This is a genomic window from Acidovorax sp. Root568 (assembly GCF_001427445.1).
GTDB lineage: Bacteria > Pseudomonadota > Gammaproteobacteria > Burkholderiales > Burkholderiaceae_C > Acidovorax > Acidovorax delafieldii.
This window is the reverse complement of sequence record NZ_LMGP01000018.1, coordinates 397,532-512,874: the sequence shown is the minus strand read 5'-3', so window position 1 is coordinate 512,874 and position 115,343 is coordinate 397,532. Positions and strand designations below refer to the sequence as shown.

General features: G+C 64.8%; 94 protein-coding genes and 1 tRNA gene (2 of these 95 running past the window's edge). 43 read left to right on the top strand and 52 right to left on the bottom strand.

Translation table 11 applies throughout. The annotated features are described in order from the left end of the window. Positions 1-1,236, bottom strand: the 5' portion of a protein-coding gene (locus ASD75_RS20130; RefSeq protein ID WP_056747548.1) for an aldehyde dehydrogenase family protein. The gene continues 300 nt to the left of window position 1, outside the view; 1,236 of the gene's 1,536 nt are visible here — the first part of the coding sequence; it begins with the start codon at positions 1,234-1,236; its stop codon lies off the left edge, out of view. Positions 1,237-1,492: 256 nt separating this feature from the next. Here ASD75_RS20130 and ASD75_RS20125 point away from each other — a divergent pair, with 256 nt between their 5' ends. Together ASD75_RS20125 and ASD75_RS20120 are read left to right on the top strand one after the other, a co-directional pair. Continuing rightward, on the top strand, positions 1,493-2,398 hold the full coding sequence (locus ASD75_RS20125; RefSeq protein WP_200947625.1) for a LysR family transcriptional regulator: 906 nt from the start codon (positions 1,493-1,495) through the stop codon (positions 2,396-2,398). 85 nt (positions 2,399-2,483) lie between these two features. Continuing rightward, positions 2,484-3,173, top strand: coding sequence for a DUF4336 domain-containing protein (locus tag ASD75_RS20120; protein ID WP_056747546.1), 690 nt, complete (start codon positions 2,484-2,486; stop codon positions 3,171-3,173). 68 nt (positions 3,174-3,241) lie between these two features. Here ASD75_RS20120 and ASD75_RS20115 read toward each other — a convergent pair whose 3' ends face one another. From ASD75_RS20115 to ASD75_RS20105, 3 genes are all read right to left on the bottom strand, one after another. Further along, a complete protein-coding gene (locus tag ASD75_RS20115) occupies positions 3,242-3,910 on the bottom strand; it encodes a hypothetical protein (RefSeq protein ID WP_056747544.1) in 669 nt (222 codons plus the stop codon). 33 nt (positions 3,911-3,943) lie between these two features. Next, complete coding sequence (locus ASD75_RS20110) at positions 3,944-4,606, bottom strand: CPBP family intramembrane glutamic endopeptidase (RefSeq protein ID WP_156401057.1); 663 nt, start codon at positions 4,604-4,606, stop codon at positions 3,944-3,946. A gap of 275 nt (positions 4,607-4,881) precedes the next feature. Then, positions 4,882-5,736: an IclR family transcriptional regulator gene (locus tag ASD75_RS20105; protein WP_056747541.1), complete on the bottom strand. Its 855-nt coding sequence runs from the start codon at positions 5,734-5,736 to the stop codon at positions 4,882-4,884. A 286-nt stretch (positions 5,737-6,022) separates the two neighbouring features. Here ASD75_RS20105 and ASD75_RS20100 point away from each other — a divergent pair, with 286 nt between their 5' ends. The 8 genes from ASD75_RS20100 (at position 6,023) to ASD75_RS20065 (ending at position 13,952) form a co-directional block, all read left to right on the top strand. Continuing rightward, on the top strand, positions 6,023-7,132 hold the full coding sequence (locus ASD75_RS20100; protein ID WP_056747539.1) for an ABC transporter ATP-binding protein: 1,110 nt from the start codon (positions 6,023-6,025) through the stop codon (positions 7,130-7,132). Then, positions 7,129-8,001: an ABC transporter permease gene (locus ASD75_RS20095; protein ID WP_056747537.1), complete on the top strand. Its 873-nt coding sequence runs from the start codon at positions 7,129-7,131 to the stop codon at positions 7,999-8,001. Before ASD75_RS20100 ends, ASD75_RS20095 begins: the two co-directional genes overlap by 4 nt. 4 nt (positions 8,002-8,005) lie before the next feature. Further along, positions 8,006-8,800: an ABC transporter permease gene (locus ASD75_RS20090; protein ID WP_056061258.1), complete on the top strand. Its 795-nt coding sequence runs from the start codon at positions 8,006-8,008 to the stop codon at positions 8,798-8,800. Positions 8,801-8,815: 15 nt separating this feature from the next. Next, positions 8,816-9,112: a (2Fe-2S)-binding protein gene (locus tag ASD75_RS20085; RefSeq protein ID WP_235511664.1), complete on the top strand. Its 297-nt coding sequence runs from the start codon at positions 8,816-8,818 to the stop codon at positions 9,110-9,112. Continuing rightward, the gene (locus tag ASD75_RS20080) at positions 9,109-10,497 is read left to right on the top strand and encodes an NAD(P)/FAD-dependent oxidoreductase (protein WP_056747534.1); all 1,389 of its coding nucleotides are present in this window, start codon (positions 9,109-9,111) and stop codon (positions 10,495-10,497) included. Before ASD75_RS20085 ends, ASD75_RS20080 begins: the two co-directional genes overlap by 4 nt. Next, entirely contained in the window at positions 10,494-11,654 is a 1,161-nt protein-coding gene (locus tag ASD75_RS20075; RefSeq protein WP_056747532.1) for an FAD-binding oxidoreductase, read from the top strand. The genes ASD75_RS20080 and ASD75_RS20075 overlap by 4 nt, the downstream gene beginning before the upstream one ends. 50 nt (positions 11,655-11,704) lie before the next feature. Beyond that, positions 11,705-12,775 (top strand): ABC transporter substrate-binding protein, encoded by a 1,071-nt coding sequence (locus ASD75_RS20070; RefSeq protein ID WP_056061247.1) that lies wholly within the window; start codon positions 11,705-11,707, stop codon positions 12,773-12,775. A 193-nt stretch (positions 12,776-12,968) separates the two neighbouring features. After that, positions 12,969-13,952 carry a c-type cytochrome gene (locus ASD75_RS20065; RefSeq protein WP_056061245.1) on the top strand — a complete coding sequence of 328 codons (984 nt, stop codon included), beginning with the start codon at positions 12,969-12,971 and terminating at the stop codon, positions 13,950-13,952. Between the two features lie 134 nt (positions 13,953-14,086). On the opposite strand, the gene ASD75_RS20060 is transcribed toward ASD75_RS20065, so the two are convergent. From ASD75_RS20060 to ASD75_RS20020, 9 genes are all read right to left on the bottom strand, one after another. Next, entirely contained in the window at positions 14,087-14,776 is a 690-nt protein-coding gene (locus tag ASD75_RS20060) for a hypothetical protein (protein ID WP_056747530.1), read from the bottom strand. 79 nt (positions 14,777-14,855) lie between these two features. Further along, on the bottom strand, positions 14,856-15,323 hold the full coding sequence (locus ASD75_RS20055) for a group 1 truncated hemoglobin (RefSeq protein WP_056061238.1): 468 nt from the start codon (positions 15,321-15,323) through the stop codon (positions 14,856-14,858). Positions 15,324-15,333: 10 nt separating this feature from the next. Then, the gene (locus ASD75_RS20050; protein WP_056061235.1) at positions 15,334-16,266 is read right to left on the bottom strand and encodes a DUF3034 family protein; all 933 of its coding nucleotides are present in this window, start codon (positions 16,264-16,266) and stop codon (positions 15,334-15,336) included. A gap of 146 nt (positions 16,267-16,412) precedes the next feature. Further along, positions 16,413-17,669, bottom strand: a complete 1,257-nt coding sequence (locus ASD75_RS20045) for a HupE/UreJ family protein (protein WP_235509348.1) — start codon at positions 17,667-17,669, stop codon at positions 16,413-16,415. Between the two features lie 71 nt (positions 17,670-17,740). Then, complete coding sequence (locus ASD75_RS20040) at positions 17,741-18,883, bottom strand: hypothetical protein (RefSeq protein WP_156379466.1); 1,143 nt, start codon at positions 18,881-18,883, stop codon at positions 17,741-17,743. Positions 18,884-18,978: 95 nt separating this feature from the next. Continuing rightward, positions 18,979-19,230: a hypothetical protein gene (locus ASD75_RS20035; protein ID WP_056061227.1), complete on the bottom strand. Its 252-nt coding sequence runs from the start codon at positions 19,228-19,230 to the stop codon at positions 18,979-18,981. 17 nt (positions 19,231-19,247) lie between these two features. Then, a complete protein-coding gene (locus tag ASD75_RS20030; RefSeq protein WP_056061224.1) occupies positions 19,248-20,801 on the bottom strand; it encodes a DUF4331 domain-containing protein in 1,554 nt (517 codons plus the stop codon). A gap of 149 nt (positions 20,802-20,950) precedes the next feature. After that, complete coding sequence (locus ASD75_RS20025) at positions 20,951-21,742, bottom strand: anti-sigma factor domain-containing protein (protein WP_056747528.1); 792 nt, start codon at positions 21,740-21,742, stop codon at positions 20,951-20,953. A 7-nt stretch (positions 21,743-21,749) separates the two neighbouring features. Continuing rightward, entirely contained in the window at positions 21,750-22,325 is a 576-nt protein-coding gene (locus ASD75_RS20020) for an RNA polymerase sigma factor (RefSeq protein ID WP_056747526.1), read from the bottom strand. Between the two features lie 246 nt (positions 22,326-22,571). On the opposite strand from ASD75_RS20020, the gene ASD75_RS20015 reads away from it, so the two are divergent. Next, positions 22,572-22,985 (top strand): cytochrome c family protein, encoded by a 414-nt coding sequence (locus ASD75_RS20015; RefSeq protein ID WP_225580903.1) that lies wholly within the window; start codon positions 22,572-22,574, stop codon positions 22,983-22,985. A 15-nt stretch (positions 22,986-23,000) separates the two neighbouring features. Here the strand turns inward: ASD75_RS20015 and ASD75_RS20010 are convergent, their stop codons facing one another. From ASD75_RS20010 to ASD75_RS19985, 6 genes are all read right to left on the bottom strand, one after another. Continuing rightward, on the bottom strand, positions 23,001-24,167 hold the full coding sequence (locus ASD75_RS20010; protein WP_056747524.1) for an alpha-hydroxy acid oxidase: 1,167 nt from the start codon (positions 24,165-24,167) through the stop codon (positions 23,001-23,003). A gap of 142 nt (positions 24,168-24,309) precedes the next feature. Beyond that, on the bottom strand, positions 24,310-26,598 hold the full coding sequence (locus tag ASD75_RS20005) for a diguanylate cyclase domain-containing protein (RefSeq protein WP_056747523.1): 2,289 nt from the start codon (positions 26,596-26,598) through the stop codon (positions 24,310-24,312). Positions 26,599-26,682: 84 nt separating this feature from the next. Next, on the bottom strand, positions 26,683-28,977 hold the full coding sequence (gene pbpC / locus ASD75_RS20000; protein WP_056747522.1) for a penicillin-binding protein 1C: 2,295 nt from the start codon (positions 28,975-28,977) through the stop codon (positions 26,683-26,685). 60 nt (positions 28,978-29,037) lie between these two features. Next, positions 29,038-29,907: a methylglyoxal synthase gene (locus tag ASD75_RS19995; protein ID WP_056747521.1), complete on the bottom strand. Its 870-nt coding sequence runs from the start codon at positions 29,905-29,907 to the stop codon at positions 29,038-29,040. Positions 29,908-29,962: 55 nt separating this feature from the next. Further along, positions 29,963-30,331, bottom strand: coding sequence for a hypothetical protein (locus ASD75_RS19990; protein WP_056747520.1), 369 nt, complete (start codon positions 30,329-30,331; stop codon positions 29,963-29,965). A 79-nt stretch (positions 30,332-30,410) separates the two neighbouring features. After that, entirely contained in the window at positions 30,411-36,395 is a 5,985-nt protein-coding gene (locus tag ASD75_RS19985; RefSeq protein WP_056747519.1) for an alpha-2-macroglobulin, read from the bottom strand. A 222-nt stretch (positions 36,396-36,617) separates the two neighbouring features. Here ASD75_RS19985 and ASD75_RS19980 point away from each other — a divergent pair, with 222 nt between their 5' ends. Then, the gene (locus tag ASD75_RS19980) at positions 36,618-38,735 is read left to right on the top strand and encodes a catalase (protein ID WP_056747518.1); all 2,118 of its coding nucleotides are present in this window, start codon (positions 36,618-36,620) and stop codon (positions 38,733-38,735) included. Positions 38,736-38,777: 42 nt separating this feature from the next. After that, positions 38,778-39,386 (top strand): hypothetical protein, encoded by a 609-nt coding sequence (locus ASD75_RS19975; RefSeq protein ID WP_056747517.1) that lies wholly within the window; start codon positions 38,778-38,780, stop codon positions 39,384-39,386. A 126-nt stretch (positions 39,387-39,512) separates the two neighbouring features. On the opposite strand, the gene ASD75_RS19970 is transcribed toward ASD75_RS19975, so the two are convergent. From ASD75_RS19970 to argH, 3 genes are all read right to left on the bottom strand, one after another. Continuing rightward, a complete protein-coding gene (locus tag ASD75_RS19970) occupies positions 39,513-40,940 on the bottom strand; it encodes a diguanylate cyclase domain-containing protein (RefSeq protein WP_056747516.1) in 1,428 nt (475 codons plus the stop codon). Between the two features lie 236 nt (positions 40,941-41,176). Further along, positions 41,177-42,166 carry a Bug family tripartite tricarboxylate transporter substrate binding protein gene (locus ASD75_RS19965; protein WP_056747515.1) on the bottom strand — a complete coding sequence of 330 codons (990 nt, stop codon included), beginning with the start codon at positions 42,164-42,166 and terminating at the stop codon, positions 41,177-41,179. Positions 42,167-42,207: 41 nt separating this feature from the next. Further along, positions 42,208-43,695, bottom strand: coding sequence for an argininosuccinate lyase (argH, locus tag ASD75_RS19960; RefSeq protein WP_056747514.1), 1,488 nt, complete (start codon positions 43,693-43,695; stop codon positions 42,208-42,210). Positions 43,696-43,747: 52 nt separating this feature from the next. Between argH and ASD75_RS19955 the strand changes: the two genes are divergently transcribed. Continuing rightward, positions 43,748-44,998, top strand: coding sequence for a sensor histidine kinase (locus tag ASD75_RS19955; protein WP_056061180.1), 1,251 nt, complete (start codon positions 43,748-43,750; stop codon positions 44,996-44,998). Next, on the top strand, positions 44,979-45,728 hold the full coding sequence (locus ASD75_RS19950) for a LytTR family DNA-binding domain-containing protein (RefSeq protein WP_056061176.1): 750 nt from the start codon (positions 44,979-44,981) through the stop codon (positions 45,726-45,728). The genes ASD75_RS19955 and ASD75_RS19950 overlap by 20 nt, the downstream gene beginning before the upstream one ends. Before the next feature lie 101 nt (positions 45,729-45,829). Here the strand turns inward: ASD75_RS19950 and arsA are convergent, their stop codons facing one another. The 3 genes from arsA to ASD75_RS19935 form a co-directional block, all read right to left on the bottom strand. Then, a complete protein-coding gene (gene arsA / locus ASD75_RS19945; RefSeq protein ID WP_056747513.1) occupies positions 45,830-47,662 on the bottom strand; it encodes an arsenical pump-driving ATPase in 1,833 nt (610 codons plus the stop codon). Between the two features lie 52 nt (positions 47,663-47,714). Further along, on the bottom strand, positions 47,715-48,554 hold the full coding sequence (locus ASD75_RS19940) for a ZIP family metal transporter (protein ID WP_056747512.1): 840 nt from the start codon (positions 48,552-48,554) through the stop codon (positions 47,715-47,717). Between the two features lie 131 nt (positions 48,555-48,685). Further along, positions 48,686-49,582, bottom strand: coding sequence for a dienelactone hydrolase family protein (locus ASD75_RS19935; RefSeq protein WP_056061167.1), 897 nt, complete (start codon positions 49,580-49,582; stop codon positions 48,686-48,688). A gap of 259 nt (positions 49,583-49,841) precedes the next feature. On the opposite strand from ASD75_RS19935, the gene ASD75_RS19930 reads away from it, so the two are divergent. Both ASD75_RS19930 and ASD75_RS19925 read left to right on the top strand, forming a co-directional pair. Beyond that, the gene (locus tag ASD75_RS19930; protein WP_056747511.1) at positions 49,842-52,232 is read left to right on the top strand and encodes a GGDEF domain-containing protein; all 2,391 of its coding nucleotides are present in this window, start codon (positions 49,842-49,844) and stop codon (positions 52,230-52,232) included. A gap of 94 nt (positions 52,233-52,326) precedes the next feature. Next, positions 52,327-53,217, top strand: coding sequence for an NAD-dependent epimerase/dehydratase family protein (locus ASD75_RS19925; RefSeq protein WP_056747510.1), 891 nt, complete (start codon positions 52,327-52,329; stop codon positions 53,215-53,217). 21 nt (positions 53,218-53,238) lie between these two features. Here the strand turns inward: ASD75_RS19925 and ASD75_RS19920 are convergent, their stop codons facing one another. The 3 genes from ASD75_RS19920 to ASD75_RS19910 all read right to left on the bottom strand — a co-directional run bounded on the left by ASD75_RS19920 (position 53,239) and on the right by ASD75_RS19910 (position 56,044). Then, positions 53,239-54,081, bottom strand: coding sequence for an amino acid ABC transporter substrate-binding protein (locus ASD75_RS19920; protein WP_235511663.1), 843 nt, complete (start codon positions 54,079-54,081; stop codon positions 53,239-53,241). Positions 54,082-54,329: 248 nt separating this feature from the next. Then, entirely contained in the window at positions 54,330-55,142 is an 813-nt protein-coding gene (locus ASD75_RS19915; protein WP_056747753.1) for an aspartate/glutamate racemase family protein, read from the bottom strand. Positions 55,143-55,153: 11 nt separating this feature from the next. After that, positions 55,154-56,044, bottom strand: coding sequence for an amino acid ABC transporter substrate-binding protein (locus ASD75_RS19910; RefSeq protein ID WP_056061154.1), 891 nt, complete (start codon positions 56,042-56,044; stop codon positions 55,154-55,156). Positions 56,045-56,399: 355 nt separating this feature from the next. On the opposite strand from ASD75_RS19910, the gene ASD75_RS19905 reads away from it, so the two are divergent. Next, positions 56,400-57,614 (top strand): D-amino acid dehydrogenase, encoded by a 1,215-nt coding sequence (locus ASD75_RS19905; RefSeq protein WP_056747508.1) that lies wholly within the window; start codon positions 56,400-56,402, stop codon positions 57,612-57,614. 63 nt (positions 57,615-57,677) lie between these two features. Here ASD75_RS19905 and ASD75_RS19900 read toward each other — a convergent pair whose 3' ends face one another. From ASD75_RS19900 to yghU, 3 genes are all read right to left on the bottom strand, one after another. Beyond that, positions 57,678-58,607 (bottom strand): LysR family transcriptional regulator, encoded by a 930-nt coding sequence (locus ASD75_RS19900; RefSeq protein ID WP_056747507.1) that lies wholly within the window; start codon positions 58,605-58,607, stop codon positions 57,678-57,680. Between the two features lie 97 nt (positions 58,608-58,704). After that, entirely contained in the window at positions 58,705-59,337 is a 633-nt protein-coding gene (locus ASD75_RS19895) for a glutathione S-transferase family protein (RefSeq protein WP_056747752.1), read from the bottom strand. Positions 59,338-59,358: 21 nt separating this feature from the next. Then, entirely contained in the window at positions 59,359-60,264 is a 906-nt protein-coding gene (yghU, locus tag ASD75_RS19890) for a glutathione-dependent disulfide-bond oxidoreductase (RefSeq protein WP_056747506.1), read from the bottom strand. A 421-nt stretch (positions 60,265-60,685) separates the two neighbouring features. Between yghU and ASD75_RS23510 the strand changes: the two genes are divergently transcribed. Continuing rightward, a complete protein-coding gene (locus ASD75_RS23510; RefSeq protein WP_162251102.1) occupies positions 60,686-63,124 on the top strand; it encodes a DUF4062 domain-containing protein in 2,439 nt (812 codons plus the stop codon). A gap of 170 nt (positions 63,125-63,294) precedes the next feature. Here the strand turns inward: ASD75_RS23510 and polA are convergent, their stop codons facing one another. Beyond that, entirely contained in the window at positions 63,295-66,093 is a 2,799-nt protein-coding gene (polA, locus tag ASD75_RS19880; protein WP_056747504.1) for a DNA polymerase I, read from the bottom strand. Positions 66,094-66,145: 52 nt separating this feature from the next. Between polA and ASD75_RS19875 the strand changes: the two genes are divergently transcribed. The 5 genes from ASD75_RS19875 to ASD75_RS19855 all read left to right on the top strand — a co-directional run bounded on the left by ASD75_RS19875 (position 66,146) and on the right by ASD75_RS19855 (position 71,525). Beyond that, positions 66,146-66,514, top strand: coding sequence for a hypothetical protein (locus ASD75_RS19875; RefSeq protein ID WP_056747503.1), 369 nt, complete (start codon positions 66,146-66,148; stop codon positions 66,512-66,514). 104 nt (positions 66,515-66,618) lie between these two features. Further along, entirely contained in the window at positions 66,619-67,572 is a 954-nt protein-coding gene (locus ASD75_RS19870) for a homoserine kinase (protein ID WP_056747502.1), read from the top strand. 167 nt (positions 67,573-67,739) lie between these two features. Then, entirely contained in the window at positions 67,740-68,594 is an 855-nt protein-coding gene (locus ASD75_RS19865) for a BPSS1780 family membrane protein (protein ID WP_056061135.1), read from the top strand. Next, a complete protein-coding gene (locus ASD75_RS19860; RefSeq protein ID WP_056747501.1) occupies positions 68,542-69,333 on the top strand; it encodes a FecR domain-containing protein in 792 nt (263 codons plus the stop codon). The genes ASD75_RS19865 and ASD75_RS19860 overlap by 53 nt, the downstream gene beginning before the upstream one ends. 239 nt (positions 69,334-69,572) lie before the next feature. Next, the gene (locus ASD75_RS19855) at positions 69,573-71,525 is read left to right on the top strand and encodes a PhoX family phosphatase (protein ID WP_056747500.1); all 1,953 of its coding nucleotides are present in this window, start codon (positions 69,573-69,575) and stop codon (positions 71,523-71,525) included. A 178-nt stretch (positions 71,526-71,703) separates the two neighbouring features. Here ASD75_RS19855 and ASD75_RS19850 read toward each other — a convergent pair whose 3' ends face one another. Beyond that, positions 71,704-74,178: a UvrD-helicase domain-containing protein gene (locus ASD75_RS19850; RefSeq protein ID WP_056747750.1), complete on the bottom strand. Its 2,475-nt coding sequence runs from the start codon at positions 74,176-74,178 to the stop codon at positions 71,704-71,706. Between the two features lie 43 nt (positions 74,179-74,221). Here ASD75_RS19850 and ASD75_RS19845 point away from each other — a divergent pair, with 43 nt between their 5' ends. Both ASD75_RS19845 and ASD75_RS19840 read left to right on the top strand, forming a co-directional pair. Then, positions 74,222-74,947 (top strand): hypothetical protein, encoded by a 726-nt coding sequence (locus ASD75_RS19845; protein WP_056747499.1) that lies wholly within the window; start codon positions 74,222-74,224, stop codon positions 74,945-74,947. A gap of 204 nt (positions 74,948-75,151) precedes the next feature. After that, entirely contained in the window at positions 75,152-76,129 is a 978-nt protein-coding gene (locus ASD75_RS19840; RefSeq protein WP_056061124.1) for a GMP reductase, read from the top strand. A gap of 31 nt (positions 76,130-76,160) precedes the next feature. Here the strand turns inward: ASD75_RS19840 and ASD75_RS19835 are convergent, their stop codons facing one another. Next, the gene (locus ASD75_RS19835; RefSeq protein ID WP_056747498.1) at positions 76,161-77,042 is read right to left on the bottom strand and encodes an alpha/beta hydrolase; all 882 of its coding nucleotides are present in this window, start codon (positions 77,040-77,042) and stop codon (positions 76,161-76,163) included. Positions 77,043-77,252: 210 nt separating this feature from the next. On the opposite strand from ASD75_RS19835, the gene ASD75_RS19830 reads away from it, so the two are divergent. The 11 genes from ASD75_RS19830 to ASD75_RS19785 all read left to right on the top strand — a co-directional run bounded on the left by ASD75_RS19830 (position 77,253) and on the right by ASD75_RS19785 (position 94,522). Next, entirely contained in the window at positions 77,253-78,137 is an 885-nt protein-coding gene (locus ASD75_RS19830; protein WP_056062115.1) for an NAD(P)-dependent oxidoreductase, read from the top strand. Positions 78,138-78,220: 83 nt separating this feature from the next. Continuing rightward, positions 78,221-78,296, top strand: a tRNA-Lys gene (locus tag ASD75_RS19825). 497 nt (positions 78,297-78,793) lie between these two features. Then, on the top strand, positions 78,794-81,169 hold the full coding sequence (gene bcsB / locus ASD75_RS19820) for a cellulose biosynthesis cyclic di-GMP-binding regulatory protein BcsB (RefSeq protein ID WP_235511662.1): 2,376 nt from the start codon (positions 78,794-78,796) through the stop codon (positions 81,167-81,169). After that, positions 81,162-82,316: a cellulose synthase complex periplasmic endoglucanase BcsZ gene (gene bcsZ, locus ASD75_RS19815; RefSeq protein ID WP_056747497.1), complete on the top strand. Its 1,155-nt coding sequence runs from the start codon at positions 81,162-81,164 to the stop codon at positions 82,314-82,316. Before bcsB ends, bcsZ begins: the two co-directional genes overlap by 8 nt. Continuing rightward, positions 82,313-86,230: a cellulose synthase subunit BcsC-related outer membrane protein gene (locus tag ASD75_RS19810; protein WP_162251101.1), complete on the top strand. Its 3,918-nt coding sequence runs from the start codon at positions 82,313-82,315 to the stop codon at positions 86,228-86,230. The genes bcsZ and ASD75_RS19810 overlap by 4 nt, the downstream gene beginning before the upstream one ends. A 1-nt stretch (position 86,231) precedes the next feature. Beyond that, positions 86,232-88,052, top strand: coding sequence for a BcsE family c-di-GMP-binding protein (locus ASD75_RS19805; RefSeq protein ID WP_162251100.1), 1,821 nt, complete (start codon positions 86,232-86,234; stop codon positions 88,050-88,052). Next, positions 88,049-88,231, top strand: a complete 183-nt coding sequence (locus ASD75_RS23870) for a hypothetical protein (RefSeq protein ID WP_162251099.1) — start codon at positions 88,049-88,051, stop codon at positions 88,229-88,231. Before ASD75_RS19805 ends, ASD75_RS23870 begins: the two co-directional genes overlap by 4 nt. A gap of 13 nt (positions 88,232-88,244) precedes the next feature. Further along, complete coding sequence (gene bcsQ, locus ASD75_RS19800; protein WP_056747494.1) at positions 88,245-89,036, top strand: cellulose biosynthesis protein BcsQ; 792 nt, start codon at positions 88,245-88,247, stop codon at positions 89,034-89,036. Beyond that, on the top strand, positions 89,033-91,543 hold the full coding sequence (gene bcsA, locus ASD75_RS19795) for a UDP-forming cellulose synthase catalytic subunit (RefSeq protein ID WP_056747493.1): 2,511 nt from the start codon (positions 89,033-89,035) through the stop codon (positions 91,541-91,543). The genes bcsQ and bcsA overlap by 4 nt, the downstream gene beginning before the upstream one ends. Beyond that, positions 91,540-93,117: a cellulose biosynthesis protein BcsG gene (gene bcsG, locus ASD75_RS19790; RefSeq protein ID WP_056747492.1), complete on the top strand. Its 1,578-nt coding sequence runs from the start codon at positions 91,540-91,542 to the stop codon at positions 93,115-93,117. The genes bcsA and bcsG overlap by 4 nt, the downstream gene beginning before the upstream one ends. A gap of 172 nt (positions 93,118-93,289) precedes the next feature. Continuing rightward, positions 93,290-94,522 carry a multidrug effflux MFS transporter gene (locus tag ASD75_RS19785; protein ID WP_056061100.1) on the top strand — a complete coding sequence of 411 codons (1,233 nt, stop codon included), beginning with the start codon at positions 93,290-93,292 and terminating at the stop codon, positions 94,520-94,522. A gap of 15 nt (positions 94,523-94,537) precedes the next feature. Here the strand turns inward: ASD75_RS19785 and ASD75_RS19780 are convergent, their stop codons facing one another. From ASD75_RS19780 to orn, 3 genes are all read right to left on the bottom strand, one after another. Beyond that, on the bottom strand, positions 94,538-96,007 hold the full coding sequence (locus ASD75_RS19780) for a GGDEF domain-containing protein (protein ID WP_056747491.1): 1,470 nt from the start codon (positions 96,005-96,007) through the stop codon (positions 94,538-94,540). A gap of 136 nt (positions 96,008-96,143) precedes the next feature. Beyond that, positions 96,144-98,024 (bottom strand): DEAD/DEAH box helicase, encoded by a 1,881-nt coding sequence (locus ASD75_RS19775; RefSeq protein ID WP_056747490.1) that lies wholly within the window; start codon positions 98,022-98,024, stop codon positions 96,144-96,146. 390 nt (positions 98,025-98,414) lie between these two features. Beyond that, positions 98,415-99,008 carry an oligoribonuclease gene (gene orn / locus ASD75_RS19770; RefSeq protein WP_056062110.1) on the bottom strand — a complete coding sequence of 198 codons (594 nt, stop codon included), beginning with the start codon at positions 99,006-99,008 and terminating at the stop codon, positions 98,415-98,417. A 37-nt stretch (positions 99,009-99,045) separates the two neighbouring features. Between orn and ASD75_RS19765 the strand changes: the two genes are divergently transcribed. Genes ASD75_RS19765 through rsgA form a run of 3 tightly spaced genes read left to right on the top strand, consistent with a single transcriptional unit; the run spans position 99,046 to position 101,645 of the window. Further along, positions 99,046-100,353, top strand: coding sequence for a M48 family metallopeptidase (locus ASD75_RS19765; protein WP_056747746.1), 1,308 nt, complete (start codon positions 99,046-99,048; stop codon positions 100,351-100,353). Continuing rightward, complete coding sequence (locus ASD75_RS19760; RefSeq protein WP_056747489.1) at positions 100,350-100,688, top strand: 4a-hydroxytetrahydrobiopterin dehydratase; 339 nt, start codon at positions 100,350-100,352, stop codon at positions 100,686-100,688. Before ASD75_RS19765 ends, ASD75_RS19760 begins: the two co-directional genes overlap by 4 nt. Positions 100,689-100,700: 12 nt before the next feature. After that, positions 100,701-101,645, top strand: coding sequence for a ribosome small subunit-dependent GTPase A (gene rsgA / locus ASD75_RS19755; RefSeq protein ID WP_056747488.1), 945 nt, complete (start codon positions 100,701-100,703; stop codon positions 101,643-101,645). A gap of 49 nt (positions 101,646-101,694) precedes the next feature. On the opposite strand, the gene ASD75_RS19750 is transcribed toward rsgA, so the two are convergent. The 6 genes from ASD75_RS19750 to rpsP all read right to left on the bottom strand — a co-directional run bounded on the left by ASD75_RS19750 (position 101,695) and on the right by rpsP (position 105,877). Then, positions 101,695-102,681 carry a CobD/CbiB family protein gene (locus tag ASD75_RS19750; protein WP_056747487.1) on the bottom strand — a complete coding sequence of 329 codons (987 nt, stop codon included), beginning with the start codon at positions 102,679-102,681 and terminating at the stop codon, positions 101,695-101,697. A 189-nt stretch (positions 102,682-102,870) separates the two neighbouring features. After that, positions 102,871-103,593 carry a CoA pyrophosphatase gene (locus tag ASD75_RS19745; RefSeq protein WP_200947624.1) on the bottom strand — a complete coding sequence of 241 codons (723 nt, stop codon included), beginning with the start codon at positions 103,591-103,593 and terminating at the stop codon, positions 102,871-102,873. A gap of 90 nt (positions 103,594-103,683) precedes the next feature. Continuing rightward, positions 103,684-104,067 (bottom strand): 50S ribosomal protein L19, encoded by a 384-nt coding sequence (rplS, locus tag ASD75_RS19740; RefSeq protein WP_056061081.1) that lies wholly within the window; start codon positions 104,065-104,067, stop codon positions 103,684-103,686. Between the two features lie 128 nt (positions 104,068-104,195). Beyond that, positions 104,196-104,954, bottom strand: a complete 759-nt coding sequence (gene trmD / locus ASD75_RS19735) for a tRNA (guanosine(37)-N1)-methyltransferase TrmD (protein WP_056747486.1) — start codon at positions 104,952-104,954, stop codon at positions 104,196-104,198. A 24-nt stretch (positions 104,955-104,978) separates the two neighbouring features. Further along, positions 104,979-105,551, bottom strand: a complete 573-nt coding sequence (gene rimM, locus ASD75_RS19730) for a ribosome maturation factor RimM (protein WP_056747485.1) — start codon at positions 105,549-105,551, stop codon at positions 104,979-104,981. 74 nt (positions 105,552-105,625) lie between these two features. Further along, positions 105,626-105,877, bottom strand: a complete 252-nt coding sequence (gene rpsP / locus ASD75_RS19725) for a 30S ribosomal protein S16 (RefSeq protein WP_015013104.1) — start codon at positions 105,875-105,877, stop codon at positions 105,626-105,628. A gap of 145 nt (positions 105,878-106,022) precedes the next feature. Between rpsP and ASD75_RS19720 the strand changes: the two genes are divergently transcribed. Both ASD75_RS19720 and ASD75_RS19715 read left to right on the top strand, forming a co-directional pair. Next, complete coding sequence (locus tag ASD75_RS19720; RefSeq protein ID WP_056061071.1) at positions 106,023-106,544, top strand: GNAT family N-acetyltransferase; 522 nt, start codon at positions 106,023-106,025, stop codon at positions 106,542-106,544. A gap of 10 nt (positions 106,545-106,554) precedes the next feature. After that, entirely contained in the window at positions 106,555-107,001 is a 447-nt protein-coding gene (locus tag ASD75_RS19715) for a TM2 domain-containing protein (RefSeq protein WP_056747484.1), read from the top strand. Between the two features lie 117 nt (positions 107,002-107,118). Here ASD75_RS19715 and ASD75_RS19710 read toward each other — a convergent pair whose 3' ends face one another. The 3 genes from ASD75_RS19710 to ASD75_RS19700 all read right to left on the bottom strand — a co-directional run bounded on the left by ASD75_RS19710 (position 107,119) and on the right by ASD75_RS19700 (position 109,337). Then, complete coding sequence (locus tag ASD75_RS19710; protein ID WP_056747483.1) at positions 107,119-108,129, bottom strand: inorganic phosphate transporter; 1,011 nt, start codon at positions 108,127-108,129, stop codon at positions 107,119-107,121. Between the two features lie 19 nt (positions 108,130-108,148). Next, positions 108,149-108,796: a DUF47 domain-containing protein gene (locus tag ASD75_RS19705; RefSeq protein ID WP_055403060.1), complete on the bottom strand. Its 648-nt coding sequence runs from the start codon at positions 108,794-108,796 to the stop codon at positions 108,149-108,151. A 178-nt stretch (positions 108,797-108,974) separates the two neighbouring features. Continuing rightward, the gene (locus ASD75_RS19700) at positions 108,975-109,337 is read right to left on the bottom strand and encodes a DMT family protein (RefSeq protein ID WP_015013099.1); all 363 of its coding nucleotides are present in this window, start codon (positions 109,335-109,337) and stop codon (positions 108,975-108,977) included. On the opposite strand from ASD75_RS19700, the gene ASD75_RS23865 reads away from it, so the two are divergent. After that, positions 109,267-109,566, top strand: a complete 300-nt coding sequence (locus ASD75_RS23865; RefSeq protein ID WP_162251097.1) for a hypothetical protein — start codon at positions 109,267-109,269, stop codon at positions 109,564-109,566. The two genes, ASD75_RS19700 and ASD75_RS23865, sit on opposite strands and share 71 nt — an antisense overlap. Here the strand turns inward: ASD75_RS23865 and ASD75_RS19695 are convergent. From ASD75_RS19695 to lolA, 6 genes are all read right to left on the bottom strand, one after another. Beyond that, the gene (locus tag ASD75_RS19695; RefSeq protein WP_056061060.1) at positions 109,551-110,279 is read right to left on the bottom strand and encodes an ABC transporter ATP-binding protein; all 729 of its coding nucleotides are present in this window, start codon (positions 110,277-110,279) and stop codon (positions 109,551-109,553) included. The genes ASD75_RS23865 and ASD75_RS19695 overlap by 16 nt on opposite strands. Before the next feature lie 2 nt (positions 110,280-110,281). Continuing rightward, on the bottom strand, positions 110,282-111,076 hold the full coding sequence (locus ASD75_RS19690) for an ABC transporter ATP-binding protein (protein WP_056061058.1): 795 nt from the start codon (positions 111,074-111,076) through the stop codon (positions 110,282-110,284). A 20-nt stretch (positions 111,077-111,096) separates the two neighbouring features. Further along, complete coding sequence (locus tag ASD75_RS19685) at positions 111,097-112,173, bottom strand: ABC transporter ATP-binding protein (RefSeq protein WP_056061055.1); 1,077 nt, start codon at positions 112,171-112,173, stop codon at positions 111,097-111,099. 13 nt (positions 112,174-112,186) lie between these two features. Beyond that, on the bottom strand, positions 112,187-113,116 hold the full coding sequence (locus tag ASD75_RS19680) for a branched-chain amino acid ABC transporter permease (protein WP_056061051.1): 930 nt from the start codon (positions 113,114-113,116) through the stop codon (positions 112,187-112,189). Positions 113,117-113,480: 364 nt separating this feature from the next. Beyond that, positions 113,481-114,836, bottom strand: coding sequence for a replication-associated recombination protein A (locus tag ASD75_RS19675; RefSeq protein WP_056747482.1), 1,356 nt, complete (start codon positions 114,834-114,836; stop codon positions 113,481-113,483). A gap of 96 nt (positions 114,837-114,932) precedes the next feature. Then, positions 114,933-115,343, bottom strand: partial view of an outer membrane lipoprotein chaperone LolA gene (gene lolA, locus ASD75_RS19670; RefSeq protein WP_056747481.1) — the 3' portion only. It continues 222 nt past the right edge of the window; only the last 411 of its 633 coding nucleotides appear in the window; its start codon lies off the right edge, out of view; its stop codon occupies positions 114,933-114,935.

Here is a 115,343-nt window from a genome sequence, read left to right as displayed (position 1 = left end):
AATGGTGCTGTAGCGCACTACGTACAGGATGGGCGCAAAGGTTTCGTGCAGCGCGGGGCCTTCGTGTTTTTGCAGCTCCACTAGTGCGGGGCGCACGTAGTACGCATCGGCACCGCCGATGCCTTCCACGCGGCCACCACCGTGCACCGTGGCACCCAGCGCACGGCTTTGCTCCAGCGCCTTTTGCATGCCGTCAAACGCCATGCGGTCGATCAGTGGGCCCACCAGCGTGCCAGCGGTGCGCGGGTCGCCCACCTGCACGTTGGCGTAGACCTTGGCGAGTTGGGGCACCAGTTGGTCATAAATGCTTTCGTGCACAAACAGGCGCCGCAGCGTGGTGCAGCGCTGGCCTGCGGTGCCCATAGCGGCAAACGCTATGCCGCGCAGGGCCAGGTTCAGGTCGGCCGTGGGGGCCACGATGGCCGCGTTGTTGCCGCCCAGCTCTAGAATGCCGCGCGCAAACCGCGCTGCCAGGCGCGGGCCCACGGCGCGGCCCATGGCCGTGGAGCCGGTGACCGACAGCACGGGCACGCGGGCGTCATCCACCAGCACCTCGCCAATGTCGCGCTGGCCCACGATCAGCTCCAGCAGGCCTTCGGGTGCATCGCTGCCAAACCGTTCAATGGCGCGCTGTGCAATCGCGTGCGTGGCCAGGGCCGTGAGCGGGGTCTTTTCCGACGGCTTCCACACCACCGAATCACCGCACACCAGTGCCAGCGCGGCGTTCCACGACCACACGGCCACCGGGAAGTTGAAGGCCGAGATCACGCCGCAAACGCCCAGCGGGTGCCAAGTTTCCATCATGCGGTGGCCGGGGCGCTCGGTGGCAATCGTCAGGCCGTACAGCTGGCGCGACAGGCCCACGGCAAAGTCGCAGATGTCGATCATCTCCTGCACCTCGCCTAGGCCTTCGGACGGGATCTTGCCCGCCTCGATGGTCACCAGCAGGCCGAGGTCCGCCTTGGCGGCGCGCAGCTCTTCGCCCAGCAGGCGCACCAGCTCGCCCCGGCGCGGTGCGGGCACATTGCGCCATGCCAAAAAGGCCGCATGCGCGCGGCCGATGGCAGCGGTGGCATCGGTCGGGCTTTGCTGTGGCACCTGGGCCAGCACCTCGCCCGTGATGGGCGAGCGGGCCGCCAGCGTGCCGCCCGTGTACGCAGCGCGGGGCACGCCCAGGCGTTGCAGCAGTTGATCGACTTCGGACACAAGGGGGGTGGCGGCAGGGGTGGCAGACATGGCGGCTCGCAAAGGTGAGTGGAGGCGAATAGAAGGAAGCAGCGTGGGAGAAAACGCACGATCAATGCGCCAATATCCGCCAATCGCGCCGTGCTGGATAGCAAAAAAATGGAACTACTTGATCACAAATCAGCATGAAGTGCCTGAAAATTGCAGAGCTACCAACGCTTGATGTACTAGCGCCACAGCCTAAAACCACGCACAACCTGACAGAGCTGCTCATTCCCCCTTCGCATGATTGACCCCATTTGCCACCATGACCCTGCTGCGCCGCACCTTCCTGCCCTCCACCGCCGACCTGCTGGCCTTTGAGGCGGCGGCGCGCCACCAGAGCGTGTCGCGCGCGGCCGAAGAGCTGCACCTCACCCAAAGTGCCGTGTCGCGCCAGATCCGCCAGCTGGAGGAGCAGATTGGCACCGCACTCTTTCACCGTGTGCGCCAGCGTGTGGTGCTGACCGACGCGGGCCGCGTCTACGCGGCCGACGTGCAAAACGTGCTGCAGCAACTGTCGGCCAGCACACAAAAGGCCATGGCGTTTTCCAGCACCGACGGCTTGCTCAACCTGGCCGTGTTGCCCACCCTGGGCACGCGCTGGCTCATCCCGCGACTGGGCGGCTTCATGGCGCTGCACCCTGAGGCGCTGGTCAACTTCTCGGCCCGCACCGAGCCGTTTGACTTTGCAGGCACCCCGTTTGACGCCGCCATTCACTTCGGCACGCCGCACTGGGCGGGCGCCGTGTGCGAATACCTGATGCATGAAGAAACCGTGCCCGTGTGCAGCCCCACCTACCGCGACCGCCACCACATCCACACCCCGCAAGACCTCACGCGCGTGGTGCTGCTGCAGCAAAGCACCCGCCCCACCCAATGGGCCGAATGGTTCGAGCTGGTGGGCGCCCCCACAGCCCTGGCCCTGCGCGGCCCCCAGTCCGAACACTTCGCCATGATTGCGCAGGCTGCCGTGTCGCACCTGGGGGCAGCGCTGCTGCCGCGCTTCTTGATCGAGCAGGAGCTGGCAGCCGGGAGCCTGGTGGAGCTGTCAGACCAGGTACTGACGAGCACCGATGCGTATTACCTTGTGTACCCGGAAGCGCGGGCGCAGACTCCGCTGGTGAAGGCGTTCAGGGATTGGGTGGTGGGGGAGTGCGCAGTGCAGAGGTAGGGGAAAGGATGACGGCGGCAGCGACCACCAGCATGTCGAATTCGTTCAAGACGCCGCCCCCAGGGCCAGGGCACCATCCCGCGTCATGCAACTTGAATCCCTCGACACCCATCTCTGGCACGCCACCCACGCCTTCAAGGCCAACGGACTTCCCATCACCACGCGCATGACGTTGGTGCGGCTGCCAGGACAGCAGCTTCTCGTCCACTCACCAATTCCAATGCCCCCAGGCAGTTCACTGCTGGAGCAGCTGCAGGCACTTGGCACGGTGGCTTTCATCGTGGCACCTAACAAGATGCACCACCTGTTTCTGGCGCCTTGCACCCAGACCTTTCCGAACGCCAGGGTGTATGGCCCCAAAGGACTGGGCCAGAAGCGGCCAGACCTGGCAGCCAGGAGACTGCGCGAACTGCCCGCAGCCGATGTGCCCGAATGGCTGCCAGACCTGGAGCACCTGGCTTTTGAGGGCATTCCTGCAGGCAATGAGTCGGTATGGTTCCACCGACCTTCGGCCACGCTCATCGTGACGGACCTGCTGCAGTGGATGGCGGGGGACCTGCCTTGGTCCACGCGTGCCTATGCCACGCTGACCGGGGTGCGGCGCCAACTGGCCGTCCCGCTCACTGTGCGCGCGCTAGTGCGTGACCGTCGTGCCGCAGCCCGCAGCGCAGAGCGCGTATTACGCTGGCCCTTTGAGCGGGTCGTGACGGCCCACAACCAGGTGCTGGACAACCATGCCTACGCACAGGTCAAACAGGCGCTCGCAGTGCTCTGACCGAAACAATCACCCCATCATCTGCGGAACGCCGTGGGCCTCACTGCCGCGCCACCACCCCGTATCCCTCAAAGATGTCGGAGCACATACCCCAACCCGGTATTGGCCAACAGCCCCACCAGCACCAGCCCACCGGCCACCACGGCCGCATGTACCTTGCCGAGGGCTGCGCGCTCGCGCACCCAGTGCCATTCGGCGATACAAAACCACAGCAGCGCCAACAGAAACAGCCCCACGCCGACCGCAGACAGCACCCCGCCCACCAGGGCCAGCGACGTGCTGATCGACACGGCCAGCGCAAAGGGTGCGACCAGGTAGCACTGCTCGTAAAACGGGTTGCGCAGGTTGAGACGGTGAATGGGTTGGCGGCTATGGCGCAGATACCACACAGCCCCGGCCAGCGACCAGATGCCAAAAGCCATGGTGCGATACAGCAGCAGGTTCTCCTCGGACTTCAGCAACGCGCCCGCGAGCGTGCCCATCGCAGGCGCTGCCTGCTTGCGCAGAGCCAGATCAAGCACATGGGCCACCAGCACGCACAGGATGAGCAAAAGCGGCGGGCTGATCGCATCGCCGTAGCGGTCATCGCCTTCGCGGTCTTGCTCCGCCTGCACATAAGTGACCATCTGGCGCGGGCGCCGCACGATGCGCCACAAGGTCTTGGGCAACAACACCAGCCAGATCAGCGCTTCATACACAAAGTCTTCAAACGACTTGAGGATTTTGAGAAAGTCCAAAAAACAACTCCTTGAGGCCTTGGGCCCATCCAGTCAGGGGCCCATGCTGCGTGAAAAGGCCAGCGCAAAGGCCATGATCGCCCAGTCGTTAGCGATGTGAGCGATGGTGCTGGCCCACAGATTGCGGGTGTAGAGAAATACCGCAGTCAGCACCAGGCGCGCGGTGCCGATGACCAGCAAGGCCTGGCCGACATGCCATTGGTAGGTGGGCAGGTGCAGCGCTCCAAACAGCAACGCCGTGGCCACCCACGCCACAGCAATTGCCCAGCGGGCAGGCATGCCGACGCGGTGCAGCAAGGCGACGGTGGCCAGCAGCGGGAGAATAGTGAGCAGCTCCTCACCCAGCAATTGCACAGCCACCAGCGCAAACCGCGCTACCAGTTGTGCAGATGTCAGGCCCGCAACGGCATCCACACTGGCGTTGGCACTGAGGTGCGACATGCCAAGCCCGTACACAGCCACCAGCCCAGGCAAGCCCAACACCAGTGGCACGGCAGCCAATGCCAACGCCACGTCGCGCCAGCGGGGGCGTCTGAACAGGGCAACCCAGTCTGGGCCCACGGCGACGCGCAATCCTGCCCACTGCACGCCCACAAACAGCACTGCTGCCAACGCCCCGGTCCACGGGCTCGGGTCCCAGCCCGGCATCGTCAACAACAACACGAAAGCGAGGGCACTGGCGACCCACAACGTCATGCAGCCGTTGGTGGACAGAGATACGGGATGGCCAAAACAGTAGGGCAAGTCCGGCTTAGCTGATAAGGAGGTTGGTGCGGGTGATGTATGCGGCAAGGTGGTTCCATGGGTATGCGCTGCATCCCTCCCAAAGGATGCGGCTCTGGCCCTAGGTTACCTGTGGATCAAGAAGACGGCCATGGGCCGCTGGGGCCTGCCCCTCACCGAATCTCGCATAGAAGAGGTGTGACTCGCAGTACCACACCCCAGGCCCCCCAGGCCGAGATTCAGGCCGCCTACTTCTGCTCCTGCCCCGCGGGCTGAATGGCCTGGTCGGGGCGCACGCTCGACAGGCTTTGTGCCGGCCGCCGCAGCGTCACATCAAACGGATTGATCTTGGGCCCCACTGCCAAAGCTTCGCGCTTGAGCAGTTCCACCACGGTGGGCAGCCGGTCGTCATTGAGCCGCGCAGAAATGGTGCCCACGCTCAGCGCCGCCACCGCGCGCCCTTCGCGGTCCAGGATGGGTACGGCCACACCCGCCATGCCTTCGAGCAAGCCGGTGTTTCGGCCCGCGTAGCCCAACTGGCGCACGCGCTCGATTTCGGTGCGCAGGTAGACCTCGTCAAACACACCGTACTCCCGCACGCGCGACAGGTTGAAGCGGATGACTTCTTCGCGCTCGGCCTCGGGCAAGAAGGCCAGGATGGCCAGCGCACCCTGCCCCACGCCCAGGGCCACGCGGCCGCCGATGTCGCCGGTGAAGGAGCGGATGGGGAACGGCCCCTCGCTGCGGTCCAGGCACACGGCATCGAACCCGCTGCGCACCAAGAGAAAGATGCTGTCACCCAGGCTGGCGCACAGGCGCAGCAGCGCGGGGCGGCACAGGCTGCGCAGGTCGCCGGGGTTGCCCGCTTTGGCAGCCAGGGCGAAGAAATCCATGCTCAGGCGGTAGAGCTTGCTGCGCTCGTCCTGCTCGACCATGCCCTCTGCCACCAGCGATTGCAGCAAACGGTGCGTGGTGCCTTGCGTGAGGCCCACGGCACGCGCCAATTGGGTGACTCGCCCGCCCTCGGCCTGCACGGCCGACAGGGCCCGGATGACGGCAAACACCCGGGGTACGCCGCCGGTGGCGGTGGATGCGGCTTCCATACCTCGCTCCTGTGGAATTCGTTGATCAAACTGAAGGCATCATATTTCATTTAACGGAATAAATTCAATAAAAATTCTGTTTAATGGAATACCCGAAGCATTCTGGTTTGTTTATTGCAATAGATTCAATCGAATCGAGCGGCTGTTCCAGCCTTTGTGCGGCACTTGCACCACCCCGGTGCAAGCACACCGAAGGCCCGCAGCCCATCCATGCAACTCCACAGCAGGTGACACGCACAGCCCCCCTGGCAAACCGTGCGATGCCACCACCGGAAAGGCTTTCGCCATGTCGTTTCTCAAGCTCACGGATGTGACCAAGTTCTATGGCAGCACCTGCGCGGTGCAGTCCATGAACCTCACGGTGCAAAAGGGTGAATTTGTGTCGCTGCTGGGCCCGTCGGGCTGCGGCAAGACGACCACGCTGCAGATGGTGGCGGGGTTCGAGGCCGTGACCAGCGGGCGCATCGAGCTCGATGGCAAGGACATCACCCACGCCAAGGCCAACACGCGCGGGCTGGGCATCGTGTTCCAGAGCTATGCGCTGTTCCCGCACATGACGGTGGCGGCCAACGTGAGCTTTGGGCTGGAGATGCGCAAGGTGCCCAAGGCCGAACGCGCCGAGCGCGTGGCCCAGGCGCTGGCGCTGGTGCACCTGGAAAAGCACGCCACGCGCTACCCCCGCGAACTGTCGGGAGGCCAGCGCCAGCGGGTGGCCCTGGCACGTGCGCTGGTGATCGAGCCGCCAGTGCTGCTGCTGGACGAGCCCCTGTCCAACCTCGACGCCAAGCTGCGCGAGGAAATGCAGTTTGAGCTGCGGCAGATTCAGCGCAAGGTGGGCACCACCACCATCATGGTCACGCACGACCAGAGCGAGGCCATGTCCATCAGCGACCGCGTGGTGGTGATGGAGGCCGGCCGCGCCACGCAGATCGATCACCCGCATCGCGTGTACGAACACCCGCGCACGCGCTTCATCTCCACCTTTGTGGGCAAGGCCAACCTGCTGCCCGGCCAGGTAGCGCATGCCAATGGCACACACACACAGGTGAAGGTGGGAGCCCTCACGATGGAGGTAGACGGTGCCCGCTACCGCCCCGGCGCCGCTGTGCTGCTGAGCGTGCGGCCTGAAAAAGTGCAACTGGTACCCGCCGTGCAGGGCCGGATGGATGGCCAGGTGTGCGAGCGGTTCTTCCTGGGCAGCCAGTGGCTGTACCGTGTGGGCACCCCCGTGGGCGACCTGATGGTGCTGGCGCCCAACGACGGCCGCGCTGCGCTGGCCGAGGGCGAGCGCACGGGCGTGGACTGGCCCGACCACTGCATGCGCCTGCTGCCCGCCGATGAAACCGCCATGGCCGAGCTGGAGGCCGAAGACACCGCCGCCGAGGTGGCGCCATGAGCCTGGCCACCACCTTGTTGCACAAAAAGGCCGCGCCCTGGTGGCTGTCGGGCCCGGCGCTGGTGCTGTTCACGGTGCTGCTGCTGGTGCCGCTGGCGCTCACGGCCGTGCTGTCGTTCAACGCGTTCGACCCGGCCACCGGGGTGAAGGCGGGTGAGTTCACGCTGGAGCATTACGCCCATGTGTTCACCGATTCGTATTACCACACCATCTTCTGGCGCACGTTCTGGATTGCGGGGCTGGTTACGCTGATCTGCGTGGCCATTGGCGCACCCGAGGCCTACATCCTGAGCCGCATGGGCAACCCTTGGCGTTCCATCCTGCTGCTGGTGGTGCTCGCGCCGCTGCTGGTGTCGGTGGTGGTGCGCGCCTTTGGCTGGAGCATGCTGCTGGGCCCCGAGGGGCTGGTGAATGGCGCCCTGCAACTCGTTGGCATTGGCCCGGTGAAGATGCTCTACACCGAGATCGCGGTGGTCATCGCCCTGGTGCATGTGATGCTGCCCTTCATGGTGATCCCCGTATGGACCTCGCTGCAGAAGCTGGACCCCGGTGTGGAAAACGCGGCGCTGTCGCTGCAGGCCTCGCCCTTCACCACGCTGCGGCGCATTGTATTGCCGCAGGTGCTGCCTGGCATCCTGTCCGGCAGCCTCATCGTATTCGGCCTGGCGGCCAGCTCGTTTGCCATCCCCGGCCTGCTGGGTGGGCGGCGGCTGAAGATGGTGGCCACGGTGGTGTACGACGAGTACCTGCACGAGCTGAACTGGCCGCTGGGCGCTGCCATTGCGCTGACGCTGCTGGTGGCCAACCTGGTGGTGATGCTGAGCTACAACCGACTGGTTGAAGGTCGCTACAAGAAAGCGCTGGGCTGAAGCGATGCAGAAGAACGGCCCTCTCGCCCTCGCGTTCAACGCGCTGGTCATCACCTTCATGCTCGCCCCGCTGCTGGTGGTGTGCATCGTGGCGTTTACGCCGCACAACACGCTGACGCTGCCCACCACCGAGTTCTCGCTACGCTGGTTCAAGGCGGTGTTCGAGCATTCGGACTTTGTGCAGTCGTTCTGGAACAGCCTGTGGCTGGCGCTGGCATCGGCCACGCTGGCCACGGTGCTGGCCGTGCCTGCGGGCATTGCCATCACGCGCTATGAGTTTGCGGGGCGCGGCTTTCTCAACGGGCTGTTTCTGTCGCCGCTGATCATTCCGCACCTGGTGCTGGGCGTGGCCCTGCTGCGGCTGTTTGCGCTGCTGGGTGGCACGGGCAGCTTTGGCTGGCTCGTGTTTGCGCATGCGCTCATCGTCACGCCCTACACGCTGCGGCTGGTGGTGGCGGCGCTGGTGGGGTTTGACCGCAGTGCCGAGCACGCCGCCCTGTCGCTGGGCGCGAGCCAGGCCACGGTGTTCACGCGCATCACGCTGCCGATGATTTTGCCGGGCGTGACGGGCGGGTGGATGCTGGCCTTCATCAACAGCTTTGACGAAGTGACCATGTCGATCTTCGTCACCTCGCCCAGCACCGTGACGCTGCCCGTGCGCATGTACATGTATGCCACCGAGTCGATCGACCCGCTGATGGCTGCGGTGTCGGCACTGATGGTGGCCCTGACGGCCTGCGCGATGGTGATTCTCGACCGGGTGTACGGCCTGGACCGCGTGCTCGTAGGGCGCAAATAAATGGGCACGACTTCCATGACTGTGAACACAGCCCTGCTCCACCGCGTGGCCGAAAAAGACCGCGCGCCCGTGCCCTTCGTGCTCGATGGCGAACCCGCCGCTGCGCTCGAAGGTGACACGGTGCTCACGGCCATCCTCACCCACCGCGCCCAGTTGCGCCGCAACGAGTTCAGCCACGAGCCGCGCGCAGGCTTTTGCCTGATGGGCGCGTGCCAGGACTGCTGGGTGATGACGGCTACCGGCGAACGCCTACGGTCTTGCGCCACCTTCATCCAGACGGGCATGCAGCTGACTACCGGAGGGGCCGCATGACCGCCCCCACCTTACAACCCGTGATCGTGGGCGCAGGCCCCGCGGGCATCCGCGCGGCGCAAACCCTGGTGGCACATGGTGCGCGGCCCACCGTGATCGACGAGGCCGCACGCGGTGGCGGGCAGATCTACCGCCGCCCGCCTGCCCACTTTGCCCGCAGCCCGCAAACGCTGTACGGCACCGAAGCATCACGCGCCACGGCATTGCACAGCACGCTGGATGGTCTGGACGCCCACATCGACTACCAACCTGACAGCCTGGTGTGGAATGCCCAGGGTGGCTTGCTCGATGTGCTGCACGGCCCCACACAGACCACGCGCACGGTGCCCTACGGCCAGCTCATCGTGGCCAGCGGCGCCACCGACCGCGTGCTACCCGTGCCGGGCTGGACGCTGCCTGGCGTGTACACGCTGGGGGGAGCGCAAGTGGCGCTCAAATTCCAGGGCTGCACCATTGGCCGCAACGTGGTGCTGATGGGCACTGGGCCGCTGCTGTATCTGGTGGCGTACCAATATGCCAAGGCGGGCACCAAGGTCGCCGCAGTGCTGGACACCGCCCGCTTTGTCGACCAACTGGCCGCGCTGCCCGGCATGCTGACGCAGCCCGCCGTGCTGGCCAAAGGGATGTACTACGTAGGCTGGCTGCGCGCGCATGGCGTGGCGGTGCACACCGGCGTGCGGCCTGTCCGCATGGAGGGCGAAATACGGATCAACGCCGTGGTGTGGAGTGACGGCCAGGCCGAGCACACCGTGCCCTGCGATGCCGTGGGCTTTGGCTACGCCCTGCGGTCCGAAACCCAACTGGCAGACCTGCTGGGCTGCCGCTTTGCCTGGGCCCCGATGCACCGCGCCCACCTGCCAGAGCGCGATGGCGCGGGCCGCACCAGCGTTGCCGGCGTGTACCTGGCGGGCGATGGCGCGGGCATCATGGGCGCCGATGCGGCCGAGTGGGCGGGTGAGCGCGCTGCGCTGGCGCTGCTGGCTGACCACGGCGTGAAGGTGGACACTGCACGCGCGGCGGAGCTGGAACGCAAGCTCACGGGCTTGATGCCGTTCCGCCAAGGGCTGGAGCGCGCCTTCCCCTTCCCCACAGATTGGGCAACGCACGCCCCCGACGCGCTGGTGGTGTGCCGCTGCGAGAACATCACAGCCGGTGAGCTGCGCGCCTGTGCCCGCGATGCGGGCGCAGACGAGATGAACCGTCTTAAAGCCCTGACCCGCGTGGGCATGGGCCGCTGCCAGGGCCGCATGTGCGGTGTGGCCGCTGCAGAAATCCTGGCCCACGCCACAGGCAAGCCGATTGACACGGTAGGACGGCTGCGCGGACAGGCGCCGATCAAGCCCATTCCCATCCACCTGCAAGCCCAGGCGGAGGCCACCGAATGAGCACGACCACCCGAACCATCGACACCGACGTTGCCATCGTGGGCGGCGGCATCATGGGCGCATCGGCCGCGCTGGCACTGCGCCGCAAAGGTGTGGCCGTGGTGCTGCTGGAGCGCGACCTGTGCGGCTCGCGCTCCAGCGGCGTGAACTACGGCGGCGTGCGCCGCCAGGGCCGCCCTGTGAGCCAGCTGCCGCTGGCGCAGCGCGCCCACCAGGTGTGGGCCGACCTGCCCGCGCTGGTTGGCACCGATGGCGAGTACCAACGCAGCGGGCACTTCAAGATCGGGCGCAGTGAGGCGGACATGGCTTCGCTGGAAGCCTATGCCCACTTGAGCCGCGACTTTGACCTGGGCATCCAGCTCATCTCGGGCACCACGCTGCGCGAGCGCTGCCCTTGGCTGGGCGGGCGTGCCGTGGGTGGCTCGCTGTGCCCCGACGACGGCCAGGCCAACCCGCGCCTGGTGTCGCCCGCGTTTGCGCTGGCGGCCAAGCGCGCGGGCGCGCAGATTCTGGAGCGCACACCGATGACCTCGGTGGAGCACGACGGGCAGCTGTTTACCGTGCGCTCCGGCACCACCGTGGCGGTGCGTGCGCCTGTGCTCATCAACTGCGCTGGTGCCTGGGCCGGTGCGCTGGCCGCGCAGTTTGGCGAGGCCGTGCCCATTCACTCCGGCCATCCGGCCATGGCCGTGACCGAGCCCCTGCCCTTTTTCATGCACTGGAGCCTGGGTGTGGAAGGCGGCGGCATCTACTGCCGACAGGTGGCGCGCGGCAATCTGGTGCTGGGCGGCGGCGCAGGTGTGGCGCTGGATGCCGACCGCGCCCGCTCCGAGCGCAGCGCCATCGCGACCCTGGCAGTGCAGGCGGTGGAGCTGCTGCCCGCCCTCAAGAGCGCGCACTTCATTCGCACCTGGAGCGGCACCGAAGGCTATCTGCCTGACCGCCAGCCGGTGCTGGGCAAGAGCCACACCACGCCTGGCCTGATCCATGGCTTTGGCTTTGCGGGTGCGGGCTTTCAGATTGGCCCCGGCGTGGGCGAGGTGCTGGCCGAGCTGGCCCGCGATGGCCGCAGCACCACGCCGATTGATGCCTTTGCGATTGAGCGATTTCACCCAACGACGGTGGCTGACGTGGCCAGCACTGCCGCTGCCCACTGACCCCGTTTGCCACCGACAAAACTCCCCTCCCCACCAGAAAGGAAACCACCATGACCTTCTCCCCCCGCTTTGCCAGCCGCACCCGCCGCGCCCTTGTGACGGCCGCTGCACTGACCGCCGTGGCCGCCGCAGGCACCGCCACCGCGCAGACCAAAACGCTGTACATCGGCATGAATGGCGGCACGATGGAGAAGGCGTACACGCAGTACGTGTTCCCGGCGTTTGAAAAGCTGCATGGCGTGAAGGTGGTGGTGGTGCCTGGCACGTCCTCGGACATCCTGGCCAAGGCCCAGGCCAACAAGGACAAGCCGCAGATGCACGTGATGTTTCTGGACGACGGCATCATGGTGCGTGCCATGGGCATGGGCCTGTGCGAAAAGCAAAAGCCCAACCCGCACCTGAACGACATCTACCCCGCCGCGCGCTTCAAGGACGACCTGGCCAGCGGCGTGAGCCTGGGCATGACCGGCATCGCCTACAACACCAAGATGTTTGCCGAAAAGGGCTGGGCCGCGCCTACGTCGTGGATGGACTTTGCCGACCCCAAGTACAAGGGCAAGGTGGTGTTCCAGTCCATGCCGTCGTCGTCGTTCGGGCTGCACGGCTTTTTGATGTTCAACCGCATACAGGGTGGCAACGACAAGAACGTGGAGCCAGGCTTCAACAACTGGGCCAAGACCATCGGCCCCAACGTGCTGGAGTACATCCCCAGCTCGGCCAAGATTTCAGAGATGGTGCAGACGGGCGAAGCGGCGATCTTCCCGCTCACGCCGACCAGTGTGGCGGCCTTGAAGGCCAAGGGCATTCCGGTGGAATACGCACAGCCCAAGGAGGGCTCGGTAGTGCTGATGACCGGCCAATGCGTGGTCGCCAAGAACAGCGAACCCGAACTGGCGCAAAAGCTGGCCGAGTTTCTGCTGAGCCCGCTGGCACAGGCCAACGTGCTGCAGTTTGGCGCGCAGATTCCCACCAACCCCAAGGCGCCTGCCGTGGGTGAAGGTGCCGCCCAGGTCGCGCAGATCAGCCAGTGGATGAAAAACGCCGTGACGCTGGACTGGGACAGCGTGAACGCCAACCGCCCTGCGTGGAACGCGCGCTGGAACAAGACTATCGAGCGCTGAGAGGATATGGAGCGCGTGTGAACAGGCTACACCTGCTCACACTGGCGGGCCGTTTGTGACAAATGTCACCGGCCCCGCCATACCCTGCGGTGGTGGGGTGCCACAAACCGCTTCTTCGACTTCAGAATCCGGCGCCTGGGCATGCTGATTCGTTCAGCCCGTCCGCCACCATTCGAAGAAGAGGGATACCACCATGAAACGCTGGATCAAATGGACCGCAGGCAGCGCGCTGCTGCTGGGCGTGATCGTTGTCGCCACCGCCGCCAGCGGCCTGTACCTGGCCGAGCAAAAACGCAACCGCTACATCGACATCAAACCCCGCCCCGTGGCCTACACCACCGATGCGCAGACCATCGAACGTGGGCGCTATCTGTATGCATCGCGTGGCTGCACCGACTGCCATGGCGCACAAGGCACGGGCCGCGAGTTCGTCAACGATGGCAAGGGCACGCGCATCGTAGGGCCCAACATCACGCCGGCTGGCGTGGTGGCGCGCTACCAGCCCGAGGACTGGAACAGCGTGATCCGCCACGGCGTCAAGCCCAATGGCCGCCCGGTGCTGGTCATGCCCAGCGAGGACTACAACCGCTTCACCAACGAAGACCTGAACGCCCTGGCGTCGTATGTGCGCCAGTTCCCCCCCAAGGAGGGCACGCAGGCCGTGATCGATCTGCCGCACCCTGCCTGGGTGCTGTATGGGCTGGGTGCGATTCCCGACGCGGCCTCGCGCATTGACCACCAGCTGGCCCCCTCGCGGCCGACGGCTGCCGGAGTGACGCTGGCCAACGGCCAGTACGTGGCCAACATGTGCATCGGCTGCCATGGTGCCGACCTGTCTGGCGGCAAAATCCCCGGCGGCCCGCCTGACTGGCCTGCGGCGGCAGACATCCGCCCTGGCACACACAGTGCCGACAGCGCCCTGACACGCTACCCCAACGCCGCAAGCTTTGTGGCCATGCTGCGCACAGGCAAGCGGCCTGACGGCACACCCATCCAGGTGATGCCCTTCGAGTCGCTGGGTCAGTTGAGCGATGTGGATGCGCAGGCGCTGTACCTGTACCTGAACGCACCCCCTGGCAGCGTGAAGCAGGACGTGGGCAGTGCAACGGCCGGCAGCCAAAAGAGCAGCGCCAACACCGTGCCCTCCGGACCGGGCGGGCTCAAGCTGCCAGGTTGATCTGGGAGCCTGTGGACGACCCAGCAGGGGGATGCCCGCAGAAACTCAGACGAAAGAGCGGGCGACGGACCACGCACTCAAAAATCGCTGCCCTGCTGACCCGCCCCCTTTGGACCACCCGCTGTGGTGGCGGGTCAGCTGCCCGGGTGCTGATGTGCCTGGGGAGGCGAGACGGGCGCCTGGCTGTAAGACCCCATGGGCCCACCGGGGCTGTTGGTAGGGCCGGTGGGCGCAGCCGGCGGTGCGCGGCGCACCCGTGGCACCACGCTGAGCTGCACGGTATCCAGCACCGGGCCGGGCACCACATTCAGCGCCTTGCGCGGCAGGTCCACCAGTTGCTCTGCGTGCCACACGCGCACCTGTGCGGCGCCATCCGGCACGCTGGCAAATCGGGCAATGCCATCGTTGTCGGTCTTGAGTGTCCAGGCCGAATCGGTCACAAACACGTGGCCGCGCATGGAACCGTGCAGGTGGCAGCCCAGCAGCACCACGCCAGGGGTGTCGAGTTTGACGTCCGCAAAGTTGGCGGGCTTGCCGTCGGCCTTGCCGGCCAGGCGCAGCTCAAAATTGGAACCAGGCGCAGCAGGGGCCGCTGCAGCGGCTACGCCTGTAGGGTTGCCGCGCACATGGTGATCCCAGCGGTCCTGGTTGGTAAAACGCACGGTGGTGCCGGGCATCACCACGGTGACGGCAGGCACAAAACGCATGCGCTCCTGCTCAATGGTGGGGCTGGGCTGCAGCAGGCTGGGGGCCGCGCCCGCAGTGGCCCCGGGGTACACCACCACCACGGCGTCGGGCACCGGCTTGCCCTCGCGGTCCAGCACCTGAATTTGAACATTTCCGGCCCAAGCGCTAGTGAATATTGCGCTAGCAGCTATTAAAAATATAGCATTTTTCATTGTCTTACCGCTTGGTGATCACGTCACGGTGCATGGGCGCCAACAACGCCAGCAGGCGGTTTTGTTGAGCGAACGGTATGCCCTGGGCATCCATGGCGCTTTGCAGCACCTCCACCAGAGCGTTGAAGTGGCCCTTGTTGATGTCCATGTCGGCATGGGCCGATTTCATGTCAGCGCCTTCATATTTGCAAGGGCCCCCGCTCAACTGGCAAAACTGGTCGGTCAGGCTCTCCTTGAGGGCGGCTGGTTTGGTGTCCTTGAAGTGGCTGCCGATGCGTGGGTCCTTGACCACACGGTTCACAAAATCGTCCACCAGGCGGGTGATGCCAGGCTTTTCGCCCAGGGCCTGGTACAGGCCGGCAGGGGCTGCAGTGTTCGCCACCGGAGCCGCAGCGGTCTGCGCAAAGGCCGGGGCAGCCAGCAAGCCGCTCAGGGCGATGGCCAGGGCGATGAGGTTTTTGGAGTGGGTCATGAAAATCTCCTCAGAAAGCGACTTGGGCCGACAGGTAGTAGCCCGTCTGGCGGCGGTTTTGGGTGATGCCGGGCACGATGCGGCCCAGATCCACATAGGCCAACGTGAGCGACACGTTCTTGCTGGGCGCCCAGGCCACAAAGATGTCCTTCCAGTCGTCTTCGCGCAGCGCAGCACCCAGGCCGGCCGCAGCGCCCAGCGCCTGCAGGTTGTTGGGCTTGAAGCGGTATTCGGCGCCCACCGCCAGGTTCTTGTTGATCAGGTACGACACCGAGAACTCGGGCTGCAGGCTGCGGCTGTTCTTGCCGGGCGCGGCCGAGCCAAAGCCCAGCAGGCCGTTCTGGTTGGCGTTGGTGTAGCGCAGCGTGCCGTTGACCAGCACGCTTTGCGCCAGCAGCAGCTTGGTGGCGCTCACGTACACATCAGTGCCGCTGCTTTTGGTGCCCAGAAAGTCCAGCACCGACCTGATGGAGCCCGGGTGCACCTGCTTGTGCTCCAGCCCCACCGCAATCTGGGGCATCCAGCTGTCGCTGTTGAGCACCGCGTCGCCCGCCACCTTGAGCTTGATGCCGAGCACATCCATCTTGATGTGCTGGCCGGGTGTCACGCCAAACGGCGCAATGCCGTTGAGCGCGATCGCGGGCGAGGCATCAAAGTCCTGGCGCGCCAGCGACAGCTCCAGGCGGTCGTGCAGCCCCAGGGCCACGCCATAGCCGTTCAGGCTGTAGTCCTGGGTGGCCGCGCGGGTGGCATAGGCGCTGACACCCACCTCGCCCTCGGTGGCGTTGCTGCCAATCACTGCCCAGGGGGTCAGCCCGCCGCCCGCCGATCCGGCGATGGTGCTGACACCACCGGTGAGCAGCAGCTTGCCGGTATCAGCCTGGGCCGCACTGCAGGCCAGTGCAACGCCAGCCAGCACGGCGATGGAAAGGGGACTCTTCATGGGGCGCTCCTCGTGTTTGTAAATAATTGCTACGACAGCGTCATTACGCACACGGGCGGCGTCCAGATGTGAATCCAGAGCACCGCAAAGGGTCTTTAGCGCCTGATCAGGGTCTGGCCCCCACGACGGACTGGCCACCGTTCTCGTCAGCCAGCGAAGGCAAGGCGCTGCACGGTCCAGTACAGCGACAGCACCAGCAACGCGACGGAGCCCCCACGCACCACCACCGAGCGGTACCACGCCCTGCGCGCCAACGCCACCGAGACCGTGCACCACAGGGCGACCACCATCAGTTGGCCCACTTCGACCCCCAGGTTGAACCCCGCCAGGGCCCACAACAGCGAAGCACCCGCCACGCCAGCTTCAACCAGCACTCCGGAAAAACCCAGCCCGTGAACCAGCCCAAAGCCCAGAGCAAGCCAGCTACTGCGCAGGCCTTGGACGGGAACCAGGTTCAGCAACGCCGAGATGCCGATGCTGATGGCAATGGCGGGCTCCACCCAGTTGCCCGACACGGTGACCCAGCCCAGGCCTGCCAGTGCCAGCGTGATGGAATGGCCCACGGTGAAACAGGTCACCGTGAGCAGGAGCGCCTTGATCCCGGTGAAGCGGTCCCTGGCGCCGGAGGCCAGAGTTTCAGCGATCGGTGTTGTGCCGGACTCCGTGTGCAATGGCAGATCGCGGTGGCGGGGCTGCGGCCGCGCCAGGGAGATGGGCAGCAACAGTGCCAGCAAAAAGGCCAGGTGGTCGTAGCCAGACAGGATGTGGTGCACCCCCTCGGTCACAAAGTGCAGCAGCGTGGCCAACCCGCCGCGTGGGGCGCCGGGCTCTGTTGCGTCCGCACCTTGAGCCCCTTCCGCACCGTCTGCCCCCGCTTGTCCGGCGCGGCTGCCCGCGGAGCGCAGGTCGGTGCCGGAGCGCCCGTCAGGGGCCAGCACGGCTGCCAGCGTCTGGCCGCTCAACGCGCCGCCCACCAGCAGGCGGTGCGTGGGGTCGATGCCCTGCATCAGGCCGTAGCGCAGGGTGATCGCCTGGGCTGGCGCACAGGGCAGCGTGGCAGCCAGCCGCGCGTAACGCCCATCGGTGCGCTGCTCCAACGCTTCAAAGCGCCAGGCAGGCACCGTCGCCGTGCCGTCGCACTGCCACAACATGCCCTGGCCCACCCACTGGACGATGGCGGGCATGGACTGCCGCACCTCGCCCCATGTGAGCTGGCGGTCGCCATCGGCATCGAGCTGCTCCAGCGCGGCATCCACATCCTTCAAGGCCACCGACAGCACAAGGCCTATCGATGCGCCCGCCCCTGCAGTGCCCAGGGATGCCGGCGCATCCGCCACCCGCAGATAGGCGTCGCTGGCCTTGTGGGCCCAGGCGCTGGGCGCCAGTGCTGCGGCAGTCAACACGACAGCCACCATGGCCCGCAGGGAACGCCCGTGTGGGCGCAGGAGGCCCGTTAACCAGTGCATGCAGCGCATCATTGGGCTCCCCGGGTCTGCCAGCGCGCCAGGCGCAGGTCTTGCAGTCCTGCTTGCTGCAGGGCCTGCCGCACGGCCTGGTGGGCAGCAGCGTCGCCCGACTGCTCAGAGGTCTGCAGTGCAAGCCACCAGTCGAGTGGCTCTTTTTGCAGGGCAAGGTTGGTGCGGGCCGCCTTCCATGCGGCGGCGGGTTGCCCCTGCAACCACAGCGCCAGCAAGGCACGCTCCCGGGCGTGGGCGTCCAGCCCCTCACCGCGCGCCGCGATGGCGGCAAAACGCGCTGCCAGGTCGCGCACCAGGGGCTGCCACGCGGCGTCCCCCATCAGCCGCAGGGCCTGCGCGCGCCGCAGCAGCACGGAGTCGCTGTCGGGCTGGTGCCTGAGCACCTCCAGTGCGGCGCTCGCACGATTGCGGCGCAACAGCTGGTCGGCATAGGCCAGCGCGGTGTAGCCGTCGGGGGCATCGGCCAGGCTGCGGCGGTAGGCCGCGTCGGCAGCGTCATCGCGCCCTGCGCGCTCTTCGCTCTCGGCCAGCAGCGACCCGATCCAGGCCCGCTGGGCAGCATCCCCCGCAACCTGCTGTCGCAGTGCGGTGAAGCCATTGCGCGCGGCATCGTGCTGGCCTTGCAGTGAACGGGTTTCAAGCAGGCAGGCGGTGGCATACAGCGCAGCACCGTGGCGGGCTACGTTGCGGCAGGCGGCCTCGGCGGCCTGATAGCGCGCGGCCACACGCTCCAGCGTGGCCAGCGTGAGCCAGCCCTGCACCTGTGCGGGGTTGGTTTGCAAGGCGCGCTCCAGCGTGGCGCGCGCTGCTGAAAATTCATGGCGCCCTTGCTCTACGGTGGCCTGCAACACCAGCAGATCGGCCGGGGCATCCGCCTGGCCCCACCAGCGAGCCAGGGCCGCCTGTGCCCGGCCCAGGTAACGCGGGTCCGCCGTCTCGCGTGACAGCGTGATCCAGCGCCGGGCCGTGGTGGCGGCGGCCTGGGGCGTGGCGGGGGCTGCGCTCACACGCTCGGGCAGACGCTCGACCACATCGGCATTGAGGCCGGGTGGCAAGTCCTGCGGCAAGGCCGCCAGGGCCGTGCCCGCCCAGAGCACCAGGCACAAGGCCACGCACACACAGTGATGAGGTTTCTTCATGGGCTCGTGACAACAGCGGATATCGAAAGAGACACATCACCCACGCACGCCCTGGCCACACCCCTTCAGGGCGCAGCCAGGACATCGCGCGAGGGTCAGAGCCGCGAATCGGGCTCTTCAGCCTCGGTGCTGGACAGCACCAGCTGGTCCACCGCCTGAGGCTCGGTGGTGTCCGATGCGCCGCTGGCCACAATGGGCTGCACATACTCGAACGCGTTCACCATCACCGGGCCCCCATTGCCAGGGTCTGCCGTGTTGTCGCCGCTACCGCCCCCGCCGCAACCGGTGATGGCCAATGCCGCCACCGAAGTAAGGGCCAGGTGCTGAATCCGAAGGTTCTTTTGCATGGTGTGGCTCCTTCGGATCAGAAGTTCTTGGCACCGGGCAGCGGTGGGTTCACATACGGAAACGCCGTACGGTAGTCCGTCGCCTTGGTGCGCGAGCCGTCCACAAACGCTACCCCTCCTGCCGGGGCATCCCCCGGCTTGCAGCCCACTTTGAGCGTGTCCGTGGCACCCGTCACCGTGCACAGCGCACCCATGGCCACGCGCAGCGATACGTCCACCACGTCGTCGCCCAAGCGGCGGCCGTTCGGGAAGCCGGCCGCGTCCCCTGCCACCACCCCCAGCGAGTTCTGCGCAGCCGCAGCCGTGGCGGCAATGCCGGTGTTCAAGCGCAGCATTTCGGCCAGGGGGCCGCCTGCGCCCAGGCCGGTGATGTTGCCAGGGCGATTGACGGTGGGCAGCCCCGTGAGGAAGGCCGTCATCAGGTCGGTGCGCGGGAAGTTCGTGGGTGCCTTGGCGCCAAACAGCGTCTCGACCAGCGCGGGCAGCGTGGGATGCGTTACGTAGTCCGCAAAGTTGGCCGCATCATCCTTGGGCTTGGACGCGTTGAACTTGTCCTTGTCCTTGAGGCCAATCACCACCTCGTTGACCAGCGGCATGCCCAGGCGCGAGACCTGCGTCCATGCGCCACCGGCCTTCTCGCTGGCCTGCAGGCCCGAGTCTGGCTTGCCATTGAGCAAGCGGGCCTGGCGCAGGCTGGCAGTGGTCCAGCCGCCAATGACCTTCTCGCCCGATGCCGCCGTGAGGCAGTTGGTGGGCACTTCCACCGCGAGCGACGTCACGTTCTTGTTGGCAATCTGGCCCGCGCCGAAGGCCGCAGCATTCGACTCGCTGGTGATGACGGCGGCAGGTGCATTCACCAGATCAAAGATGGTGCCCAGCGACACCGGGAACGGGTCCTGCCGCTGGCCCACAAACACCTTGCCGGGGGTGGCGCAGCCGGGGATGTTGATGCCATACACATACTTGCCGGCATAGGCGTCGTAGGCAGCCGCATTGCCCAGCGATTTTTCACCGATGTAGTCGATGGGCTTGGTAAAGGTGGTGCCCCCACCGGCCATGGTGATCTGCTCGCGCTTGCCGGTACGGCGGTCACCGCGCACGATGAACATCTCGTACTCTTCACGGTATGCCAGCGGGTCGCCCGCTGCGCCGCTGATGCCACCGGCGTTGCGCAGCGGGATCGCCACCTTCTTGCGAGCACCATCAGGACCGATATCGAGCGTGATGCCGTTGCCACCATTGTTCAGCGTGTTCTTGAAGCGGAACTGAAAGGTGATGTCCTCCGCTGCGTCGCCGTTGTTGTCGATGTGGATCTCGTACAGCGCATTCGAGTCCAGGCTGAAGTAGTTGGGGCCGCCATAGGCATCCTGCAGCGGCAGGTAGTTGGCGATCATGGTGACAAAACCCGCTCGACCCGGTTCGTAGCTGTTGAACAGGTAGAAGTCACTGCCGTCAACCTTGGGCTGGGTCGTGATGAACGGCGCCTCGCGGTGGCTGGACGCCAGACTGACGCCCGCTGCGCTGGCAGCCAGAACAGCCAGCACGGCCAGACTGATTTTTTTCAATGGCATGGGGATCTCCTCGTAGGTGGATGGTGGGGTGCCAAGCACCCCACCTTGAATACGACGAAGAGAAACCCGTGGATTCAACGGTGGCGACTATTCTTTTCTTTTGCCACCGGTTCTTCCAGACCTGTACGCCACCGCCTGGAACCCGGGTGTCAGGTGGCCTTGCGGATCAGAGTGCCCTTGAACAGCACCGGCCCGGTCGGGCCTGTGGCGCTGGGCACACCCCCCTTGGGCTCCAGACTGATGGCCAGCGTGGGGACTTCTTTCACATCGCCCTCCTGGGCCACCAGCTTGAGCAGCTTGTCCTGCCCCAGCACGCCCAATGAGCGCGGGCCGCCAGCGGGCGGCAGCGCCCACAGTTGCAAGGACTTGTCCGCACCCTCCTGGAAACCGCCCACGCGCTGCAGCACGAGCTGGTTGTTCTTGGGGTCGAACGTCACCAGCATCGACGCGTCGGCCTTGTAATCGGCCAGCACCGCCACGTACTGGATCTGGGGTGTGGCTTGCAGTTGTTGCTGCAGTGCGGCGATCTGCGCGCCGGTGGTGGCACGCAGGCCACCATTGACCTGAACGCCCACCACCACAGCCGCCAGCGTGGCGATGGCGCCCGCAGCCGCCGCACCGCGCCACACCAGCAGGTTGCGCCACCAGCCGCTGGGGGCCTCTGCGGCCTGGTGCACACGGGCAGCCTGCATGGCAGACGCAGCCCGGTCGGCCTGCACCAGGTTGTCGATGCGCGTCCACACGGCGGGCGCGGGGTGGATGGCGGACTGCAACTCGGTCAGGCCGGACCAGCGGGTCTGCCAGACCAGCGCGGCAGCGCGCACGGTGGCGTGTTCGCGGGCCAGGCTTTCAAATCGGCGGCGGGCGCCGCCACGCAGTGTGCCCAGGGCGTAGCTGGCAGCCAGGCGGTCGAGCAGTTCGGGGTGTCGGGTAATGTTCATGGCAACCTCACGCAAAACGCGCCATGCAGGTGCGCAGCTGTTCCAGGCCCCGGCGGATCCAGGTCTTGACGGTGCCAAGCGGCAGCTTGAGTTGCTCGGCCAGCTCGCCGTGGCTCTGGTCGCGTAGGTAGGCCAGGCTCACTACCTCGCGCTGCTTGTGATCGAGCTTTCCCAGACAGTGGTGCAGCGCAAAGGCCTGCTCGCTGGCATCGGCGGCGTCCATGGGGTTGGGCGTATCGCCCTCCAGCGTCTGCGCCATCTCGTCATCCAGCTCGTTCATCAGATCGGACCGGTCGGTGGTGCGCTTGCGCAGGGCATCCAGCGCCCGGCTGCGCACGATCAAACCCATCCACGCCATGGGCGGACTCAGCGATGCGCGGTAGTTGCCCGCGCCGCGCCAGATGGTCAAAAACGCCTCCTGCAGCACATCCTCCGCCGCATCGCGGTTGCGGACGATGCGCAGGGCCAGGCCAAAAAGCTGCGACGAGGCGCGCTCGTACAGCTTTTTCAGCGCGGAGTCGTCCTGCGCGGCGATGCGGTCTAGGAGGTCCATCAGTTCACGGTCTGGGTGGAGGGTGCTCATGCGCCCATTCTCGGGGATTGGTTGGGTGGGAGGTGCCTGCGGGGCTTTGCTGTGTGTGAATACGCCACTGCAGGCACTTTGGATGCAGCCGGGCACAAAAACAGTGCCCTGGCTCGGCAAATTGGTGTAGTCGGGGTATCGGGCACTCCAACCGCGACGGGCATGAATCCAGGCGGCGGGATCGTCCGTACTGCAAGAGTCACCTACGCCCACAACGCTTGCGCTTTCCACCCCATGCTGCCCGTCATGCCTCTGCCTCGCCCACTGTTCACTGTTCATTGGGTTGCCGTTGCGGCCACCTTGGTGTGGGGGGCCCACAGTCCTGCTGCAGCCCAGTCGGTGGAGCGTGGCGCTGCGCTGTACGCGGCGCATTGCAGCAGCTGCCACAGCCCGGACCAGCACGGAGACGGCCCGGCGCACCGGGGCGTGGTGGGGCGCCGCGCGGGCGCACTGAAGGATTTTGACTACTCGCCCGCGCTGCGTGCAAGCAAGCTGCTGTGGACGCGTGCCACGCTCAAGGCCTGGCTGACCGACCCCGAGGCACTGATCCCCGGCCAGGGCATGGACTACCAGCTCGACGATGCGCAGGGCCGCGAGGACGTGGTGGCCTACCTGGCCACGCTCAAACGCCTGCCGGCGCCGACGACGGCCGCGCGGTAAAGGGCTTTCAGCCGCTCAGGCCGTGGGAAAGGTACCGGGCAGCAGGATCGACGAATCAACGTTGTTGATGTTGGTATGGCCACAGAACGCCATGGTGATGTCCAGCTCTTTCTGGATGATCTGCAGCGCACGCGTCACGCCCGCCTCGCCGTAGGCACCCAGGCCGTACAAGAAGCTGCGGCCGATCAGCGTGCCCTGCGCGCCCAAAGCTCGGGCCTTGAGCACGTCCTGCCCGCTGCGGATGCCGCCGTCCATCCACACCTCGATGTTCTTGCCCGCTGCTGCGGCAATGCCTGGCAGTGCGGCAATGGAGGATGGCGCGCCATCGAGCTGGCGCCCACCGTGGTTGCTGACGATCAGTGCGTCGGCACCGCTGTTGACGGCCAGGCGCGCATCTTCGGCGTCCATGATGCCTTTGAGGATCAGCTTGCCGCCCCAGCGCTTCTTGATCCACTCCACATCGCCCCAGTTGAGCTGCGGGTCGAACTGCTCGGCCGTCCACGACGACAGCGACGACAGGTCGCCCACACCCTTGGCGTGGCCCACGATGTTGCCAAAGCTGCGGCGTTTTGTGCCCAGCATGCCCATGCACCAGCGCGGCTTGGTGGCCAGGTTGATGAGGTTGGCGATGGTGGGCTTGGGCGGGGCCGAGAGGCCGTTCTTGATGTCCTTGTGGCGCTGGCCCAGGATCTGCAGATCGAGCGTGAGCTGCAGCGCCGAGCAGTTGGCCGCCTTGGCGCGGTCGATCAGGCGTTCGATGAAGTCGCGGTCCCGCATCACATACACCTGGAACCAGAACGGGTGGCGGCCCGTGTGTTCGGCCACGTCTTCGATGGAGCAGATGCTCATGGTCGAGAGGGTGAACGGGATTCCAAACGCCTTGGCCGCCTTGGCCCCCAGGATCTCGCCGTCGGCATGTTGCATGCCGGTGAGGCCGGTGGGTGCAATGGCCACGGGCATGGCCACGTCCTGGCCCACCATGGTGGTGCGGGTGGTGCGGCCTTCCATGTTCACGGCCACGCGCTGGCGCAGCTTGATGCGCTGGAAGTCGCTCTCGTTGGCGCGGTAGGTGCCCTCGGTGTACGAGCCCGAATCGGCGTAGTCATAAAACATGCGCGGCACACGGCGCTGGGCGACGGCACGCAGGTCTTCGATGCAGGTGATTTTGGACAGATTGGGCACGCAGGCTCTCCAGGATGGGGAATGCGCCGAATGGTAGGCGGTGGCGCGGGGGCCAGCCATCAAAATTTTTTCGACGGCTTGCAACAAATTTCCAGCGACGGACAGTGCCGTGCCACCCGGACGCCCGACACCAGCAGGTGGACTACTGGGCCGCGGCCACTTGAGAGGGCTCGGGCAACACCACCTCGGGATCGGCATCCGGGCCCTGGTACAGCATGAAGCGCATGCGCCCGCCGCGTTTGGCCGCATACATGGCGCCGTCAGCATGGCGCGACAGCTCATCGAACGTGCTGCCGTGCTGCGGGAACAGCGCAATGCCGCCGCTCACGCCCACCCGCACCGGCTGCCCAGCCAGATCAAACGCTGCGTCACAGGCCGCCAGGATCTTGCGCGCCACCAGGCAGGCGGGCTCCACCCCATCCAGCCCCGGCAGCAGCACCACAAACTCATCGCCCCCCTGCCGGCACACCGTGTCGGACGCACGCACCGCTGCCTGCAGGCGCTGGGCAAACTGCACCAGCAGGACATCGCCCACATCGTGGCCCAGGCGGTCGTTGACTTCCTTGAAGCCATCGAGGTCCAGATACATCACCGCCAGAGACTTGCCGTCACGCCGTGCCTGGGCCATGGCCAGATGGGCGCGGTCCTGCAGCAGCACGCGGTTGGGCAGGTCGGTGAGCGCGTCATATTGCGCGAGGTGGGACATGCGCTCGGCCATGGCCACGGCCTCGGTCACATCGCGCAGCACCGCCACCGCGCCCGTCACCGCGCCATGGCGGTCGGTGATGGCACTGGCCGTCTCCTCCACCTGGAAGCGCTGGCCGCTGGTGCGGTGTACCAGCACGCCCCGCACGGGCTCTGTGGCCGCGCCTTGCTGAATCGCGGTGCGCAAGGTGTTGGGCAAGGGTTCGTCGTTGTCGGGGCAACGCAGGCTGACCACTTCGTCTGCGTTGTGCCCGGCCGCATCAAACGCCTGCCAGCCCGTGAGGCGTTCGGCCACGGGGTTGAGGTAGGTCACCATGCCTTTGGCGTCCGAGCAGACCACGGCATCGCCGATGGATTGCAGGGTGAGGCGTACGCGCTCTTTCTCGTCGAACAGCTCGTTCTCCATGCGCTTGCGCTCGGTGATGTCCGTCACCTGCACAAAGAGCCCGGTGACCACGCCGCGCGCATCGGTGTCAGGCAGGTACGAGACGATGCTGTGACGCGGCTGACCCCGTGCGTCCTCGTCGGTCCGCTCAAAGCGCTGTGGCATTCCTGCCAACGCCAAGTCGTAATTGGGCTTGCTGGCCGCGTAGCGGGCCTCGCTGAGCAGCTCGCTGATATGGCGGTCCCGCACCGGTGCCGGGTAGGTGCCGAACTCCTCCAGCGCCGCACGGTTGGCAAAGCGGTTGTGCATGCTGGCATCCCAGTAGGCAATCATCGAGGGCACGTTGTCGAGCGTCGTGCGCAGATCGTGTTCGGCCTCGGCCAGGCGCGCGGACACCTGCTGGCGCAGCAGGAGCTCGCGCACAAACATCAGTGCCAGCCCCAGGCTCCCCAGCATCAGCAGCACGGCAAAGCCGCCCAGCACCCAGGCACTGCTGCTCCACTTGGCCAGGATGGTCTCTGTGGACTGCGCCACGTTCAGAATCAGCGGGTAGTTGCCCACAGGCCGGAAGGAGTAGAGGCGCTCCACGCCGTCGAGCGCCGCCTTGCCCACAAAAGAACCCGTGCCCTCCTTCTGAAAGCGCAGCAGGTTGGGGGTGCCGGCAATCGTTTTGCCCACATCCGAATCACCGTACGGGAAGCGGGAGATCACCACCCCGTCCTGACGGAACATGTTGATCCCGCTGTTGGGGCCCAGGTCCAGCGAGCCGAACAGTTCGTTGAAGTAGCTCAGGCGGATGGCGCCGACCACCACCCCGGCAAAGCTGCCGTCTGCGTTGTAGTAGCCCCGCGAGATGGGCAGGATGTTCAGGCCCGTCACCCGCGAAGGCACAGGCTTGCCGAAGAACAGCCCCTGTTCGCCCCGATCGCGGAAAGCCAGAAAGTAGTCGCGGTCGGCAAAGTTGACCCGGCGGGGGGCATTGGAGCCCGAGTCCAGGATGACGTTGCCTTGCGCGTCCAGCACCAACACATCGCCCGCGCCGCGCGCGCGCAGCGAGTTGTCAAACACCACCCGCGAGCGCAAGTCGGGGGGCAACGCCCACACCTCGGGGCGCGACACCTCGCGGGCCACGCCTTCCAGGGATTTATCGAACGAGTCCAGCGACCAGGCCAGGCCCTGCTCCAGGGTGCGGGCCAGGTTGGCGTTGGTTTGCACCGCGTAGCTCCACTCGTCGTTGCGAATGGTCCAGATGGTGCGGGCGAACAATGCCCCAATACCCAAAGCCACCAGCAAAGCCAGCCAGATCAGGCGGTGAGAGAAAAACTGGCGAAGCGAGGGCATAGAGATAGTTTGTAACTATTTTAAACAGTCACCTGAACCGGGACTTGGCCCGAATTCACACCGTATTCCTCGGATTTGTCAGCGTCAATGCGCACCTGCCCGGGGGGGCGCCGCCACCACACCGGCACCACGCACCTCCAGCCGGACTTCGTCCAGCACCTTGCCCTGGGCATCCGTGATCTGCACGACATGCCGCCCAGGCCACGGCATCCAGGCCACCCGAGGCCCCCGGCCCAGGGTTTTGCCGTCCAGCCGCCACTGCACGGCATCGCCCGTGGCGGTGAACTGCAGGCGCTGGCGCATCGGCGGGATGTCCGGGTCCAGCGCGATCACCGTGCCGGACGCCGGGGCGGTGATGCGGGCAGAGGCACCGGCAGGAGGCGCCGTAGGGGTCGAGGCAGCGTTTTTGGAGAATTTTTGGCCGGATGCGCTAGTGGAATATGGCTCGGAAGCTATCGAATCAATAGCAAACAAAGACTGCTGCGTGCCAGGCACAAACCATTCGTCGCGCGCAGCCTCCAGTGGCTGGGGCACGCCTGCAGAGGGCGGCTGGCCCGGACCAAACCGCACAGCCGCCCTGACCAGGCCCCCAGGGGCCTTGGGGGCCCGGCTGGGCTCGCGGGCGTGCAGAAAGCCCATCACCGCTGCCCAGATGGGCGCTGCACCACTGGTGCCGCTGACCTCGTGCATGGCCGCACCACTGGCATTGCCCACCCACACACCCACCGTGTAGCGCTCGGACCAGCCCACCGCCCAGTTGTCGCGCATGTCCTTGCTGGTGCCGGTTTTCACGGCCGTCCAGAAGCGGGTGGCCAACACGCTGTCGGTGCCGAAGGTGCGGGCGCGTGCATTGCCGTCGGACAGGATGTCACCCACGATGTAGGCAGCGCGTGGGTCGATGGCCGGGGCCGCGGCGCTCACCCGCCCGCCATTGGCGAGCGTGACTGCAACAGGACTCGCCCGCCCGCCGTTGGCGAGCGTGCGGTAGGCATTGGTCAGGTGCAGCAGCGGTACCTCGGGGCTGCCCAGTGCCAGGCTGTAGCCAAAGTAGTCGCCACTTTCGCGCAGCGGCAATCCCATGGCCCCGAGCTGCCGGTGGAACGCATCGGGCGTGACCATGACCAGCGTGCGCACGGCGGGCACGTTGAGCGACGCCGCCAGTGCCGTGCGCACCGACACCCAGCCCTTGAACTGGCGGTCGTAGTTTTGCGGAATGTAGAGCCCGCCCGCCGTGGTGATCTGCGCGGGCGAGTCCTCCACCAGCGAGGCTGCCGTGAGCCGCCGTTCGGCGATCGCCTGGGCGTACAAGAACGGCTTGAGCGTGGAGCCCGGCTGGCGCAACGCCAGCACCCCGTCGACCTCGCTGGCCTGGCTGAGCTGGCCGGATGACCCCACCCAGGCCAGCACCGCGCCCGTGGCGTTGTCCAGCACCAGTACCGCGCCGTCTTCCACATGGCGCCCGCGCAACTCGCGCAGGTGCTGCTGCAGGCTCTGCATCGCAAAACGCTGCAACGGCGCGCGCAGGGTGGTGGCCACCCGCTCGGGCACAGCGCTGTCCTTGTCCCGCTGGCGCAGAAGGTAGCGTGCAAAGTGTGGCGCCACACCCTCGCTGGCATCAAAAGCGCGGCGTTGTAATGCAGCCGTGGTGAACAGGTCCAGCGCGTCGCAGTCCACGCGCACCGCCGGTGCAGCGGGCGAGGCGGGGGTGGAGGGGCGTTGCTGCATGTCGCGCAGCACGCCGCAGGCACGCTGTGCCACCAGCGCAGGCCTTGCGTTGGGTGCGCGCACCAGGGCCGCTGCCACCGCGGCTTCGCGGTCGTCCAGGCCGTGGGCCGCCTTGTCAAACAGAGTGCGGCTCAGGGCATCGATGCCCACCAGCTCGCTGCGAAACGGCACCAGGTTGAGGTACGCCTCCAGGATCTGGTCCTTGCGCCAGCGCCGGTCCAATACCTGGGCGGCCACGGTCTGGCCGACCTTCTGCACCACCGTGCGCCCCCCGGGGCCCTGGCGCCAGTCCCCGTCCAGCAGGCCCGCGAGCTGCATGGTGATGGTGCTGGCCCCGCGTGTGCGCTGGTTCCACAGGTTGCCCCAGGCGGCGGCCGACGCAGCACGCCAGTCCACGCCGCTGTGTTCAAAAAAGCGCTTGTCCTCGCTCAGCACCAGCGCCTGGCGCAACGCGGGCGACACATCGGCCAGTGGCACCCACTGGCCACGCCGCACGGTGGCGTCGGTGCGCAAGCGCTGCAGCACCTCGCCTTCGCGCGAGAGGATCAGGGTGTCCGAGGGCTTGAAGTCCGCGCGCACCTCGTCAAACGTGGGAATGGCCCAGGCGCCCGAGGCGCAGGCCGCCAGCACCAGAGTGGTGGCCTGCGTGCGCATGCGCAAGGTGGGGAAGGAAGCGAAAGGAAGGAACACAAACACACAGAAATGAAAGCACTATCAGCGCGCTGCGCGCAGGCGCACGGCGTCGCACCAGCGCTGCGCCACGCCCGGCACGGTGACACACACCGCGTCGTGCGTGGCGGTGGTCACAGCGCGCTCCAGCAGCTGGATGTCGGCCTCGTGCTGGCGCGCCACATGCGGGTCCTCAAAAAAAACGGCGCGGTGGCAACGACGCTCCAGCACCAGGTCGGCAATCTGCGCATCGCCACCCAGCGGCCCGCTGTTAAAACGCTGCACCCAGGGCTGCCCTTCGGGCCAGCCGTTGCTCCACGCCAGGGCGTTCAGTCGCTGGCCCGTGGTGCCGGTGGCCACCCGATGGCGAAACTGCGACAGCACATCAAAGTTGCGATCCGCAAAGTCGAGCATGGCCTGCTTGCACGCGTCGTGCGCAATCAGGGCCAGCGTCTGGGTGCCATGGTCATGAAACCGGTCGGCCTGTGGATCGGGCGGCAACCCGGCGTGGATGCGCTCCATCTCGATCCAGTCGCGCGCGCTGGCCACGGTGGAGAGAAACGGCTTGCCGTGGATCACACACTGCCGCTTGAGGGCCAGCGCCTCGGGGAAGATGGAAGAAGGGTCCACGGGGTCGGTGAGGTAGATCGCGCCATCGAGCGTGCGCCCTTCCCCCATGCCCACCACCTCTGCCACCACTTTCATCAGCCCACCGTCGCGCCCGTAGGGATAGCGCACCAGCGGCCGGTACCCCTGCAGCATGCCCGCAGCGACGATGGCATCGTGCGTGCGGCCCACGGCGTGCAGCCCCAGCTGCAGTTCCCGGATGCCCGCCTCGCAGGCGCGCAGCCAGGAAAAGAGCGCCGCATCTTCGGTGTGGTGGTGCAAGCGGTTGGCAGCGAGACCCAGGATCATGGTGGGTTGACTTTCTGAAAGCGAAGGGATCTGAACATCGTAAGCGCCTCACGACTCAACGATCGGAGTGCTCCCGGTCAAACCGCCCCTCGGCCTCGGTCAGGTGGCGCAGCAGCACATGCGAGATCAGGTTGACGCCGATACCGCCGAACACCACCGGCAGCAGGTACAGCGCAATCGTCAGCTCGGAACTGAACCACACATCGTCGGCCAGCGACGGCGTGCTCTTGGCCTGTGCTGCCATGGACTGCAGCAGGTACACATCCACCCCCGCGATCAGCACCAGGGCCACCCCAAACCCCAGCACCGCCCAGCGCGAGATCGACCGCGTGACCAGCAGCAGCGCATAAATGCCCACCGGCAGCACCAGCGAGAACCCCACCAGCAGCCAGAACCGCAGCTCCAGGAAGACGCTGAGGCTCATGGCATGCGTACCTGGGGTGGGCAATGGGCAAAGCTGTGCACGGCTGCGTTATGACGAAGTGGCGTTGGGGCGTCGCAGCTTATTTGGCCACCTGCACCTTTACCCGTGCGTTGGGCGACTCGCCAAACATCTCGGGCGCATACATGGCCTCGACCCGGCTCGGTGGCAGCGCAAAGTCGCCCGCGTTGTTCAGGCGCACGGTGTACTCCATCTTGACGATGCCCTTGGGCAGGTACTCGTAGTAGCTGCGGAAGGACTCAAAACTGCGCTCCTCGAACGCGGGCCAGCCGGCGCCGCTCTTCTTTTCGCCCTGCGTGGCGATCTCGGAATCGCGGCCCAGGCCGCTGCCCAGGATGGTGGCGCCACCCGGGATGGGGTCGGTGATGGCCACCCAGGTCATGTCGGCCGTGGCGTTGACCTCCAGCGTCACCCGCAGCACGTCGCCCCGCGTGTACTGGCCGGCGGGCAGCGACTTGTTGGCCTGCTCCACCGGGGTGATGGTCTTCTTGATCGCATAGCCCGCCGCGAACGGGGCCTTGAGATCAATGGCCGCCACCGACTGCAGCGTGAGCCAGGGCTTGCCCGGGCCCTGGTGCGTGACGGCCAGCTGCTCCTTGCCGCCCGCCTTGCCCGCAGCACTTGCCCAAGGCAGGAACATGCCGTTGTTCTTGAGGTTGCCGGGCGATGCGGGTGCACCAAACCAGGTGATCTGGTTGGGAGCGCCGGTGGCGTCCGACGCCTTCACGCGATCAACCTTGCTCCAGTCCACGCTGGCGGTGTTGCCACCCATGCTGGCCTTGGTGGTGCCCGACACGGGTGTGGCCTCGAACTTGGCGCTGAATTTTTCCAGCGCCAGGCCGCCCCACAGGTTGGCGGTGGTGGTGTGCCAGGCGCCTGCCTGCTGGCGGCTGATAAAACCGTTGGCCAGGCGGCCCATGTCGTCCTTCCAGGCCGGGTCGTCCATCACGGCCAGCATCAGGCGGGCAGTGTTCACGTCGCCGTTCTGCATCAGCCACCACCAGTAGTCGTCCTGCTCGTTGCTGAAGATGAGCTTGGTGCCCTGGAACGACAGGCGGCCGCGCAGGATCTGCATCGCCTCGGCCAGGCGCTTGTCGCGCTCGGGCACATCGGCCACGCGCTTCAAGACATTGACCCAGTCGATCACCGTGTGGGTGGGCCACTGGTTGGGCGCGATGGTGATGCTGCTTACCATGCGGCCCTGGGCCTTGCCGTAGCGCGACAGCGCTTCGAGCGCAGCCACCTTGCGCATGTCCAGGTCCTTGCGCGGGCTCCAGAAGTTGCGCTGGATGCGGCCTTCCACAAACGCGATCAGGCCACGCTCCATGGGCGCGCGGGCCTCGTCGGGCAGTGCAAACGCGGGGTTGATGCTGGCGGCCTCGTGCGTGGCGGCCAGCACATAGGCCGTCAGGGTGTCGCTGCCCCGGTTGGCGTCGCCGTCGCGCGGCGGGAAGTAATTGGCCAAGCCATCGCTGTCGAGGTAGGTGGGCAACTGCGCCACCACGGTCTGCCACAGCGCGCCATCACGCAGGCCCACGGCCTTGCTGGTCTTTTGCTCCAGGCAGGCAAACGGGTAGCGCGCCCACCAGTCGCGCACGCCGGGCAGGCCTTCGGCCAGCTTGGGCTGCAGCGACATCTTGAGGCCGCCCCGGCCGGGCAATGCGTCGGCAGGTGGGTTCACATCGAGGTTGTAGCTACCGTCCACCTGCACCAGCGTGGCCTGCTGCACCGTGAGCGGCACCGCCTGCACGATGCGCTGGCGGGCCTTGAGGGCGTCGCGGGCACCACTGACCTGGTCCTTGGCTTCGATCTCCCACAGGATGGCCTCGGCGCGCGTCTGCGCCAGCTGCGCTGGGGCCGTCACGTCCCAGGCCACCTCACGCGCCTCTCCCGCCGGGATGTCGATGGTCTGCGGCTTCAGGTCCAGCAGCGTAGCGCGTGGTGCCACCTCCACCTTCATGGCGGCCTTGGTGGTGTTGCGCAGCGTGATCTGCGCGCGGAACTGGTCGTCCTCACGCACCAGCGGCGGCAGGCCGCTGATGATCTGCAGGTCCTGCGTGGCGCGGATGCTGGTGCTGCCCGTGCCAAACAGCCCGGTGGACGCATCGGCCACCGCCACGATCTTGAAGGTGGTCAGCGCATCGTTGAGCGGCACGGTGACCTTGGCCTGGCCGTTGGCGTCAAGCTTGAGCGCGGGCTCCCACAGCAGCAGCGTGTCCAGCAGCTCGCGCGTGGGCGACTTGCCCCCACCGCCGCCGGCGGGCACGGCCTTCTTGCCGTAGTGGCGCCGGCCGATGATTTCCATCTGCGCGGTCGATGTCTCCACACCCCAGCTGCGGCGCTGCAGCATGGCTTCGAGCAGGTTCCAGCTGTTGTTGGGCATCAGCTCCAGCAGCGCCTGGTCCACAGCGGCCAGGGCCACTTCGGCATTGGCGGCGGGCTTGCCGCCGGGCAGCGTGGCGGTGATGGTGACCTGGGCCTTGCCGCGCACGGCGTAGCTCTCCTTGTCAGCCTGCACCTTCACATCGATCTGGTGGGCCTGCGTGCCCACGCGGATTTCGGCCACGCCCAGGCGGTATGCGGGCTTGGACAGATCCACCAGCGCCGTGGGCGCCTGGTATTCCTTGCCTTCGTACCAGAACGAGGTCCACCACTCGCGCGGCGCCTTGAAGCCCCAGGTGAAGAAGCTGTACCACGGCACTTCGCGCAGGCGGCCCCGCAAGGCCAGCACGCTCACGTACACGTTGGGTCCCCAGTCGGGCTGCACCTTCAGGCTCACCGTGGGGTCCTGGCCGTTGAGCTGCACCACCTGCGTGTCGATGATGCCCTCACGCTCCACGGCCACCAGGGCCGTGGCAAAGCGGAACGGCATGCGCACCTGGAACTTGGCGGTCTCGCCGGGCTGGTAGCTCTTCTTCTCGGCCAGCAGATCGATGCGGTCATGGTCTTCGCCGCCAAACCACAGCTCTCCCTGGCGCGTGACCCACACCGACGAAGCGGCCACGCTGGTGTTGCCGTCCTTGTCCGTGGCCGTGACCACCAGCTCCACCTCGCCCGCCTCGTCGAGCTTGGCCTCGCAGAGCAACAGGCCTCGCGCGTCGCTTTTGCCGCTGCACAGCGTGCCCAGGTCCTTGGTATCGGTCTGGTTGTCGTAGCTGTAGAAGCCACCCACCATGCGCTTGCGCGTGGTGGTGGTGATGCGGGCCAGGGCCTGCACCTGCAGCGCGGTGTCGGCCGCCGGCTTGCCGTTGTGCTGCAGCGCCAGCGCCTGGAAGCGGATCTTCTGGCGCGCAGACACCCAGCCTTCGGTCTTGATGCCCGCCACCACACCGGCGGGCCACAGCATCTGCGTGCTGCGAAGGGTCTGCACCTCGCCATTGGGGTCGGCGTAGGTGGCCTCCAGCAGCAGTTCCTGCGGCTGGCGGGCCTGGGGGACATTGTCGATGGTGACCTTGCCCGCACCGTTCTTGTCGAGGGTGAGCGGCAGCTTGTCGGCAATCACGCGTGCATCCTGACTGGCGGTGGCCTCTTCGTCGTCGCTGTTGGCGTTGCTCTGCTCGCGCTTGCGGGGCGGGTTGAAGCGGAAGGTATCGTAGTCGCTGAACTCCAGGGACTTGCCGCGCACCAGGGCCGACACGCGCACCGGCAGGTTGGCCGCGCCGCCACCGGCCACGTAGTTGATCTGCACGTCGGTGGGCACCGACCGCACGCGCACCAGTGCCTTTTTCTCGACCGGGGCGATGCGGCCTTCCAGCACGGGCAGGCGGAACTCCTCCACGCGGAACGAGCCCGACGCTAGGCTGCCATTCACCGTGCCGTTGCCCCCCAGCTCGACCTGGTACACGCCCAGCTTGGCAGCGGGCGGAATCGCAAAGGTGCTTTGCGCACTGAGCCCCCCGGTGGCCGTGCCGCGCCACACCAGGGGTTGGGTGAACTGCTGGCCGCTGCCCAGGTGGGTGATGACAAGGGTGTCGGGACGCGATGCCGACAGGGCAAAACCCTGGCGCGTTTCGGCGCGCAGCAGGTGCTTCATCGACACGGTTTCGCCCGCGCGGAACAGCGTGCGATCGAAGATGGTGTGGACGCGCTCGTCCGGCGAGGGTGCCCGGCTGGTGGGCACATTGAAGCGCCAGGGCTCGATGCCCCGCTGCCAGTCGCTCCAGGTGAAGGCCATGTCCTCCACGCCATCCACCCCCTTGTGGCGCGCGCTCACAAAGTACGACTGGCCGACCTCGTCCTCAGAATTGGAATTGCAGCCGGGCGGTTCGGACGAAAGGCCCTCCACACGGGCAATACCCTGTGCGTCGGTCACGGCCTGCGCCAGTTCGTTGCCTCGGCAGTCCGACACGCGCACCGTGGCGCCCTGCACGGGCTGGCCCTTGTCCAGCGTGGTGACCCAGGCCATGGCGTTTTCGCGGCCCAGCTTGAAATGCACCCCCAGGTTGGTCACCAGCGCCGAGGTGCGCACGTACATCGTGCGGCCTTCGCCATGGCGGTCGTCCAGCAGCGAGGCGCCGAGCTTTTGCGACGCGATCTCCACCACATGGAAGCCGGGTGTGAGCGGAATGCCCACCACCTCGAACGGGCGCGGGTCGTTGCTCGATGGCTTGGGCAGGTCCAGCGTCTTGACGCCGCCCTTGCCTGCCAGCAGCGACAGCATGCGCGACTGCACGTATTCCTTGTCGTCATCCAGCACCTTGGGCAGGGGGCCGGTCACGTCCTGGCGCGCCTGCTTGCGGTTGACCACGTAACTGTCGTAGCGCTGCACCTTGCGAAACCAGGCAATGATGTCCGCGTCGGTGCGGGGCTTGAGCGTGCTCACCTTGCCCGCCGGTGCGGTGGCTGTCGCAACACCCGCTTGCAGGCCCTGCACGCGCAGGGCAGCCTCCACGTTGCGCAGCGTCACGGGCAACAGCGCAGGCGGGTTGTCCGACGCGGGGCCTTCGGCAAAACGCTCCACGATGCCAAATGGCGCCGCTGCAAACTTGGCCAGCGGCGGCATGCCGCCAGTGGACACTTTGAGCGGGAAGTTGTCCGCATTGCGCAGCGCGCGGCCCGAGGCGTCCTTGAAATCCTTGGGCAGCTCGATGGTGAAAGCGGTGTTCTCGGCCAGTGGCGCGTTGAACTGCAGGCTGTTGACCAGGGCATCGGCCTGGGCACCTTCTGCGCCGCCATCGATCTGGGGCTTGAGGGTTTCCTTGGCGGACTTGAGGCGAATGGCAGCCGCCAGCTTGCGCGGCACGGGCGCGTTGAACGACAGCATCATCGGCCGGATCGGCAGGCAGGCCGCCTGGGCGTTTTCGCGCTCGCAGCTGAACTCGGCCGAGAACGGCTCACGCACCTTGAAGTCAAAGCGTTTTTCCACCGTGTTGGCGACTCCGCTGGGGGTGGCCACCCCCTTGCCGAACACGATCTGCATGCGCGATCCCGAGGTGAACCGGCGGTTGCAGGCCAGCGTGGCAAAGGACAGGGGCTCGCGTGCTGCGTCTTTCTCCAGGCCCAGGCCCTTGAGGATTTCGGCGCGCTGCGCCCCCTCGATCAAACGCACGGGGATGCGCTCGCCCACGCCTTCGGCCGTGCACCACACGTTGCTCTGCACGCTGGCCGTGGTGGCAGGACCATTGAGGAACAGCACAAAGAACTGCTCTTCGTCGATCTGCTCGTAGGTGCTGGGGCGGAGGTTCTGCACAAATGGCCCACCGCTATTGAACTGATAGCTCTTGGCGCCCGTCAGTTCTGCGCCAGCGGGCGATTTGAAGCCCGGCTTGACGCTGGCGGTGCAACGCACGCCTGGCGGCAGGTCGCGCTCGAAGTCAAACACCCACTCGCGCTCGCCAGTCCAGCGGCCCGTGCCCTTGGTCACACTGGCGTCACTGCAGCTCAGGCTCAGGGGTGCGGTCGCCTTGGGGTCCCCAAAATTGACCGCTGCAGCGTCGAACTTGGCCACCACCTGGCGCACGCGCGCCACCTCGCCCTGGGGCGAGAAGCTGGTGATCTGCAGGGCCTGGGCCCCCCAGGCCACCAGAGACAGGCTGGCGGCCAACATCCATTTTTTTGCGTTCACGCTATCCCCTCCGAAGGAACCAGCAAGCGTAACAAAGTGCCATGTCGCCCGGGTGTGTGTTGCAAGCACTTACGTATCGGCCGGGCAAGCCGTCATCACCCGCGCCCGACGACGCGCCGATGGGGCCATGTCCTACCCGCTGGGAACGCTCAGCGCCCAAAGATGGTGGCTTCCTTTTACCCCACGCACCACCCAGGAGCGCCCATGGCACGACCCCCTACCTCGCGCAGCGCGGCCCACAAATCGCCGTCTGCCCTGCCTTCTTCCACCCAGTCCGATAACTTTCGCGGCAACGCGGGCGAGCTGCAGCAACAGGCGGGCGGCAAACACCCGGTGCTGACCACGCAGCAGGGTATTCCGGTTGCCGACAACCAGAACTCGCTGCGCACTGCGCCGCGCGGGCCCACGCTGCTCGAAGACTTCATCCTGCGCGAGAAGATCACGCACTTTGACCATGAACGCATTCCCGAGCGCATCGTGCATGCACGGGGCACGGCAGCCCATGGTTTCTTTGAACTCACGCACTCGCTCAAGAAGTACACCACCGCCAAGGTGCTGACCGACATCGGTGTACAGACCCCTGTATTCACCCGCTTTTCGACCGTAGCCGGGGGCGCAGGCTCGGTGGACACGCCGCGCGACGTGCGCGGCTTTGCCGTCAAGTTCTACACGCCCGAAGGCAACTGGGACCTGGTGGGCAACAACATCCCCGTGTTCTTCATCCAGGACGCGATGAAGTTCCCAGACCTGGTGCACGCCGTGAAGATGGAGCCCGACCGGGGCTTTCCGCAGGCGGCCAGCGCGCACGACACCTTCTGGGACTTTGTCTCGCTGATGCCCGAAACCCTGCACATGGTGATGTGGGCCATGAGCGACCGCACCATTCCCCGCAGCCTGCGCATGATGGAAGGTTTTGGCGTGCACAGCTTCCGCCTGCTGAATGCAGCGGGCGAGAGCACGTTTGTGAAGTTCCACTGGCGGCCCAAGCTGGGCATCCAGTCCACCGTGTGGGACGAGGCCGTCAAGCTGCAATCGGCCGACAACGACTACCACCGGCGCGACCTGTTCGAAGCCATCGAGGCGGGCGACTTTCCCGAGTGGGAGCTGTCGGTGCAGCTGTTCACTGAGCAGGATGCCGAACGCTTCCCGTTTGACCATCTCGACCCCACCAAGCTCATCCCCGAAGAACTGGTGCCCCTGCAGCCCATTGGCCGCATGGTGCTCAACCGCTGGCCCGACAATTTTTTTGCCGAGACCGAGCAGGTGGCGTTCTGCCCCGCCAACGTGCCGCCCGGCATCGACTTCAGCAACGACCCCCTGCTGCAGGGCCGCCTGTTCTCGTACCTGGACACACAGCTGTCGCGCCTGGGCGGGCCCAACTTTGCGCAGATCCCCATCAATGCCCCCAAGTGCCCGTTCCATAACATGCAGCGCGACGGGCACATGCAGATGCAGGTGCCCAAGGGCCGCGTCAACTACGAACCCAGCAGCCTGCAGCCTGACACGCCCCGCGCCTCGCTCGCGCAAGGCTTTCGCCACTTCGCGCAGGCCGACGATGGCGTGAAGGGCCGCGTGCGGGCCGAGAGTTTTGCCGACCACTACAGCCAAGCGCGCATGTTCTACCGCAGCCAGAGCCCGCTGGAGCAGGCCCACATGGCCTCGGCGCTGGTGTTCGAGCTGTCCAAGGTCGGCACACCCCATGTGCGCGAAGCGGTGGTGGGCCATCTGCTGCATGTGGACGCAGACCTGGCCCAGCGCGTGGCCGACGGCCTGGGGCTGCCGGCACTGCCCCCTGCCCCGGCCACCACCGAGCCGGTGCAGGACCTGCCCCTGTCGCCCGCCCTGCGCATCATCGACCGCATGAAGCCCACGCTGCAGGGCCGCTCCATCGGCATTCTGGTGGCCGACGGCTCCAACGGCGCCTCGGTGGCCAACCTGCGCAAGGCGCTGGAGAAAGTCGGCGCCACCGTGAAGATCGTGGCCCCCAAGGTGGGCGGTGCCGTGCTGAAAGACGGCACGCTGCTGCCCGCCGATGGGCAGCTGGCGGGCACACCATCGGTGGTGTTTGACGCCGTGGCCTCCATCCTGTCGCCCGACATGGGCGCACAGCTGGCCAAGGAGGCGGCGGCCGTCGACTGGTTCCGCGACGCGTTCGGCCACCTCAAGGCCATTGCCGCCTGCAAGGGCACGCGGGCCATCCTGCAGGCCGGTGGCATCGAGCCCGATGCAGGCGTAGTGGACCCGGCCGACGCCCAGGGCTTCATCGCCGCTGCCCAGATCCGCCAGTGGGAGCGTGAACCCAAAGTGCGCACCCTGGCCTGAAGCCCCACCTTTTCGTTCACCCCACCACCCCAAGGAGCCCCCATGCCCAAAAGCCACTACGACAGCCATCAACTCGACGACCTCGTCCTGCAGATGATGGAGACCGAACTCGGCGGCGAACAGGTGTACCGCACCGCCCTCACCTGCGCCATCAACCCCGACCTGAAGAAGGAATGGCAAGGCTATCTGGAAGAAACGCTGGCGCACCAGAACGTGGTGCGCGGTGTCTGCGATGCGCTGGGCCTGGACCCTGATACGCAGTCGCCCACTCGGGCCGTGGTCAAGCACATTGGCACGTCCCTGGTGCAGGCGATGCAGCTGGCCAAAAAGTCTGGCAGCCCCGACGCTGCACAGCTGGTGGCCTGCGAATGTGTGGTGCACGCGGAGACCAAGGACCACGCCAATTGGGAGCTGCTGGGCCAGGTCGCCAAGGTGGCCACGGGCGATGTGGGCCACACGCTCAAGGTAGCGCACAAGGCCGTGGAAAAAGACGAAGACCACCACCTGTACCACACCAAAGGCTGGTGCCGCGAGCTGGCCATTCAGGCCCTGGGCATGCCCGCCGTGCTGCCCCCGCCAGAGGAGGTCAAGAACGTGGAGACCGCCATTGGCGCATCGCGCGCCGAGCAGCAGCGCACGGCCATGCTGTGACTGGGTTGCGGGGCTGCACGACGACAGGCCCCGTGGCAGCAAACGCTCCTAAAAATATAGCTGCAAGCGCTTTATGCACTAGCGCCTGCAGCTATTTTTGCTTGATTTCCATGCAAAACATGCTTCTCAGGCCAAGGGCGGCGGGGTCTCCTGCGGCAACTCTGCAGCACCGGGGGCTTCGGCCAATGTGGCCAGCCCTTTGCCGCTGCGCTTGCTGGTGTACAGCGCCCGGTCCGCCCGGTCCATGAGCGCGGGCATGGATTCCACAGCAGGGCCCTGGAACAAGGCGACCCCAACGCTTGCGCCGGTCAGCACGTGTTGGCCACTGTCGAGTCCGATGGGCGCCACCAGCGCTGCCAGCACCTTGTGGGCCAGTTCCATGGCGGCCTCCGGGGACGCCACAGCGTTCAGCACCAGGGCAAATTCGTCGCCGCCCAGGCGGGCGGCGGTGTCATTGGCACGGGCCAGCCCGGCCAGACGCTGCGCCACACGCACCAGCACCTGATCGCCGCTGCCGTGCCCCAGGCTGTCATTGACCGCCTTGAAACCATCCAGGTCCACCAGCAGCAATGCGCCCGCACGGTGGTCACGGTAGGCCGTCAGCACCGCCTGCGACAAGCGGTCTTCAAACAGGCGCCGGTTGGGCAGCCCCGTCAGGCGGTCATGGCTGGCCAGCGCCAGCACCTGCTGGTGGGCGCGCACCAGCCGAGCGCTCAACAGCCCCAGCACCAGCGCGGGTGCACGGCCTGCAGCCCCCCACCCGCCCGTGGGGACCGCGCCCAGGATCCAGCTGCCGCCACCCGGCAAGGGCACATCGAGCGTGGCCGGCTCCTCGTCGAACAACTGAGGGCGGCCGATGAACACCGCGCCCTGCGCGCCCATGGCGTCCAGGCCACGTGCCGCCACCTGAAAACCCATCTGGTCCGAGTTCAGGCCCACGTCGGCGAACAGGGTGTCGGCATTGACGGTGAGCGACACGATGCCCCAGTAACGGGGCCCACCCACCGGTGCACGCCCCGGCGGATGCGCCAGAAACACCGGCGTGCGGCTGATGATGCCGAGCCCGCCTTGCACCAGCGGAATGGGACCTGCAACGACGGTGCGGCGGGTCTGGATGGCCCGCTCCACCGCACCACGCTGCTGCGGGTTGTCCAGGTACCGCAGGCCAATCGCTCGCTCATTGCCCACGCGCGGGTACACATCGCTGATGACGTTGTCGGGCGCCAGAGCCAGGTTGCGGATATTGCGCTGGTGCTCCAGCAGGCGGCCCACCACGGTGGCAAAGATGTCGGGCGACATGCTGCCTTGTGCGGCAATGAAGGCGGATACCGTTTCGGGCACCGACAGCGTGCTTTGCAATTGCCTGTCCAGGCGGTCGCGGATCTGCAGCAGGTGGCTTTGCGCCTGCGCAGCAATCTCGGCCCGCGCCTTGGTGTGAGAGACGTCGATGACCACCCAGGCCAGCAAGGCGGCCAGTGTGCTGCTGCACACGCCCACCGCGAGGGGCAGGTACCGGTGATGGATCCAGTTCGAAGGGAGGCGGCTGGTGGGCATGAATGAGGTCCGGGATGGGTGCCGGATGGTGCCATGGTCTGTGCAGACCGGCCAGCACCGACTGCGCAGGGGCTGGCCGCTTTGGAGACACCCCGGCCGGTCGGTGAGACGGCCCCTTGTGGCTACGGCCCCACGGCACGGACAGCACGGACCATACGCACAGCACGCACTGCCGGTGATGCGAATGCGGAGGGGGGGCTGGGGTCAGGCGGCTTCGCAGCAGCCCTCCCCGTCCTTTATTGCGCTACAAACCCGCTGGTCTTGATGATGCGCGTCCAGGCCTCGGTGTAGGCCTTCTCGCGCGTGGCCAGCTGCTGGGGCGACATGTAGCCCACTGTGAGGCCCATGGCGGTGAGGTGCTCGCGCACATCGGGCTGGGCCACCACCTTGGCCAGCGCGTTCGAGAAGTCGGTGATGAACTTTTGCGGTGTGCCGGTGGGTGCGTAGATGCCGTAGTACGGCAGGTCTTCAAAGCCCTTGAGACCCATCTCGTCGAACGTGGGCACGTCGGGCATGGAGGCCTGGCGCTTGGTGCCCAGCACGCCTACCACGCGCACCTTGCCGGCCTTGTGGTTTTCCATGAAGTCCTGCACCGAGGCCACGCCCGCGCTGATCTGGTTGCCCAGCATGTCAGCCATCATGGGGGCGCTGCCCCGGTACGGTGCCGAGACCAGGTCCAGCTGGTACTTTTGCCCGACCAGCTTGACCAGAAACTCTGGAGTGGAAGCTGGCGCAGGAATACCCACCGCGCCCTTGCTGCCACCGGCCGTCTTGACCCACTGCACGTATTCGGTGAACGACTTGGCCGGCGTACCGCCCGACACGGCAAACGCATTCACAAACGTGGCAAAACCGCCCACCGCCACAAAGTCGCGCGCGGGTTCGTATCCGGGGTTCTTCACCACCTGGGGCAGGATGGAGATGGTGTGGTCGTGCGTGAGGAACAGCGTGGTGCCGTCGGGCGCCGAGGCCTTGAGTGCCTGCGCGGCAATCTGGCCGCCCGCGCCGGGGCGGTTTTCGACCACCACAGGCTGGCCCAGCTCATCCTTGAGCTTCTCGGACAGCGTGCGCGCAATGGCGTCCGTACCGCCGCCGGGCGGAAAACCCACAAGCAGGCGGATGGGCTTGGCCTGCTGGGCGGACGCCAGGCCCACGGCCAACGCGGCCCCCACAAAGGCACCAATGCGCACAAGGCGGGACAGCAGGCTGCGGCGGGAAGTTGTCATGAAAAAGCTCCAGGGTAGAGGGTCAACAGGCGGTGCAAAGATCAGACCAGGCGGGCACGATGGCGCGCCAACTGGGCGCGCACCTGGGCCGGTGCGGTGCCGCCCAGCGTGTTACGCGCGTTCAGCGAGCCGCGCAGGCTCAGGCACTCGTACACATCCTTCTCGATGCCGGGGTGAAAGCCCTGCAGCACGGTCAGGGGCAGCTCCGACAGGTCACACGCATGGGTGGTGGCCGCCTTCACGGCGTGAGCCACCGTCTCGTGCGCATCGCGGAAGGGCAGGCCCTTCTTGACCAGGTAGTCGGCCAGGTCGGTGGCCGTGGCATAGCCCTTGAGTGCGGCCTGCTCCATGGCCTGGGCGTTGACGGTGATGCCGCCCTCTTTCTTGCCCGTGGCGGGGTTCAACTGGCCGCCGACCATCTCGGCGAAGATACGCAGCGTGTCCTTGAGCGTGTCCACGGTGTCGAACAGCGGCTCTTTGTCTTCCTGGTTGTCCTTGTTGTAGGCCAGGGGCTGGCCCTTCATCAGGGTGATCAAGCCCATCAGGTGGCCGACCACGCGGCCCGTCTTGCCGCGCGCGAGTTCGGGCACATCGGGGTTTTTCTTCTGCGGCATGATCGACGAGCCGGTGGTAAAGCGGTCGGCGATCTTGATGAAGCCGAAGTTCTGGCTCATCCAGATGATGAGTTCTTCCGAAAGGCGGCTCACGTGCACCATGCACAGGCTGGCGGCGGCGGTGAATTCGATGGCGAAGTCGCGGTCGCTCACGGCGTCCAGGCTGTTCTGGCACACCACGGGGGACCCGTTCGCATCCACCATGCCCAGCGTCTTGGCCACGCGCTCGCGGTCCAGCGGGTAGGTGGTGCCGGCCAGGGCCGCGCTGCCCAGCGGCAGCACGTTGGTGCGGCGGCGCACGTCGGCCATGCGCTCGGCGTCGCGCTTGAACATCTCCACGTAGGCCAGCATGTGGTGGCCAAAGCTCACCGGCTGCGCTACCTGCAGGTGGGTGAAGCCGGGCAGGATCACCTCGACGTTCTGCTCGGCCACATCGACCAGCGACACCTGCAGCTCTTTGAGCAGGTCGCCGATCAGGTCGATCTCGCCGCGCAGCCACAGGCGCACGTCGGTGGCCACCTGGTCGTTGCGGCTGCGGCCAGTGTGCAGGCGCTTGCCAGCGTCGCCCACCAGCTGCGTCAGGCGGGCTTCGATGTTCAGGTGCACGTCTTCCAGGTCCAGCTTCCACTCGAAGGCGCCGGACTCGATTTCCGACGTGATCTGGGCCATGCCGCGCTGGATGGAGGCGTGGTCGGAAGCAGAGATGATGCCTTGCGCGGCCAGCATTTCGGCGTGCGCCAGGCTGCCTGCAATGTCGGCCTGCCACAGGCGCTTGTCGAAGAAAACGCTGGAGGTGTAGCGCTTGACCAGGTCGCTCATGGGCTCGGAAAACAGCGCCGACCAGGCCTGGGCCTTGGTGTCGAGCTGGTTGTGGGACGGCGCAGAGTCGGCGCTGGTGGCTTGGGCTTTGGACATAAGGAGGGCAATAATCCGGTGGTTCAGACACCCGGACTGTCCGGATGCCGCAATGCAAAACACCCAAATTTTATCGACCCAGCCCCCGCCGCCGGATTCCGCCCTGCCAGACAGGCCAGCGCGCAGCGTGCGGGCCGCTGCGGGCGCCGGGCCGGGCGGGCAGCCGCCACGTGGGCGGGCCCTGGTGTTCGATGCCTGCCAGGTCGGTGTGGTGCTGCGGGCCGTGCTGTTTGTGGAGGTGGTGGTAGGCGTGGGTGCCATGTATGGCGCCAGCAGCCCCGTCGAATGGCTGGCCAGCCTGGCGCTGCTGACCGGCGGCGCGCTGCCGGCCACGCTGGTGTGGCTGATCACGGCCTGCAGCCTCAAGACGGTGCTGCAGCGCCTGTCCACCGCGCAGCAATATGCCGCCGGGGTGCTGCTGGGGGCCGTGGCCGGTGCCTATGCCTGCGCCATGCTGGCGCTGGTGGGCCTGTCGGCATCGCCGCCCTGGCTGGCCAGCGCAGCGACAGGCGCGTTGCTGGCGGCCATGCTGGTGGCTGCGCTGGTGCTGCGCGCCCGGGGCCGCACCCCGGCCGCCACCACCGCGCGCCTGACCGAGCTGCAGTCGCGCATCCGCCCGCATTTTTTGTTCAACACACTCAACAGCGCCATTGCGCTGGTGCGTGAGGAGCCGGCCAAGGCCGAGTCGCTGCTCGAAGACCTGTCGGACCTGTTCCGCGTGGCCCTCATCGAGCAGGGCGAATCGACCACGCTGGCCGAGGAGATCACCCTGGCGCGCCGCTACCTGGGCATTGAGCAGGTGCGCTTTGGCAAGCGCCTGCAGGTGCAATGGAACCTGGACCCACGCACCGACAGCGCGCGCCTGCCGCCGCTGCTGCTGCAGCCGCTGGTGGAAAACGCCGTCAAACATGGCGTGGAGCCCAGCGCCCGGGGCGGCAAGCTGCGCGTGCTGACCGAGCTGCGCGGCACCCGCGTGGTGGTGCGCATCACCAACACCCTGCCCCCCAAAGAGGGCAAAACCGGCAAACACGACGAGCCCAGCACGCGGGGCCATGGCATCGCACTGGCCAACGTGCGCGCGCGGCTGGCCTTGCTGCATGACGTGCAGGGCGAATTCACCGCTGGCGTGCAGGACGGGCTGTACCAGGTGCGCATCACATTGCCCGCCGCCGACCCCACCCCTGCCGCCCGCCCGCGCACGCCCTTGCGCGGGCGTGGCGACCTGCGGGGCGGCTACCGCCGAGGCGCGGTGGCCCCGACCGAACCTACCCCCTCCAAACCCCATGAACATCCTGATCGTTGATGACGAAGCCCTCGCGCGCAGCCGCTTGCGCACCCTGCTGTCCGACTGCTCGGACATCCAGCGCTGCACGGTGGCAGAGGCCTCCAACGCCGCCGAGACCATGGCGCTGCTGGGTCCCACCGGGGGGCGTGGGTACGACCTGGTGCTGCTGGACATCCACATGCCCGGCCAGGACGGCCTGGCACTGGCCCATGCACTGCAGGCCCTGCCCCAGCCCCCGGCCGTGGTGTTTGTGACAGCCCACGCCGACCACGCAGTGAGCGCGTTCGAGCTGGATGCCGTGGACTACCTGACCAAACCCGTGCGCCGTGAGCGCCTGCAGCAGGCCCTGGCCAAGGTGCAGCGCACCAGCCGCCCCGCAGGGCCCAGCGCCGTGCCCAGCCTGCCCGAGGGCGAGACTCTGCTGATCCAGGACCGGGGCCGCACCGAACGCCTGCCGCTGACCGAGGTGCTGTACTTCAAGGCCGAGCAGAAATACGTGACCGTGCGCACCACCACGCGCAGCTACATCATGGACGGCTCGCTGAGCGAGCTGGAAGCCAAGTTTGCACCGCGCTTCCTGCGCATCCACCGCAATGCGCTGGTGGCGCGCCGCGCCGTGCGCGCGCTGGAAAAGCACTACGACCCTGAGGAGGGCGAAGGCTGGGCGGTGCGGCTGCAGGGATCGACCGAGCTGCTGGCGGTGTCGCGGCGGCAGGTGGCGGCCGTGCGCGAGGAGCTGGCGCGCTAGCAGCAGAGGTGCACAGGCCTTTGAGGGCCTTGGAACACCCCTACAGATATTTTTTGAGCCATTTTGGCCGCTAGCGCCAGTTCCATATGCCTGAGCAGCTATCAATGAGATAGCAAATCTCCTGTGACTGCAGGCGGTGCGGCCGCCAGCCGCCCCAGCGCCTCCACGCCCACAGGCGGCTGTGCCAGCCAGGGCAGCACGTAGGTACGCTGCGCCAGGCCGCTGGCGATGCGTGCGGCCTGCTGTTGCTCGCCCGCCAACCGGGCCTGCAGCAAGGGGTCGCTGGTGCCGGTGGCCGCCACGCTTTTGTTGATGACCCAGGCCCAAGGCTCGATGCGGGCGCGGCGCAGGTCGTCCTGCAGCGCGGCGGCTTGGCTCACGGGCGTGACCTCGGGCAGCGTGACGATGACCACATGGGTCATGTCCGCGTCCTGCAGGCGCATCAACGGCGTGATGATGTGCTTGGCGTTGACGTTGCCTTCGTACTGCTGCGTCATCTGCCGGTGGTAGGCGCCGGTGGCGTCCATCAGCAGCAGGCTGTGGCCGGTGGGTGCCGTGTCCAGCACCACAAAGGCGCTGCGCGCCTCGTTCACCACGCGGCTGAAGGCGTGGAACACGGCCACCTCTTCGGTACAGGGGGACTGCAGGTCTTCCAGCAGCAGGGCGCGGCCCGCGTCGTCCAGCGCCTTGCCGCGCGTGGCCATGATCTTGTCGATGTAGGCCTGGGTTTCGGCCTGTGGGTCGATGCGCCCCACTTTCAGCCCCGGCAGGCTGCCATCGAGCTGACTTTGCACATGGGCCGCCGGGTCGGTGGTGGTGAGGTGCACGCTGTGCCCACGCTGCACCAGGCCCACGGCCAGCGCGGCGGCGATGGTGGTCTTGCCCACGCCGCCCTTGCCCATCACCATGATGAGGCCGTGGCCCTTGGCGGCCAGCGCGTCGGCCAGGGCTGCGAGGGGCTCCGCCTGCAACGGCACACCCGCTGCGGCAGCGGGTGCGCGCAACGTCAAATCGCCGCCACCCAGCAAGGCCCGCAGCGCAGGCAGGCCCACGGTGTCAAAGGCGCGCAGCGGCACCTCGTCGCGCGGCAAATGCGCCAGCGCATCGGGCATCTGGTCCATGGCTTCCCGGCCCAGAGCCTCGATGGCGTCGGCCACCGCGTCCTGCCCCGGCTGGCTGGCATGGAACACGCCGTTGATGGCCAGGCGCTGGTTGGCCAGGCCCAGGGCGCGCAGCTCCAGCGCGGTGCGCGCGGCCTCTTGCATGGGTCGGGGGTCGGGGCGGGTGACCAGCACCACGGTGGTCAGGCCCGGGTCGCTCAGCGCGGCCAGGGCGGCGTTGAAGCGGGCCTCCTGCATCTTGAGGCCCGAGTGCGGCCCCAGGCACGAGGCGCCCCGGTCGTTGCCCGCCAGGAATCCGGTCCAGGCCTTGGGCAGGCTCAGCAGACGCAGCGTGTGGCCGGTGGGGGCCGTGTCGAACACCACATGGTCGAACACATGGCCGGTGTCATTGCCCTCGCTGGCCAGCAGCGCGGCAAATTCGTCAAATGCAGCGATCTCGGTGGTGCAGGCGCCCGAGAGTTGCTCGCGCACTGTCGCGCGTTCATCGCTGCTGGCGGTGGCCTCCAGCTGCGCCAGCACACGCTGGCGGTAGGCCTCGGCGGCGGTATCGGGGTCGATGTTGAGCATGTGCAGCCCCGGCACCCCGGGCACGGCCACCGGCTGGTTGGACAGCGGCACGCCCAGCATTTCATCGAGGTTGGAGGCCGCATCGGTGCTGACCAGCAGCACCTGGCGGCCCGCATCTGCCAGGGCAATGGCCGCAGCCGTGGACAGCGATGTCTTGCCCACCCCACCCTTGCCCGTGAAGAACAGGAAACGCGTGGGCTGGGCGAGCAGCCCGAGGGAGATGGGGGTGGCGTGTGGGGCAGTCATGGGCCCAGCATGGCAGAACCGTCCGGCACGGCCTTGAGCCAGGTCAAGTGCTTCAGTGCGCGTGCGCCGCCCCGCTCACCAGCGTGACCACCGCCATGCCGGCAATCAGCCAGGCAATCTGCAACACGGTTTCGCGCGCGGTCAGGCGTTTTTGCAGCTGGGGGATCAGGTCGGCCAGCGCCACGTACACAAAACTGCTCGACGCCACGGCCAGGAAGTACGGCAAAAAGTCTTGCAACTGCCCCACCAGGAAGTAGCCCACCACCCCGCCCAGCGCCGTCACAGCCCCCGCCAGCGACACCTTCACCAGCGCCATGCGGCGGTTGGGGCTGGTCTGGCGCAGCACCACCAGGTCGCCCATGTGGTGCGGCACCTCATGCGCGAGCACCGACACGGCGGCAATCACCCCCAGGCGAATGTCGGCCATGAAGGCCGAGGCAATCAGGATGCCGTCGCCAAAACAATGCACGCTGTCACCCGTGAGCACCGCCCAGCCTCCCGAGCGCGGGCCGTGGTGGTGGTGCGCGTGGCCGTGGTCATGGCCGGTTTCGTGGCCATGGTCATGGTGGGCATGGCTATGGGCAGCGGTCTCTGCGTGGCTGTGCTCATGCCCGTGGTGCCACAGCTCGGCCTTGTCAAGCAGGAAGAAGAACACCACACCCACCAGCAGGGTGGCAAACAGGTCATGGGCGCCCGCCTGGCTCTCGAACGCCTCGGGCAGCAGGTGCATGAAGGCCGTGGCCAGCAAGGCACCCGCGGCCAAGCTGAGCAGGTGCTGCGGCCCCACGCTGTCGCTCCGCCCACCCAGGCCCAGCCGCATGAGCAAGGCGGCCAGCCACACGCTGCCGATACCAGCGGCCAGTGTGGCCAGAATGATTGCTACCAAAGTCATAGCTTGTTGCGCTTTATCTTTAAGCCTTGGCTCATTTTTTATTCAGAATCTGCACGCCCGATGCAAGATGAAAAAAGCCGCCCCGGGTGTGGGGCGGCTGCGGGTGGCCTGGTAGGCCGGGGGTTTGTGCATCAAACCACACCGTGCGTCTTGAACCAGGCCAGCGCACGCTTCCAGCCGTCTTCGGCCGCTTCCTTGCGGTAGCTGGCGCGGTAGTCGGCATGGAAGGCATGCGGTGCATCGGGGTACACCACAAATTCCGACGCCTTGGCCTGTGGCGAGCCACTGGACAAGGCCGCTTTCATCTTATCAACCGTGTCAAGGGGGATACCGGTGTCTTTTTCGCCATACAGGCCCAGCACCGGCGCCTTGAGGATAGGCGCCAGGTCCACAGGGTGCTTGGGGGTGAGCTCGCTCGCTTGCCCCACCAGCCGCCCGTACCATGCCACGCCGGCCTTGACGGGGCCGTGTGCGGCATACAGCCAGGTGATGCGGCCACCCCAGCAAAAGCCGGTGATCCCCACCCGGGCGCCATCGCCCCCGTTGGCTGCGGCCCATGCCACAGCGCCGTCCAGGTCGGCCATCACCTGGGCGTCGGGCACCTTGGACACCACTTCAGCCATCAGCTTGGCAATGTCGGTATAGGTGGTGGCATCGCCCTGGCGCGCGTACAGCTGTGGAGCAATGGCCAGGTAACCCGCCTTGGCAAAGCGGCGGCAGGTGTCGGCGATGTATTCGTGCACGCCAAAAATTTCCTGGATCACCAGCACCACGGGCAGGCCGGTCTTGCCAGCCGGTGCTGCGCGGTAGGCCGGCACCTTGAAGCCATTGACCGTGAAGCTCACTTCCCCCACCGTCAGGCCGTCTGCCGGCGTGGCAATGGCCGTCTGCGCCATGATGGGGGCGGCCGCCGCCGCATAACCCAGGCCCAGCGCTGCCTGCAGCGCAGTGCGGCGCGTGGCGCCCGCTTCAGTGGTGCGGCCCGGCAACAGCGCCTGGGCGTCGGCATGGAGGTCGTCATTGAACATCGGTTTTCTCCAAAAAAAGGGGGGATGGGCCACGGCGTGGAAACTGCCAGCCCCGGAGTCTATGGGGTTTGCACCGCCTCCGCATTTTCGGATACCGAAAAACGGGGAGCACTGCTAGACTTTCCGCGAGCATCGTCGCCGTGGGCATGCGCCACCAACCCGCTACCGCGCAAACGCCTGCTCGCCCGCCCACATTTGCTTTTTTCTTTCTTCATCCACCCGCCCACCTCCCGCAGACCACCCGCACCGGCCCGAGCGCATGCCCCCTCATCCCACACCACTCCCCCTGCGCGGACAGCTGCTGGTCCGACTGGTGGTCGGGATTTGCGGCGCGGGGGGCTTGGGGTTGCTGACCTGGGCGCTGGCCCGCCAAAGCATGGACCCGGCCATGCGACTGGCCAGCGCGGGTGCCGGGCTGGCGCTGGTGGCCAGTGCGGTGCTGTGCTGGTGGCTGAGCCTCCGGTTGCTGGCGATGCATGCCACCGCCATGGCCGCCCAGGATGCTGCGCAGCGGGCCACCAACCAGTTGTGCGCCACGCTGGACATCCTGCCCGACGGGCTGGCCATCTACGACGCTGACGACCGCTTGGTGCTGTGCAATCCCCGGTACCGGGAAGTCAGCCCCGGCACCACCATGGCCGTCGATTACGGCACCCGCTTTGAAGACGTGCTGCGCCGCGCTGCCGAATCCGGCCACATCGTGGCTGCGCGACAGGACACCAATGCCTGGCTGGCCGACCGCATGGCCCGCCATCGCTCGCCCGGCCAGCCCGAGGTGCAGGAGGTCGAGGGCGACCGCTGGATGCTCATCACCGAGCGCCTGCAAGAGGGGGGCGGCATGGTGGTGCTGCGCGCCGACATCACGGACGCAGTGCACAAGGAACGCGCACTCAAGCAGGCCCTGCACGACGCCGAACGTGCCGAACGCAGCCTGCGCGAGGCCGTCAATGCCATGCCCGCCGGGCTGGACATCTATGACGAGCAAGACCGGCTGGTGCTGTGCAATGACCAGATGGCGCGCCTGCGTCCGCACCTGCCCGTGGCAGAGTCCCTGGGCAAGACGTATGAGGAACTGCTGCGCGAGGGCCTGCGCTACGGCATCCCCGAGGAGGCCAAGGACCAGGAAGAGCTCTGGCTGGCGCATGAGCTGGCCATCCGGGGCCATCGGCCCGGCCCCGAAGTGCGCCACTACCCCAACGGCACGTGGATGCACATGCACGAATGCCGCACCCCGTCCGGCATGACGGTGTGCGTGCGCCTGGACATCAGCGACCTGATCGAACAGCGCCAGAAGGTCGAGACCGCCCGACAGGAAAGCCAGCGCATGCGCCAGCTGCTGGAGCGCGCGGTGGAGGCCCTGCCCGTGGGCATCGAGATCTTCGACGAGCAGGACCGGCTGGTGCTCTACAACCAGCAGCTGTCCCGCATGTATCCGTACATCAACTATGCGGACCACCTGGGCAAGGGTTTTGTGGACATCCTGCGTTATTCGGTCTCGCGCGGCCTGATCCCTTCGGCCAAGGGGCGCGAGGAGGCATGGATCGCAGAGCGCCTGTCAGAGCACGGCAGCAGCACATCCACCCTGGTGCAGCGTCTGAGCGATGGCCGCTGGATCAACATCTACGAAACCCGCACCCCCGAGAACTACGTCGTGGCCGTGCGGCTGGACATCACCAACCTCATCGAGCAGCGCCAGGCCCTGGAGGCCGCGCAGCAGGCGGCGCAGCAGGCCCGCCAGCTGCTGCAGGACGCCGTGGAGTCCCTGCCAGAAGGTTTTGCCCTGTTCGATGCAGAAGACAAGCTGGTGGTGTGCAACGCACAGTACCGGCGCCTGTACCCCATCTCGGCCCCCATGATCGTGCCCGGCAGCACGTTTGAACAGATCGCGCGCTACGGCGCCGAGCGCGGCCAGTACCCCGACGCGATTGGCAACGAAGAGGCCTGGCTCGCCCAGCGCATGGCCGACCACCGCGCGGCCAACCATGCCGTGCTGCAGCGCCTGCCCGAGGGCCGTTGGCTGCAGGCCGACGAGCGGCGCACCCCCCAGGGCGGCATCGCCGGTGTGCGCACCGACGTGACCCAACTGGTGCGCAAGGAACAGGAACTGGCCGCCGCCAACGCCAAGCTGGCCCTTCTGTCCACCACCGATGGTGTGACGGGCATTGGCAACCGCCGGCGCTTTGACGAGCGGCTGGCCACCGAATGGATGCGCTGCGGGCGGCACCAGCTGCCGCTGGCCGTGATCCTGATCGATATCGACCACTTCAAGCTCTACAACGACCACTACGGCCATCTGGCCGGTGACGAATGTCTGCGCCGCGTGGCGCAGCTACTGCAGGGCACCATCCGCCGGGCCGACGAGGTGGCCGCACGCTACGGCGGCGAGGAGTTTGTGCTGCTGCTGCCCGATGTGCCCCTGCCCGAGGCAGTGACGGTGGCAGAGCGCTGCATGGCCAGCCTGCGCGAGGCGGCCCTGGCCCACCCCCGCTCCCCCACGGCGCCCTACATCACGCTCAGCATGGGCATTGCCAGCCTGGTGCCACGCCCCGGCACCAGTTCTGACACACTCGTGCACGCGGCCGATGCGGCTCTGTACCGCGCCAAGTACGGCGGCCGCAACCGCTTCGAGGTCTTCACGCCTGCGCAGTGACGGTGTTGCCCTGCGGGGGTGGCGACGGCCTGAGCAGGTCCGCGCCGGGCCTTCCGGTTTTTGCACGCTTCACCTTCTTTGCAGGACGACGCTGATGAACATTTTGCTCACCGGCTCCACCGGTTTTGTGGGCCGCACCGTGGCTTCCGCACTCACCCGTGCAGGACACCAGGTGCACGGCGGCGTATCACCCCGGCACCAGTCACACGGCGCCTTGCAGGTGCCCATGGACTTTGCGCGCGACACCTCGGCCCAGGCCTGGCTGCCGCGCCTGGCGGGTATCGATGCCGTGGTGAATGCTGTGGGGGTGCTGCGCGACAGCCGTGCGCGCCCCATCGACGCCGTGCACCAGCACACGCCCGTCGCGCTGTTTGATGCGTGCGCCCAGGCGGGTGTGCGGCGCGTGGTGCACATCTCGGCCCTAGGCATTGAAGGCAGTGCCACCCGCTATGCCACCACCAAGCGCGCGGCAGACACGCACCTGCTGGCGTTGACCAAACAAGGTGCATTGCACCCCGCCATCCTGCGCCCCAGTGTGGTGTTTGGCAAAGGCGGCGACAGCAGTGCGCTGTTCATGAACCTGGCGCGCCTGCCAGTAGCGCTGTTCCCCGGCCCCATGCTCACGGCGCGGGTGCAGCCCGTGTCGGTGCACGATCTGGCCGCCGCCATCGTTGCACTGCTGGGGCCCGCCATCTCCACCCAGGGCATCGTCGAGTGCGCTGGGACAGAGGCCCTGACCATGGACGATTTCATTGCCAGCTTGCGCCAGCAACTGGGCCATGGCAAAGCCCATGTGCTGCGCCTGCCCGACCCGCTCACCCAGCTGAGCGCCCGCCTCGGCGACGCAGTGCCCAGCGTGCCCTGGTGCACCGAAACCCTCACCATGCTGGGCAGCGACAACGTGGGCAACCCTGACGTTTTTGAGCAGCTGCTGGGCCGCAAGGCGGTGCATTACAGCCAGCTGGTGGCGACCGCCTGGCGCTGACGCGCACCGTCTGTGCCCTCGTCACTGGGGCACGAAGTCCGACGGATACCGCAGCGAATCCACCAGCAGGTGCGACATGCGCATGCCCAGATTGATGCCATGTGGAGGAATGGGCTGGGTGAACCACTTGTCGTACAGGCGGTGCAGCTCCCGCGTCTGGATGAGCCGCCGCAGCTCCGCATCGACCACAGCCTTGAGCGCAGGGTCGTTGCGCTCGAACGCTACCGCATAGGGTTCGATGGTCATGGGCTTGCCAATCACCTTCAGGTCTTGCGGGCGGGCGTGGCTGGCACGCAGGCCATAGAGCAGCACATCGTCCATCGCAAAGCCGTCCACCCTGCCATCCACCACCCAGCCAAAGCCCTCGGCATGGTCACGGGCGGGCTCGATGCGCAGGCGCACTGATTTGTTGGCAGCCTCGCGCGCCAGCGAATCGATGTTGGTGGTGCCCACCGTCGAAGCCACGGTCTTGCCGTCCAGGTCTTCGATACGCTCGAAGGGGCGCTGGCTTTGCACCACGATGCGTGATGACGCAATGAAGTGCGCAATGGTGAAAGCCACCCGCTGCCTGCGCGCAGCCGTGTTAGTGGTGGAGCCGCATTCCAGGTCCACATCGCCGCGCTCGATGGCCTCAAAGCGGTTGCCCGACGTGACCTGACGGTAGTCCACCTGCAGATCGCGCCGCTGCAGATAGCGACCGATGGCCTGTGCGATCTGCAGGCACACGTCCACGCTGTAGCCCACGGGCACCCCATTGGCCACATAGGACATCGGCAGAGAAGATTCGCGGTGGCCGATGACCACTCTTCCCGTGGCCTGGATGCGCTGCAGCGTCTGACCCGGAGGCTCCGCTGTGCGCGCCAAGGCGGGGCTTGGCACTTCCGTCTTCGCAGAGGTCGATAGGCCCGCAGCGGTCCCCGTGTTCTGCGCGATGACTCCCGCCGTCGCACACGCAGCGCAGGCAGCAGCCAGCGCACGCACCATCCCAAACCTCGCGGGGTTCGCTTCACATGTCATGGCTTGCCTCTTCGAAGTTTTCGTGATGCCGCCTGGGCAATGGCCTGTGCGCTGGCTGGCGTACCAGGGCGCAGCGGCACCAGGGCTCTACAGCGCTATACCGCAGCCCGCGAAGCTGAAGGCCCAGTGGGGGGCGGGGCTTCCATGCCCGTGTTTCCGTACGCATGCCGCGCCAAGGCAGCCGCCAACACCATGGACGGGTTGACCAGCGTCAGCCCCTCCAGCCGGGGGTGCTCTGACAGTGCGAGTGGAATTTCTGTGCAGCCCATGATGAGCGTGGAGACCCCATAGCGCTGCTGCAGCACCAGCGACACGGACTCGAACCGCTGGCGGGCCAGCGCGTAGTTGCCGGCCTTCACGCCGTCGTAGATGCCCTGCATCAGCTGATCGCGCTCACGGGGTTCGGGCACAAAGCAGTCGATGTCGCGGTGCTCCAGTTCGCGCTGGTACAAGCCCGCCTCGTAGGCACCCTGCGTGGCAAGCAGGCCCACGCCATGCACCTTGTGCAGCGCCAGGTCTGCAGCGACCTCTTGCACACCGTGCAGCACCATCAACTGCGGAAAGCGCTGCTGCAGCAGGCCATGCCAGGCATGGGCCGTGTTGCAGGCGATGGCCACCACGCGCGCGCCCAGGGCCGCCAGGCGGCCCGTGGCCTGCAGCATCGGGTCTGCGGGCTGGTGGGCCCCGGGGCGGGTGTCGTGCAAGGCCGCCGTGCGGTCGGGAATGGGCACCTGCGCCAGCCAATGCTCAGGGTAAGCCTGGTCGTGCACAGGGATGCCCAGCGCCGCCATCCGGTCGGTGCAGGCCTGCACAAACAGGCGCACGAAGTCGGCACCCGCAGCAGGCCCCATGCCACCCAGAATGCCCACCACCTGCGGGGCCGGAGGGTGCGGGGTGGACGGCAACATGCTCACACCCATCACAGCGCAGGCTTGTCGCTCTGGGCCACCAGGTTGTCGCGCAGCTCCTTGCTCATGGGCAGGTTGAGGTTCTGGCCGCGCGGGGGCACTGGCGACATGAACCACTTGGTGTAGAGCTTGTCGAACTCGCCCGACTTCATCATCCCGCCGATCACGCCGTTAACCAGCGTCTGGAACTGCGGGTCGTCCTTGCGCAGCATGCAGGCATAGGGTTCGACCTGCAGCGAGTCGCCCACCACCACCCAGTCGGCCGGGTTGCGCGTGTTGCCCATCAGTCCAAACAGCAGGATGTCGTCCATGGCGAAGGCCTCTGCACGGCCGGTGTCCACCAGCAGCAGCGAGTCCTCGTGGTCCTTGCCCAGCACGATGTCCATGTCCAGGTTGTTGTCGCGGTTGTACTTGCGGATCACCTGCGCGTTGGTGGTGCCCGAGGTGCTGGCCACTTTTTTCTTGGCGAGGTCGGCGTAGTTCTTGACGCCCGAGGCCTTCTTGGTCAGCAGCCGGGTGCCGGTGTAGAAATAGTTGATGGCAAATTGCACGTCCTTGCCGCGCGCCGTGTTGTTGGTGGTCGACCCGCACTCCAGGTCCACAGTGCCGTTGGTCAGCAGCGGAATGCGGTTTTGCGAAGTCACGGCCTGCAGCTCCACCTTGATGGCAGGGTTGTTCAATCGTTTCTTCACCGCGTCGACCACAGCGTTGGAGATGTCCACCGACATGCCCACCGGGTTGCCCGGGCCCGCCAGATAGCTGAAGGGCACCGACGACTCGCGGTAGGCCAGCGTGATCTTGCCGGAGTCGGCAATCTTCTTGAGGGTGTCGGCACTGGCCACGGTACTGGCCAGCACACCGGCGACCACGAGGACAGCAGCGGTGACAGCGGAGAGCTTCATGGGAATCCCTTTGCAAAAAATCAGGTGAACAGACGGACAGACAAAAATTCAAGACGCAGGGGCACTGTAAAAATTCGCGGCGGTCTTGAACAATTCATTTGCGCGGGTCCACCATGATGAAAAGTTATGGCTCTTTTTCGGTGCACCTCCGCGCACCATCGTGGATCGTCCTGCCTTCTTTGCGGCCCTTGCACCCCGGTGCCCCCACCCCTCTCCCGCCGGCCCATCCTGAAAACACCAGGTGCTAACCAGTGCATAACTTCCTGGCATGGCAAGGCACTGCTTTGGCATTGTTCAGCAGGTGCACTGCCGCCTACATTCGTTGTCATCTCCTCCAACCGTTTCACTCTCTCCGATGCAGGTATGTGTATTGGGCGCAGGCATCGTCGGCCTGGCCACGGCGTATGAACTTCAACAGCGCGGCCTGCAGGTCACGGTCATCGATCAGGCGCAGCCCGGCACGGGCGCCAGCGGTGGCAACGGCGCGCAACTGAGCTACAGCTATGTACAACCGCTGGCGGACGCCAGCATCTGGCGGCAGCTGCCACGGTTGCTGCTCTCGCCCACCTCCCCACTCAAGCTGCGCCTGCATTGGGACACCCACCAGTGGCGCTGGGGGCTGGAGTTTCTGCGCGCCTGCAACCGGCAGACTTCCGAACGCAGCACCGCACAACTGCTGGCCCTGGCCGCCCTGAGCCGCCATCATTTGGAAACCATGCTGCAGGCAGAGTCTCTGGACTGCAATTTCTCCAGCACCGGCAAGCTGGTGCTGTACGACACCGCAGCCGGCCTGGCCGCTGCCCAACGCCAGATGGACCTGCAGCGCCAGTGGGGCAGCGAACAGCAGGCGGTTTCGGCCCAGCGTTGCGTGGAGCTTGAGCCCGCGCTGCAGCACTACCAGCCGCGCATTGCCGGAGCCATCTATACCCCCAGTGAATGCGCTGCCGACTGCCTCCAGGTCTGTCAAGGCTTGCAGGCCGTGCTGGCCGCACGGGGGGCGCGCTTCATGCTGGGCGCCACGGTCCAAGGCTTTGTGCACGAGGGATCCCGCATTGCTGCGGTGCAGACCAGTGCAGGAGCCATCGAGGCGCAACAGTTTGTGCTGGCCCTGGGCAGCCGCAGCCACCAGGCGGCGCAGACGCTGGGGTTGCGCTTGCCGGTATACCCCCTCAAGGGCTACAGCATCACGCTCGATACCACCCCCGCACCATCGGCAGCGCCTCGCGTCAATGTGACCGATGCTGCACGCAAGGTGGTGTTTGCGCGCATCGGCCAGCGCCTGCGGGTGGCGGGCATGGCCGAACTGGTGGGGCACGATGCACGCATACCTGCCGCGCGCATCCAGAGCCTGTGCGATGCCACCCGCACCGTTTTTCCGACATGCCATCAAGGCGGAGAGCTGCATGCCTGGACCGGCATGCGCCCCGCCACGCCCACCGGGCTGCCGATCGTAGGCCGTTGGGTGGGGGCACCGGACAACTTGCTGCTCAACACAGGCCATGGCTCTTTGGGGTTCACGCTGGCGTTTGGCACGGCGGCGCAGGTGGCCGAGCTGCTGGCACCCGCCTGACCCTCCCGCACTCCCACGCTCCGCAGCCGCACAAGGCACCACCCGCCTCGGCAGGTGGCGCGTTCACTCCACCTCGGGCTGAAGGCCCACCGCTTCCAGCGTCTCTGCCACCGCCTGGCGCATGCATTGCGTCATGGCACTGGCCAGCAGTGAGCTGGGACGGTTGACGGTGCGCAGCGACTTGATGGGCACGGCAATATGCGGCGCCAGCGCCAGCACATCCACCTTGCTGCGGTCGGCCGATGCCGCCGTGCAGGCGTCCACCAGCGCCACCGCGTGACCATGGTGCGCCAGCGCCAGCGCCGCATGGTAGGTCTGCACCGTGAATGCCGTCTGCAGGCCCACGCCCGCCTCGCGGCACGCGTGGTTGACCACCGTGCCGATGGGGTCGCGCACATCCAGGCGCACCACCGGCGTGTCTGCCAGGTCGGCCAGATGCACCACACCGGCCGCCACCAGCGCAGCGCCCAGCATGCCCTTGGGCGCCACACACACCATGCGCCCATCGGCCAGATGCTCCTGCGTGAGCGCGGGGTGGGCGATGGCGCTGAACACAAAGCCCACATCCGCCTCCTGCAGCACCAGGGCCGAGACGATCTGGGGCGAGTGTAGCGCGTCGATGGTCACCTGCACATCCGGGTGCTTTTTCCTGAAAAAACGCAACGCACGCGGCAGCACCTCGTAGCTCAGCGCCAGCACGCTGAGGATATGCAACTCACCCTCACGCCGGTCGCTCTTGAGGCTGTTGGCCAGGCGCTGCACATCATCGAGCTGGGTGAACAGGCGCTCGATGTGCGGGTACAGGGTCTGTGCCTCGGTGGTGGGTACCAGCTTGCCCTTGAGCCGGTGGAACAACGGAAAGCCCAGCTGCAATTCAGCATGCGCCAGGATGCGGCTGACCGCAGGCTGCGTGACGTTGATGAGGCGGGCCGCCGCGCTCACGCTGCCGGTGAGCATGACGGCGTTGAAGACTTCTATGTGGCGAAGGCGCATAAGCTGACGATGCAAGGAATGGGCCGCAAGCGCAATCCTTGCATGTACCCATTGCGAAATCGCGCACTCAAACCGCGCGCCTCGCACGCGCTTGCAGCTAAAGCGACATCGACGGCCGCAGCGCCATGGCCGCACGCCAGCGCAGCAAGTGCGGGTGCTGCTCGCCGGGCTTGTGCCGGACCACACGCGCAAAGTCCACCGCCACCACCGCCGTGATGTCGGCCACGCTGAAGCGGTCAGTGGCAATGAATTCGCGGTCCGCGAGGCGCTCGTTGAGCAGCTGAAAGAACTGCCCCACACGCACCAGTCCACGCTCAGCCAGGGCCGGGATTTGCGGGTAGTCCACCGCGCCGGGCAATGCCCGGTTGGCCATGGCGGGCGCGCTGTTGCGCAGCGCCTCGGCAATGGCCTGCAGGCCCTCGAACTCCATGCGCCAGTTCCAGCTCGCAATCTCGGCCTTTTCTGCAGGCGTCTCGCCCAGCAGTGCAGGCTGCGGGTGGCGCGCTTCGAGATACGCCGTGATCGCCGCGTTGTCGGTCAGCAGCAGACCTTCTTCGCTGCGCAACGCGGGCACCGTGCACTGCGGGTTGATCTGGCGATACGCCTCGCCCAGTTGCTCGCCATTGCGCAGGTCCACCTGCACGGTGTCGTGGGCCACACCCTTTTCTGCCAGCAGGATGCGCGCACGGCGCGGGCTGGGCGCCGTGGCGCAGTCATACAAAGTGATCATGGTGACGCCTTGCAAAAACACTCAGCGTGCGGGGGAAGAAGCTGCTGCTGCCGCCGCCTCGATCTTGTCCTGCGTCTTCGTGTCAAAGTCGCTCGCGTCATGCCGCTCGCGCAACTGGCTGGCCAGATCGCCCTGCACGCGGTTCACCTTGCGCCCCCGCTGCACTGCCGGGCGCTTGGCAATCTGCTCGGCCCAGCGCACCACATGCGTGTATTCGTGCACCTGCAAAAACTCGCCCGCGTTGTAGGCCTGCCCTTTCACCAACAAGCCATACCAGGGCCAGATCGCGATGTCCGCCACCGTGTACTCATCGCCCGCCACGTACTCGGTCACGGCCAGGCGCTGGTTCAGCACATCCAGCTGGCGCTTGGCCTCCATCGCGTAGCGGTCAATCGCGTACTCGATCTTGACCGGCGCATAGGCATAAAAATGACCAAACCCGCCGCCCACGAAAGGTGCACTGCCCATCTGCCAGAACAGCCATGACAGGCACTCGGCGCGGGCCGCGCCGTCTTTGGGCAAGAAGGCGCTGCCGAACTTCTCGGCCAGGTACATCAGGATGGCGCCGGACTCGAACACCCGCACCGGGTTGGCAGGGTCGGTACGGTCCAGCAGCGCGGGGATCTTGGAATTAGGGTTCACAGACACGAAGCCGCTGCCAAACTGCTCGCCCTCGTTGATCCGAATCAGCCACGCGTCGTACTCCGCCCCGCTATGGCCCAGCGCCAGCAACTCTTCCAGCATCACCGTCACCTTCACACCATTGGGTGTGCCCAGCGAATACAGCTGCAGCGGGTGACGGCCTACGGGCAACTCTTTGTCGTGCGTAGCCCCGGCAACAGGCCGGTTGATGCTGGCGAACTGGCCGCCGTTTTCTTTGTTCCATTGCCAGATAGCTGGGGGGGTGTAGGAGGTAGATGTAGACATAAGGGCTCCGGGCCAATCGATGGAAGCTAGCGGATTCTCTAGCGGTTGCCGAATGAGTCTAGCGATGAGGGAGATTCAACGCAGAGCTGAGGCAAATGTCCTTCTGAAAACTAGTTATGCGAGCTAGGAGTCTGCGCCACTCAACACACATTTTTAAGGGCCTCGCAATAGTCATAGATTTTTTTGCAGGAGGTCGACTTGCACCATGGGCCAGGAAATTTAGGTCATCCGTTGCCGAAACCGACGGCCACCTGTCACAACTCCCTTTTCACATCATCCAACCCATTAGCATAGAGAAGTAGGCACAAATCAGTGGGATAGACAGCGACCAATCTAAACCTCTTGGGCAAGCCCCAACAGAGACCAACTAGTAGATAAAACGGGTGTAGCAAACATGGCTGGTTCAAGAAGGTTCGTCAAAGTGTTTCTTGCCTCCCCAGGCGATCTGTCTGAAGAACGCAAGATTGCGAAAACAGTCGTTGAAGATTTCAATAGTCAACTGGCAAAAGCTCTGGGGTATCAGATTGAGTTGGTCGGCTGGGAGGACACACTGCCAGGTGTCGGTCGACCTCAAGCGATCATCAATCGCGACCTTGACGGATGCGATCTTTTTGTTGGCATGCTTTGGAAGCGCTGGGGTACGCCGCCAGGCACCGAAGCCTATACGTCCGGCTTCGAGGAAGAGTTTCAGCGGTCAATGACACGAAACTCAAAGGAAGGGCGACCTCAAATACACCTGCTGCTGAAAGATCTTGACGCCGCGTCGCTCGCTGACCCCGGGGATCACCTCAAGAAAGTGATCGAATTCAAAAAGCATGTTTTTGCCGAGAGAAAGCTACTGGCAGGAACCTTCTCTGACACTCGGGACTTCGAAAGCAAGTTCCGCAAGTGCATTCAGGGATATGTCATCGAGCTTACGGACAAAGACAACACATCGGAATCCGAGAAAGATAAAGCACCAGCTTTAGAGGCTGAAACCCTACCTTCAAGTGAACCAGGTCCAACGACCCCGTTGTCGGTTGAGGGTGCCAAGTTTCTGCGAACTTTTTTACACACGGCTGAGAAAGCATCCGAGGAACATCCCCTCGCCGCCGACGACGTTGCGCGTTTCAGATTACTTTCAAGCATAGCGGCTGTCCACGGCAACGATCAGCAATCGCTGGGCTCTCACGACGCGAATCTCCTTTACAAAGCGCGAAACAAGTTCAGGTTTGGCAGACGCGAAATCAATGGACTCATTGACGATGGGTTCGCCCATCTCCAACATGAGAACGTTCCACTCTGGCACTGGATTGCTGCCGTCGACGGTTTCAAAGACAACATATTGCCCATCTGGTCTGTTGTCGGTACAGCCGAACGCCGAATCGGCGCTCTCAAAGCAATGCGACTGATATCGGAACCGATATTTGAGAAAGAGCAAATTGGCCGCCAGACGCTTGTTTCGCTGTGGTTTGTCAAAGACGTAGATACCGCTGTGCGCTTGGCTGCTTTGGAATATCTGAGTGAATGCGGCCAGCAGGCTGACCTACCTTTAATCAAAAAAGAGTTTGACCGCAATGAGACACCGACAAGCAGTGCAGCGGCTAACGCCATCATCTGCATAACACTACGTGACGATCGCCGCGCTGCTTTAGAAGCGCTTTATGCAATGCAGCCCAGCATCGTGGAGCAAGAGCTGCTGAATGCACTGTTCTGCAACGATACGGAATTCGAAAATGAAATTCTGGCTCGCGGCCTTAATCACAGCAGTGCATTGGTAAGAACAAAAGTAGTCAAGCTTCTGAGAAAACGGCATGCGCTCGCATTCAGCGTCGCCGAATCACTCTTGAACGATAGTTCTGCAGAGGTGCGCTTTGAAGCACTGCAGGCACTAGTCTCAGGAGGGAGAAATTACTCAATCGACCAAGCAAAAGACGTCCTAGTACGCAAAGGGCGAGCCACGACAGCAAGTGGATTTCTCGCAATGAGTCAGACAGATCGAGATGGCGAGGCCATGCTGGAGCGCTACGCCGAACAGCACTTTGACAGTTTGCCCAGTTCGGAACTCGAAGAAAAAGCCACACGAGCCATCTTTGACCAAAATGCTTACTTCGCGTTAGTCCGTCGAGACATTAGGCTACGTGGCGACGACTTACGTAAGGCCGTTGACAACGATTTTGTAGACCGTTTTGAGCTCCTACTCCAGGAGATGGCTAACCAATATGGGACTCAGACGGATCTGATCGAAAAAACCCGCTCACTTGCTCAATATTTGCGCAGCAAATTTACGCGTGAAGGTCTAGACATCATCTGCGGCAGACTAGATCCGACCGACCTACCACTTGTTCGATCCAAGTTGGAGAGCAATCACATGAGCCACTCAGCCGAAGATCTTCGATATCTGGCGAAGTTTGGCCAATGGCGTGATATCCCCCTGGTGATTGCATCAATTGAACGGCCTGATAACGGTCGGAAGTACACGTCGTTATTTTCGACGGTGAGTAGCACCAAATATGTCGATGCAGCGCATACGCTCCTTGCGCTCGGCAAGCACAGGCTTGCTGATCTTCTGGCCACCCCCATGCCTGCAAATCTGTTGGCACACATCATCCTTTTTATGCCCGCCAAAGCCTTTCACGGACTGGACGAATCGGTTATCCATTCCCTCATACAGTCAGAGGACGAAAACGTTCGGAAGTGGGCGGCACTCAAGTTTGTTCGAGCATTTCCACGACGTAAGGTGAAACAGTTGCTTGACAACTACTTGGCTGCCAATCAGTTCTATTACAACGTTATACATTGGCTCGACTTCGGCTTATCCGCCCCCAGAGACAGAGTGCTGCGCGCGGCACTGAAATTAATGACAGAGGCAAAACCATAGGTTGAGCTGGGGTGCAACACCTAGTTTTCAGAGGGCACACGCAGGCAGCGCCTGAGAGATTGTGCGGTGTAGTCTGTCCCACATGTAGCTCTCGAAGCCCAGCACATAAAGCTCAGATAAGGGTACCTGCCCCAAGCAAGACTCCTACCCCTGACTACAGCGTCGGCACCTCAATGCGCCTTATCCCAATTAGCCCCCACCCCCACCTCGGCCAATAACGGCACCTTCAGCGCCGCCACCTCAGCCATCAGGCGCGGGATGTGGGTCTTGAGCCAGTCCACCTCGCCCTCGGGCAGCTCAAACACCAGTTCGTCGTGCACCTGCATGATCATTTGGATGCCCGGCTTGTGCGCGTCCAGCTCCTTCTGAACCGCCACCATCGCCAGCTTGATCAAGTCAGCCGCCGTGCCCTGCATGGGCGCGTTGATGGCGGCGCGTTCAGCACCGGCGCGGCGGGGGCCGTTGGGGGAATTGATTTCGGGCAGGTAGAGGCGTCGGCCAAACACGGTTTCGACATAGCCCATGGATTTGGCGGCGGCCTTGGTGTCGTCCATGTACTGCTTCACGCCGGGGTAGCGCTGGAAGTATTTGTCGATGTACGCGGCGGCGGCCTTGGTTTCTATACCCAGGTTCTTGGCCAGGCCAAAGCTGCTCATGCCGTAGATAAGGCCAAAGTTGATGACCTTGGCATAGCGGCGTTGCTCGCTGGTGACCTGATCCACCTCCACCCCAAACACTTCGGCAGCGGTGGCGCGGTGCACGTCCAGCCCGGCGTGGAAGGCGTGCAGCAGCGAGTGGTCGCCACTCAGGTGGGCCATGATGCGCAGCTCGATCTGCGAGTAGTCGGCACTCGCAATCACGCGGCCTGCGGGGGCTACGAAGGCCTCGCGCACGCGGCGGCCTTCCGGAGTACGGATGGGGATGTTCTGCAGGTTGGGGTCGTTGCTGGACAAGCGCCCAGTCACAGCCACGGCCTGCGCGTAGTGCGTGTGCACGCGGCCTGTGCGTGGCAGCGCCAGCTGGGCCAGCTTGTCGGTGTAGGTGCCTTTGAGCTTGACGAGGCCCCGGTGCTCCAGCAGTTTGGCGGGCAGGGGGTAGTCCTCGGCCAGCTTTTCCAGCACTTCTTCGTCGGTGCTGCGGGCGCCGGTGGCGGTCTTCTTGACCACGGGCATGCCCAGCTTGTCGAAGAAGATTTCGCCCAGCTGCTTGGGGCTGCTCAGGTTGAAGGGCTGGCCTGCAATCTCGTACGCCTCGGTTTCGAGCTGCAGGATGCGCTGGCCCAGTTCGTGGCTTTGGGCGGCCAGCGTGGGTGCGTCAATCAGCACGCCGTTGCGTTCGATGCGGTACAGGGCTTCGCTGCTGGCAATCTCCAGCTCGTAGATGAAGCGCAGTTTGTCATCCGCCTGCAGCAGCGGCCACAGGGCGTTGTGCACGTCCAGGGTCTGGTCGGAGTCTTCGCACGAGTAGGCAGCGGCCTTGTCCACCGGCACCTGGGCAAACGGAATCTGGTGCGCGCCTTTGCCGCACAGGTCTTCGTAGGTGATGCCTTTGCGGCCGGTGTGGCGCTCGGCCAGGCTGGTCAGGTTGTGGGGCTTGTGCACTTCGAGCACATAGCTTTGCAGCATGGTGTCGTGTGTGTAGCCCTGCACCTCGATGCCATGGTTGGCGAACACATGGCGGTCGTACTTGATGTGCTGACCCAGCTTATGGTGCTTGGGGTCTTCCAGCCAGGGCTTGAGACGGGCGAGCACTTCATCCAACGGCAGTTGCGCGGGCGCATCGGGGCCTTCGTGGCGCAGGGGAATGTAGGCGGCCTCGCCGGGCTGCACGCTGAAACTGATGCCGACGATTTGTGCGCGCATTTCGTCGAGGGAATCGGTCTCGGTGTCGATGGCCGCGAGTGGGGCTTTGTGCAGGCGCTCCAGCCACTGGTCAAAGTCCGCCCAGTTCAGGATGGTGTCATACACCACGGTGCGGTGCTGGGCTTCTTCGGCCACGGTGCTGGCGGAGTGGTCGGCAAACAGATCGCCGCTTTGGCCGGGCATGGCGACGGTGGGGGCTGTAGCCGCTGGAGCCGATGCACCTTTGATGGCGGCGGCCAGGCCCTTGAAGCCGTACTTTTCGTAAAACGGCAGCAGGCCGGCGTTGTCCGGCGTGTCCAGCGTGATGTCGTCAAACGCGGGCAGGCCAGGGATGTAGTCGGCCAGCGCGCAGTCGGTCTTCATGGTGACCAGCTGGCGGCTCAAGGCCAGCTGGCCGCTGGCAATCGCCTCGCGCAGGTTGTTGCCCGCCACGCCCTTGATGGCGTCGGCGTTGGCAATCAGATTGTCGAGCGAACCGTATTCTTCCAGCCACTTGGCAGCCGTCTTGGGGCCCACCTTGGTCACGCCGGGCACGTTGTCCACGGTGTCGCCCACCAGCGCCTGGTAGTCCACCATCAGCGTGGGTGGCACGCCAAACTCTGCTGTCACGCCCGCCACATCGCGGCGCTTGCCGCTCATGGTGTCGATGATGGTGATGTGCTCGTTGACCAGCTGGCTCAGATCCTTGTCGCCGCTGGACACGATGACCTCAATGTCCTGTGCGGCCGCCACGTGGGCCAAGGTGGCGATCACGTCGTCGGCCTCCACGCCGGGCACGGCCACCACCTTCCAGCCCAGCAGGTCCACCACCTCATGGATGGGCTCGATCTGGCTGCGCAGGTCGTCTGGCATGGGCGAGCGCGTGGCCTTGTATTCGGTGTACAAGGCATCGCGGAAGGTGGGGCCCGAGGCGTCGAACACGCACACAGCGTAGTCGGCCACCACCTCTTTGCGCAGGGCCTGCATCATGTTGATCATGCCGCGAATGGCACCGGTGGCAGGGCTTGTAGGGTCCCCCGGCACGGCCCGCAGGTCGGGCATGGCGTGGAAGGCGCGGTAGAGGTAGCTGGAGCCGTCCACCAGCACCAGGGTCTTTTTGTTGCTCATCCGGCAATTGTGCACGGGCAGCGCCCGCCGGGCGGCGCTCTACAATCGCCCGATGCGCGCTGTTCACCTTCTCCTGCTGCTGGGCATGGCCTGCGGCAATGCCCTGGCCCAAACCCCGTCCCCATCCCCTGCTGCCACCACCGCAGGCGCTGGTAACCAGCGCGATGCGCTGCCCGATCCCGAGCCCCTGTCTGGTCGCACCAACCAGCGCACGGAACGCATCCAGATCGAAGACGCAGGCAGCCGTGTGGACGAGCTGCGGGTCGGCGGGCAAACCCAGAACATCTCGGTGCAGCCCAAGACCGGCAACCTGCCCGCCTACGAAGTGCAGTCGCCTGATGGCGCGCGCAGCCGCGCCGGTGGCAACAATGGCGCTGAAACCACCACCGCGCCCCGCGTCTGGAACGTGTTCAAGTTCTGATGGGTGGCAGGGTGGCGCGCATGCACTGCGTTGCCACCGGTTGAGCCCCGCCCGTTGTCCCGCCCCTTCCCCTTCCCCTTCTCTTTTCTTCGACCCCCTGAGCGATGGCCGTTTTTACCGAAGTCTCCAATCCCGAGGCGCGCGAGTTGCTGCGCCGTTTGCAACTGGGCGAGCTGGTGGAGCTGCGCGGCATTGAGGGCGGCATCGAGAACACCAACTACTTTCTGACCAGCGACCAGGGCGAGTTCGTGCTGACACTGTTCGAACGCCTCACGGCCGAGCAGCTGCCTTTCTACCTGTACCTGATGAAGCACCTGGCGCACGGCGGCGTGCCCGTGCCCGACCCGCGTGCCGACAAGAACGGCGACATCCTGCACACCGTGTGTGGCAAACCCGCCGCCGTGGTCAACAAGCTGCGCGGCAAGAGCCAGCTGGCCCCTCAGGGCGTGCACTGCGCGGCCGTGGGCACCATGCTGGCCCGCATGCACCTGGCGGGCCGCGACTTTGACCGCCACCAGCCCAACCTGCGCGGGCTGCCCTGGTGGAACGAGACGGTGCCGGTGGTGCTGCCCCACATTGACGACGCACAGGCCGCATTGCTGCGGTCCGAGCTGGCCTACCAGAACCATGTGGCCGCCAGCTCCGCCTATGCCGCCCTGCCGCGCGGGCCCGTGCATGCCGACCTGTTCCGCGACAACGTGATGTTCGAGGGGGAAGAGCTGACAGGTTTCTTCGACTTCTACTTTGCAGGTGTGGACACCTGGCTGTTTGACCTGGCCGTGTGCCTGAACGACTGGTGCATCGACCTGCCCACCGGCGCCCACGATGCCGAGCGCGCCACGCGCATGCTCGACGCGTACCAGGCCGTGCGCCCGCTGACGGCCGCCGAGCGCGAACTGCTGCCCGCCATGCTGCGCGCCGGGGCGCTGCGGTTCTGGATCTCGCGCCTGTGGGACTTCTACCTGCCGCGTGAGGCCTCCATGCTCAAACCCCACGACCCCACGCACTTCGAGCGCGTGCTGCGCGGGCGCCTGGCCCTGCCCGTACACGCGGGCTGATCCCACCACAGGCGAGCAGCCTCTAACCCCTGGCCCCGCCACCGGTTTGGGGCAGTGGGGTAAATTCGACCTCATTCGCCCCCTCGACATCCGATGCCGCTAGGTGCCCCCCATGGGCGCTGGGGCGCAGTCGGCGGTGCGGGCCCCTCCTCCTTTCCAACGTATTCATGAAACTCCATATCGTCCCCGCGCGCACCGGCATGGCCTGGGTCAAGCTCGGCGTTCGGGCGTTCTGGCGGCAGCCCATGGCGCTGGCTGCGCTGTTCTTCATGACCATGGCGGCGATGTCGCTGGCCACCATGATCCCGCTGGTGGGTCCGGCCATTGCGCTGGCACTGCTGCCGTCTGCCACGCTGGCCATGATGGTGGCCGCGGCACAGGCATCGCAAGGGCGGTTTCCGATGCCCACGGTGCTGCTGGTGGCCTTTCGCACCGGGCGCGAGCGGCTGCGCGACATGCTCACACTGGGTGTGCTGTATGCGGTGGCTTTTCTCGGCATCATGGGCCTGTCGGCCCTGCTGGACGGCGGCCAGTTTGCGCAGGTGTACCTGGGTGGCGCGCCCATGACCCGAGAGATTGCCGAGAACCCGGACTTCCAGCGCGCCATGTGGCTGTCGATGCTGCTGTACCTGCCCCTGTCGCTGCTGTTCTGGCATGCACCGGGCCTCGTGCACTGGCATGGCGTGCCGCCGGTCAAGGCGCTGTTCTTCTCCATCGTGGCCTGCGTGCGCAACTTTGGTGCGTTCCTGGTCTACGGGCTGGGCTGGCTGGGGGTGTTTTTGCTGGGCGGGCTGGTGGTCAGCATCGTGTCGGCCTTGCTGGCCGTGGCGGGGCTTGCGGGATCGATGGCCGGTGGCATCATGGTAGGCGCTGCCATGATGATGGCGGCCATGTTCTTCACCTCGGTGGTCTTCACCTTCCGCGACTGCTTCGAGCCCCCCTACACCCCCCAGCAAGAAGAGGCGCCCCATGACAACCCGCCCCCCAGCCCCCCTGGCGCACCACCTGCAAGGCCGCTCTGACGACGAGCTGGTCTGGTTCCAACGGCGCAGCGTGGTGCAGGCCGCCGCGCTGTGGGTGGCAGGTGGTGGCTGGTCGGCCGCCCATGCGCAGGCGCGCAGCAACATCGTGGAGGTGCGCGGCGACATACTGCGCAATGGCGAGCCCCTCACGGCGCAGCACACCATCACCGCCAACGACCGTATCGAGACCGGGCCGGGCGCCAGCCTGGTGTTCTCGGTGGGCGACAGCGCCTTCATGGTGCGGCAAAACTCACGCATGGCGATGGAGAGCGACACCCCCACAGCCGTCAAGCTGCTGCGCCTGCTCAGCGGTGCGGTGGCCACGGTGTGGGGGCGCGGCCCCGACCGGCAGATTGCGCTGCCCACCGCCACGGCGGGCATCCGCGGCACAGGGGTGTATGCCGAGGTGTTTGCCGACCAGGACCAGCGCGGCTACCTCTGCAACTGTTATGGCACGGTGGAGCTGACGGCGGGCGGCGAACGCCTGGTGAGCCAGTCCAGCTACCACCAGTCGTTCTGGGCCGAGCCCGCACCCCGCAATGGCCGGCTGCTGACACCGGCCGGTGCCATCAACCACACGGACGAAGAGATGGAGTTCTTGGCGGGGCTGGTCAACCAGCGCACCGCGTGGCAGGTGTCGGGCCGCAAGGGCATCAAGGACGGCAGCGGTGGCGCGGCCGCACCGGCCAACAGTTACGGAACCGGCAACTCCTACGGCCCGCCCGGCTCCCGGGACTAGGGCCTGTCCCGCAGCGCACGCGCAGCCATGCCTGCGCGGCGCGCCTTGGGCGGGCGTCACGCGCTGCGCAAGGCACCGCGTCAAACCGTCACACAAACGTCAAACCACTGTCACGGGGCGTTCCTAGGATCGCGGGCTGGATTCCATGCCACCCGCCCCACACGCCTTTCCAACAAGGCTCCTGGTCGGATCAGGGCGTGGCATGCCCGTTCGCATACCCACTTGGAAACACCCCGAAAATGACCCAACCGACGATGCCCACCCGCCGCAAGGCCCTGCAACTGCTGGCCGGCGTTCCCATGCTGCCGCTCAGCGCCAGCGCCTCGGCCGCCCTGCTGACCGCCTGCGGTGGCAGCGACTCCGCCGCGCCCAGCTTTGTGTCGGCCAGCTTCACGTCGATGGCAGCCCCCACCCTGGCCAACGCCGCAGCCATGGCCACCACCACCGTGGGCTCCACGCTCAACATCAAGCTCAGCGACGACTCGGTGCGCTCTTACCAGCTGGCTTACCAGCCGTTCTTCGTGACGGGCGACATGGTGTCCGACGGCAAGGGCGGCACCATCCTGTCGGGTGGCTACTACGACATCAACAACAAGCCCATCATCGACGCCACGGTGGCTGGCAAGGAGCGCCAGTACTTCTCGGACTCGCCCGACGGCACATCGCTGCTGACCGTGGCCAACCCCACCGTGACCGGCCTCAAGGGCAAGGCCGTGTTTGCCGTGGTGCAGTTTGAATACACCACCTGGGCGCAAGACGGCAAGACCGACATGTACGGCAAGCTGCCCTCGCCCATCGCCGTGCTGACGTTGGACCAGGACCAGACCACCGGCAAGCTGAGCCTGGTGAAGTACCACAACGTGGACACCTCCAAGGTGCACGGCCTCTGGATCACCTGCGGCGCCAGCCTGTCGCCCTGGGGCACCCACCTGTCGAGCGAAGAGTACGAACCCGATGCGTTCAGCATCGCCAGCAACGCCATGTTCAAGGCCTACAGCAAGAACCTGCTTGGCGACGAAACCAAGGCCAACCCCTACCACTACGGCCACATGCCCGAGGTGACGGTGAACCCTGACGGCACCGCCAGCATCAAGAAGCACTTCTGCATGGGCCGCATCTCGCATGAACTGGTGCAGGTGATGCCTGACAACCGCACGGCGCTGATGGGCGACGACGCCACCAACAGCGGCTACTTCGTGTTCGTGGCCGACAAGGAAAAAGACCTGTCCTCTGGCACTCTGTACGTTGCCAAGGTGGGCAGCGGCTTCTCCATCGACCCCAAGGTCGGCACAGCAGCGCCCCTCACCTGGATCAAGATGGGCTCGGCCACCAGCGCCGAGATCGAGAACCTGGCCAACACGCTCAAGCCCACGGACATCATGACCGTGAAGACCACCGACCCGGCCGACGCCAGCTACACCAAGATCGTGGCCAACGGCAAGACCGAGTGGATCAAGCTGAACCCCGGCATGGAAAAGGCCGCTGCCTTCCTGGAAACCCACCGCTACGCCGCCTACCTGGGTGCCAGCCTGGGCTTCACCAAGATGGAAGGCACCACGGTCAACGCCAAGGACAAGATTGCCTACTCTGCGCTGCAGAACATCCAGTCGTCCATGGTGGCAGGCAATGCAGCCAACGTGCCGGGCAACGGCATCTCGGTGCCCAAGCAACTGGTGGCCGGCGCCGTGATGGCGCTGAACCTCAAGGGCGGCCAGAAGGACACCGCTGGCGGCACCATCAACAGCGAATGGATGCCCGTGGACACCAAGGTGCTGCTGGCCGGTGAAGACATCACCGCCGACGCCCTGGGCAACACCGCCAACCCCAACAACATCGCCAACCCGGACAACCTCAAGTTCTCCGAAAAGATGCGCACCCTGTTCATCGGCGAAGACAGCAGCCAGCACGTCAATAACTTCCTGTGGGCCTACAACGTGGACACCAAGCAGCTGTCGCGCGTGATGTCGATCCCCTCGGGCGGCGAGTCCACCGGCCTGCACGCCGTGGACGAGATCAACGGCTGGACGTACATCATGAGCAACTTCCAGCACGCCGGTGACTGGGGCGCCATCCACAGCGTGGTCAAGGACACGCTGGACCCGATGATCAAGGCCAACTACAAGAACAAGAACGGCGCGGCCGTGGGCTACCTGACGGCAGCGGCCAAGCAGCCCAGCCTGAACCAGGCCTGAACTCAGCCTGAAACCAGCCTGAGCGAAGTGCCAACAGGGCTGCACCCGGTGCGGCCCGCTTCAAAAACCAACGGGGCCCGAGGGCCCCGTTGTCATTGGCGGCCCCAGCTTGCTATACAAATAATAGCTACCAGGACATAAGGTACTAGCGCTAGCAGGCGATTTTGCTCAAAACGCGCTATTCGACCACCGTCAGCTTGGCCACCGACAGCGCCAGCCACTTGGTGCCGTGGCGCGGAAAGTTGACCTGTGCACGTGCGTCATCGCCAGTGCCTTCAATGGCCAGCACCTTGCCCTCGCCAAACTTGGTGTGGAACACGGCAATGCCCGCGCGCAGGCCGTGCGAGGGCGCCGCCTTCTGCACAGGCACCGGGGGGCTGGCAAACGTCTCGGATTTGAAGCCAAATTGGCCTCTAGCGCTAGATCCATATGTGCCACCAGCTCCTGAATTAGTAGCAAAACTGGGCGTATACGAGCCAAAGCCCTGCTGCTTGGGCGTGATCCACTTGAGGGCCGCTTCGGGCAGTTCGTCAAAAAACCGGCTCTTGATGTTGTAGCGCGTCTGCCCGTGCAGCATGCGCGTTTGCGAGTGACTCAGGTACAGGCGCTTGCGGGCGCGGGTGATGGCCACGTACATCAGGCGGCGCTCCTCCTCCAGGCCGTCGCGGTCGCTCGCGGAGTTCTCGTGGGGGAACAGGCCCTCCTCCATGCCGCCGATGAACACGCAATCGAACTCCAGGCCCTTGCTGGCGTGCACCGTCATGAGCTGCACTGCGTCCTGCCCGGCCTGGGCCTGGTTGTCGCCCGCCTCCAGCGCGGCGTGGGTCAGGAAGGCTGCCAGGGGCGAGAGGGTTTCGCCGGTGTCGGCATCCACGATGCCGGGCACAGCGGGTTTGAGAGGCTCGTCGAGCACCGGCGCGTTGGGGTCCAGCCCTTGGCTCACCGGGCTTTGCACGCTTTGGGTGAGCGGCGTGCCGTGCTCGTCCAGCGGCAGCGCCACCGCGTCACGGCCAAAGCCCTCTTGCGTGACAAAGCTCTCGGCGGCGTTGACCAGTTCTTCCAGGTTCTCGATGCGGTCGGCGCCTTCCTTCTCGGTGCGAAAGTGCTCCACCAGCCCCGTGGATTCGAGCATCTGCTCGATGATGCCGCGCAGGTTCAGGCCCTGGGTCTGCTCGCGCAGCACATCCACCATGGCCACAAACGCGCCCAGGTTGGCCCCCGCCTTGCCAGGCACAGCGCTCACCGCGTCGTGCAGCGAGCAACCGGCAGCGCGGGCCGCGTCCTGCAGCACCTCGATGCTGCGCGCGCCAATGCCACGCGGCGGAAAGTTGACGACGCGCGTGAAGCTGGTGTCGTCGTGCGGGTTCTCCAGCAGGCGCAGATAGGCCAGCGCGTGCTTGATTTCGGCACGCTCAAAAAACCGCAGGCCGCCGTACACACGGTAGGGCACGCTGGCATTGAACAATGCCGATTCGATCACCCGGCTTTGCGCATTGCTGCGATAGAGCACGGCGATTTCCTTGCGCTCAAAGCCGTCGTTGCGCACCAGTTGCTTGATCTCATCGACCATCCACTGCGCCTCGGCCAGGTCGGAGCTGGCCTCGTACACACGCACGGGCTCGCCCGCGCCCTGCGTGGTGCGGAGGTTCTTGCCCAGGCGGCGGCTGTTGTGGCTGATGAGGTGGTTGGCCGAGTCGAGGATGTTGCTGTAGCTGCGGTAGTTCTGCTCCAGCTTGATCTGGCGCTGCACATCGAATTCGCGCACAAAGTCGGTCATGTTGCCCACGCGCGCGCCACGGAAGGCGTAGATGCTCTGGTCATCGTCGCCCACAGCGATCACACTGCCGCGCGCCTCGTAGCGCCCGCCCACATCGTTGCCCGCCAGTTGCTTGAGCCAGGCGTACTGCAGCTTGTTGGTGTCCTGGAACTCATCGACCAGGATGTGCTGGAACCGGCGCTGGTAGTGCTCGCGGATCGGGTCGTTGTCGCGCAGCAGCTCGTAAGACCGCAGCATCAGCTCGCCGAAGTCCACCACGCCTTCGCGCTGGCATTGCTCTTCGTACAGCTGGTAGACCTCGACCTTCTTGCGGGCGTCGCTGTCGTGCGTGGGCACGTCGCCGGGACGCATGCCCTCTTCCTTGCAGCTGGCGATGAAGTACGACAGCTGCTTGGGAGGAAAGCGCTCCTCGTCCACGTTGTGCTGCTTGCAAAGGCGCTTGATGGCCGAGAGCTGGTCTTGCGTATCGAGGATCTGGAACGACTGCGGCAGCCCCGCTGCCTTGTGGTGCGCGCGCAGCAGCCGGTTGCACAGGCCGTGGAAGGTGCCAATCCACATGCCACGCACGTTGACCGGCAGCATCGCCGACAGGCGGGCCACCATCTCTTTGGCGGCCTTGTTGGTGAATGTGACGGCCAGAATGCCGCCGGGCGTGGCGTAGCCGTTTTGCAGCAGCCAGGCAATGCGGGTGGTCAGCACCCGGGTCTTGCCCGACCCCGCCCCCGCCAGGATGAGCGCATGGCCTGCGGGCAAGGTCACCGCAGCCAGTTGTTCATCGTTCAGGTGGGCCAGAAGGGGGGATGCGGCCGAGGGCGCACCGGAGTGTGGGGGCACCAGGGCATCTGGCGCACCCGAAAACGGGTCTTGTGGGAACATCCAGCCATTGTAGAAAGCACCCTGCCCCACGCCGCCTCGCACCATGAAAAACATTGCCCTCACCCTGGCCAGCCTGTGGCTGGCCCTGGCGCACGCCCCCCAGGCGATGGCCCAGGCCAGTTGCAGCAGCGACGGCACCCCCAGGCCTGTGGCCGTGTTCGAGCGCTTCATCAGCGCCGACTGCGAGTCCTGCTGGGGCGATGCGGCCACCCCGGCACCGTCAACCAAGGCAGGTGCCGTGGTGCTGGACTGGATCGTGCCGGGCAAGGCGGGCGACGACGCCCCCCTGTCGGCTGCGGCCTCGACCGACGCGCTGACCCGCCTGCAAGCCCTGGGGCGCAAGCCCCCCATCTCCACCGATGTGTACGTCACCCCGGCCGATTTAGCAGCGCGTGGCCGGTTGCGTGTGGCCCATGGGGTGGCGTTCAATGACTATGTGGGCACAGGCATCGCCTTCACCCCCTCCCCTGCGGCGCCACAGCGCACTGCGACTGCCACGCCCCTCGCCTTTTACCTGTTGCTGGTAGAGGCCATACCCGCAGGTACTGACGGCACCGTTGTGCCCCGTTACATCGTACGCAATCAGTTCGAGGGCGCCTGGCCCCAGGCCCAGCGGCCCGCACGCAGCAAGGGCAAGCCGTGGGCATGGATGGAAACCCGCTCCATGCGCATCCCCGATGGCGCACAGGCCGACAGGCTGCATCTGGTTGGCTGGGTGCAGGATGCCTCGGGCAGCATCGTGGCGGCCGCCCAATCCGTATGCAGGTAATACCGGTGCCGTTATGACGGCCCTTTGGCAGGCGGGTAGAATCAAGCACCGGGCCCAAGTTTCTTGACGCCCGGTTTTTTGTGCCTGCGCTCAGCAGGGTTCGGAGTGACTGTCACGTCCACTCCCGCAAAGCCGGTCTGACAGCCAAGCGCCCACCGCCGTCGAAATCGTTTGGCGGCGTCCCTTTATGGAGCTTGGAATCTCATGGAAATCTTCGACTACGACAACATCCTGCTGCTGCCCCGCAAGTGCCGCGTGGAAAGCCGCTCGGAATGCGACGCCAGTGTGGAGCTGGGCGGTCGCCGCTTTCGCCTGCCGGTGGTGCCCGCCAACATGAAGACCGTGGTGGACGAAACCATCTGCACCTGGATGGCGCAGAACGGTTACTTCTACGTCATGCACCGCTTTGACCTGGACAACATCCAGTTCGTCAAAGACATGCATGCCAAGGGCTGCTACGCGTCGATCTCGCTCGGTGTGAAGCAACCCGACTACGCCACCGTGGACCAGCTGGTGGCACAGGGCATCACGCCCGAGTACATCACCATCGACATCGCCCACGGCCATGCCGACAGCGTGAAGAACATGATCGGCTACCTGAAAAAGCACCTGCCGCAGTCGTTTGTGATTGCCGGCAACGTGGCCACCCCCGAAGCCATCATCGACCTGGAAAACTGGGGCGCCGACGCCACCAAGGTGGGCGTGGGTCCGGGCAAGGTGTGCATCACCAAGCTCAAGACCGGTTTTGGCACGGGCGGCTGGCAGCTCAGCGCGCTGAAGTGGTGTGCCCGCGTGGCCACCAAGCCCATCATTGCCGACGGCGGCATCCGCAGCCACGGTGACATTGCCAAGAGCATCCGTTTTGGCGCCAGCATGGTGATGATCGGCTCGCTGTTTGCGGGCCACGAGGAATCACCCGGCAAGACGGTGGAAGTGGACGGCGCGCTGTTCAAGGAGTACTACGGCTCGGCCAGTGACTTCAACAAGGGCGAATACAAGCATGTCGAAGGCAAGCGCATCCTGGAGCCCATCAAGGGCAAACTGGCCGAAACGCTCATCGAGATGGAGCAGGACGTGCAAAGCTCCATCAGCTACGCGGGCGGCACCAAGCTGATGGACGTGCGCAAGGTGAACTATGTGATCCTGGGCGGCGACAACGCAGGCGAACACCTGCTGATGTAACTCAGCACCCGGGGCACGGATCGTCGCCCGGTCAGGCCCGCAGCAGGTTCTGCGCCATGTGGTGCAGGTCATGCCCGGGCTTGGCCAGGGCATCGACGATGCTGAAGTGGTTCAACCCCGGCAAGGCCACGCTGCGGGGTACAAAATGGCTGCCCCAGGCATCCTGCATGAGCTGGTTCTGGCGCAGGAACTCGGGGCTTTCATCCGCCCCGACGGCGCAATACAGCGTGCCAGTGGGCGGCTCCAGCAAACGCGCCGGGCTGCATTGCAGCACTTGCTGCTCGGTCAGGTGCAACACCGACTGGTACATGGGCGTGTGCATGACGGGTTCCAGATCGTGCACCCCGGAGATCGACAGCGCATTGCGCACCAGGCCATCGGGCAAACCCTTTCCGATGAGCGGCCACACGCTGGTCAGCAGCAGCGCCGCCAGTTGCCCGCCGGCAGAATGCCCGGCTACGGTGATCCGCCGGGGGTCTCCACCATGGGCGGCGATCTGGTGCCACACCCAGCCCAGCGCCTTTTCCATCTGCCGCGCGATGTGAGGAATGGTCACCGGCGCGTCCGGGGTGCCCGGGCACAGCGCGTAGTTCACCACCACCACACAAAACCCGGCCTGGGTGAAAGGCGGCGCGATGAACGAGTGATCCGATTTGTCGAGTGACCGCCAGTAACCGCCGTGGATGAACACCAGCACCGGCACCGCCCCCCCCCCGGCACGGGCGGACGGAAACACGTCCAGGGTTTCCCCAGCACCTGTGCCATAGGCCATATCCAGCGCACAGGGGACAGTGGCTCGCACCTGGGCAGAGTCTTGAGCCCAACGCTGGAAGTAGTCCATGTGGTCAGGGACCAGGGCACGATTGTTGTACATGCGCTCCAGCCAGGCAGGGTCGTACAGGGGCAAGGTCATGGGCAAGGGTCTCCGAGTTATGTGGGCTGCCTTCGGTGCCATACCGCAGACCGGCCAACAGGCTCGGCAGACGCAGGAACGGCGCTGGCGCTGCAGAATCATCTGGCCAATCGCTGTACGCTGCAAGCTCCGTGACAGACTGGAGCGCCAAAAAGGCACATGATGACAACAGAGACACCCTTGTATCCCTCTTTGCAGCAGAACAACGCCATGACCACCACACCGCTTCGCATCGCCGTTCTTGGCATTGGCATGATGGGGTTGCCCATGGCCAGGCGGCTCAGCGAAGCAGGCCATAGGGTGCACGCATGGAACCGCACCCGCGCCAAAGCAGAACCGCTGGCGCAATGGGGTGTCACCGTGCACGGCAGCCCTGCCGATGCCGTCAAGGACGCGGACATTGTCATCAGCCTGCTCGAAAACGGTCCTGTCGTGGGCCAGGTTCTCTTTGAACAGGGCGCCGCGCGGGCAATGCGCCCGGGTGCTCTTTTCATCGACATGGCCTCCATTCAGCCCAGCGAGGCCCGTGACCACGCAGCCCGCCTGGGTGAGCTGGGCCTGACCCACCTGGATGCACCGGTATCTGGGGGCACCGTTGGCGCCGAAGCCGGCACTCTGGCCATCATGGCCGGCGGAAGGCCCGAGGACTATGCCCGCGCCCAGCCCGTGTTTGCCTGCCTGGGGCACGCCACGCACGTGGGGCCACACGGTGCCGGGCAGCTGGCCAAACTGGCCAACCAGATGATCGTGGGCATCACGATTGGCGCCGTGGCCGAAGCGCTGCTGTTTGCCGCCAAGGGTGGTGCCGACATGGCCAAGGTCCGCGAGGCCATTAGTGGCGGTTTTGCCGACAGCCGCATCCTGCAGCTGCATGGCCAGCGGATGGTTGAACGCGACTTTGCACCCAGGGGCCGCATGGCGGTCCAACTGAAGGACATGCGCAATGCGTTGGCCACCGCCCGGGAAACAGGTTTCGACGCCCCCATCACTGCCCTGTTTGAGGCCTTGTATGCCGAGGGTGTGGACCACGGCCTGGGCGAACTGGACCACAGCGGCCTCTTCGTCGAGCTGGCCAGCCGCAACGCAATGCAATAATTTTTGGGCGCGACTTGCAGAGTATCCAAAAACTAGTGCATAATTCGAGGCTCTGCAGCGATGCAGACAAATTTTAAAGATTTGGGTTCTTAGCTCAGTTGGTAGAGCAGCGGACTCTTAATCCGTAGGTCGAGTGTTCGAGTCACTCAGGACCCACCAAATCAAGCCGCAAGGCACAAAAAGCCTGCTACCCATAAGTAGCAGGCTTTTTTGTTTCCAGACCGATTGTTTCTCCGCTCGCGGCAACCCGGCCCCATGGCCCGGAGTCGTCTGCCGGCAGCACCATCGTCTGGCCGCCTGGGGCCCACGGCCCCGGTGTCCACCATCCACGGGTGGCAACGGATGTGTCTTTGCAAGAACCACCGCGTGTTCTGTCCGCCGTCAGCCCGCCAGGGAGCATGCCATCCGCCATGCCATGGTGACCAGACAGTGCTACAGACGCGCACCGTTTTTTCGAACCATGAATCCAGGCAATTACTCTTCACGTACCTGCTGCAGTCGGGCAACAACACTGCTGGCAAAGCAATTGCAAACAAATGTCCTGCGGAGCGGCACAACCCGGCCCCATCGATACACTTTGTCATACAAGTGACACCACCCAGGCATGGGTCCGATGCGCCCCATCCTTCAGGTACGAGCCAGCAAAAAAGAACACTGTGAAATCCACTTCTGCAACCCGCGCGCTCCCTCTTTTTGTCGCGCTGATCACTGCCGGGCTGATCTCAGCCCCAGCCCCGCAAGCCAATGCCCAGACCAGCAAGGCCCGTAGCGCTGTGGCCAAAGAGAAGGCTCTGACCCGCCAGGAGCGCGAGTCAGCCCGGGCAGTGCAGGCCAACGACAGCGCGATCGGAGCCAGCCCATCGGACACTCCTACGCTGCCCGCACGGCAATGGAAAGTCAGCCTCAAGGAACTGGGCGTGGGGCGCCCTGTTTCTTTGCGAGGCGTGGAGAGTGAGGCCAGTGTGGGTGTGGGGGTGCGGCGCGACGAGATCGTCGAAGCCGCCAAGCTGCGCCTGACCTTCACACTGTCACCTGCGCTGATCCCGTCACTGTCGCATCTCAAGCTGATGCTCAATGACGAAACCCTGCAGACCGTGGTGCTGGACAAGGAGCGCCTGGGCACCCCGCAGACGGTCGAGCTCAACATCGACCCGCGCTACTTCACGGATTACAACCGGTTCCGCTTCCAGTTCATCGGCCACTACACGATGGAATGTGAGACGCCAACCCATTCCAGCCTGTGGGCAACCATCAGCAACGACAGCCAGCTGGAGCTTTCGTTGCGGCAGATCCCTCTACGCAATGACCTCGCGCTGCTGCCTACGCCGTTTTTCGACCCCCGGGACAACCGCCCCGTCAAGCTGCCGTTTGTGTTCGGCAATCAACCCAGCACCGGTACGCTCAAGGCGTCAGGCTCCATCGCCAGCTGGATTGGCATGCTGGCAGGCTACCGAGGCAACCAGTTCCCGGTGCTGGAAAACCAGCTGCCCCGCTCGCACGCCGTGGTGCTGGCCACCAACAGCCACCGCCCCGCGTTCCTGCAGGACATGGCACCTGTGACCGAGCCCACGATCTCGATGGTCAATCACCCCGAAGTGCCAGGCGCCAAACTGCTGCTGGTGCTGGGCAAAGACGATGTTCAGCTACAGATGGCGGCAGATGCCCTGGCCCTGGGGAAAGCGGTTTTGTCCGGGCAAACCATTGCTGTCAAATCGCTGGACTATCCCGCGCTGACCAAGCCCTATGACGCCCCTCGCTGGATCACCACCCAGAGGCCCGTGAAACTGGCCGAGCTGGTGGGCAGCCCGTCGGACCTGCAACTGCGTGGCACGGTGCTCAACGACACGGTGAACATCTACACCCGCATGGCCCCGGACCTGTTCACCTGGAACGCCAAAGGCGTGCCGCTGGACCTGGCCTATCGCTACACCCCCAGCAGCGTTTCAGACCATGGCAGTCTGAACATCTCTATCAACAACCAGTTCATCCAGTCCTATCCACTGCAGTCGCGAGACGAGCGCACCAGCGGCAAGAACACGGTGATGTTGCCCCTGTTCGATGACGGGAACGCCCAGAACCGTTCGGACCTGAAGATTCCTGCCTTCATGATTGGCGGCGACAACCAGCTGCAGTTCGCATTCCAGATCCCGCCCAACGACCTGGGCCGTTGCAAGTCCGCGCCGCCCACCGAACTGTTTGCGGCCATTGATCCGCAGTCCACCATCGACCTCACGGGTTTTCGCCACTACCTGGCCATGCCCAATCTGGCGGCCTATGCCAACAGCGGCTTTCCGTTCACCCGGGTGCCCGACCTGGCCCAGACCTCCATCATCCTGCCCAACCAGCCCAGCACCGCAGACATCGAGGTATTCCTGACCTCCGTAGGCCGCATGAGCGCTTCCACCGGCTATCCAGGCACCCGCTTTCAGCTGCTGCGTGCTGCGGACGCCAACAAGGCGGGTGACACGGACATCCTGATCGTGTCGCAGGCCGACGCCGATGGTTTGCTGGAGCAGTGGAAGAACCACCTGCCAGCCCTCCTGGCCGCTGGCGCCCGGTCGGTGCAGCCCCTGGAACGCGCACTGGGATCGTTCATTGAACTGTTCAACCTAGAGTCCGAACACCGCCTGTCCGCCTCTGGCGGGCAAGCTGTGCTGCAAGGCACAGGGCCGCTGGCAGCAGTCACCGGCTTTGAATCGCCCTTGCACAGTGGTCGCAGCGTGGTGGCGCTCACCGCCACCGACAAGGAAGCCATGGGGCTGCTGAGCCAGAGCCTGAACGATGCGGGCAAGATCAAGAGCCTGCGCGGAGATCTGGGCCTGATGCGCGGCGACGCCATCGAAAGCTTCCGCATCAAGCCTGTGTACTACGTGGGCGACCTGCCTTGGTGGCAACGCCTGTGGTTCCACCTGCACAGCCACCCCTTGCTGCTGGCCTTGGCGGGCATCGCCACCGGCCTTCTGCTGACCTTTATCGTTTATGGCGCCTTGCGCACCATGGCGCGCCGCCGACTGGCATCCCAGCATGACTGAGCCCCTTCGTCGGCGCACGGCCCTGCAGGCTGGCGGCGGTGCTGCACTGCTGTCCTGGCTGCCAGGCCTTCGCGCGCAACCCCAATCCACGGCAGAACGCCCCGGGTGGCCCGCCTGGGAAACGTTCAAGGCGCAGTTCATCAACGAAGGCGGCCGCGTCATCTCGGATGATGCGGGAGGAGGACAGACCTACTCCGAAGGCCAGGCATACGCCTTGTTCTTTGCCTTGGTGGCCAATGACCGAACCACCTTCGACAAGTTGTTGCGCTGGACCGAAAACAACCTCTGTGATGGGGACATGACCGCCCGTCTCCCGGCGTGGCTATGGGGTAAACGCCCCGATGGCACTTGGGGTGTCATCGACAGCAACGCCGCATCGGACGCCGACCTCTGGATAGCCTACGCGCTGGGCGAGGCAGGCCGCCTGTGGAACGTGCGCAGCTATCGCGCGCTCTCTGCTTTGCTGGCGGCCCGCATCCTGCGCGAAGAAACCGCGCAACTGCCCGGCCTGGGACTGACCCTTCTGCCAGCGCCCCAGGGCTTTGCACAGAAGGACGGACGCTGGCGCCTGAACCCCAGCTACATGCCCATGCACCTCATGCACTGGCTGGCAGCAGTGGACCCACAGCCCGAATGGAAGCAACTGGTGGACAGCTCGTTCAAGGTCATCCAGGGCGCTTCACCCAAGGGCTTCACGCCCGACTGGACCGTGTACGACCCTAAGCAGGGCTTTCTGGTGGATGACAAGGGCAAGGAAAAAGGCCAGGGCAGCTACAACGCCATCCGCGTCTATCTGTGGGCGGGCACGTTGCACGCCAACGCTCCCGGTCGCAAGGCCTTGCTGGATACCCTGCAGCCTATGGCACGCTTCGTGCGCGAACAGGGATACCCGCCTGAGTCCATCGACATCCTGACAGCCCAAGCCTCGGGCCCCGCCCCCTCCGGGTTCTCGGCTGCAGTCCTGCCATTTTTGCGGGCAGTGGGCGACGACCGCACCCTGCAATCGCAGCGCATGCGCCTGGAGGCCCGCCCCTTGCGTCCCACGGCCTACTACGAGCAGGTGCTCGGCTTATTTGGGCTGGGCGCCATGGAGGGGCAATATCGCTTCACTGCAAACGGCCAACTCACTGTGCGATGGAAACCGTGAAACGCCGCACACACCGCTGGCTCCCCTCCCTGACCTTGCTCGCCGCCGCCTGCCTGCCCGGGCAGCACGGCGTGCACGCCAGCACCCCACCCGCCATCGAAGCTGAGCTGCTCAGTGGCGCCCGCCTGTGGGCCAGCAAAAACCGGCCGGATATGGCTCGCCAACTGGTGGACAAGCTGCTGGCCATGGACCCGAACTCTCCCGAAGGGCTGGCAACGCTGGGCGACTTGGCGCTGCGCGAAAAGAAAAGCGACGAGGCCCAGCGCGTGCTGGCCACCTTGCGTGCACGCCACCCCGGCCATATGCTGACCCAGGAACTGGAAACCCTGGTGCGCGTGTATGGCCCCGACCGCGAAAAACTGGCCCAGATGCGCTTGATGGCACGCGCAGGCCGCAAGGCCGAGGCCGCCGATCTGGCGCGCGAGCTGTTTCCGCAAGGCCCGCCCACGCTCGGCGGACTGGCGCTGGAATACCACCAGATCATGGGCTCCACCGCCAAGCAGAGCACCGAATCCCAGCGCCAGCTGGCCAAGCTGTACCAGCAGACCGGGGAGTCCCGTTACCGGCTGGCACAACTGGAGCTGCGCATGTACCAGGGGGGCAACCCGACGGCCGTGGTGCAGGAGATCGAGGCCCTGGCAAGGCAGCCCGATACCAATGCCCAGCAGCTGCAAGACCTCTGGCGCCGCGCCCTGGACCGGCTGGCCAACACACCAGCCAACCTGCCCCGCGTGCGCGCATTTCTGCAGCGCTACCCGGCTGACAGCGCCATGGTGGAACGATTGGCCGCCATGCAACAGGCGGTCGAGCGCGCGGAGCGCGCGGCCCGCGACCCCGCCAACATCGCCCGCCAGGCAGCGCGCACTGCCCTTGACCAAGGCGATATGGAGTTGGCGGAAGAGCAGATCCAGGCGACGCTGGCTTTGCGCCCCCAGGACGGAGAAAGCCTGGGAAACCTGGGGTTGATACGCCTGCGCCAGGGCCAGCATGCGCAAGCGCAGGACCTCTTCAGCCAGGCCTATGCGCTCACACGCCAGAGCCGCTGGAAGGACTTGCAGGCCACTGCCAGATTCTGGGGACTGCTGCGACAGGCCGACAGAGCCGTCGAACAGAACGAACTGGTCACGGCAGCCAGCCTGGCCGAACGCGCGCTGCAGATGCAACCCCAAAGTGCTGACGCATTGACCACCCTGGCGAGCATTCGCGACCTGCAAGGGGACCATGCGCTGGCAGAGAATTTCTACCAACAAGCCATCCAACAGGAGCCCAACAGCACCTCCGCCCTCAAAGGCCTGGCAAGTCTCTATGCCCGCACCGGGCGGGTGACCAAAGCGCTGTCCCTGCTGGCCGAGGCTGCCGCACGTGACACCACACTCTCAGAAAAACTCGCCAGTGCCCAGGCCGACGTGCTGGTGGCCCAGGCGGAGGACGACCTGCAGTCCCAGCGCCTGGGCCCCGCACTGCGTGCCTTGGAGTCGGCAGTGGTACTGACCCCCGACGATGCTTGGATAAGACACCGCCTCGCACGTATTTACATACGCCTGGGCCGCCCCCAAGAAGCACTGCACGCCATGGATGAGGGTGTGGCGCGTATTCCGTCCGGCGCCGTCGGTGCCGAGATGTTGTATGCCCGCGCCCTGATACGTTCTGCCCTGGACGAAGACAGCGCTGCCCTCGCGGACATGCAGCGGATACGCTCCGCCGATCAGACAGACGCCATGCGCTCGCTGGTGCGGCGCTCTCAGGTCAAGTCGCTCGTCACTCAGGCCCTGAAACCCCTGCCGGCAGCTGAAGTCGAGGCACTGCTACAGCAAGCGGAACGGACAGCAGGCAATGAAGCAGACCTGCTCTACAGCGTTGCCAATGCCTGGTTTCGCCGCGCACAGCCCGCGCGGGGCGTGGCAGTCTTCCATCGCCTGGCAGCGCGTGTCCCCACGCTGGCGCCAGACACGCAGCTGGACTACGCACAGCTGCTCAACCGGGCGGAGGACGATGCCGGCCTCGCCGAGCAATTGCCTCGTCTGCTGCAAGCCAAGGGCTGGAGCGCGGAGCAGGAAGACCGGCTGGTAGCGCTGTATGCAGCGCACCAAGAGCGGCTCATCGAGAAGCAGCGGCAGGCCGGACGTACCAACGAAGCCTCGCGCCTGGCACGCCAGGCGACACCCCTGCCGGACACACTCTCCACACCACGCCAACGCAGCCTAGCCCAGGCACGGTTGCTCATGGCTGCGGCCGAATATGCCGATGCCGCCCAGTTGCTCAAGCCCCTCGCGTCCGCACAACCTGACGATCTGTCCGTTCGCATGGCGCTGGCTGATGCGTTGTCACGACTGCAGGACACCGGCGACCGGCGGGTCGCAGCCGATGAGGCCGACTGGCTGAGCGACCGTGTCCCTCCGAGCGACGTGGGGCAGCAGCTGGCACTGCTGCGCATCTGGCAACGCACTGGTCGCATGGACGAAGCAAGGACATTAGCGACCCGGTTGCTGGACAGTTTTCCGCAAGACAGTGATGTGCTGCTGCATGCTGCGCGCCTGGAGCGGGCCAATCGCAACTACGCACAAGCCATGGTGTTCTTCCGCAGTGCGCTCATGCTGGAGAAGCACGGAAAGGCCTTCACCCCTGCTGCAACGGCCCCAGACAGCCAGGCCCCGGTGCCGGTTGATTCAGACAGACCACTGGCTCTCCAGCAGAGTTACACACTGTCCGTCCCCGCCGACCCGGCCGTCGTTGCCAAGATCCAGGGCGAGATCGATGCCATCGAGGCACGGCGTCAGCCTCGGATCGAAGCGGGACACCAGGCGCTGAGCAAGCGCTCCACGGACGGAATCTCCAGCCTGCGCGGCTGGGAACGTCCTGTGGTGGCGTGGATGCCGCGTGCCTACGACGGGCACTATTTCTTGCACGTGGATCGGGTGCAGCTGGATGCGGGCGATCTCCCCGCCGATGGTCCAGACCTGCTCACTTACGGGCAGGTGGCGGCACTACCACCGGGGTCCTCCTTTGCCACCGAGCGACGACAACGGGGCCAGGGCACCAACCTGGGTTTCGGCTATGTGGGAGACGATGTCCAGTGGGACATCGGAACCACTGGGGTTGGATTTCCGGTGAGCAATGTCGTAGGGGGCCTGTCCAAAACCGGCGATCTGGGCCGCTACAGCTACAAACTCGAAGCGTATCGGCGCCCCATCACTGGCAGCCTGCTGTCGTACGCAGGGGCACGCGATCCCATCACAGGCCAGGTATGGGGCGGCGTGGTGGCAACAGGCGCTGCAGGCCGTCTTTCTACCGACATTGGGCCCTACAGCACCTCACTGAGCCTGAGCCTGGCCGCCCTCACCGGCAAAAATGTGGCAACCAACACCCGCGCCCAGCTGCGGTGGGCAGTGGACCGCGATGTATGGCGCCACAGCGATAGCGTGGTCAACCTCGGTGTTGCCGTCTCAGCTTGGCACTATGGCAAAGACCTGTCCGAATTCAGCTTCGGCCACGGCGGCTATTACAGCCCACGCAACTACGTATCCGTCGCCCTGCCACTGGAATGGAGTGGACGCCGCGGCGCACTGACCTGGCTGGCACGCGGGTCCGTCTCTGTATCGCGCAGTAGCAGTGGCGACAGCGACTATTTTCCGCAGAGCGCACTCCTGCAGGCACTGGCACGTGCCCGGCTGGCGGCCGACGGTGGCGTTCCGGTGTACGCGGGCAGTTCGGGCTCGGGTTTCGGGCGTTCGTTCCGGGGGGCACTGGAATACCAGGTCACACCCCATCTCGCACTGGGTGCCCAGCTGGAGCTGGATCGCTCGGCCTACTACGCGCCCACCAATTTCATGGTGTATGGCCGCTACCGCTTTGAGCCCGGGAACGCTCCACTGGACAACCGCCCACGGCCGGTGCAGACCTATTCCAGCTTCTGACATGTCCTCTGCCGCTTCATCCTCACGCAAGAGCCCACCTGCAACCAGTGTGCTGCACTCGCTCGCCCAGCGCCTTTGGCCCTCTTTGGGTACTGCCAGCGCCATCCAGCGACCGACAAGCATCGGCATTGCAGGCCTGCCAGACGGCATTGGCCAGTTGCCATCCCATGTGCCCGTCTCTTTGGTTGCCGCCGACAGCAGAAGTGCTGCGGCATGGTTTCCCGCGCTGATCGAAGACGCTTTGGTCGCTGGCCCCTTGGGGCTGGTGGCGTCCAGCACGCAGTGGCTTGACGAGTTGCTGGAGTACCCCGAGCTACGAGCGGCTTACCGCGCTGGTCGGCTCAAGCTCTGGGCGCTATTGCCTGGGTTGCAGGCGCAAGTACAGCGCCATGGACTCAGTCCACTCGTGCAGGAGCTTGAGCGGACCGGTCTGCTGCCACAGCACGCGCTGTATCTGTGCGACACACAGAACCTGCTGTCCGGACTGAACATTGCCCAACTCGCACATGTCAGCGACCAGCTCAGCGCCCTGTGCCGCCAACGGCAGCGCCCGGTGGTACTGGGGTTCACCCCGCCGCTGGATGCCACTGCCCTTTTGCCAATGCTGCGCAACCTGTGCCAGATGTCCATGCACATCGCCACCTTGCATGCTGACGCTGACCGCTGGCGCCTGAGCCTGGACCGCTGGGGTTCGAACACCGGGGCGCTGTTTCAGACCGGCTTTGGCCTGGTGCAAGACGCCAGCACACACCGACTGACTGCCGACGGCACGCGCACCCAAGGCGCTACCCCCGAACTGGTCACTGCAGCCGACCAATGGGGCGTGCTGGCAACCCAGGCATCGGTGGAGGGGCAACGCGGTATCCCTGGCCACTGGCGCATCGTCGATGAGCTGGAGGACATCGAAGTGGCTGCTGCGACCTGCGTGGCCTCCACGGTGCTGATCGACGCGGGCTCTGCGGGCGATTTTGAATCCCGCGCACGCCTGGTGCACCACCTGCGTCTCTCGCGCCCCCCAACGCTCAAGATTGTGGTGCGCGAGAACCTCGGCAAGTTGCGCACCCACAGCGAACAGGCACTGCTGCAACTGGGCGCCAGCGCGGTGGTCTACAAAGAGGTGGGTTTCTCGCGACTGCTGCAACTACTGCAGGACATCAACGCTCAGAGCCACACCCGCAAAGTCCACCCCGACTACGCTCAGGCGCTCGACAGCTTCATGCCCCCCCGCGAGCGGGGCTACCAGGCCCCGGGACGATTCTGTACGTTGGTACGCGGCATGCTCGACCGCACCCATGACATTGGCCTGTCGCACAGTCTGGTACGGCTCAACATGCTGGACCGGATGCCGCACCTCGATGCTTTGCGCGCCTGCCACACCTCGCGCGATGGCGACTTGTTCACGGCCGACCACGAAGCGATCTACGTGTTCCTGTTCGCCTGCCGGGAGCCCGATGTAGAGCTGGCACTGCAACGGGTATTCGCGCTGCCGCTGACCCAGCTTTTCACTTCGCAAGCTACGGACTGCTCAGCGCCGGGCATACGCGCGATGACTGAACAGTTGCAAGAATCCCTGCGCAAGGGCGTACCTGACTACAGTGCCATCTTGGCAGCAGTCAGCGCCCCCACACCTGCCGCCCTGGAGGCTCCTCCTGCCACGCCCTTGGCGCAGGTACGAAAGGATGCGCTGGCACTGCCAAAGCACACCAACGCAGAGAGCCAACAGCCCGCAGCCTCGCCGCTCGTTGTGACAAGACCGCAAATGCGACTACGTCCCATCGGACGGCGCGCCGCGCCACGCCCCCTTGGAAGGACGTCTGCATGACGGCATGGATGCTTGTTTACGTGCTGCTGGGCGTCTTGCTGGCTTGGCCGTGTGGTTGGCTGCTGCGCCGCGTGCTGAAGGGGCGCCAGCCGTTACGCTGCGTGCAGCCCTATCGGCCAAACCTTCCGCAAAGCGAGTCGCCCGTTACCCCAAAAGGTGGGATGACCAAAATCCCATGAACAAAGAGTTTGCATGCGCGTGATTGCTGTCGTTTCGCCGCTCGGCGGGTCCGGGCGTACCACCATGGTCGCCCACCTGGCGTCCATTGGTGCCCGTCAAGGCCAGCACACCTTGGCCGTAGAGCTCTGTGCCCAGAATCTGCTGGGCATACACCTGGGCATGCCCCGCCCCGCCAGTCAGGGATGGGCAGCACTTGCCGCCACAGGCTCTTGGTGGGCAGACGGCAGCTTCGACAACGCGGACGGCGTCTGCGTTCTGCCCTATGGCCCAGCGGCGCCAGAAACCATCACGACGCTCCACCAGTTGCTGGCTGCCCACCCACAGTGGCTGCAAGACCAGCTGGAACTGCTCGACGTGCCAGAGGATTGCACGATACTGCTGGACACACCGCAATGGCCTTCGCCGCTGGCACAGGCAGCGCTGCGCTGCGCAGATGCGGTGTTGGTGGTCATGGAAGCGTCTGCGCGCGGATGTGCCAGCACGGACGCCGTACGCGCCATGCTGCAGGCGTCGCCAGCAACGCCCAACATGCAGGGCATCGCAGTCATGCGTTTTGACCCGCGCCGCGCATCGCACCGGGAGGCGCTCAGCACTTTGCGCCAGCAGTGGGGAAGCCAATTGCTGCCCTATACCGTGCATGAAGACGAGAACCTCTCACGTGCACTGGCCGCATCGCAATGCGTGAACGGCATGGCACCGCATGCACAGTCCGCGCACGATCTCCAGGGCATCTTCCATTGGCTGTCGGCAGTGCCTCCGTTGGGGCCGCTGCCTGCGCCCGCAGCTGGAGTGGTTGCACCATGACAGACCAGGCGCCCTCGGGCACCACCACACCTACCCCGGCCACCGAACAAGCGGACGCACTGGTGCCCACTCGCAAGGCACTGATGTGGCTCGGGCGCCAGCTGGAGGTCGGGCATGAGGCTCCCTGGTGGATGTGGTTGTGGCGCTGTTTCGTTCTACCACCCTCGCCACAGCGCGCATTGCGCCCCTGGTTGCTACGCCCAGTGCGCGGGCTTTGGGCAGGCCTCGGCTGGGCCATGCGCTGGCACTGGCGAGTCCTGGCACTGGCGCTGACACTGGTTTTCTGGCCCATCCGGCTTTTCCTGCGTGCCATGGACCGCCTGGCCACCCACGTCAACGTGGGCAAGGGCCTGCGACTGGCAGACCAGTGGCTCACACCGGCCCTGGAGATTCCTGGCCTGCGCTGGGTGATCCTGGCGGTGGGGGCGGTCACCGGTCTGGTCGTCATGACCACCCCATTCAACTGGTTTGGGCAACTGTTGTTCATGCTGCTCTGCTGGGGACTGTCCCTGGTGCTCCGGCGCCTGCCAGGCCGCTATCCTTCGCTGGCGCTTGCAGCGATCAGCCTGCTGGCGATGGGGCGTTACGCCTGGTGGCGCCTGACTTCATCGATTGAATTCGACTCGGTCATCGAGTCCTTCCTGGGCTACGGCCTGCTGGCGGCAGAGGCCTACACCTGGTTGGTGGTGGTGCTGGGCTTCATACAGACTGCCTGGCCCCTGCACCGCAGTCCGGCGGAGCTGCAAGGCGCGCCCGCGTCCTGGCCCACGGTGGATGTGTACATACCCACCTATAACGAGCCGCTGAGTGTGGTGCGCACCACAGTGCTGGCGTCGATGGCACTGGACTGGCCCAAAGACAAGGTCAAGGTCTTCATCCTGGACGACGGGCGGCGCGAGGAATTCCGTGCCTTTGCTGAATCCATGGGCGTGGGCTATATCGTGCGGCCCGACAATAACCACGCCAAGGCTGGCAACCTGAACCATGCGCTGGGCAAGACCGATGGTGAGCTGGTCGCCATCTTCGACTGCGACCACATTCCCACACGCTCCTTCCTGACCACGGCCGTGGGCTGGTTCCAGCGCGATCCGAAGTGCGCCATGCTGCAAACGCCGCACCACTTCTTCTCACCAGACCCGTTTGAGCGCAACCTAGGCACCTTCCGCCGTGTGCCCAACGAAGGTGCCCTGTTCTACGGTCTGATCCAGGATGGCAATGATTTCTGGAACGCCACTTTCTTCTGCGGTTCCTGCGCCGTAATACGCCGCGGCCCACTGCTGGAGGTGGGCGGCATCGCCGTGGAAACGGTGACCGAGGATGCGCACACCGCCCTCAAGCTGCACCGGCGCGGCTACACCACGGCTTACATCAACGAGACGCAGGCCGCTGGCCTGGCTACCGAGAGCCTGTCGGCCCATGTGGGCCAACGCATCCGCTGGGCGCGCGGCATGGCGCAGATCTTCCGCGTGGACAACCCCTTCCTGGGCAAGGGCCTCACGCTGTGGCAGCGCATCTGCTATGCCAACGCCATGGTGCACTTCTTCTTCGGGCTGCCGCGGCTGGTGTTCCTCACCGCGCCCATGGCCTTCTTGTTTTTTGAATGGCACATCATCAACGCGGGCGCCATCATGATCGCGCTGTATGTGCTGCCATACATCCTGCAGTCCAACATCGCCAATGCGCACGTGCAAGGCGAGCACCGGCACACGTTCTGGGCTGAGGTCTACGAAACGGTGTTGGCCTGGTACGTGGCCCTGCCCACCACGGTGGCGCTGATCAATCCGCGCCTTGGCAAGTTCAACGTGACAGCCAAGGGCGGGCTGGTGGATGAGCCGTACTTCGACTGGATGATCTCCCGCCCTTACACCGTGCTGGTCCTGCTTAACTTCGCAGCCTTCGGCATGGGCCTGCTGCGCCTGTTCTTTTGGAATACCGAGGAAACCGCCACTGTACTCCTCAATCTGCTATGGACGGTCTACAGCATCCTCATGCTGGGTGCTGCGTTGGGTGTGGCATCCGAAGCACGCCAGGTGCGGCGAATGCACCGCGTGGCCACGCAATTGCCCGCGACCTTGTACCAGGACGACGGAACCGTGCTGAGGGCCCTTTGCCTCGACTTTTCCATGACTGGTGTAGGCCTGCAATTACCTGAAGGCACTCCACTGGCCGTGGGAGACAAGGTGCAGGTGGGACTGTGGCGCAACGATACGGAATGCACCTTTCCAGCCACGGTGATGTTGCACAGAGGCCAGAGCGCCACCGGTTTTCAGTTTGATCCCATGACGCGCGAACAACAAATCGACCTGGTGCAGTGCACCTTTGCCCGCCCCGACACCTGGAGGCAATGGAACGACAGCCACGATACCGACCGACCTTTGCATGGCCTGCAGGAAATCGCGCAGCTGGGCGTGCTGGGCTACCGCAAGTTCTGGACTTCGCTGGTGGAGTCGGCACGCAGCCGGTGGCCCCTTCGCAAGCAGCGCGGGCAAGAAAGGCTGCCGGCATGAGCTTCTGGCATTTGATTTTCCTTGCCAAGGTGGGCCTGTACTTTGGTGGCTATATCGGCTTGAACTGGTGGCTGAACCTGCTGTTGTGGGCGTCCATGCTGCCCCCCATTGCGCACAAGGGGTGGCGCCATGTACGGGCTGCAGTCGCCGTACCGGCTGCCATCGCACTGCTGTATGCCGACTCTTACCTTCCCAGCCCAGGACGCGTGCTGTCGCAGCTCAAAGCGCTGAGTGGCTTCAGCGCGGACTACTGGCTGGAACTTGCCCAGCGGGTGTTCAACCCTGAAATGCTGCTGGTGGGACTGGTCGGCATCGTGCTTTATGCAGCACTGGCCCGGCGGGTGCGTGCAGGGACGTTTGCATTGCTAGCGTTGTTGAGCGTACCGGTGGTAGCGGCCCTGCAGGAGCAGGCGGCTACGCCCCAGGCCACCATGGCCGCAGCAAGCGGATTGAACTCGGCCGCCGCGCCCAACGACAATCAGGACACGTCGCCAGACGCTCTGCTGCAACGCTTTTACGCGAGCGAAAGCCAAAGGCGCGTCCAGTTCACCGCGCCCAATACGCCCCCGGCATTCGACATCATCCTGCTGCATGTGTGCTCCTTGTCGTGGGATGACATGGACTTTGTAGGACAGCGGGACAACCCATTCCTCAAGCGTTTTGATGTGTTGTTCACCAACTTCAACAGCGCTGCCAGCTACAGCGGGCCAGCCTCTCTGCGGGTATTGCACGGCACCTGTGGCCAAACACCACACAACAAGCTGTACGAGGGCATTGATCCGCAGTGCTACGTGTTTCCCAACCTGGAAAAAGTGGGCTACCAGACCGCTGCACTGCTCAACCACGACGGGGTGTACGAAGAGTTTGCCCATGCGCTGGAACAGCGCGGAGGCCTTGCTGGCAAGCTGCAGTCCAATCAGGGCGCGCCCGTGCACATGCAGAATTTTGACGGCTCGCCCATCTATAACGACCACGCCTTGTTGGCGCAATGGTGGAAGAAGCGCAGCACTGACCGCAGCACCGGGCCCGTGGCGCTGTACTACAACACCATCTCCCTGCACGACGGAAATCGCGTGCCAGGCATGGCTTCGCGCAACAGCCTGGAGACATTCAAGCCCCGCCTGGTACAGCTGCTCGCCGACTTCGACAAGTTCATCTCCGAACTAGAGGCAGCAGGCCGCCCTGTGGTCGTGATGCTGGTCCCTGAGCACGGCGCATCGCTGCGCGGAGACAAAATCCAGATGTCGGGCATGCGGGAGATTCCTGGCCCCCGCATCACCCTGGTCCCCGCTGCGGTGAAGCTGGTGGGCATGAAGCCATCTGAGGCATCCGCCCCAGCAGCGCCCGTGGTTGTGAACCAGCCGATGAGCTACCTGGGCTTGTACACCTTGCTAGGCGATCTGATTCGCGACAACCCTTACGTCGACTCCGCGCGCCCGTTGGCGGAGCGGCTCGCAGCCCCGGTCACTACCCCCTTTGTGTCAGAGAACGCCGATGTGATCGTGATGCGCAACATGGAAGGCAAGTACGTGATGCGCTCGGGGAACGGTGAATGGGTTCCCTACAACTATTGACTACGTTGGCTTGAAGCCCGAACGGGGCGTGACGAGGGGTTGCGCGACAGCCCCCTTCTCCGCACCCTGCCGCATGCGTCCCCCATAATCCATCCGCACTGCCGCGCCATCGCGCGATGCCACGGCGGTGCGATGTCCTTCGCGTGCCCGCAACCCCCATCTGCCACCACTCATGAACCCACAAGCCCATCTGCTCTGGAAAGCACCCCGCTGGGCGCTCGCGATCCTGTTGGCTGTGCTGGGCATGCTCGGGCCTTTCTCCATCGACACCTACATCCCCGCGTTCTCAGGCATCGCCGCGGCGCTGGGAGCCACACCGGTGGAAATGCAGCAGACGCTGTCCGCCTACCTGTTCGGCTTTGCGTTCATGAGCCTGTTCCACGGCGCGCTGGCAGACAGCTTTGGGCGCAGGCCCGTGATCTTGTGGGGCATCGCCGTGTTCACGCTCGCTTCCGCAGGGTGTGCGCTGTCGCAAACGATCGGGCAACTGGTCTTTTTCCGGGCACTGCAAGGCCTGTCCACGGGAGCAGGGATCGTGGTCTCCCGCGCGGTGATCCGCGACATGTTCCCTCCAGCACAAGCGCAGAAGGTTATGAGCCAGGTGACCATCTACTTTGGAGTGGCTCCAGCGATCGCTCCCATCATCGGAGGATGGCTGTTTGTCCACACCGGGTGGCACAGCATTTTCTGGTTCCTGACCTTCGTGGGAGTGGCCCTTTGGACCGCCAACTTCAGGCTGCTGCCAGAGACCTTGCATGTGGAGCAGCGCCAGCCCTTTCATGTGCGCCATCTAATGCGCGGCTACGTGCAGTTGGGCACCAGTGCGCGCTTTGTGCTGCTGGCGCTGGCCAGTGGCGTGCCCTTCAATGGCATGTTCCTGTACGTTCTCTCGGCTCCAGCATTTCTTGGCGATCACCTGTCGCTGGCGCCTACGCAGTTTTTCTGGTTTTTTGTCCTGACCATCTCGGGGATCATGGGCGGTGCGTGGCTCAGTGGACGGCTGGCAGGGCGTATCCCGCCCAAGCGCCAGATCCGCCACGGATTTGTCATCATGTTTTCGGTGGCTGTGTTGAACCTGGTCGCCAATCTGCTGTTCACACCCCACGCCTGGTGGGCTCTGGCGCCCATTGCGGTCTTCTCTTTTGGCTGGGCACTGATGGTGCCGGTGGTGACGCTGCTGGTGCTGGACCTCTACCCGGAGCGCCGAGGCATGGCCTCATCCATGCAGGCGTTTGTCGGCTCTTCGGCCAATGGCCTGGTGGCAGGCGTCATCGCTCCGCTGGTGATGCACTCTACCGTTTTGCTGGCGCTGTCATCACTCCTGATGTTGTGCATTGGCATGCTGTCCTGGATCTGTCTGCACCATCGCTGGCCCGAGATCGGCCGTACGCCGGTCCACCTCTGATCAATACCCGACTGATCAAGGACTGGGCTGCCGCCGGTCCACGTTCTTTTGCTGGTAATAGCGGTTCTTCTCCGCATACATCGCCTGGTCTGCGCGATGGATCGCGGCTTCTACCGCATCTCCAGACTGGCAAGAGGCAATCCCCATGGCCAGGCTCAGATGCTGGCCAGGGTAGAACTGGTTGTTGAGTTCGAGCATCGACAAAATGCGTTCCTGCAAAGCCATGGCTCCGCGCTCATCCGTGCCTGGCAACAACACCGTGAACTCGTCACCACCAATGCGGGCTGCGCAGGCCGGAGCATCCACGGCCTTGGCCAAGACCTCGCCAACGCGGCGCAGCATGGAGTCCCCCGCCGCATGGCCTTGCTCATCGTTCACCACCTTGAGACCATTCAGGTCGATGGCGATGATGGACAGCGGCCAAGGGCCCTTGCGGGTCAGGCGGTTGAGCTCCTCCGCATAAAAGGCTCGGTTGCGCAATTGCGTGAGCACATCGTGCTTGCCCAGGTACTCTAGGTAAGCCTCGGCCTTCTTGCGTGCCGTGATATCCACCAGCGACAGGAGCACCAGGCCCCAATCGCTCATGTGATCGGCCAGCACCGAGAACTGCATGTGAATATGCACGGCATCCCCGGACAGTGCGTAGTTAACCACTTCGCGCTGTTGAAAGGTCTTGCCCTCCCACAGGTCCAGCAATTGCTCCGCAAAGGACTCGTGCATCTCACCGCGAAACACCCGGCCAATGTTGTTCAGCAGCATTTCTTTGCTCTCTGCGCCGAACATGCGCAGGGTCTGCTGGTTCACATCGATCACCCGGATTTCGTGCATACAGCGTGTCACGAACTCGGGATGCACCCGGATGAAAGTCTTGAAATCATCAATACCCTGCGCACGCACACCATCGAGCAGGCTCTTGACCGCACTGAAGTCCTCCACCCACAAGGATACGGGTGAATGTTCGAACAAATCGCGTGCGTACCGCTCGCTGCGGCGCAGCTCGGCACCTGCACGCACGGTGGCCGTAACATCCTCCAGCGACACCAGCACACGGCTCCAGTTGTCCTCGTAACCGGGCAGGATGCGCGCACGGATCTGCACATCCAGCCGACGTCCGTCGAGCGCATAGTTGACTGTCTGGTTAGAAAACTCCAGCTGCCCGTCCCACAACTGAGACAGCTCATGCGCCACCGCGTCGTGCATGTCGTCCCTGAAGACCTTATCCAGATTGGCTTCCAGTACCTGCTGGCTCTCGGCGGCAAACAGATCCAGCGTGCGCTGATTCACCTTGAGCACCTTGAGGGCTGCACTGCAGGCCCGCAGGCGGGCCGGGTCCTCTGCCAGGAACTGGCGGATGTCGGTCACGCCTTCGGCGCGCCACTGCTCAAAAAGCTGCTTGAGCGCACTGTAGTCCTCCAACCAGAGCGACACTGGCGCCAGCCCGAACATGTGCTCAAAGTCCGCACCCGAAGATAAAGAAGACGACACAGCAGATTCCTCCGGCGGCCATTATTGACGAGGCGCCGTTGGCAACCGCAGCTGAGATGGCCTCCCCAATGAAAAAAGGCCAGCACCTTACGGTACTGGCCTTTGCACAAAGGGCGGCGCTAGCGCCACACAACAATCAGCGCGCGGGGCGTGCAGGACGCTTGCGGGCGTCGTGGGCCACAAAGGGCTTGCCACCACCACCGGCAGGCTTGGCAAATGCAGGCTTGCGAGGAGCGAAATCGCCGCGCGGTGCACCCGCATCGCCACGAGGAGCAAAGCCACCACGGCCTGTATCACCAAAACCAGGCTTGCGGCCATAACCGTCACCGTCACGACGCGGCGCAAAACCACGGTCGCCGCCACGGTCATCACGGCCAGCGAAATCGCCGCCGCCTTCACCACGGGCAGGGGCACCACGGTTGTCACGACCAGCAAAGCCGCCGCCAAAGCCACCACCGAATCCACCACGATCATTGCCACCACGTGCTGGACCACCGAAGCGACCGCGCGACTGGTTATCACGGTTGTCATACGAACGGCCCGGGGCGCCACGGCCACCACCAAAATCGCCACCGCGGGGTGCCTGCGGAGCGCGCTGCGAAGGCTCCATGCCCGGAATCACTTCGGCCTTGAACTGCTGGCGGCTGTACGACTCAATGTCGTAGATCTTGCGGCGATCGCGGAACTCGGCAAACGTGATGGCCAGGCCATCGCGGCCCGCACGGCCGGTACGACCGATGCGGTGGGTGTAATCCTCAGCCTTCATGGGCAGGCCGAAGTTGAACACGTGGGTGATGGTAGGCACGTCGATGCCCCGTGCGGCCACGTCAGTAGCCACCAGAATCTGCACCTGACCAGCGCGCAGCGCCATCAAACGGCGGTTGCGCAGGCCCTGGCTCAGGGCGCCATGCAACGCGACGGCCGAGAAGCCTTCTTGCTGCAGGTCGTTGGCCAAACCGTCGCACTCCACCTGGGTGCTGGCAAAGACAATGGCTTGGTTGATCGTGGTGTCACGCAGCCAGTGGTCCAGCATCTTGCGCTTGTGCTGGGCATTGTCGGCCCAGTACAGAACTTGCTTGATGTTGGCGTGCTTCTCTTGCGGAGAATCGATGGTCACCTTCTGCACAGACGAACCACCGTCGTGCATCACGCGCATGGCCAGTTGCTGGATGCGGGGCGCAAATGTGGCGCTGAACATCATGGTCTGCTTGCGCTGCGCGGTCAGCTGGTTCAGTTCTGCCAGGTCATCCGAAAAGCCCAGGTCGAGCATACGGTCCGCTTCGTCAACGACTAGGAACTGCACCTTGTCGAGCTTGATTTGCATCGAGCGCTGCAGGTCCAGCAGGCGGCCAGGGGTTGCCACCACGAGGTCAGCGTTTTGCAGTTTGGCGATCTGCAACTGGTAAGGCATGCCACCCACCACGTTGGCCACACGCAAGCCACGGCAATGCTTGACCAGGTCGATGGCATCGTGCGCGACTTGCTGCGCCAGTTCACGGGTCGGGCACAGGATCAGGGCACCAGGGGTGGCAGCCTTGAAGTTGCGCGAACTGGTAGGGTCCTTGCGTTTGGCGCGCTTGGGAGCAGGTTCGCCACGGGCAGCGGCTTCGGCCACGGCGCGTTCAAAAGCGGCGCGCTCTTCGGCTTCGGCAGCAGCTTGCTGGTTGATCAGTGTGTGCAGCACAGGCAGGAGGAAGGCTGCGGTCTTGCCGCTGCCCGTCTGGCTGGAGACCATGAGGTCGATGAACTTGGTGGAGTCGTTGCCACCGCCCATCGCCAGAGGGATCGCCTTGAGCTGCACGCTGGTGGGCTGGGTGTAACCCAGATCAGCCACGGCTTGCACGAGTTCAGGGGCCAGGCCCAGCTCGATGAAGCCATTGGGCTCAGCGGTCACAGCAGCATCGGCTTCGACGGCTGATACCACCGCGTCCAGGGGAGAAGACTGCACGGAAATGTCGGCAGCAAAGGAAGTGTCTGCAGGCGCGAATTCGCCCTGCACCAAAGAGGTGTCGGTCATGATTTTTCTCTCACGAAGACGGTCGCGGGCGCAGCCCGCGATTGGCTTCGTCAAATGGTTAAAAAACATCAACCATCAAACGAAACCTGCGCTGGCTCAGAGAAGGCCGGAGCGGGTGGGCGTTATTCGCCAGTCCTGCACTGTCGAGTGACAGTCGGCTGGCAAGCCCGGTGTGTGAGGGGAGATGCACAATCTGCGAGGGATTCCTGCGCAGCCATCGATTATTGCACGATTAAGGGTTTGCCCGCAATACCCCACTTCGCTTTTCGCCAGTGGCAATGCCTTCACTGCCAGGAATCCAGTCCCGCGTCGTCGTAAAACACCCGCACCAAAGGAGCGGATCTCACAAGGGCTCCCACGCCCCTCACAAAAGGGATGAGAAGCAGTGGCTCAAGACGTTTTCACATCCACGGCCAACAGGTGCTGACGGTAATGCGCCAGCTCGTCGATGGACTCATGGACATCGGCCAGGGCCGTGTGTTTTTGCGCTTTCTTGAAACTGGTGTATGCCTCGGGCTTCCAGCGCTTGGCCAGCTCCTTGAGCGTGCTCACATCCACATTGCGGTAGTGAAAGAACCGCTCAAGCTTGGGCATGTAACGCACCAAAAAACGCCGGTCCTGACCGATGCTGTTGCCGCACATGGGCGCAGTGCCCTTGGGCACGTACTGGGCCAGGAAAGCAAGGATCTTCTGTTCCGCTTCCTCCTCCGTCACCGTGGACGCCTTAACCTTGTCGATCAGGCCGCTGCGGCCGTGCGTGCCTTTGTTCCAGGCATCCATCTTGTTCAGCAATTCATCCGGCTGGTGAATGGCAAACACGGGGCCTTCGACGCGGGGTTCCAGGCTCGGACCGGTCACGACCACGGCGATCTCCAGCAGGCGGTCGGTGTCGGGCTCCAGGCCGGTCATTTCACAGTCCAGCCAGACCAGGTTCTGGTCGGATTTGGCAAGCGTGGCAGGGGTGGGGTTGTTGGCTTCTGACATGGCGCGCATTGTCGCCGATGGCCTAAACTCGCCGCACATGCCCACCTCTGACGACATTTCCCCCTCTTTGCTGTTCACCCTGGCCTTTGCAGCCGCGCTGCTGCTGGGCCTGGCCCTCAAGTTCTGGCTGGCGACGCGCCAGGTCCGGCATGTTGCACGCCATCGCGCTGCGGTCCCGGTACCGTTTGCCGAGCGCATCGCCCTGGCGGCGCACCAGAAGGCGGCCGACTACACCATCACCAAGGCCCGGCTGGGCATGCTGGAGATGGCGCTGGGCGCGGCCGTGCTACTGGGCTGGACCTTGCTGGGCGGCCTGGACGCACTGAACCAGGCGCTGCTTGGCGTGCTGGGCGGCGGCATGTGGCAGCAGATGGCATTCCTGGTCGCCTTTGCTGCCATCAGCGGCCTGATCGACCTGCCCCTGTCGCTGTACCAGACGTTTGTTGTGGAAGAACGGTTTGGGTTCAACAAGATGACCTGGCGCCTGTGGCTGGCGGACGCCCTCAAGGGCCTGCTGGTGGGCGCCATCATCGGGCTGCCCATTGCCGCACTGATCCTCTGGCTGATGGGCGCTGCAGGCCCGCTGTGGTGGCTGTGGGCCTGGTGCTTCTGGATGGGTTTTAACCTGCTGCTGATGGTGATTTACCCCACCTTCATCGCACCGTTGTTCAACAAATTCCAGCCGCTTGAAGACGAGTCGCTCAAAGCCCGCGTGACTGCGCTGATGCAGCGTTGCGGCTTCTCGGCCAAGGGCCTGTTCGTGATGGACGGCAGCCGCCGCAGCGCCCACGCCAATGCCTATTTCACTGGCTTTGGTGCCGCCAAGCGCGTGGTGTTCTACGACACCCTGCTGCGCCAGCTGGCACCTGGCGAGGTCGAGGCTGTGCTGGCCCATGAGCTGGGCCACTTCAAGCACCGCCACATCATCCAGCGCATCGTGATGATGTTTGCGCTCAGCCTGGCGGGCTTTGCGCTGCTGGGCTGGCTTTCCACACAGGTCTGGTTCTACACCGGGCTGGGTGTGCGGCCCAACCTCTCGCTGGACCCGGCCATGGCCGCCGCACCCAATGATGCGCTGGCACTGCTGCTTTTCATGCTGGTCGTTCCGGTATTTACCTTCTTCATCTCGCCGCTGTTTTCGCAACAATCGCGTCGCCATGAGTTCCAGGCGGACGCATATGCCGCGGCCCAGGCCAGCGGCGCCGACCTGTCGTCGGCCTTGCTCAAGCTGTACGAAGACAACGCCTCCACGCTCACTCCAGACCCGGTCTACGTGAAGTTTTACTACTCGCATCCACCCGCCACAGAACGGCTGGCGCGCATGCAAACCCCTGCTCACCCATGACTACCATGTTGAAGAAAAAAGACTGGTCCACGCTGACCCGACGCGCCCTGACAGCTACAGAAATAGTAGCAAACCTAGCCAAACTGGAGGGCTGGAGCCTCAGTGGCGACGGCGCCAACGTCGCCATCGAGAAGACCTACCACTTCGCCAACTACTACGAGACGATCTCGTTCGTGAACGCATTGGCGTTCATCGCCAATGCGCAAGACCACCACCCCGATCTGTCTGTGCACTACAACCGCTGCGTGGTGCGACTGAACACGCACGACGTGCATGGCATCTCCAGCACCGACTTCGAGTGCGCCACCCAGTTCGACGCACTGGTCGCACTGTGAGGCAGGCCCACCATGGCTGAACGCAGCGCCCTCATGGAAGGTACCGTGGTGGCCAGCCATGGGCGCCACTGCATGGTCGAGACCCCGGATGGGGAGCGCCGCATCTGCCACCCCCGCGGTAAAAAAAGCCAGGCCGTCGTTGGCGACCATGTGCTATGGCAGGCGCCGCCGCCCGGGCAAGGCGAAGAAGGCACCATCGAAAAGGTCAAGGAACGGCGCAACCTGTTCTACCGACAGGACGAGATTCGCACCAAATCTTTCGCCGCCAACCTCGATCAGGTGCTTATCCTGATTGCGGCGGAACCGGTGTTCTCCGAAAGCCAGCTATCACGGGCACTGATTGCTGCAGAGGCGGAGGGCATCAAACCCATCATTGCACTCAACAAGAGTGATCTGGTCGAACCCTTCGCCCGCGCATGGGAGCGACTGCTGCCGTACCGGCACATGGGCGCAGGCAAACACTATGGCGTGCTGCCGCTATCTCTGGCACTGTCCAGCGATGTGGACCGCGCCCTGCTCATGGAACACTTGCAGGGCAAGACCACGCTGGTGCTGGGCCCGTCGGGGTCCGGCAAGAGCACGCTGATCAACCTGCTGGTGCCGGGCGCCTCGGTGCTAACAGGAGAAATCTCGCAGGCCCTGAATTCAGGCAAACACACCACCACCAGCACCCACTGGTACTGGATGGATGCGGCGCGCACCACGGCACTGATCGACTCGCCAGGGTTCCAGGAATTCGGGCTGCACCATATCGCTCCCATGCAGCTGGCGGCCTGTATGCCCGACATCGCCGAGCATGCAACGGCCTGCAAGTTCTACAACTGCACCCACCTGCATGAGCCGGGGTGCGGTGTGCTGGATGCAGTCAAAAAGGGCCAAGGCGCTGGAGGTATAAGCCCCTCTCGCTACAAAATATATAGTGATTTGTTTGAAGAGTTGAGTCACACCCGGTATTGACCGGCGTATGCCAGCGGCGCCATGCGAGATGGCGCGACAGGTGAACGGGCTAGCCGAGCAACCGGGCCAGCGTCAGCAGCGCCAGCAGCAGCATCCAGACCACCACCGAGCGCCACACCAGGCCCACCACGCTGCGAAGGTGGCCTACTTCAGGCTCGCGGCCGGGGGTGGAGTCGCTGTCGCCCATGTCGGCATCAATCTCCAGACCCTGTGGTGCATGCAGCTCAGTGCGCGCCTTCAACGCCTCACCGCCCAGGCGCACATTGATGGCCCCTGCAGTGGCGGCAAGAACCACACCATCGTTGTCGTTGGGAAACCGCTGCGCATGAAAACGCCAGCCTTCAATCGCTTCTTCAAAACTGCCGACAACCGCAAAGCTCAGTGCCGTGAGCCGCGCAGGCAACCAGTCGATGGCAGTCCAGGCCTGGGCGGACGCCTGCTGCAAGGACTCGCTGGCGGGCAATGCGCCCGTGCGCTGCTTGTAATGCCAGTAGCGAGAGACAAATTCAGCCAGGCGATACAACACCGCCCCCGTCGGCCCCAGACCCAGCGCAGCCAGCACCGAGAACCACGCCAACACCCCAAATACATGCCGGTGCGCAGCCAGCACCGAATACTCGATCACATGGCGCACGATCTCGCTGCGCGGCAGGGCCCCCACATCCACCTGTTGCCAGTGCGCGAGGCGCTCGCGCGCCGCGTCTTCGTCACCCTCTTCCAGCGCATCGCGGATGCCGGTGAAGTGGTGGCTAAACTGCCGAAAACCCAGCGTGACATAGAGCACCGCCACGCTCCAGAGCACCGCAAACGGCCAGCCGAGACCCCACAGCAGCAGCCAGTGGATGCCCAGTGTGACCAGTGCGGGAACGAGTACCGCGAGGCTCCACGCCACCCACCCGTGATGCGATTTGCCCGCGTCGAAATTGCGGCTCACGGACAAGGCCCATGCACGCAGCCCCGCGTGGATGGGATTGCTGCGAGCTAGAGGGCGTGCCTGCTCGATCAGCAGAGCGAACAGGATGGCAAAGAAACTCATGGGGGGCAATGATACTGGCGCCAAGCCACGGGAGCACATGATTCCGCCGAACCTCAGCAACACATCCTCCAATGAAGCGGGGACCCCACCCGCAGCCCTCAAAGCCCACATGGCCGAAGCCAGAGCCCCACGTGAGGGGTCGCGCTGCCACACACCGGGTGCGTCCGCGCGAAGCGCCTCAGGGGTGCTTCATTCAGCCATCATGAACCGGTAGAAATTGCGCAGCATGCCAGCCGTGGCGCCCCAGATGAAATGGGTCTTGTCGCCTTGCTGGTAGGGCATGGAGAACCATTCGCGGTGCACGCCATCACGGTCAAACACATGGCGGCGATGGTGAGCTGGGTCGAGCAAAAAGGCCAGCGGTACCTCAAACAGGTCGGCCACCTCATACGGGTTGGGCCGAAGCACACAGTCCGGCTGCACAAGGGCGACCACCGGGGTGATGATGAATGACGAGCCGGTCACGTAGGTGGGCAAGGTCCCCAGTACCTCGACAAATTCACGGTCCAGGCCCACCTCCTCCTGCGCTTCGCGCAAGGCGGTTTCAGCAGCACTGGCGTCTTCCGGATCAGCCCGCCCGCCCGGGAAGGCCACCTGCCCGGAATGGGTGGACAGATGTGCGGTGCGCTCCGTCAACAGCACCATGGGTCGCTCGCGCAATACGATCGCCAGCAACACGGACGCGTGGGCTGGCTCGCGGTTCATGAACTTCTTTTCCAGCACCACCTCCGGCTCCCACTGGGGTGGCTGTGCAAAACGCGCACGCAGCGCATCGGGCGTCTGCACAGCCAGGGGCACGGCGGGCAGGTGCGCATCCACCCCGACCACCGGCACCATGCGGGGGTCAAAGTCGGGCAGGCTCGACAGAGGCGCAATGACCGATGAGACAGCAGGAGGAGAAGAAGGGTTCACAAAAAGCAGGTTCCACGGACCAAAAAACAAAAAGCCGCTACAGGCAGATGCTGTAGCGGCTTGTCAGGACAGGCCCTCGCCTTGCTTGAATTAAGCGGCGGTAGCAGCAGCCTTGACGCGCGAAGGCAGCTTTTCCTTGATACGTGCCGACTTGCCGCTGCGGTCACGCAGGTAGTAAAGCTTGGCACGGCGCACATCACCGCGGCGCTTGACTTCGATGCTGGCAATCAGCGGGCTGTAGGTCTGGAACGTACGCTCCACGCCTTCGCCGCTGGAGATCTTGCGCACGGTGAAGCCGCTGTTCAGGCCACGATTGCGCTTGGCAATCACCACGCCTTCGTAAGCCTGCACGCGCTTGCGGGTACCTTCCACAACGTTCACGCTCACGATGACGGTGTCACCAGGGGCGAATTCGGGGATGGTCTTGTTCAAGCGGGCAATTTCTTCCGCTTCCAGGGTCTGGATCAGGTTCATGTGAGTTTCCTAGTGATCTTGTCCGCGCCAAAAATGGCTGCGTCGGGATTGACGTCTCAGTGTTTTGCGGGAGAACTCCCAGTCAAAACGGCCGGCCAGAGGATCGAAAAGCCTCTGATTATAGCAATTCAGCCGAGCTTGGCCAATACGGCTTCATCGGCGGGTGCCAAACGCCCCGCTTTGCGCGCGGCATCGATGAGATCAGGCCGGTGGCGGGCCGTGGTAGCAAGGCGCTGATCACGCCGCCAGCGCTCGATCTGCGCATGGTGACCCGACATGAGGGCCGCTGGCACCTGCTGCCCTGCCCACTCTTCGGGCCGCGTGTAATGCGGGCAGTCCAGCAGGCCATCGAGCGCGGGATTGAAGCTGTCGAGCTGGTGGCTGCCCTCATCGTTGAGCACCCCGGGCTGCAGGCGCGCCACGGCGTCCAGCAGCGCCATGGCGGCAATCTCGCCGCCCGAGAGCACGAAGTCGCCCAGGCTCATCTGAACATTCACATGGGTGTCAATGAACCGCTGGTCGATGCCTTCATAGCGTCCACACAGCAACACAGCCCCCTCGCTGGCAGACCAGCGCTCCACGGCGGCGTGGTTCAGCGACTCGCCAATGGGAGAAAAAAGAACCAGCGGCGCCTCGCCGCCCTCGGGCTCACCACGCTCTGCCCGGATGGCCGCAAGACACCGCGCCAGGGGCTCGGCCATCATCACCATGCCCGGGCCACCGCCAAACGGGCGGTCATCCACCCGGCGGTAGTTGCCGTCGGCGTAGTCTCGTGGGTTCCACAGGCGCACATCGACCTGGCCGCTGGCATAGGCACGCCGGGTCACACCGCTCGCCAGGAAGGGCGCGAACAGCTCGGGAAAGAGGGTGATGATGTCAAAGCGCATAGGGCGCGGCTCGTGACGGCGCGGTCAGTAGTCGGGCTGCCAGTCCACGGTGATGCGTTTTTCGGCCAGATCCACCTTGTCCACGAAGGCCGAGACAAACGGAATCATGCGCTCCTGTGCCTTGCCGTCCTGCTCATGGGCCAGCACCAGCACGGTCTGGGGACCGGTGGACATCAACTCGCGCACCTCGCCCAGCGCCACACCTTCACGGTTGAAGACCGACAGACCGATCAGATCGACCCAGTAGTACTCGTCTTCGGAGGTGGATGGAAAACTGGATCGCGGCACAAAAATCCGCGCACCGCGCAACGCCTCAGCCCCATTGCGGTCATCAATGCCCTGCGCCCAGGCCACCACGGAGTCCGAATGATCCTTGGCCTGGCGGATGGGCAACAGCACGGTGCCGCTGAAGGTCTTGGCACCACGCTCGGAGGGCTGCAAATACCAGCGTTTGGACGAAAAAAGCGCCTCGGGATTGCTGCTGTGCGACAGCACCTTGAACCAACCCTTGATGCCCCAGGCATCTGCGATGCGCCCCACTTCAACGGCGTCGGCAGGCAGTTCTGCGGGTTCGAGGGTCAACGGTGTGGTGGCCATGGCAGTGAGTCCAGAATGAGAAAAGGGCGGGTTCCGCCAGACCAGCCGACGGAACCCGCCCTTTTCAGGGAGCTTTAAGCAGCCTTCTTGGCGGCTTGCTTGATCAGGCGGTCCACCGTGGGGGAGGACTGGGCGCCAACGCCCACCCAGTAAGCCAGACGGTCTTGCACGATGCGCAGGCCTTCTTCAGATTCCTTGGCGGTGGGGTTGTAGAAGCCGATGCGCTCGATGAAGCGGCCATCACGGCGCACGCGCTTGTCAGCAACGACGATGTTGAAGAAAGGACGGCCCTTGGAGCCGCCGCGGGAGAGTCGAATGACGACCATGATTTATCCTTCGGGTGGTGAACTCCGGCAACATTTGCCGTAAGCCACAGTGTTCGCAACCATATTCGCAACGCTTGAGACACGCGACATGGCCACCCGGCCAGCGACACGCTGCAAAGCCTGCGATTATATCCATTTCCCCAAAATGCCCTCTATCCGCCCCAGCACTGACAGCGATATTCCTGCCATCACGGCCATTTACCAACACCATGTGCTCCACGGCACGGGCACCTTCGAGATAGATCCCCCCTCCGAAGCCGACATGGCAAGCCGCCGCGCTGACGTGCTGGCGCGTGGCCTGCCCTGGCTGGTTGCGGAGAAAGACGGTCAAGTGCTGGGCTTTGCCTATGCCAACTGGTTCAAACCCCGCCCGGCCTACCGTTTCTCGGCCGAAGACTCGATCTACGTGGCCGATCAGGCCCGCGGCATGGGCCTGGGCCGCAAGCTGCTGGCCGAGCTGGCGGTACAGGCCGAAGCGGCTGGCGTGCGCAAGCTGCTGGCGGTGATTGGAGACTCTGCCAACGCAGGCTCGATCGGCGTGCACCGGGCCCTGGGCTTCACCGATGTGGGCATCATGCGCTCGGTGGGCTGGAAGTTCGGCGCCTGGCGCGACATCGTGCTCATGGAAAAGACCCTGGGCGCGGGCGACACCACTTCTCCCGAATAGCGCGGCACCCATGAAAAACAAAACCGTAGCCGCCTGGCTCGCCTTTGTCGGCGGACCTCTGGGCCTGCACCGCTTTTACCTTCATGGCCTGTCCGACATGCTCGGCTGGTTGTTGCCCATCCCCACGGCGCTGGGCATCTATGGCATTCAGCGGGTGCAACAACTCGGCCAGGACGACCACTACAGCTGGGCGCTGATACCGCTGCTGGGCTTCACGATTGCCGCCTGTGCGCTGCGTGCCATCCTGTACGCGCTGATGACGCCCGAGGCATGGAATGCGCGCTACAACCCCAGCGCCGCACCAGACGCCGCGCCGGGCAGGACGCAATGGATCACCGTGGGCGCCATCGTGGTGTCCCTGCTGATCGGGACCACGGTACTGATGGCCAGCCTGGCGTTCAGTTTCCAGCGGTACTTTGAGTACCAGATCGAGGAAGCGCGCAAGATCTCGCAGTGATCCGCTGGCAGGCGCCAATGCAAACGCCCCATCGAATTCACACTCAGTGGGGCGTATGCGCTAGTGTTGATTGCCTTGAATGCTATCTATTCAATAGCATTCGCGATAACTCCGCCATCAGAACAGCTGCAGGCTGATCCAGTAGGCGACGGCGGCCACAAAGGCGCTTGCTGGGATGGTCAGAATCCACGCCCAGATGATGTTGCCGGCCACGCCCCAGCGCACGGCGCTGGCGCGCTGCGTGGAGCCCACACCGACGATGGCGCCCGTGATGGTGTGCGTGGTGGACACCGGAATGCCCAGTGTGGTGGCCAGGAACAAGGTCAGCGCCCCACCCGTTTCGGCGCAGAAGCCACCCACCGGCTTGAGCTTGGTGATCTTCTGGCCCATGGTTTTGACGATACGCCAGCCGCCAAACATGGTCCCGAGGCCAATGGCCACGTAGCAGCTGATGATGGCCCAGGTGGGGGGCGAGGCATCAGACGCCGACGAGTACCCGGTGGCAATCAGCAGCAGCCAGATGATGCCGATGGTCTTTTGCGCATCATTGCCGCCGTGCCCCAAGCTGTAGGCGCCGGCAGACACCAGCTGCAGCCGGCGGAACCACTTGTCCACCTTGCTCGGGCGCGTGCGCCTGAAGATCCAGGCCACGGCCACCATCATGAGCGAGCCCAGCGCAAAACCCAGCAGCGGCGAGACAAAGATGAACGCCACGGTCTTGAGGATGCCCGCCGAGATCAGCGCGCCCGCGCCAGCCTTGGCAATCACAGCGCCCACAATGCCGCCGATGAGGGCGTGCGAGGAGCTGCTGGGGATGCCGTAGTACCAGGTGATCACGTTCCAGGTGATCGCGCCCACCAGGGCGCCAAACACCACGTGCGTGTCCACAATGCCGGGCTGCACGATGCCCTTGCCCACCGTCGCTGCCACGCTCAGGTGAAAGACAAAAATCGCCACAAAGTTGAAGAAGGCGGCAAACAGCACCGCCTGCGCGGGCTTGAGCACGCCGGTGGAGACCACCGTGGCGATCGAATTGGCCGCGTCGTGGAACCCGTTCATGAAGTCGAACAGGATTGCCAGGGCCACAAGCAGAACCACAACCCAGAGGGCCGTCTGTACGGTTTCCATACTGGTCAGCCTGCGCGGATCAGGAGTTCTCGAGGACGATGCCCTCGATGCAGTTGGCCACGTCCTCGCACTTGTCGGTGATCGTCTCCAGCAGTTCGTAGATGGCCTTGAGCTTGATCACCTCGCGGACATCGGGCTCCTCGCGGAACAGCTTGCTCATGGCGCTGCGCATCACACGGTCGGCGTCGGATTCGAGCTTGTCGATCTCCTCGCAGGTCTTGAGCGCGGCCTCGGCCACAGCCGGGTCGGCGATCTTGTCGAGCAGCTTGACGGCATCGCGCAGGCGCTCGCAGCACTTGAGGCTCAGGTCCGTGAGACGGGTGATTTCTTCCGTCATGTGGCGCACGTCGTACAGCGCCATGGTTTCAGCCGAGTCCTGGATCAGGTCGGCCACATCGTCCATGGTGTTGATCAGCGTGTGGATCTGCTCACGGTCGATGGGGGTGATGAAGGTCTTGTGGATGGCCTTGTTCACCTCGTGCGTCACTCGATCGGCGGCACGCTCGGCGTTGTCCACATCCTGGTTGTACTTGTCGCGCAGGTGCGGGTCGCTGTAGTTGGCCACCAGTTGCGAGAAGGCCCGGGCCGCCTCGACGATGCGGTCCGCATGCTGGTTGAACATTTCGAAAAAATTGCCTTCGCGTGGCAACAGCTTGGCAAACAGCATGGAGACTCCTGGATCGGGAACGAATGGTGAGAAAAGGCCGCGCCATGACAAAACCATGACGCTTTCGTGACCCGGCGAGTTTAACCGTGCGCCCTGCAGGGACTGATGCCGCTGCCTCATGCAGTCATGCGCACGGCGCCGTGGGCGACGACACACTGGCCGTTCAGGCCCTGTGCCTTCAGGCGCCCCGGAAGATGAAATACACCGCCCCCACCAGGCACAACCCTGCCCAAAGGTAGTCCCACTTCAGGGGTTGCCCCATGTAGAACACGGCGAACGGCACAAACACGCCCAGCGTGATGACCTCTTGCATGATCTTGAGCTGCCCCACGTTGAACTGGGTGAAGCCAATGCGGTTGGCCGGCACCTGCAACAGGTATTCAAACAGCGCGATACCCCAGCTGACGAGGGCCGCGACATACCATGGCGAAGACGCCAGGTTCTTCAGGTGACCGTACCACGCAAAGGTCATGAAGATATTGCTGGCAGTGAGCAGCAATACCGTTTGCAAAGAAATAGGCAGGGATTGGAGCGCGTTCATGGTGGAGCGGCAGGCTGGGGAAGTGAACGAAGCGGCCGATTATGAACAAAACCAATCGATTGTGCTGGTGTTACATACCTTGTCAGCTATATTTTTAATAGCAATTTACTGCAACACCACCCCCACCAACAGACATAAAAAAAGGCACTCCCGAGGGAGTGCCTTGCTGGACAGCCGCCGCACCACACCAGCGGTGCGCAGGCTTGCGGTCGCTTATTCGCCCAGGTAGGCAGCGCGCACCTTGGGGTCGTTGAGCAACTGCTGGCCAGGGCCCGACATGGTGATCAGGCCGGACTCCATCACGTAGCCGCGGTCGGCAATCGCCAGCGCGCGGCTGGCGTTCTGCTCGACCAGCACGATGGTCACGCCCAGCGCGTACACGTCGCGCACCACCTCAAAGATCTTGTCCACCATGATGGGGGACAGGCCCATCGAAGGCTCGTCCAGCAGCAGCACCTTGGGCTGGCTCATCAGCGCGCGGCCCATCGCCAGCATCTGCTGCTCACCGCCCGACATGGTGCCGGCCAGCTGGTCCTTGCGCTCGCGCAGGCGCGGGAAAATGGTGAACATCTTCTCGATGTCAGCCAGGATGCCGGCCTTGTCGGAGCGCGTGTAGGCGCCCATTTGCAGGTTTTCGGTGATGGTCATGCGCGCAAACACGCCACGGCCTTCCGGCACCATCACCAGGCCCTTCTTCACCAGGTCCCAGGCGCCCTTGCCCTTGATGCTTTCGCCCAGGTACTCGATGTCGCCGTCGTTCATGGCCAGGGTGCCAGTGATGGCCTTCATGGTGGTGGTCTTGCCCGCACCGTTGGAGCCGATCAGCGAGACCAGCTCGCCTTCACGCACTTCGAAGTCCACGCCCTTCACGGCCTGGATACCGCCGTAGGCGACCTTCAGGCCCTTGACCTGCAGCAGTACCTTGTTGGATTTTTCGGCCATTCTCAATGTCCTCCGGTGCCTAGATAGGCCTCAATCACTTTTTCGTTCTTCTGCACTTCGGCAGGGTTGCCTTCGGCGATCTGCTTGCCATAGTCGAGCACCGTCACACGGTCGCACAGGCCCATCACCAGCTTCACGTCGTGCTCGATGAGCAAGATGGTGCGGTTGTCTTTGCGGATGCGGTCGATCAGCTCGCGCAGCAGCACCTTCTCGGTGGCGTTCATGCCGGCGGCGGGCTCGTCCAGCGCAATCAGTTGCGGATCGGTGGCCAGGGCACGGGCGATCTCCAGGCGGCGCTGGTCGCCATAGCTCAGGGTGCGCGCCTTGTAGTCGGCAAACTTGCCAATGCCCACGTAGTCGAGCAGTTCCTGTGCGCGCTTGGCGATGGCCAGCTCTTCTTCCTTGAAGCCCTTGGTACGCAGCACAGCGCCCAGCAGGCCAGACTTGGTACGGATGTGGCGGCCCACCATCACGTTTTCCAGTGCCGTCATTTCTGCAAACAGGCGGATGTTCTGGAAGGTGCGGGCAATGCCTGCCTTGGCCACTTCGTGCACGGCCGTGGGCTCGTAAGGCTTGCCAGCCAGTTCAAAGGTACCGCTGTCGGGGGTGTACAGGCCGGTGATCACGTTGAAGAACGTGGTCTTGCCTGCGCCGTTCGGGCCGATCAGGCCATACACCTGGCCTCGCTCAATGGTGATGCCCACGTCGGAGAGGGCTTGCAGGCCGCCGAAGCGCTTGGAAATGCCCGCAACCCGCAGCACCACGTCGCTGGCTGATTTCTGAATGTTCTCTGCCATGTTCTAACTTTCTGCGGTGTTCAGGTCTTCTGCGTGAGGCTCTTGCCATGGTCGGGCGCAGGCCACAGACCACGGGGACGCATCAGCATGATGATGATCATGGCCAGCGCGATCAGCAGCTGGCGCAGGATGGCGGAGTCCAGGCGACCGTCCGTCATGGCCTGCAGAGGGCCTGCCACATAGCGCAGCACTTCGGGCAGGGCCGACAGCAGCACGGCGCCCAGGATCACGCCAGGAATGTGGCCGATACCGCCCAGCACCACCATGGCGACGATCATGACCGACTCCATCAGGCTGAACGACTCGGGCGACACAAAGCCCTGGAACGCACCGAACATCGCACCCGACACGCCGCCGAACGAAGCCCCCATGCCGAAGGCCAGCAGCTTCATGTTGCGGGTGTTGATGCCCATCGCCTTGGCAGCGATTTCATCTTCACGGATGGCCATCCAGGCGCGGCCGATGCGCGAGTCCTGCAGGCGGTAGCAGATGATGATGGACACCACCACCAGGGTCAGGAACAGGTAGTAGTACAGGGTGACGGAATTGATGTCGAAACCGAACACCTCCAGGCGCTTGCCCAGGTCCAGGCCAAAGATCTTGACCGAGTCGATCTGGCCCAGGCCCTTGGGGCCGTTGGTCAGGTTGACCGGGTGGTCCAGGTTGTTCAGGAAGATGCGGATGATTTCGCCGAAGCCCAGCGTCACGATGGCCAGGTAGTCACCGCGCAGCTTCAGCGTGGGCGCCCCCAGCATGGCGCCAAAGAACGCCGCTAACAACGCCGCCACCGGTATCACGATCCACAGCGAGGTGTGCAGCCCGTTGGGAAACATGGCGGCAAACGCCGCAAAGTTGTCCGCCAGGTGCGGCGAAGCCATCAAGGCAAACAGGTAGGCGCCCACGGCGTAGAACGCCACGTAGCCCAGGTCCAGCAGGCCGGCGTAGCCCACCACGATGTTCAGGCCCAGGGCCAGCAGCACGTACAGCAGGGCCAGGTCGGCGATACGCACCCAGGCGTTGCCGAAGGATTGCAGGATCAGCGGCAGCACCAGCAGCGCGACGGCGCCGATGATCCAGTTGGTTTTGGTGTTCTTCATGGTGTGAGGCTCCTCAGGCGCGATCGGCCACACGCTCACCCAGCAGGCCCGAGGGGCGCAGCGTCAGGATGATGATGAGCACGATGAACGCAAAGATGTCGGTGTAGTGGCTGCCCAGCAAACCGCCCGTGAGCGTGCCGATGTAGCCGGAGCCGATGGCTTCGATGAGGCCCAGCAGGATGCCGCCCACCACCGCACCGGCCAGGTTACCGATACCGCCGAACACCGCCGCCGTGAAGGCCTTGAGCCCCGGCAGGAAGCCCATGGTGTGCTGCGCCGTGCCGTAGTTGGAGGCATACATGATGCCGGCGATGGCCGCCAGGATGGCGCCGATGATGAAGGTGGCCGAGATCACCATGTCGGGCTTCACGCCCATCAGGGAGGCCACGCGGGGGTTCTCCGCCGTGGCGCGCATGGCGCGGCCCAGGTTGGTGTGGTTGACCAGATAGACCAGGGAAGCCAGGGCCACCGCCGTCACCCCCAGGATCAGGATCTGGGTGGGAGTGATGTAGGCACCACCCAACTGGAACGGCGTGCTGGGCAGCAGCGTGGGATAGGGCTTGTAGTTGGGCTTCCAGATGATCATGGCCAGCGTCTGCAGCAGGATCGACATGCCGATGGCAGTGATCAGGGGGGCAAGACGGGGGCTGGTGCGCAGTGGCTTGTAGGCCACCTTTTCGATCACGAAGTTGAGCGTGGCAGCGACCACGCAGGCGATGAGCGTGGCCAGCAGCAGGATGACCCAACCCGGCGCGCCGGGCATGGCAGCCTGCATCATTCCAATACAGCTCCAGCTGGTGAGGGCGCCGATCATGAGCACCTCGCCATGGGCGAAATTGATGAGTTGAATAATGCCGTACACCATCGTGTAGCCCAAGGCTATCAAGGCGTACATGCTGCCGAGTACCAGACCGTTGATGATCTGTTGCAGCAAAATGTCCATAAGAGAAGTCCTTCGTTTGTGACGTACCCACCGCTTTGGCACCGGAATCGGTACAGCCTTGTGAGCCCGACTGCCATCTAGCAAAAAACCCGCCAGGAATGCAGCTGTGCGGGTTTGTGGACGGGATTGTAGCGAGTAGTCACAACCGCCCCAATCCAAGCCGGGCGGGGTTTTCCCTCGGGTTTTGGTCACATCAGCGCGCCACGCACTGCATAAGGAATTTTGATGCACGCAAGATAATTGATGTGCAAACTTATTACCTTGATCATGCAGAATCGGCATAAAGCAGGCTGCGCAGCACCTTGGGACTGCCGCAGGACATGCGCGGCCACCTCGCCCCACCGACCAGCCCCACCCCTCGCGATCAGGAGGCGGTGTCTGAATCCTGAAGGCCGGGAGTGGCTGCTGCGGCATTGCGTTCGCGCAGCTCACGCAGCTTCAGGGCAATCTTGATTTCGAGACCCCGCTCCACGGGCTGGTAGAAGCCGGGCTCTGGCATGCCTTCGGGCAGGTAGCTCTCCCCCGCCGCAAAGCCACCCTCTTCGTCGTGGGCGTAGCGGTAGCCCTTGCCGTAGTCGAGCTCTTTCATCAACTTGGTGGGCGCATTGCGCAGGTGCATGGGCACCGGGCGTGTGCCATCCTGTTTGACCCAGGCCCGCGCCGCGTTGTAGGCCTTGTAGACCGCGTTGGACTTGGGCGCCACCGCCAGGTACACCACGCATTCGGCCAGCGCCAGCTCGCCCTCAGGGCTGCCCAGGCGCTCGTACACCTCGCTCGCGTCCAGTGCCAGGCGCAAAGCGCGCGGGTCGGCCAGGCCCACGTCCTCGGCTGCCATGCGCACCAGCCGGCGCGCCATGTAGCGGGGGTCAGCACCGCCGTCGAGCATGCGCACCAGCCAGTACAACGCAGCGTCGGGGTCAGAGCCACGCACCGATTTGTGCAACGCGCTGATGGTGTCGTAGAACTGCTCGCCGCCCTTGTCGTAGCGGCGCATGCGCTCGCCCAGCACCTTGAGCAGCCAGGCATCGGTGATCTCGGAAAGCTTCTCCTGCGCAGCCGCCATGGCCAGGGTTTCGAGCGTGTTGAGCAGGCGGCGCGCGTCGCCATCGGCATAGGCCACCAGGCGGTCGATTGCTACACCTTCGATAGCAGGCAGCGCATCTTCCTCCTGCGCCAGGGCCACAATCTGCTTCAAATCTTGCTCAGACAGCGGCTGCAGCAGGTAGACCGCCGCTCGCGACAGCAGCGCGGAATTCACCTCAAACGAAGGGTTCTCGGTGGTGGCGCCAATGAAGGTGAACAGGCCTGATTCAACGTGTGGCAAGAACGCGTCTTGCTGACTCTTGTTGAAGCGGTGCACCTCGTCCACAAACACGATGGTGCGCTGCTGCATCAACCCATCGCGCGCGGCCTGGGCCTGGTCCACCGCCTCGCGAATATCCTTGACCCCGCCCAACACGGCGCTGATGCTGATGAACTGCGCATCGAACGCATCAGCCATCAGGCGCGCAATGGTGGTCTTGCCCACTCCAGGTGGGCCCCACAGGATGCAGCTGTGCGGCCGGCCTGACTCGAAGGCCAGGCGCAGCGGCATGCCCGGGCCCAGCACGTGCTGCTGCCCAATCACCTCGCCCAGCGTGCGGGGCCGCAGACGTTCTGCCAGGGGCTGGTGGGTGGAGGGGTGTGCCGGAGAAGGGGCGGAGGCACCGCGTGCTGCCATGTTCGTATCCTGTCTACAGTACGCTGATTTTCAAGCCAATTTGGCTTCTAGCGCCCAAAAATCATGCGTTGGCAGCTATTGTTTCGAGAGCAGAAACTACTGCTTCACCACATCAGCCCCTGCCGGAGGCTTGAACTGGAACGTGCTGGCAGGCAGCGCCGCATTGGCCTGCATACCGGTAAAGCGAATCAGCGAGCGCTGGCCAAAGCTGTCCAGAATGTCCAGGGCCGCCAGCTGCTCGCCCGCAAAGCCCACACGCACGCTCTTGAGCTGGCCGTCCTTGGTCCTGGGGCTGGCCAGCACCCACTGCAGGCCATCCGCATCCGGCGAGGCCTCCAGCGTGAACTCGGCCTTCAGCGCCGACAGGTCCGGCGCGGACGCCAGCAGCGCAGCGGGCGTGCTGCCCAGCGCCTGGGACTGCGAGCGCTGCGTGACCTGGTTCAGGTCCAGGTCGTACAGCCACAAAGTCTGGCCGTCAGCCACGATGGTCTGCTCAAAAGGTTTTTT

Coding starts and splice junctions, on each gene's coding strand:
- ASD75_RS19935 (WP_056061167.1), bottom strand. CDS start 49,582: ATGTTCAATGACGACCTCCATGCCGACGCCCAGGCGCTGTTGCCGGGC.
- ASD75_RS19860 (WP_056747501.1), top strand. CDS start 68,542: ATGACAACCCGCCCCCCAGCCCCCCTGGCGCACCACCTGCAAGGCCGC.
- ASD75_RS20050 (WP_056061235.1), bottom strand. CDS start 16,266: ATGAAGAGTCCCCTTTCCATCGCCGTGCTGGCTGGCGTTGCACTGGCC.
- polA (WP_056747504.1), bottom strand. CDS start 66,093: ATGAGCAACAAAAAGACCCTGGTGCTGGTGGACGGCTCCAGCTACCTC.
- ASD75_RS23865 (WP_162251097.1), top strand. CDS start 109,267: ATGAAGATATTGCTGGCAGTGAGCAGCAATACCGTTTGCAAAGAAATA.
- ASD75_RS23870 (WP_162251099.1), top strand. CDS start 88,049: ATGACGGCATGGATGCTTGTTTACGTGCTGCTGGGCGTCTTGCTGGCT.
- ASD75_RS20055 (WP_056061238.1), bottom strand. CDS start 15,323: ATGACCCACTCCAAAAACCTCATCGCCCTGGCCATCGCCCTGAGCGGC.
- ASD75_RS19760 (WP_056747489.1), top strand. CDS start 100,350: ATGACTACCATGTTGAAGAAAAAAGACTGGTCCACGCTGACCCGACGC.
- ASD75_RS19785 (WP_056061100.1), top strand. CDS start 93,290: ATGAACCCACAAGCCCATCTGCTCTGGAAAGCACCCCGCTGGGCGCTC.
- ASD75_RS19950 (WP_056061176.1), top strand. CDS start 44,979: ATGAACATCCTGATCGTTGATGACGAAGCCCTCGCGCGCAGCCGCTTG.
- ASD75_RS20105 (WP_056747541.1), bottom strand. CDS start 5,736: ATGGAAGCCGCATCCACCGCCACCGGCGGCGTACCCCGGGTGTTTGCC.
- orn (WP_056062110.1), bottom strand. CDS start 99,008: ATGTCAGAAGCCAACAACCCCACCCCTGCCACGCTTGCCAAATCCGAC.
- ASD75_RS19680 (WP_056061051.1), bottom strand. CDS start 113,116: ATGGACATTTTGCTGCAACAGATCATCAACGGTCTGGTACTCGGCAGC.
- ASD75_RS19750 (WP_056747487.1), bottom strand. CDS start 102,681: ATGAGTTTCTTTGCCATCCTGTTCGCTCTGCTGATCGAGCAGGCACGC.
- ASD75_RS20040 (WP_156379466.1), bottom strand. CDS start 18,883: ATGAAGAAACCTCATCACTGTGTGTGCGTGGCCTTGTGCCTGGTGCTC.
- ASD75_RS19720 (WP_056061071.1), top strand. CDS start 106,023: ATGCCCTCTATCCGCCCCAGCACTGACAGCGATATTCCTGCCATCACG.
- ASD75_RS20125 (WP_200947625.1), top strand. CDS start 1,493: ATGACCCTGCTGCGCCGCACCTTCCTGCCCTCCACCGCCGACCTGCTG.
- ASD75_RS20120 (WP_056747546.1), top strand. CDS start 2,484: ATGCAACTTGAATCCCTCGACACCCATCTCTGGCACGCCACCCACGCC.
- ASD75_RS19700 (WP_015013099.1), bottom strand. CDS start 109,337: ATGAACGCGCTCCAATCCCTGCCTATTTCTTTGCAAACGGTATTGCTG.
- ASD75_RS19835 (WP_056747498.1), bottom strand. CDS start 77,042: ATGACCTTGCCCCTGTACGACCCTGCCTGGCTGGAGCGCATGTACAAC.
- ASD75_RS20025 (WP_056747528.1), bottom strand. CDS start 21,742: ATGAACATTACCCGACACCCCGAACTGCTCGACCGCCTGGCTGCCAGC.
- argH (WP_056747514.1), bottom strand. CDS start 43,695: ATGTCCAAAGCCCAAGCCACCAGCGCCGACTCTGCGCCGTCCCACAAC.
- ASD75_RS20090 (WP_056061258.1), top strand. CDS start 8,006: ATGCAGAAGAACGGCCCTCTCGCCCTCGCGTTCAACGCGCTGGTCATC.
- ASD75_RS19690 (WP_056061058.1), bottom strand. CDS start 111,076: ATGGCAGAGAACATTCAGAAATCAGCCAGCGACGTGGTGCTGCGGGTT.
- ASD75_RS19805 (WP_162251100.1), top strand. CDS start 86,232: ATGTCCTCTGCCGCTTCATCCTCACGCAAGAGCCCACCTGCAACCAGT.
- rsgA (WP_056747488.1), top strand. CDS start 100,701: ATGGCTGAACGCAGCGCCCTCATGGAAGGTACCGTGGTGGCCAGCCAT.
- ASD75_RS19840 (WP_056061124.1), top strand. CDS start 75,152: ATGGAAATCTTCGACTACGACAACATCCTGCTGCTGCCCCGCAAGTGC.
- ASD75_RS19930 (WP_056747511.1), top strand. CDS start 49,842: ATGCCCCCTCATCCCACACCACTCCCCCTGCGCGGACAGCTGCTGGTC.
- ASD75_RS19965 (WP_056747515.1), bottom strand. CDS start 42,166: ATGACAACTTCCCGCCGCAGCCTGCTGTCCCGCCTTGTGCGCATTGGT.
- ASD75_RS20005 (WP_056747523.1), bottom strand. CDS start 26,598: ATGCCCTCGCTTCGCCAGTTTTTCTCTCACCGCCTGATCTGGCTGGCT.
- ASD75_RS20095 (WP_056747537.1), top strand. CDS start 7,129: ATGAGCCTGGCCACCACCTTGTTGCACAAAAAGGCCGCGCCCTGGTGG.
- pbpC (WP_056747522.1), bottom strand. CDS start 28,977: ATGCGCACGCAGGCCACCACTCTGGTGCTGGCGGCCTGCGCCTCGGGC.
- ASD75_RS19925 (WP_056747510.1), top strand. CDS start 52,327: ATGAACATTTTGCTCACCGGCTCCACCGGTTTTGTGGGCCGCACCGTG.
- bcsG (WP_056747492.1), top strand. CDS start 91,540: ATGAGCTTCTGGCATTTGATTTTCCTTGCCAAGGTGGGCCTGTACTTT.
- ASD75_RS19705 (WP_055403060.1), bottom strand. CDS start 108,796: ATGCTGTTTGCCAAGCTGTTGCCACGCGAAGGCAATTTTTTCGAAATG.
- ASD75_RS20035 (WP_056061227.1), bottom strand. CDS start 19,230: ATGCAAAAGAACCTTCGGATTCAGCACCTGGCCCTTACTTCGGTGGCG.
- ASD75_RS19715 (WP_056747484.1), top strand. CDS start 106,555: ATGAAAAACAAAACCGTAGCCGCCTGGCTCGCCTTTGTCGGCGGACCT.
- ASD75_RS19980 (WP_056747518.1), top strand. CDS start 36,618: ATGGCACGACCCCCTACCTCGCGCAGCGCGGCCCACAAATCGCCGTCT.
- ASD75_RS20070 (WP_056061247.1), top strand. CDS start 11,705: ATGACCTTCTCCCCCCGCTTTGCCAGCCGCACCCGCCGCGCCCTTGTG.
- ASD75_RS19905 (WP_056747508.1), top strand. CDS start 56,400: ATGCAGGTATGTGTATTGGGCGCAGGCATCGTCGGCCTGGCCACGGCG.
- ASD75_RS19855 (WP_056747500.1), top strand. CDS start 69,573: ATGACCCAACCGACGATGCCCACCCGCCGCAAGGCCCTGCAACTGCTG.
- ASD75_RS20020 (WP_056747526.1), bottom strand. CDS start 22,325: ATGAGCACCCTCCACCCAGACCGTGAACTGATGGACCTCCTAGACCGC.
- ASD75_RS19975 (WP_056747517.1), top strand. CDS start 38,778: ATGCCCAAAAGCCACTACGACAGCCATCAACTCGACGACCTCGTCCTG.
- bcsA (WP_056747493.1), top strand. CDS start 89,033: ATGACAGACCAGGCGCCCTCGGGCACCACCACACCTACCCCGGCCACC.
- ASD75_RS19775 (WP_056747490.1), bottom strand. CDS start 98,024: ATGACCGACACCTCTTTGGTGCAGGGCGAATTCGCGCCTGCAGACACT.
- trmD (WP_056747486.1), bottom strand. CDS start 104,954: ATGCGCTTTGACATCATCACCCTCTTTCCCGAGCTGTTCGCGCCCTTC.
- ASD75_RS20100 (WP_056747539.1), top strand. CDS start 6,023: ATGTCGTTTCTCAAGCTCACGGATGTGACCAAGTTCTATGGCAGCACC.
- ASD75_RS19710 (WP_056747483.1), bottom strand. CDS start 108,129: ATGGAAACCGTACAGACGGCCCTCTGGGTTGTGGTTCTGCTTGTGGCC.
- ASD75_RS20085 (WP_235511664.1), top strand. CDS start 8,816: ATGACTGTGAACACAGCCCTGCTCCACCGCGTGGCCGAAAAAGACCGC.
- ASD75_RS19765 (WP_056747746.1), top strand. CDS start 99,046: ATGCCCACCTCTGACGACATTTCCCCCTCTTTGCTGTTCACCCTGGCC.
- ASD75_RS19695 (WP_056061060.1), bottom strand. CDS start 110,279: ATGGCCGAAAAATCCAACAAGGTACTGCTGCAGGTCAAGGGCCTGAAG.
- ASD75_RS19985 (WP_056747519.1), bottom strand. CDS start 36,395: ATGTTGGCCGCCAGCCTGTCTCTGGTGGCCTGGGGGGCCCAGGCCCTG.
- ASD75_RS19685 (WP_056061055.1), bottom strand. CDS start 112,173: ATGAAGAACACCAAAACCAACTGGATCATCGGCGCCGTCGCGCTGCTG.
- ASD75_RS19850 (WP_056747750.1), bottom strand. CDS start 74,178: ATGTTCCCACAAGACCCGTTTTCGGGTGCGCCAGATGCCCTGGTGCCC.
- ASD75_RS20075 (WP_056747532.1), top strand. CDS start 10,494: ATGAGCACGACCACCCGAACCATCGACACCGACGTTGCCATCGTGGGC.
- ASD75_RS19845 (WP_056747499.1), top strand. CDS start 74,222: ATGAAAAACATTGCCCTCACCCTGGCCAGCCTGTGGCTGGCCCTGGCG.
- ASD75_RS20015 (WP_225580903.1), top strand. CDS start 22,572: ATGCCTCTGCCTCGCCCACTGTTCACTGTTCATTGGGTTGCCGTTGCG.
- ASD75_RS19970 (WP_056747516.1), bottom strand. CDS start 40,940: ATGCCCACCAGCCGCCTCCCTTCGAACTGGATCCATCACCGGTACCTG.
- arsA (WP_056747513.1), bottom strand. CDS start 47,662: ATGACTGCCCCACACGCCACCCCCATCTCCCTCGGGCTGCTCGCCCAG.
- ASD75_RS19865 (WP_056061135.1), top strand. CDS start 67,740: ATGAAACTCCATATCGTCCCCGCGCGCACCGGCATGGCCTGGGTCAAG.
- ASD75_RS19995 (WP_056747521.1), bottom strand. CDS start 29,907: ATGATCCTGGGTCTCGCTGCCAACCGCTTGCACCACCACACCGAAGAT.
- ASD75_RS20065 (WP_056061245.1), top strand. CDS start 12,969: ATGAAACGCTGGATCAAATGGACCGCAGGCAGCGCGCTGCTGCTGGGC.
- ASD75_RS20080 (WP_056747534.1), top strand. CDS start 9,109: ATGACCGCCCCCACCTTACAACCCGTGATCGTGGGCGCAGGCCCCGCG.
- ASD75_RS19830 (WP_056062115.1), top strand. CDS start 77,253: ATGACCACCACACCGCTTCGCATCGCCGTTCTTGGCATTGGCATGATG.
- bcsZ (WP_056747497.1), top strand. CDS start 81,162: ATGACTGAGCCCCTTCGTCGGCGCACGGCCCTGCAGGCTGGCGGCGGT.
- ASD75_RS19875 (WP_056747503.1), top strand. CDS start 66,146: ATGCGCGCTGTTCACCTTCTCCTGCTGCTGGGCATGGCCTGCGGCAAT.
- yghU (WP_056747506.1), bottom strand. CDS start 60,264: ATGTCTACATCTACCTCCTACACCCCCCCAGCTATCTGGCAATGGAAC.
- ASD75_RS20110 (WP_156401057.1), bottom strand. CDS start 4,606: ATGACGTTGTGGGTCGCCAGTGCCCTCGCTTTCGTGTTGTTGTTGACG.
- ASD75_RS19955 (WP_056061180.1), top strand. CDS start 43,748: ATGCAAAACACCCAAATTTTATCGACCCAGCCCCCGCCGCCGGATTCC.
- ASD75_RS19915 (WP_056747753.1), bottom strand. CDS start 55,142: ATGTTGCCGTCCACCCCGCACCCTCCGGCCCCGCAGGTGGTGGGCATT.
- bcsQ (WP_056747494.1), top strand. CDS start 88,245: ATGCGCGTGATTGCTGTCGTTTCGCCGCTCGGCGGGTCCGGGCGTACC.
- ASD75_RS19990 (WP_056747520.1), bottom strand. CDS start 30,331: ATGAGCCTCAGCGTCTTCCTGGAGCTGCGGTTCTGGCTGCTGGTGGGG.
- rimM (WP_056747485.1), bottom strand. CDS start 105,551: ATGGCCACCACACCGTTGACCCTCGAACCCGCAGAACTGCCTGCCGAC.
- rpsP (WP_015013104.1), bottom strand. CDS start 105,877: ATGGTCGTCATTCGACTCTCCCGCGGCGGCTCCAAGGGCCGTCCTTTC.
- ASD75_RS19675 (WP_056747482.1), bottom strand. CDS start 114,836: ATGGCAGCACGCGGTGCCTCCGCCCCTTCTCCGGCACACCCCTCCACC.
- ASD75_RS20030 (WP_056061224.1), bottom strand. CDS start 20,801: ATGCCATTGAAAAAAATCAGTCTGGCCGTGCTGGCTGTTCTGGCTGCC.
- ASD75_RS19870 (WP_056747502.1), top strand. CDS start 66,619: ATGGCCGTTTTTACCGAAGTCTCCAATCCCGAGGCGCGCGAGTTGCTG.
- ASD75_RS19900 (WP_056747507.1), bottom strand. CDS start 58,607: ATGCGCCTTCGCCACATAGAAGTCTTCAACGCCGTCATGCTCACCGGC.
- ASD75_RS19910 (WP_056061154.1), bottom strand. CDS start 56,044: ATGAAGCTCTCCGCTGTCACCGCTGCTGTCCTCGTGGTCGCCGGTGTG.
- ASD75_RS19940 (WP_056747512.1), bottom strand. CDS start 48,554: ATGACTTTGGTAGCAATCATTCTGGCCACACTGGCCGCTGGTATCGGC.
- rplS (WP_056061081.1), bottom strand. CDS start 104,067: ATGAACCTGATCCAGACCCTGGAAGCGGAAGAAATTGCCCGCTTGAAC.
- ASD75_RS19895 (WP_056747752.1), bottom strand. CDS start 59,337: ATGATCACTTTGTATGACTGCGCCACGGCGCCCAGCCCGCGCCGTGCG.